The 110366-nt window shown below is 57.9% G+C and carries 120 protein-coding genes, 1 pseudogene and 1 riboswitch (1 of these 122 running past the window's edge); of the genes and pseudogenes, 61 read left to right on the top strand and 60 right to left on the bottom strand.

Features of this window, described 5'->3' with window-relative positions; genetic code table 11:
- The 3 genes from ACR0I1_RS00605 to ACR0I1_RS00595 all read left to right on the top strand — a co-directional run.
- Positions 1-210, top strand: partial view of a bestrophin family protein gene (locus tag ACR0I1_RS00605; protein ID WP_480704521.1) — the 3' portion only. The gene continues 819 nt to the left of window position 1, outside the view; only the last 210 of its 1029 coding nucleotides appear in the window; the start codon falls outside the window, past its left edge; it ends in the stop codon at positions 208-210.
- Positions 211-293: 83 nt separating this feature from the next.
- Positions 294-893, top strand: a complete 600-nt coding sequence (locus tag ACR0I1_RS00600; RefSeq protein ID WP_480704519.1) for a DsbA family protein — start codon at positions 294-296, stop codon at positions 891-893.
- A 46-nt stretch (positions 894-939) separates the two neighbouring features.
- The gene (locus ACR0I1_RS00595) at positions 940-1425 is read left to right on the top strand and encodes a DUF2244 domain-containing protein (protein WP_170510555.1); all 486 of its coding nucleotides are present in this window, start codon (positions 940-942) and stop codon (positions 1423-1425) included.
- Here the strand turns inward: ACR0I1_RS00595 and ACR0I1_RS00590 are convergent, their stop codons facing one another.
- On the bottom strand, positions 1426-1908 hold the full coding sequence (locus ACR0I1_RS00590; RefSeq protein WP_170393469.1) for a GatB/YqeY domain-containing protein: 483 nt from the start codon (positions 1906-1908) through the stop codon (positions 1426-1428).
- A gap of 182 nt (positions 1909-2090) precedes the next feature.
- Between ACR0I1_RS00590 and carA the strand changes: the two genes are divergently transcribed.
- Together carA and ACR0I1_RS00580 are read left to right on the top strand one after the other, a co-directional pair.
- Positions 2091-3257, top strand: a complete 1167-nt coding sequence (gene carA, locus ACR0I1_RS00585; RefSeq protein WP_170510981.1) for a glutamine-hydrolyzing carbamoyl-phosphate synthase small subunit — start codon at positions 2091-2093, stop codon at positions 3255-3257.
- Positions 3258-3319: 62 nt separating this feature from the next.
- Entirely contained in the window at positions 3320-5248 is a 1929-nt protein-coding gene (locus tag ACR0I1_RS00580; protein ID WP_480704516.1) for a glycosyltransferase family 2 protein, read from the top strand.
- On the opposite strand, the gene ACR0I1_RS00575 is transcribed toward ACR0I1_RS00580, so the two are convergent.
- Entirely contained in the window at positions 5205-5852 is a 648-nt protein-coding gene (locus tag ACR0I1_RS00575) for a GntR family transcriptional regulator (protein ID WP_170662202.1), read from the bottom strand. The genes ACR0I1_RS00580 and ACR0I1_RS00575 overlap by 44 nt on opposite strands.
- Before the next feature lie 100 nt (positions 5853-5952).
- Between ACR0I1_RS00575 and ACR0I1_RS00570 the strand changes: the two genes are divergently transcribed.
- The 3 genes from ACR0I1_RS00570 to ACR0I1_RS00560 all read left to right on the top strand — a co-directional run bounded on the left by ACR0I1_RS00570 (position 5953) and on the right by ACR0I1_RS00560 (position 8202).
- Positions 5953-6597 carry a pyrimidine 5'-nucleotidase gene (locus tag ACR0I1_RS00570; protein WP_170635565.1) on the top strand — a complete coding sequence of 215 codons (645 nt, stop codon included), beginning with the start codon at positions 5953-5955 and terminating at the stop codon, positions 6595-6597.
- Between the two features lie 87 nt (positions 6598-6684).
- A complete protein-coding gene (locus ACR0I1_RS00565; protein WP_480704514.1) occupies positions 6685-6933 on the top strand; it encodes a hypothetical protein in 249 nt (82 codons plus the stop codon).
- Positions 6934-7005: 72 nt separating this feature from the next.
- Positions 7006-8202, top strand: a complete 1197-nt coding sequence (locus ACR0I1_RS00560; RefSeq protein ID WP_480704512.1) for a UbiH/UbiF family hydroxylase — start codon at positions 7006-7008, stop codon at positions 8200-8202.
- 31 nt (positions 8203-8233) lie between these two features.
- On the opposite strand, the gene ACR0I1_RS00555 is transcribed toward ACR0I1_RS00560, so the two are convergent.
- Positions 8234-9361 (bottom strand): aminotransferase class V-fold PLP-dependent enzyme, encoded by a 1128-nt coding sequence (locus ACR0I1_RS00555; protein WP_480704510.1) that lies wholly within the window; start codon positions 9359-9361, stop codon positions 8234-8236.
- Between the two features lie 232 nt (positions 9362-9593).
- Here ACR0I1_RS00555 and ACR0I1_RS00550 point away from each other — a divergent pair, with 232 nt between their 5' ends.
- Positions 9594-10295 carry a GntR family transcriptional regulator gene (locus ACR0I1_RS00550; RefSeq protein ID WP_170393483.1) on the top strand — a complete coding sequence of 234 codons (702 nt, stop codon included), beginning with the start codon at positions 9594-9596 and terminating at the stop codon, positions 10293-10295.
- Here ACR0I1_RS00550 and ACR0I1_RS00545 read toward each other — a convergent pair.
- Both ACR0I1_RS00545 and ACR0I1_RS00540 read right to left on the bottom strand, forming a co-directional pair.
- On the bottom strand, positions 10292-10750 hold the full coding sequence (locus ACR0I1_RS00545) for an Lrp/AsnC family transcriptional regulator (RefSeq protein ID WP_170393485.1): 459 nt from the start codon (positions 10748-10750) through the stop codon (positions 10292-10294). The two genes, ACR0I1_RS00550 and ACR0I1_RS00545, sit on opposite strands and share 4 nt — an antisense overlap.
- Entirely contained in the window at positions 10747-11202 is a 456-nt protein-coding gene (locus ACR0I1_RS00540; protein ID WP_480704507.1) for an Lrp/AsnC family transcriptional regulator, read from the bottom strand. The genes ACR0I1_RS00545 and ACR0I1_RS00540 overlap by 4 nt, the downstream gene beginning before the upstream one ends.
- A gap of 131 nt (positions 11203-11333) precedes the next feature.
- Between ACR0I1_RS00540 and ilvC the strand changes: the two genes are divergently transcribed.
- Complete coding sequence (ilvC, locus tag ACR0I1_RS00535; protein WP_170393489.1) at positions 11334-12356, top strand: ketol-acid reductoisomerase; 1023 nt, start codon at positions 11334-11336, stop codon at positions 12354-12356.
- Positions 12357-12401: 45 nt separating this feature from the next.
- Here the strand turns inward: ilvC and ACR0I1_RS00530 are convergent, their stop codons facing one another.
- Both ACR0I1_RS00530 and ACR0I1_RS00525 read right to left on the bottom strand, forming a co-directional pair.
- On the bottom strand, positions 12402-12857 hold the full coding sequence (locus tag ACR0I1_RS00530; protein WP_480569191.1) for an SRPBCC family protein: 456 nt from the start codon (positions 12855-12857) through the stop codon (positions 12402-12404).
- Entirely contained in the window at positions 12854-13162 is a 309-nt protein-coding gene (locus ACR0I1_RS00525) for an ArsR/SmtB family transcription factor (protein WP_480704504.1), read from the bottom strand. The genes ACR0I1_RS00530 and ACR0I1_RS00525 overlap by 4 nt, the downstream gene beginning before the upstream one ends.
- A 78-nt stretch (positions 13163-13240) precedes the next feature.
- Here ACR0I1_RS00525 and ACR0I1_RS00520 point away from each other — a divergent pair, with 78 nt between their 5' ends.
- The gene (locus ACR0I1_RS00520) at positions 13241-14143 is read left to right on the top strand and encodes a DMT family transporter (protein WP_170405007.1); all 903 of its coding nucleotides are present in this window, start codon (positions 13241-13243) and stop codon (positions 14141-14143) included.
- On the opposite strand, the gene glmM is transcribed toward ACR0I1_RS00520, so the two are convergent.
- From glmM to ACR0I1_RS00475, 9 genes are all read right to left on the bottom strand, one after another.
- Complete coding sequence (gene glmM, locus ACR0I1_RS00515) at positions 14140-15483, bottom strand: phosphoglucosamine mutase (protein ID WP_480704502.1); 1344 nt, start codon at positions 15481-15483, stop codon at positions 14140-14142. The two genes, ACR0I1_RS00520 and glmM, sit on opposite strands and share 4 nt — an antisense overlap.
- Positions 15484-15516: 33 nt before the next feature.
- Positions 15517-16515 carry a dihydropteroate synthase gene (gene folP, locus ACR0I1_RS00510; RefSeq protein ID WP_480704500.1) on the bottom strand — a complete coding sequence of 333 codons (999 nt, stop codon included), beginning with the start codon at positions 16513-16515 and terminating at the stop codon, positions 15517-15519.
- Positions 16512-17432, bottom strand: coding sequence for a dihydroneopterin aldolase (locus tag ACR0I1_RS00505; protein ID WP_170393501.1), 921 nt, complete (start codon positions 17430-17432; stop codon positions 16512-16514). The genes folP and ACR0I1_RS00505 overlap by 4 nt, the downstream gene beginning before the upstream one ends.
- Positions 17433-17537: 105 nt before the next feature.
- The gene (locus tag ACR0I1_RS00500; RefSeq protein WP_480704498.1) at positions 17538-18911 is read right to left on the bottom strand and encodes a multicopper oxidase family protein; all 1374 of its coding nucleotides are present in this window, start codon (positions 18909-18911) and stop codon (positions 17538-17540) included.
- A gap of 73 nt (positions 18912-18984) precedes the next feature.
- Positions 18985-19623: a cell wall hydrolase gene (locus ACR0I1_RS00495; protein WP_170393504.1), complete on the bottom strand. Its 639-nt coding sequence runs from the start codon at positions 19621-19623 to the stop codon at positions 18985-18987.
- A 186-nt stretch (positions 19624-19809) separates the two neighbouring features.
- Positions 19810-22371 (bottom strand): putative PEP-binding protein, encoded by a 2562-nt coding sequence (locus tag ACR0I1_RS00490; protein ID WP_480704496.1) that lies wholly within the window; start codon positions 22369-22371, stop codon positions 19810-19812.
- Between the two features lie 36 nt (positions 22372-22407).
- A complete protein-coding gene (glyS, locus tag ACR0I1_RS00485; RefSeq protein ID WP_480704494.1) occupies positions 22408-24627 on the bottom strand; it encodes a glycine--tRNA ligase subunit beta in 2220 nt (739 codons plus the stop codon).
- A gap of 9 nt (positions 24628-24636) precedes the next feature.
- Positions 24637-25845, bottom strand: a complete 1209-nt coding sequence (gene gltS / locus ACR0I1_RS00480; RefSeq protein WP_480705720.1) for a sodium/glutamate symporter — start codon at positions 25843-25845, stop codon at positions 24637-24639.
- Positions 25845-26366 carry a DUF6446 family protein gene (locus tag ACR0I1_RS00475; protein ID WP_480704492.1) on the bottom strand — a complete coding sequence of 174 codons (522 nt, stop codon included), beginning with the start codon at positions 26364-26366 and terminating at the stop codon, positions 25845-25847. Before ACR0I1_RS00475 ends, gltS begins: the two co-directional genes overlap by 1 nt.
- A 78-nt stretch (positions 26367-26444) precedes the next feature.
- On the opposite strand from ACR0I1_RS00475, the gene ACR0I1_RS00470 reads away from it, so the two are divergent.
- Entirely contained in the window at positions 26445-27077 is a 633-nt protein-coding gene (locus ACR0I1_RS00470; RefSeq protein ID WP_223118220.1) for a MarC family protein, read from the top strand.
- An 8-nt stretch (positions 27078-27085) separates the two neighbouring features.
- On the opposite strand, the gene ACR0I1_RS00465 is transcribed toward ACR0I1_RS00470, so the two are convergent.
- The gene (locus ACR0I1_RS00465; RefSeq protein WP_170511026.1) at positions 27086-28015 is read right to left on the bottom strand and encodes a glycine--tRNA ligase subunit alpha; all 930 of its coding nucleotides are present in this window, start codon (positions 28013-28015) and stop codon (positions 27086-27088) included.
- A 205-nt stretch (positions 28016-28220) separates the two neighbouring features.
- Here ACR0I1_RS00465 and ACR0I1_RS00460 point away from each other — a divergent pair, with 205 nt between their 5' ends.
- Complete coding sequence (locus tag ACR0I1_RS00460) at positions 28221-29960, top strand: serine protease (RefSeq protein ID WP_480704490.1); 1740 nt, start codon at positions 28221-28223, stop codon at positions 29958-29960.
- 55 nt (positions 29961-30015) lie between these two features.
- Here ACR0I1_RS00460 and ACR0I1_RS00455 read toward each other — a convergent pair whose 3' ends face one another.
- The 5 genes from ACR0I1_RS00455 to metZ form a co-directional block, all read right to left on the bottom strand.
- On the bottom strand, positions 30016-31590 hold the full coding sequence (locus ACR0I1_RS00455; RefSeq protein ID WP_480704488.1) for a thiamine pyrophosphate-binding protein: 1575 nt from the start codon (positions 31588-31590) through the stop codon (positions 30016-30018).
- Complete coding sequence (locus ACR0I1_RS00450; RefSeq protein WP_170393516.1) at positions 31590-33038, bottom strand: TrkH family potassium uptake protein; 1449 nt, start codon at positions 33036-33038, stop codon at positions 31590-31592. The genes ACR0I1_RS00455 and ACR0I1_RS00450 overlap by 1 nt, the downstream gene beginning before the upstream one ends.
- 51 nt (positions 33039-33089) lie before the next feature.
- On the bottom strand, positions 33090-33857 hold the full coding sequence (locus ACR0I1_RS00445; protein ID WP_480704486.1) for a hypothetical protein: 768 nt from the start codon (positions 33855-33857) through the stop codon (positions 33090-33092).
- Between the two features lie 281 nt (positions 33858-34138).
- A complete protein-coding gene (gene folE2 / locus ACR0I1_RS00440) occupies positions 34139-35242 on the bottom strand; it encodes a GTP cyclohydrolase FolE2 (protein ID WP_170563343.1) in 1104 nt (367 codons plus the stop codon).
- A gap of 181 nt (positions 35243-35423) precedes the next feature.
- Positions 35424-36614 (bottom strand): O-succinylhomoserine sulfhydrylase, encoded by a 1191-nt coding sequence (gene metZ, locus ACR0I1_RS00435; RefSeq protein WP_223118223.1) that lies wholly within the window; start codon positions 36612-36614, stop codon positions 35424-35426.
- 62 nt (positions 36615-36676) lie between these two features.
- Positions 36677-36754, bottom strand: a riboswitch (SAM riboswitch).
- 130 nt (positions 36755-36884) lie between these two features.
- Between metZ and ACR0I1_RS00430 the strand changes: the two genes are divergently transcribed.
- The 4 genes from ACR0I1_RS00430 (at position 36885) to ACR0I1_RS00415 (ending at position 39819) form a co-directional block, all read left to right on the top strand.
- Positions 36885-37574 carry a glutathione S-transferase N-terminal domain-containing protein gene (locus tag ACR0I1_RS00430; protein ID WP_480704484.1) on the top strand — a complete coding sequence of 230 codons (690 nt, stop codon included), beginning with the start codon at positions 36885-36887 and terminating at the stop codon, positions 37572-37574.
- A 113-nt stretch (positions 37575-37687) separates the two neighbouring features.
- On the top strand, positions 37688-38521 hold the full coding sequence (locus ACR0I1_RS00425) for a TPM domain-containing protein (RefSeq protein WP_480704482.1): 834 nt from the start codon (positions 37688-37690) through the stop codon (positions 38519-38521).
- Between the two features lie 183 nt (positions 38522-38704).
- Positions 38705-39028 carry a 2Fe-2S iron-sulfur cluster-binding protein gene (locus ACR0I1_RS00420; RefSeq protein ID WP_170404961.1) on the top strand — a complete coding sequence of 108 codons (324 nt, stop codon included), beginning with the start codon at positions 38705-38707 and terminating at the stop codon, positions 39026-39028.
- A gap of 92 nt (positions 39029-39120) precedes the next feature.
- Positions 39121-39819, top strand: coding sequence for an FG-GAP repeat domain-containing protein (locus ACR0I1_RS00415; protein ID WP_480438415.1), 699 nt, complete (start codon positions 39121-39123; stop codon positions 39817-39819).
- Positions 39820-39913: 94 nt separating this feature from the next.
- On the opposite strand, the gene purD is transcribed toward ACR0I1_RS00415, so the two are convergent.
- Entirely contained in the window at positions 39914-41176 is a 1263-nt protein-coding gene (gene purD / locus ACR0I1_RS00410; protein WP_480704480.1) for a phosphoribosylamine--glycine ligase, read from the bottom strand.
- 74 nt (positions 41177-41250) lie between these two features.
- Between purD and xseA the strand changes: the two genes are divergently transcribed.
- Together xseA and ACR0I1_RS00400 are read left to right on the top strand one after the other, a co-directional pair.
- Positions 41251-42735, top strand: coding sequence for an exodeoxyribonuclease VII large subunit (gene xseA, locus ACR0I1_RS00405; RefSeq protein ID WP_170393536.1), 1485 nt, complete (start codon positions 41251-41253; stop codon positions 42733-42735).
- A 3-nt stretch (positions 42736-42738) separates the two neighbouring features.
- Positions 42739-43401, top strand: coding sequence for a glutathione S-transferase family protein (locus ACR0I1_RS00400; protein WP_480704478.1), 663 nt, complete (start codon positions 42739-42741; stop codon positions 43399-43401).
- On the opposite strand, the gene ACR0I1_RS00395 is transcribed toward ACR0I1_RS00400, so the two are convergent.
- On the bottom strand, positions 43377-43772 hold the full coding sequence (locus ACR0I1_RS00395) for a hypothetical protein (protein WP_170404949.1): 396 nt from the start codon (positions 43770-43772) through the stop codon (positions 43377-43379). The genes ACR0I1_RS00400 and ACR0I1_RS00395 overlap by 25 nt on opposite strands.
- 141 nt (positions 43773-43913) lie before the next feature.
- Between ACR0I1_RS00395 and ACR0I1_RS00390 the strand changes: the two genes are divergently transcribed.
- From ACR0I1_RS00390 to ACR0I1_RS00370, 5 genes are all read left to right on the top strand, one after another.
- A complete protein-coding gene (locus tag ACR0I1_RS00390; protein WP_480704476.1) occupies positions 43914-44552 on the top strand; it encodes a lysoplasmalogenase family protein in 639 nt (212 codons plus the stop codon).
- A gap of 58 nt (positions 44553-44610) precedes the next feature.
- On the top strand, positions 44611-45750 hold the full coding sequence (gene ftsY / locus ACR0I1_RS00385) for a signal recognition particle-docking protein FtsY (protein WP_170404941.1): 1140 nt from the start codon (positions 44611-44613) through the stop codon (positions 45748-45750).
- 88 nt (positions 45751-45838) lie between these two features.
- Positions 45839-46741 (top strand): DMT family transporter, encoded by a 903-nt coding sequence (locus ACR0I1_RS00380; RefSeq protein ID WP_170393546.1) that lies wholly within the window; start codon positions 45839-45841, stop codon positions 46739-46741.
- Positions 46742-46757: 16 nt separating this feature from the next.
- The gene (locus ACR0I1_RS00375; RefSeq protein WP_170393548.1) at positions 46758-47363 is read left to right on the top strand and encodes an inner membrane-spanning protein YciB; all 606 of its coding nucleotides are present in this window, start codon (positions 46758-46760) and stop codon (positions 47361-47363) included.
- 109 nt (positions 47364-47472) lie between these two features.
- Positions 47473-48141: a Crp/Fnr family transcriptional regulator gene (locus ACR0I1_RS00370; RefSeq protein WP_170393550.1), complete on the top strand. Its 669-nt coding sequence runs from the start codon at positions 47473-47475 to the stop codon at positions 48139-48141.
- Between the two features lie 229 nt (positions 48142-48370).
- Here ACR0I1_RS00370 and ACR0I1_RS00365 read toward each other — a convergent pair whose 3' ends face one another.
- From ACR0I1_RS00365 to rpiA, 6 genes are all read right to left on the bottom strand, one after another.
- A complete protein-coding gene (locus tag ACR0I1_RS00365) occupies positions 48371-49813 on the bottom strand; it encodes a Do family serine endopeptidase (protein WP_480503421.1) in 1443 nt (480 codons plus the stop codon).
- A gap of 179 nt (positions 49814-49992) precedes the next feature.
- Positions 49993-50187, bottom strand: a complete 195-nt coding sequence (locus tag ACR0I1_RS00360; protein ID WP_170393554.1) for a DUF2065 domain-containing protein — start codon at positions 50185-50187, stop codon at positions 49993-49995.
- Positions 50187-51083 carry a protease modulator HflC gene (gene hflC, locus ACR0I1_RS00355; protein ID WP_170393556.1) on the bottom strand — a complete coding sequence of 299 codons (897 nt, stop codon included), beginning with the start codon at positions 51081-51083 and terminating at the stop codon, positions 50187-50189. Before hflC ends, ACR0I1_RS00360 begins: the two co-directional genes overlap by 1 nt.
- Positions 51083-52225, bottom strand: coding sequence for an FtsH protease activity modulator HflK (hflK, locus tag ACR0I1_RS00350; protein WP_170393723.1), 1143 nt, complete (start codon positions 52223-52225; stop codon positions 51083-51085). Before hflK ends, hflC begins: the two co-directional genes overlap by 1 nt.
- A gap of 72 nt (positions 52226-52297) precedes the next feature.
- Complete coding sequence (gene gor / locus ACR0I1_RS00345; protein ID WP_480704472.1) at positions 52298-53656, bottom strand: glutathione-disulfide reductase; 1359 nt, start codon at positions 53654-53656, stop codon at positions 52298-52300.
- Positions 53657-53785: 129 nt separating this feature from the next.
- Complete coding sequence (gene rpiA, locus ACR0I1_RS00340; protein WP_170421048.1) at positions 53786-54571, bottom strand: ribose-5-phosphate isomerase RpiA; 786 nt, start codon at positions 54569-54571, stop codon at positions 53786-53788.
- 167 nt (positions 54572-54738) lie between these two features.
- On the opposite strand from rpiA, the gene ACR0I1_RS00335 reads away from it, so the two are divergent.
- From ACR0I1_RS00335 to ACR0I1_RS00320, 4 genes are read left to right on the top strand one after another with little or no spacing between them, the layout of a single operon-like run.
- Positions 54739-55440, top strand: coding sequence for a glutathione S-transferase family protein (locus ACR0I1_RS00335; protein ID WP_480704470.1), 702 nt, complete (start codon positions 54739-54741; stop codon positions 55438-55440).
- Between the two features lies 1 nt (position 55441).
- Positions 55442-56815 carry an L-serine ammonia-lyase gene (locus ACR0I1_RS00330; protein ID WP_170511074.1) on the top strand — a complete coding sequence of 458 codons (1374 nt, stop codon included), beginning with the start codon at positions 55442-55444 and terminating at the stop codon, positions 56813-56815.
- 27 nt (positions 56816-56842) lie between these two features.
- The gene (locus tag ACR0I1_RS00325) at positions 56843-57259 is read left to right on the top strand and encodes a GFA family protein (RefSeq protein WP_480704468.1); all 417 of its coding nucleotides are present in this window, start codon (positions 56843-56845) and stop codon (positions 57257-57259) included.
- A gap of 45 nt (positions 57260-57304) precedes the next feature.
- On the top strand, positions 57305-58219 hold the full coding sequence (locus tag ACR0I1_RS00320; RefSeq protein ID WP_170563387.1) for a DMT family transporter: 915 nt from the start codon (positions 57305-57307) through the stop codon (positions 58217-58219).
- Here the strand turns inward: ACR0I1_RS00320 and ACR0I1_RS00315 are convergent.
- A complete protein-coding gene (locus ACR0I1_RS00315) occupies positions 58164-58871 on the bottom strand; it encodes a thiamine diphosphokinase (RefSeq protein WP_480704466.1) in 708 nt (235 codons plus the stop codon). The two genes, ACR0I1_RS00320 and ACR0I1_RS00315, sit on opposite strands and share 56 nt — an antisense overlap.
- Before the next feature lie 120 nt (positions 58872-58991).
- On the opposite strand from ACR0I1_RS00315, the gene ACR0I1_RS00310 reads away from it, so the two are divergent.
- On the top strand, positions 58992-60665 hold the full coding sequence (locus ACR0I1_RS00310; protein ID WP_480704464.1) for a hypothetical protein: 1674 nt from the start codon (positions 58992-58994) through the stop codon (positions 60663-60665).
- 98 nt (positions 60666-60763) lie between these two features.
- Here the strand turns inward: ACR0I1_RS00310 and ACR0I1_RS00305 are convergent, their stop codons facing one another.
- From ACR0I1_RS00305 to nthA, 6 genes are all read right to left on the bottom strand, one after another.
- Positions 60764-61471 carry a porin family protein gene (locus ACR0I1_RS00305; protein WP_480704462.1) on the bottom strand — a complete coding sequence of 236 codons (708 nt, stop codon included), beginning with the start codon at positions 61469-61471 and terminating at the stop codon, positions 60764-60766.
- A 79-nt stretch (positions 61472-61550) separates the two neighbouring features.
- The gene (locus ACR0I1_RS00300) at positions 61551-61793 is read right to left on the bottom strand and encodes a DUF2842 domain-containing protein (RefSeq protein WP_170511086.1); all 243 of its coding nucleotides are present in this window, start codon (positions 61791-61793) and stop codon (positions 61551-61553) included.
- Positions 61793-63085, bottom strand: a complete 1293-nt coding sequence (locus tag ACR0I1_RS00295) for an adenylosuccinate synthase (RefSeq protein ID WP_170393577.1) — start codon at positions 63083-63085, stop codon at positions 61793-61795. Before ACR0I1_RS00295 ends, ACR0I1_RS00300 begins: the two co-directional genes overlap by 1 nt.
- 220 nt (positions 63086-63305) lie before the next feature.
- Positions 63306-63635: a nitrile hydratase accessory protein gene (locus tag ACR0I1_RS00290; RefSeq protein WP_480704460.1), complete on the bottom strand. Its 330-nt coding sequence runs from the start codon at positions 63633-63635 to the stop codon at positions 63306-63308.
- Positions 63632-64309 (bottom strand): nitrile hydratase subunit beta, encoded by a 678-nt coding sequence (gene nthB / locus ACR0I1_RS00285; protein WP_170596043.1) that lies wholly within the window; start codon positions 64307-64309, stop codon positions 63632-63634. Before nthB ends, ACR0I1_RS00290 begins: the two co-directional genes overlap by 4 nt.
- Entirely contained in the window at positions 64306-64920 is a 615-nt protein-coding gene (gene nthA / locus ACR0I1_RS00280; RefSeq protein ID WP_170404906.1) for a nitrile hydratase subunit alpha, read from the bottom strand. The genes nthB and nthA overlap by 4 nt, the downstream gene beginning before the upstream one ends.
- A gap of 151 nt (positions 64921-65071) precedes the next feature.
- On the opposite strand from nthA, the gene secG reads away from it, so the two are divergent.
- The 6 genes from secG (at position 65072) to ACR0I1_RS00250 (ending at position 69437) form a co-directional block, all read left to right on the top strand.
- On the top strand, positions 65072-65440 hold the full coding sequence (gene secG / locus ACR0I1_RS00275; protein ID WP_010439184.1) for a preprotein translocase subunit SecG: 369 nt from the start codon (positions 65072-65074) through the stop codon (positions 65438-65440).
- Positions 65441-65599: 159 nt separating this feature from the next.
- Entirely contained in the window at positions 65600-67243 is a 1644-nt protein-coding gene (locus ACR0I1_RS00270; protein WP_480704458.1) for a CTP synthase, read from the top strand.
- Positions 67244-67345: 102 nt separating this feature from the next.
- Entirely contained in the window at positions 67346-68122 is a 777-nt protein-coding gene (locus ACR0I1_RS00265; RefSeq protein ID WP_170393586.1) for an isocitrate lyase/PEP mutase family protein, read from the top strand.
- Positions 68123-68193: 71 nt separating this feature from the next.
- The gene (locus tag ACR0I1_RS00260; RefSeq protein ID WP_170393588.1) at positions 68194-68487 is read left to right on the top strand and encodes a DUF1330 domain-containing protein; all 294 of its coding nucleotides are present in this window, start codon (positions 68194-68196) and stop codon (positions 68485-68487) included.
- 41 nt (positions 68488-68528) lie between these two features.
- Entirely contained in the window at positions 68529-68978 is a 450-nt protein-coding gene (locus tag ACR0I1_RS00255) for a tellurite resistance TerB family protein (RefSeq protein ID WP_170393590.1), read from the top strand.
- 21 nt (positions 68979-68999) lie between these two features.
- The gene (locus ACR0I1_RS00250; protein WP_170393592.1) at positions 69000-69437 is read left to right on the top strand and encodes a tellurite resistance TerB family protein; all 438 of its coding nucleotides are present in this window, start codon (positions 69000-69002) and stop codon (positions 69435-69437) included.
- A gap of 31 nt (positions 69438-69468) precedes the next feature.
- Here ACR0I1_RS00250 and ACR0I1_RS00245 read toward each other — a convergent pair whose 3' ends face one another.
- Both ACR0I1_RS00245 and ACR0I1_RS00240 read right to left on the bottom strand, forming a co-directional pair.
- Positions 69469-70047, bottom strand: a complete 579-nt coding sequence (locus ACR0I1_RS00245) for a disulfide bond formation protein B (RefSeq protein ID WP_480704455.1) — start codon at positions 70045-70047, stop codon at positions 69469-69471.
- Positions 70048-70056: 9 nt separating this feature from the next.
- Positions 70057-70212: a DUF5993 family protein gene (locus ACR0I1_RS00240; RefSeq protein ID WP_223118239.1), complete on the bottom strand. Its 156-nt coding sequence runs from the start codon at positions 70210-70212 to the stop codon at positions 70057-70059.
- Positions 70213-70578: 366 nt separating this feature from the next.
- Here ACR0I1_RS00240 and ACR0I1_RS00235 point away from each other — a divergent pair, with 366 nt between their 5' ends.
- From ACR0I1_RS00235 to ACR0I1_RS00220, 4 genes are all read left to right on the top strand, one after another.
- On the top strand, positions 70579-71355 hold the full coding sequence (locus tag ACR0I1_RS00235) for an ABC transporter ATP-binding protein (RefSeq protein WP_170393596.1): 777 nt from the start codon (positions 70579-70581) through the stop codon (positions 71353-71355).
- Between the two features lie 33 nt (positions 71356-71388).
- Positions 71389-72138 carry a transporter substrate-binding domain-containing protein gene (locus tag ACR0I1_RS00230; protein ID WP_170393598.1) on the top strand — a complete coding sequence of 250 codons (750 nt, stop codon included), beginning with the start codon at positions 71389-71391 and terminating at the stop codon, positions 72136-72138.
- 80 nt (positions 72139-72218) lie between these two features.
- Entirely contained in the window at positions 72219-73106 is an 888-nt protein-coding gene (locus ACR0I1_RS00225) for an ABC transporter permease (RefSeq protein ID WP_170393600.1), read from the top strand.
- Entirely contained in the window at positions 73103-73909 is an 807-nt protein-coding gene (locus tag ACR0I1_RS00220; protein ID WP_170421026.1) for an ABC transporter permease subunit, read from the top strand. The genes ACR0I1_RS00225 and ACR0I1_RS00220 overlap by 4 nt, the downstream gene beginning before the upstream one ends.
- Here the strand turns inward: ACR0I1_RS00220 and ACR0I1_RS00215 are convergent.
- Positions 73906-74715, bottom strand: coding sequence for a M90 family metallopeptidase (locus ACR0I1_RS00215; protein ID WP_170421024.1), 810 nt, complete (start codon positions 74713-74715; stop codon positions 73906-73908). The genes ACR0I1_RS00220 and ACR0I1_RS00215 overlap by 4 nt on opposite strands.
- 211 nt (positions 74716-74926) lie before the next feature.
- On the opposite strand from ACR0I1_RS00215, the gene ACR0I1_RS00210 reads away from it, so the two are divergent.
- From ACR0I1_RS00210 to ACR0I1_RS00190, 5 genes are all read left to right on the top strand, one after another.
- Positions 74927-76246 carry a glutamine synthetase family protein gene (locus tag ACR0I1_RS00210; RefSeq protein WP_480704451.1) on the top strand — a complete coding sequence of 440 codons (1320 nt, stop codon included), beginning with the start codon at positions 74927-74929 and terminating at the stop codon, positions 76244-76246.
- Between the two features lie 58 nt (positions 76247-76304).
- Complete coding sequence (locus tag ACR0I1_RS00205; protein ID WP_170404894.1) at positions 76305-76985, top strand: type 1 glutamine amidotransferase; 681 nt, start codon at positions 76305-76307, stop codon at positions 76983-76985.
- Positions 76985-78343, top strand: coding sequence for a glutamine synthetase family protein (locus tag ACR0I1_RS00200; protein ID WP_170393610.1), 1359 nt, complete (start codon positions 76985-76987; stop codon positions 78341-78343). Before ACR0I1_RS00205 ends, ACR0I1_RS00200 begins: the two co-directional genes overlap by 1 nt.
- Positions 78344-78355: 12 nt before the next feature.
- On the top strand, positions 78356-79660 hold the full coding sequence (locus tag ACR0I1_RS00195) for an NAD(P)/FAD-dependent oxidoreductase (protein ID WP_170393612.1): 1305 nt from the start codon (positions 78356-78358) through the stop codon (positions 79658-79660).
- A gap of 112 nt (positions 79661-79772) precedes the next feature.
- Positions 79773-80972 carry an aminotransferase class I/II-fold pyridoxal phosphate-dependent enzyme gene (locus tag ACR0I1_RS00190; protein WP_170563425.1) on the top strand — a complete coding sequence of 400 codons (1200 nt, stop codon included), beginning with the start codon at positions 79773-79775 and terminating at the stop codon, positions 80970-80972.
- A gap of 9 nt (positions 80973-80981) precedes the next feature.
- Here ACR0I1_RS00190 and ACR0I1_RS00185 read toward each other — a convergent pair whose 3' ends face one another.
- The 4 genes from ACR0I1_RS00185 to ACR0I1_RS00170 form a co-directional block, all read right to left on the bottom strand.
- The gene (locus ACR0I1_RS00185) at positions 80982-81737 is read right to left on the bottom strand and encodes a trypsin-like serine protease (RefSeq protein ID WP_170393616.1); all 756 of its coding nucleotides are present in this window, start codon (positions 81735-81737) and stop codon (positions 80982-80984) included.
- Positions 81738-81745: 8 nt separating this feature from the next.
- On the bottom strand, positions 81746-82300 hold the full coding sequence (phaR, locus tag ACR0I1_RS00180) for a polyhydroxyalkanoate synthesis repressor PhaR (protein WP_170393618.1): 555 nt from the start codon (positions 82298-82300) through the stop codon (positions 81746-81748).
- 135 nt (positions 82301-82435) lie between these two features.
- Positions 82436-82882 carry a phasin family protein gene (locus ACR0I1_RS00175; RefSeq protein WP_029621740.1) on the bottom strand — a complete coding sequence of 149 codons (447 nt, stop codon included), beginning with the start codon at positions 82880-82882 and terminating at the stop codon, positions 82436-82438.
- A 132-nt stretch (positions 82883-83014) separates the two neighbouring features.
- Positions 83015-84817 carry a PHA/PHB synthase family protein gene (locus tag ACR0I1_RS00170; protein ID WP_480704447.1) on the bottom strand — a complete coding sequence of 601 codons (1803 nt, stop codon included), beginning with the start codon at positions 84815-84817 and terminating at the stop codon, positions 83015-83017.
- Between the two features lie 111 nt (positions 84818-84928).
- Here ACR0I1_RS00170 and phaZ point away from each other — a divergent pair, with 111 nt between their 5' ends.
- Complete coding sequence (phaZ, locus tag ACR0I1_RS00165; protein ID WP_480704445.1) at positions 84929-86200, top strand: polyhydroxyalkanoate depolymerase; 1272 nt, start codon at positions 84929-84931, stop codon at positions 86198-86200.
- Entirely contained in the window at positions 86197-86781 is a 585-nt protein-coding gene (locus ACR0I1_RS00160) for a DUF6151 family protein (protein WP_170635515.1), read from the top strand. Before phaZ ends, ACR0I1_RS00160 begins: the two co-directional genes overlap by 4 nt.
- On the opposite strand, the gene ACR0I1_RS00155 is transcribed toward ACR0I1_RS00160, so the two are convergent.
- The 4 genes from ACR0I1_RS00155 to ACR0I1_RS00140 form a co-directional block, all read right to left on the bottom strand.
- The gene (locus ACR0I1_RS00155) at positions 86778-87488 is read right to left on the bottom strand and encodes an alpha/beta fold hydrolase (RefSeq protein WP_170510715.1); all 711 of its coding nucleotides are present in this window, start codon (positions 87486-87488) and stop codon (positions 86778-86780) included. The genes ACR0I1_RS00160 and ACR0I1_RS00155 overlap by 4 nt on opposite strands.
- Before the next feature lie 73 nt (positions 87489-87561).
- Complete coding sequence (locus ACR0I1_RS00150) at positions 87562-88176, bottom strand: hypothetical protein (protein WP_170510826.1); 615 nt, start codon at positions 88174-88176, stop codon at positions 87562-87564.
- Between the two features lie 20 nt (positions 88177-88196).
- The gene (locus ACR0I1_RS00145; RefSeq protein ID WP_480704443.1) at positions 88197-89204 is read right to left on the bottom strand and encodes an alpha/beta hydrolase; all 1008 of its coding nucleotides are present in this window, start codon (positions 89202-89204) and stop codon (positions 88197-88199) included.
- The gene (locus tag ACR0I1_RS00140) at positions 89204-89953 is read right to left on the bottom strand and encodes an alpha/beta fold hydrolase (protein ID WP_480704441.1); all 750 of its coding nucleotides are present in this window, start codon (positions 89951-89953) and stop codon (positions 89204-89206) included. The genes ACR0I1_RS00145 and ACR0I1_RS00140 overlap by 1 nt, the downstream gene beginning before the upstream one ends.
- Positions 89954-90169: 216 nt before the next feature.
- Here ACR0I1_RS00140 and thrS point away from each other — a divergent pair, with 216 nt between their 5' ends.
- The 5 genes from thrS to ACR0I1_RS00115 all read left to right on the top strand — a co-directional run bounded on the left by thrS (position 90170) and on the right by ACR0I1_RS00115 (position 94854).
- Positions 90170-92128 (top strand): threonine--tRNA ligase, encoded by a 1959-nt coding sequence (gene thrS, locus ACR0I1_RS00135; RefSeq protein ID WP_480704440.1) that lies wholly within the window; start codon positions 90170-90172, stop codon positions 92126-92128.
- A 221-nt stretch (positions 92129-92349) separates the two neighbouring features.
- Positions 92350-92652 (top strand): BufA1 family periplasmic bufferin-type metallophore, encoded by a 303-nt coding sequence (locus ACR0I1_RS00130; protein ID WP_010439128.1) that lies wholly within the window; start codon positions 92350-92352, stop codon positions 92650-92652.
- Positions 92653-92723: 71 nt separating this feature from the next.
- Positions 92724-93581, top strand: coding sequence for an MNIO family bufferin maturase (gene bufB / locus ACR0I1_RS00125; RefSeq protein ID WP_480704438.1), 858 nt, complete (start codon positions 92724-92726; stop codon positions 93579-93581).
- Positions 93578-94339, top strand: a complete 762-nt coding sequence (locus ACR0I1_RS00120) for an HvfC/BufC family peptide modification chaperone (protein ID WP_480704436.1) — start codon at positions 93578-93580, stop codon at positions 94337-94339. The genes bufB and ACR0I1_RS00120 overlap by 4 nt, the downstream gene beginning before the upstream one ends.
- Complete coding sequence (locus ACR0I1_RS00115; protein WP_170626091.1) at positions 94336-94854, top strand: DoxX family membrane protein; 519 nt, start codon at positions 94336-94338, stop codon at positions 94852-94854. The genes ACR0I1_RS00120 and ACR0I1_RS00115 overlap by 4 nt, the downstream gene beginning before the upstream one ends.
- 1 nt (position 94855) lies before the next feature.
- On the opposite strand, the gene ACR0I1_RS00110 is transcribed toward ACR0I1_RS00115, so the two are convergent.
- Together ACR0I1_RS00110 and ACR0I1_RS00105 are read right to left on the bottom strand one after the other, a co-directional pair.
- Positions 94856-95224 (bottom strand): hypothetical protein, encoded by a 369-nt coding sequence (locus ACR0I1_RS00110; protein WP_480704434.1) that lies wholly within the window; start codon positions 95222-95224, stop codon positions 94856-94858.
- 42 nt (positions 95225-95266) lie between these two features.
- A complete protein-coding gene (locus tag ACR0I1_RS00105; protein WP_170422413.1) occupies positions 95267-95584 on the bottom strand; it encodes an arsenate reductase family protein in 318 nt (105 codons plus the stop codon).
- A gap of 214 nt (positions 95585-95798) precedes the next feature.
- Between ACR0I1_RS00105 and ACR0I1_RS00100 the strand changes: the two genes are divergently transcribed.
- Positions 95799-96005: a cold-shock protein gene (locus tag ACR0I1_RS00100; RefSeq protein WP_008758035.1), complete on the top strand. Its 207-nt coding sequence runs from the start codon at positions 95799-95801 to the stop codon at positions 96003-96005.
- A 115-nt stretch (positions 96006-96120) separates the two neighbouring features.
- Here ACR0I1_RS00100 and thyX read toward each other — a convergent pair whose 3' ends face one another.
- On the bottom strand, positions 96121-97032 hold the full coding sequence (thyX, locus tag ACR0I1_RS00095) for an FAD-dependent thymidylate synthase (protein ID WP_480704432.1): 912 nt from the start codon (positions 97030-97032) through the stop codon (positions 96121-96123).
- Positions 97033-97209: 177 nt separating this feature from the next.
- Between thyX and ACR0I1_RS00090 the strand changes: the two genes are divergently transcribed.
- The 3 genes from ACR0I1_RS00090 to ACR0I1_RS00080 are packed head-to-tail and all read left to right on the top strand — an operon-like array spanning position 97210 to position 99106.
- Complete coding sequence (locus ACR0I1_RS00090; protein WP_170393645.1) at positions 97210-97638, top strand: VOC family protein; 429 nt, start codon at positions 97210-97212, stop codon at positions 97636-97638.
- Positions 97635-98339, top strand: coding sequence for a DUF1194 domain-containing protein (locus ACR0I1_RS00085; RefSeq protein ID WP_170510742.1), 705 nt, complete (start codon positions 97635-97637; stop codon positions 98337-98339). Before ACR0I1_RS00090 ends, ACR0I1_RS00085 begins: the two co-directional genes overlap by 4 nt.
- Positions 98336-99106 carry a DUF1194 domain-containing protein gene (locus ACR0I1_RS00080; protein WP_480704430.1) on the top strand — a complete coding sequence of 257 codons (771 nt, stop codon included), beginning with the start codon at positions 98336-98338 and terminating at the stop codon, positions 99104-99106. Before ACR0I1_RS00085 ends, ACR0I1_RS00080 begins: the two co-directional genes overlap by 4 nt.
- On the opposite strand, the gene ACR0I1_RS00075 is transcribed toward ACR0I1_RS00080, so the two are convergent.
- The 3 genes from ACR0I1_RS00075 to ACR0I1_RS00065 all read right to left on the bottom strand — a co-directional run bounded on the left by ACR0I1_RS00075 (position 99053) and on the right by ACR0I1_RS00065 (position 100274).
- Positions 99053-99550 (bottom strand): MarR family winged helix-turn-helix transcriptional regulator, encoded by a 498-nt coding sequence (locus ACR0I1_RS00075; RefSeq protein ID WP_170393651.1) that lies wholly within the window; start codon positions 99548-99550, stop codon positions 99053-99055. The two genes, ACR0I1_RS00080 and ACR0I1_RS00075, sit on opposite strands and share 54 nt — an antisense overlap.
- A 77-nt stretch (positions 99551-99627) precedes the next feature.
- Positions 99628-99885, bottom strand: coding sequence for a succinate dehydrogenase assembly factor 2 (locus ACR0I1_RS00070; protein ID WP_170563461.1), 258 nt, complete (start codon positions 99883-99885; stop codon positions 99628-99630).
- Positions 99882-100274, bottom strand: a complete 393-nt coding sequence (locus ACR0I1_RS00065; RefSeq protein WP_170393655.1) for a helix-turn-helix domain-containing protein — start codon at positions 100272-100274, stop codon at positions 99882-99884. The genes ACR0I1_RS00070 and ACR0I1_RS00065 overlap by 4 nt, the downstream gene beginning before the upstream one ends.
- Before the next feature lie 92 nt (positions 100275-100366).
- On the opposite strand from ACR0I1_RS00065, the gene ACR0I1_RS00060 reads away from it, so the two are divergent.
- Together ACR0I1_RS00060 and ACR0I1_RS00055 are read left to right on the top strand one after the other, a co-directional pair.
- Entirely contained in the window at positions 100367-101569 is a 1203-nt protein-coding gene (locus ACR0I1_RS00060) for a pyridoxal phosphate-dependent aminotransferase (RefSeq protein ID WP_170420989.1), read from the top strand.
- 14 nt (positions 101570-101583) lie between these two features.
- Positions 101584-101985: a hypothetical protein gene (locus ACR0I1_RS00055; RefSeq protein WP_170404825.1), complete on the top strand. Its 402-nt coding sequence runs from the start codon at positions 101584-101586 to the stop codon at positions 101983-101985.
- A gap of 4 nt (positions 101986-101989) precedes the next feature.
- Here ACR0I1_RS00055 and ACR0I1_RS00050 read toward each other — a convergent pair whose 3' ends face one another.
- The 3 genes from ACR0I1_RS00050 to ACR0I1_RS00040 form a co-directional block, all read right to left on the bottom strand.
- Positions 101990-103354, bottom strand: a complete 1365-nt coding sequence (locus tag ACR0I1_RS00050) for an MATE family efflux transporter (protein WP_170404822.1) — start codon at positions 103352-103354, stop codon at positions 101990-101992.
- A gap of 129 nt (positions 103355-103483) precedes the next feature.
- Positions 103484-104413: a polyphosphate kinase 2 gene (gene ppk2, locus ACR0I1_RS00045; RefSeq protein ID WP_170404818.1), complete on the bottom strand. Its 930-nt coding sequence runs from the start codon at positions 104411-104413 to the stop codon at positions 103484-103486.
- A gap of 167 nt (positions 104414-104580) precedes the next feature.
- Positions 104581-105189, bottom strand: coding sequence for a carboxymuconolactone decarboxylase family protein (locus ACR0I1_RS00040; protein WP_480704427.1), 609 nt, complete (start codon positions 105187-105189; stop codon positions 104581-104583).
- A 240-nt stretch (positions 105190-105429) separates the two neighbouring features.
- On the opposite strand from ACR0I1_RS00040, the gene ACR0I1_RS00035 reads away from it, so the two are divergent.
- The 3 genes from ACR0I1_RS00035 (at position 105430) to ACR0I1_RS00025 (ending at position 108725) form a co-directional block, all read left to right on the top strand.
- Positions 105430-105930 carry an NYN domain-containing protein gene (locus ACR0I1_RS00035; RefSeq protein WP_170420985.1) on the top strand — a complete coding sequence of 167 codons (501 nt, stop codon included), beginning with the start codon at positions 105430-105432 and terminating at the stop codon, positions 105928-105930.
- 150 nt (positions 105931-106080) lie between these two features.
- Positions 106081-108039: a DNA topoisomerase IV subunit B gene (gene parE, locus ACR0I1_RS00030; RefSeq protein ID WP_170420984.1), complete on the top strand. Its 1959-nt coding sequence runs from the start codon at positions 106081-106083 to the stop codon at positions 108037-108039.
- Positions 108036-108725 (top strand): DUF2971 domain-containing protein, encoded by a 690-nt coding sequence (locus tag ACR0I1_RS00025; RefSeq protein WP_480704424.1) that lies wholly within the window; start codon positions 108036-108038, stop codon positions 108723-108725. The genes parE and ACR0I1_RS00025 overlap by 4 nt, the downstream gene beginning before the upstream one ends.
- Positions 108726-108864: 139 nt before the next feature.
- On the opposite strand, the gene ACR0I1_RS00020 is transcribed toward ACR0I1_RS00025, so the two are convergent.
- Positions 108865-109020, bottom strand: coding sequence for a hypothetical protein (locus ACR0I1_RS00020; protein WP_480704423.1), 156 nt, complete (start codon positions 109018-109020; stop codon positions 108865-108867).
- Positions 109021-109047: 27 nt separating this feature from the next.
- Between ACR0I1_RS00020 and ACR0I1_RS00015 the strand changes: the two genes are divergently transcribed.
- Positions 109048-109329 (top strand): hypothetical protein, encoded by a 282-nt coding sequence (locus ACR0I1_RS00015; RefSeq protein ID WP_480704421.1) that lies wholly within the window; start codon positions 109048-109050, stop codon positions 109327-109329.
- Positions 109330-109388: 59 nt separating this feature from the next.
- On the opposite strand, the gene ACR0I1_RS00010 is transcribed toward ACR0I1_RS00015, so the two are convergent.
- Positions 109389-110159, bottom strand: a complete 771-nt coding sequence (locus ACR0I1_RS00010; protein WP_480704419.1) for an alpha/beta hydrolase — start codon at positions 110157-110159, stop codon at positions 109389-109391.
- 58 nt (positions 110160-110217) lie between these two features.
- A pseudogene (locus ACR0I1_RS00005) lies at positions 110218-110366 on the bottom strand (iron-containing alcohol dehydrogenase); the annotation flags it as partial.

Raw genomic sequence — 110366 nt, 5'->3', positions numbered from 1 at the left:
GCAGTCTTTGCTCCGATCGGAGCGTTGGTTTGCTGGATTTTCTTCGTGACTGAACGGGTCAGCGCCTCGATGGAGGACCCGTTCGAAGGCGACGTAACCGATGTTCCGATCTCGTCCATCTGCCGCATGATCGAAATCGACCTGCGCCAGATGACTTCCTGCGGCACTGCCCCTCAGCCGACAGAACCCATCGATAAAGCGTTACTTTGACCATTTAAATTGGGCAAAGATCGAAAAAACCTCCGTTTTGCGGTATTCTGGTTGGCAAAGCCCCTTTTGACAGGAGCCTTGCTATGCCCGAGATCGACTTTTGGTATTCAATCGGCAGCACTTACAGTTTTCTGACCATCACGCGCCTGGATGGCTGGTGCGAAGAAAACGATGCGACGGTAACCTGGCGCCCCTTCAACGTGCGCACGGTGATGTCGGAACAGCAAAATATACCCTTCGCGGGCAAACCGGTGAAGTCGGCCTATATGTGGCGCGATATTGAGCGGCGCGCCGCGAAATATCACATCCACGCCAAACTTCCCGCCCCCTATCCAATTTCTGACCTGGCGCTGGCAAATCAGGTGGCTTTGCTGGGCATGCAGGACGGCTGGGGCGCCGGGTTCACGCAAAATCTTTATCGGATCTGGTTCGAGGACGGGATTGAGGCCGGTAGCGAAAGCGCCATTTCCGAAGCCCTGCTTCGGTGCCAACAAGATCCACGCCTGATGCTTGCCCGTGCCCGCAGCCCGGACGCTGTTGCAGCCTTGGAGGCCGAGACAAACAAGGCCATCAAACTGGGGGTTTTCGGCGCACCCAGCTTTGTTGTCCGCGACGAAGTGTTCTGGGGCGATGACCGGCTGGACGATGCCCTGTCGTGGGTCCGCGTCGGCCACGTTGTCTGACTGATTTTTGCTTCGACCTTGCGCCGGTCTGAGCTAGGTTCTCGCCATGCCTTATCAATGGACAGAAAACTCGGACGCTGAACAGGAACTGCGGCTTTGGCCGCACAACTCCTTGCCACCACGTGGCGCAATGACCGTCATCTTGTCGGTGTTCCTGTTCGGACTGATCCCGCTGCTGGCGATGTTGGGTTCGATCGTCCTGTGGGGTCTGCTGCCGTTCCTGCTGCTGACGGTTCTGGGTCTCTGGTTGGCAATCCAGACAAACTATCGCGCGCGCAGCGTGTTCGAGGTTCTGACCTTAGGCCAGACGCAAGCCCACCTTGTGCACCACCACCCAGACAAGGGCGATCAGGAATGGACCTGCAACCGCTATTGGGCCCGTCCTGAAATGCACACCAGCGGTGGTCCGGTACCCCATTACGTAACGCTGATCGGCGATGGGCGCGAAGTTGAGATCGGCGCGTTCCTGTCCGAGGACGAGCGGATCGCGCTGTTTGATGATCTGAGTCAGAAACTGCGCAAATCGACGTGACTAAGCGCCGTTCGAGTTAGCGCAAAGATGATCTTTGACCATCGGTCCTACTTTGCCGAAATCCATCTGACCGGTATAGCGCGACTTCAACTCGCCCATCACCTTGCCCATATCGCGGATTGAGCCCGCCCCAGTAGACGTGATGGCGGTCTGAATGGCCTTGCTAACCTCGTCGTCGTCCAGCTGTTTGGGCAGGAATTCCTCAATCACCTCAACCTCGCGCAGTTCCCGCTCGGCCAAATCAAGGCGTCCGCCCTCTTCGTAGGCGCGTGCGCTTTCCTTGCGCTGCTTGGTCATTTTACCCAGAATTTCAAGCACTTCGGCATCGCCGCAGCCTTTGGTCTCTTCATTGTCAGAGGCGCGCGAAGCAATATCACGATCCTTGATCGCCGCATTGATCAGGCGCAGTGTCGAAAGACGCTCGGCGGCTTTGTCTTTCATAGCTTGCTTCAGGGCAGAGTTCACCCGTGATCGCATATCCATATGGTCTGTCCATCCCCATGGCAAAGGAACCCTGACCATATCGAAACAAAAAGGTTGGTACAACAGTGGACATTAATTGTAACTCATTGATTTTTAACAATAGCCCAAAATTTGAACAGACTTGACCCTAGCGTATAACCCACTTAGTTATGCGCCCGTTTACCTTGCAGGAGAGTCGCGCCATGGCCCAGAACGCCCCGTCCAAGCCCACCGCATGTCTGGCGTTGGCCGATGGAACCCTGTTTTACGGTGTGGGCTTCGGCGCAACCGGTCAAACCGAGGCCGAGTTGTGTTTCAACACCGCCATGACGGGCTATCAAGAGATCATGACCGATCCTTCTTATGCGGGCCAGATCGTGACCTTCACTTTCCCGCATATCGGCAATGTCGGAGTGAATCCCGAAGATGACGAAACCGGCGACCCGGTGGCAGCCGGGATGGTGGTCAAATGGGACCCGACCGAGCCGTCGAATTGGCGCGCGACAGAAGAGCTAAAAAGCTGGTTAGCCCGCCGTGGTCGCATCGCAATCGGCGGCGTCGATACCCGCCGCCTGACCCGCGCGATCCGCCAGCAAGGCGCACCGCACGTGGCGCTAGCTCATGATCCCGAGGGAAACTTCGATATCGAAGCCCTGATTGCTGCAGCGCGTAGTTTTGCGGGTCTCGAAGGGATGGATCTGGCCAAAGAAGTCACCTGCGCCCAAAGCTATCGCTGGGATGAGATGCGTTGGGCTTGGCCCGATGGCTACCAGCGTCAGGAAGCTCCGATGCACAAGGTGGTCGCGATCGACTATGGTGCCAAGCGCAACATCTTGCGCTGCCTCGCCTCGGCGGGTTGCGACGTAACCGTATTGCCCGCCACCGCAACGGCTGCGGAGGTGCTGGCACACAAGCCGGACGGAGTGTTCCTGTCAAACGGACCCGGCGATCCGGCGGCTACCGGCGAATATGCTGTTCCGATGATAAAGGAAGTGCTGGATACAACAAATCTGCCCGTCTTTGGCATTTGCCTAGGCCATCAGATGCTGGCACTGGCGCTTGGCGGGCAGACGATCAAGATGAACCACGGCCACCATGGTGCCAATCATCCGGTCAAGGATATGGAAACAGGCAAGGTCGAGATCACCTCGATGAACCACGGCTTCGCCGTGGACGCGGAAACACTGCCCGATGGCGTAGTCGAAACGCATCGCTCTCTGTTTGACGGCTCGAACTGCGGCATCCGCATGACGGGTCGCCCGGTTTATTCGGTGCAGCATCATCCAGAAGCGTCACCCGGCCCGCAGGACAGTTTCTACCTGTTCGAACGCTTTGCCGCGGCGATGGCGGATCAAAAAGCACAAGCTTAAAGGCGAATTCAACAGCGTTAACCGTGTGTTAACTCTGACTAAGCAACCCTGCCGGATGTTACATGCGGCAGGGTTTCGTTATGGTCGAATTGAATCTCCAGCGTCAGACACTGGCGCAGCCTGTGCCCGGGCCGCATTCGCGCAAACCGCTCGGCACATGTCTCGTCGAACAAGGCATCATCACACCCGACCAGTTGGCGCGCGCCCTGCGGATGCAAGTATTCCAGAACGCGCCATTGGGGGAAATACTGGTCAGTGAAGGATGGGCCAGCCGTGCGCAGGTTCTCTCGGCGCTGTCTGACCAAACCGGCCTTCAGATCGCCGATCTTGCGCAGGTACCACCTGCCGCAGACCTCTGTTTGCTCGAACCGGTCGAGTTTTGGTTGGAGCACAATGTACTGCCCTGGATGCGTGTGGGGCCAATCCTGCTGATCGCTACAGCCAGGCCAGATACATTCGACGCAGTGGCAGACGCATTGAAGGGCCACGGTTACACGATCATCCCGGTTCTGGCAGGACCCGAGCAGATCGATGCCGCCATCGCCCGTCAATATGCTCAACCGCTGGCACAAGCTGCAGAAACTCGCGTTGAGGCGCGGCAAAGCTGCAGGAATTGGTCGGCCCAGACGCGCCGTGGGCCGATCATTGGATTTATCCTGTTCGCGGCACTCTGTGTTTGTTTCCCGATAGTTGGCCTCGGCCTTCTTTTGGGCTTTGCACTGCTGACCCTAGGACTGTTCTTGTCTCTCAGGCTCTCGGGGCTCATTGCTTATCTATGGCGAGAAAAATCTGAGCCAACAACAAAGACCTCTGAGTCACTTCGCCTACCCCGCGTCTCGATCCTTGTGCCGCTATATAAGGAACGCGAGATTGCCGATGACCTGATCGCCCGGCTGCGCCGCCTGACCTATCCCAAAGCGTTGCTGGATGTCATTTTGGTGCTGGAAGAGCGGGATGACGTAACCAATGAGGCGCTCAGGCAAATAGAACTGCCAACCTGGATGCGCGCCATTGTTGTGCCGGATCGGGGTGACCTGACCACCAAGCCCCGTGCGATGAACTATGCGCTGGATTTCTGCCGTGGAGAGATTTTGGGCGTTTGGGATGCCGAAGACGCGCCGCAATCCGATCAGATTGAAACCGTTGTCCGCCATTTCGCGAACGCCCCAAAGGAGGTGGTGTGCCTTCAAGGTATTCTAGACTACTACAATCCGCGCACCAATTGGCGGTCGCGCTGTTTTAGCATCGAATACAGCGGCTGGTTTCGCGTCGTCCTGAAAGGCATCGCGCGAATTGGTCTGGTCGTTCCGCTGGGCGGCACAACCTTCTTTTTTCGCCGCGACAAGCTGGTCGAACTGGGCGGTTGGGATGCCCATAATGTCACCGAAGATGCCGATCTGGGTGTCCGCCTAAGCCGTGCCGGATATCGGACCGAGATCGTCAGCACCACGACCTATGAAGAGGCGAACTTTCGCGCCTGGCCATGGGTCAAGCAGCGTTCGCGTTGGCTGAAGGGGTTCATGGTAACCTATCTGGTGCATATGCGCGCACCACGCCAATTGCTGCGCGATCTGGGGTTGCTGCGCTTTTTGGGCTTACAGGCCTTTTTTCTGGGAACACTGGGCCAATTCCTTCTGGCCCCGCTTTTGTGGGCGTTCTGGCCCATCTTTTTCGGGCTGCCCCACCTGTATCAACCAATCCTGACACCCGGTTTATTGACTGCCTGCGTGGTTCTGTTTCTCGTCGCCGAAGCCGCCAACCTATTGGTGGGTATCTGCGGTGTCATCGCAGGCAAACGCAGGTTCCTGCTACCCTGGGTGCCGACCATGGTGCTTTACTATCCGCTGGGCGTGTTGGCGGCCTACAAAGGCCTGTGGGAACTGGCGGTCAATCCGTTCTTCTGGGACAAGACCCAGCACGGCCATGCGGTCGAGGAACGTGAGGCCGCTATTTCTCGCGCCGGATCGCATCCTGTTTCAGCCGCGTCATGAAAGCGACCGAAATGTGATCCTGCAACGCCTTGGCCGCCGCGTCCTCGTCTCGCGCCGCAATCGCGTCCACGATGCCTTTGTGCTCGCTCTGCGCAATCTCGCCACGCCCTTCTGCGGCCAGCGATGTGGTCGCCATCAAGGCCATGGTCCGATGCACCAGATCAAGCTGCTGCACCAGATAGCGGTTATGCGAAGCCAGGTGAATCTGTTCGTGAAATCTCCGGTTGGCCCGCGACAGCGCAACAGGATCTCCGATCAACTCATTGTCGGCCACCACCATTTCCTGAAGGACCCGAATTTCCTCTTCGGTTGCGTGTTTTGCGGCCAGACGTGCGGCCAGCCCTTCCAATTCACGCCGGACAACATAAAGCTCGGCCATCTGGTTGTGGTCCAATGAGGCCACGATCAACGACCGCCCGTCCCGTTCCAGCAACGACTGCGTTTCCAGCCGCTGCAGCGCCTCGCGGATCGGAGTGCGCGAAACGCCAAACCGCTCGGCCAGTTCGCTTTCCACCAGCCGATCACCAGGCTTGTAGACACCGACGTCTATCGCTTCGAGAATAAGGCTATAGGCGTCCGTATTGGACTGTTTGGATTGGGGCATCGGCTGAATTGTCTCCTCGTTCGGACCTGTCTAGCCGCCACACGCCCCCCCGATCAAGTGCGGCATTGAAAACCGCAGCCCATCGCCCTAAACCCAAAGCATGGTCAAACCTGCCTTTTCCCATGTCACCCAATGGGTGTTCGATCTAGACAACACGCTTTACCCGCCGCATATGCGCCTGTTCGATCAGATCGAAGTGCTGATGACGGATTACGTCGTGCAAGCTATCGGCGTCGACCGCCCCGAGGCCGACCGGTTGCGTTCACATTACTGGCGCGAATACGGCACGACACTCGCGGGCCTGATGGCAGAGCACGATCTGGACCCCGATCCCTATCTGTACGCCGTGCATCAGGTGGACATGAGCCATATGGAACCCGATGTTGCGCTGGCGGAACATATCCGCGCTTTGCCCGGGCGACGCATTGTCTATACCAATGGATCTGCACCTTATGCCGAGCGCGTTCTGGCGGCACGCGGTCTGAATGGGCTGTTCGACGCGATCTATGGCGTAGAACACGCAGGCTATCGCCCCAAGCCGCAAAAAGCCGCGTTCGAGGCGATCTTTGCGCAGGATGGAATCGATACCGCGAAAGCCGCCATGTTCGAAGATGATCCACGCAATCTGGCCGCCCCGCACGAGATGGGGATGCGTACCGTGCACGTCGCGCCTGACCCGCACGAGGCTGACCATATTCACCATCACACCGATGATCTGACCGGGTTTCTGGGTCGCCTGCGATAGGCTGTCACACTGCGACGATCTGTTCGTTTCGCAGTTGCAGAATTGACCCCATATGCAGCTCAGCGACGAACAGAATCGGAGACCCCAATGACCGCGCTTGAGATGCCTCAGCGCCTGCCTCTTTGGCAGCGCCTTTTGTTTGCAATTCCCGTGTTTGGCTGGATGGCCCGGGACGCGGCCAATGCCGACGCTGAAGACCTTTATTATACAGCCGCGGCGCTGGTCAGCATGTGGGGCTGTTCCATCCTTCTGTTCGGCCTGCCGGGTCTTTACATTCCCGCCCTGATGCTGGTGCCGACGATGTTCCTTGTCCTGATTTTGATCTCTCGGGGATAAAGCACGAGACAGGATGTCACTTGGCGCCCTCCGCGCAACAGCACTAGTGTCTGCGGCAACGGAGACATACTCATGACTGACAGCTGTGACATCCTGATTTCCGGCGGCGGAATCGCCGGATTGACCGCCGCCGCCGCCTTTGGCGCTGCCGGGTTCGACGTAGTCTGCGTCGATCCCACCCCTCCGATCACCGAGCGGGACGTGGACGGATCGGATCTGCGTACCACCGCTTTTTTGCAGCCTGCCCATGGTCTGTTGGAACAATGCGGGCTTTGGGCCAAGCTGGATGCCCACGCCGCGCCCCTGCAGATCATGCGCATCGTGGATGCGGGTGGTGATGTGCCCGAACCGCGCGTCGTGCGTGATTTCAACGCCGCCGATATCTCGGACCAGCCATTCGGATGGAACCTGCCCAACTGGTTGCTGCGCCGCGAGATGGTAGCGCGACTAGCCGAACTGCCGAATGTCGATTTCCGCCCCGGCACCGGTACGGTCAGCCTGTTCACCCGCACCAATGAGGCACGGGTCGGCCTGAGCGACGGCACCCGCATCCGCTGCAAACTGGTAATCGCCGCCGACGGGCGCAGTTCACCAATGCGCGAAGCTGCCGGGATCAATGTTCATACCACGCGCTACGGCCAAAAGGCCCTCGCCTTCGCCGTCACACATCCTATCCCGCACGACAATGTCTCGACCGAGATTCACCGCTCGGGCGGGCCGTTCACTTTGGTGCCCCTGCCCGACTGGCAAGGCCAGCCGTCCTCGGCCATTGTCTGGATGGAACGTGGGCCACGTGCCGTTGAACTGCTAAACCTTGAATCCGACGCGTTCGAAGCCGCGATGACCGAACGCTCTTGCGGGCTGTTCGGACCGCTGAAATTGGCCTCACGCCGGACGATCTGGCCGATCATCAGCCAGTCGGCGGAACGGTTGTCGTGCGAACGCATCGCGCTGATGGCCGAGGCCGCGCATGTTGTGCCACCTATTGGTGCGCAGGGGCTGAACATGTCGTTGGGCGATCTGCGCTGCTTGCTGGAATTGACGCAAGCCCGGCCCGAGGGCTTAGGCGATGCGCAGATGTTGGATTCCTATCACAAGGCCCGCCATACCGAGATTGAACTGCGCGTCAAGGGCATCGACCTGCTGAACCGCGCCTCGATGATCGAAGCGCGTCCGCTGCGCGACGCACGAGCGATGGGGCTGAATGCGCTCTATTCCCTACCACCCGTGCGCAAGACGCTCATGCAAATGGGCCTCGGCGTCCGCTGAACCGCAGGGCGGGCTTCTGCCCGCCACGCTATTACAGCACCTGATCCAGAACCCTTTTCAGGCGCGCAATCGTGTCGTCAACATCATACAGCTTGTCCAAGCCAAACAGGCCAAGACGGAAGGTGCTGAACCCTTCGGGTTCGTCACATTGCAGCGGCACGCCCGCTGCGATCTGCATGCCCAGGGCCGCGAACTTCTTGCCGTTCTGCACTTCGGGGTCTGCTGTATAGCTGACCACCACACCCGGCGCGCCGAAACCTTCGGCAGCAACCGACATGACGCCCTTGTCCCTAAGATAGGCCCGGACACCATCACCCAGCGCCCATTGCGCCGCGCGCAGCTGTTCGAAGCCGTACGCGCGCGTCTCGGCCATTGTGTCGCGGAAGGAAAGCAGAGAATCCGTTGGCATGGTGGCGTGATAGGCATGACCGCCATTCTCGTAGACCTGCATGATCTGGCGCCACTTCTTCAAATCTATCGCGAAGCTATCGGATGAGGTCTCGGCCAGTCGTGCCTCGGCGCGTTCGGATAGCATGACAAGACCGGCGCATGGCGTTGCGCTCCACCCCTTCTGCGGAGCCGAGATCAGCACATCCACTCCGGTGGCCTTCATATCGACCCAGGCACAGCCCGAGGCGATGCAGTCCAGCACCATCAACGCCCCCACCTCATGCGCAGCAGCGGCCATCGCTGTCACATAATCATCAGGCAGAATCACTCCGGCCGAGGTCTCAACATGCGGCGCGAAGACAATACCCGGTCGTTTCTCATGGATTGTCGCCACAACTTCATCAATCGGGGCCGGAGCAAAAGGTGACGGGCTGGAATTGCCGGTTTCGCGCGCTTTGAGAACGGTGGTCGACGATGTCAGATCACCTGACTCGATGATCTGACTCCACCGATATGAAAACCACCCATTGCGTACGACAAGCACATCAGCATCCCGCGCAAACTGTCGCGCGACGGCTTCCATCCCATAGGTGCCTCCGCCGGGAATGACCGCAACGCCTTCAGCATTGTAAACTTCACGCAGCATTGCCGAAATATCGCGCATGACTTGCTGAAAACTTGCAGACATATGGTTCAGAGAACGGTCGGTAAAAACCACCGAGAACTCCTCCAGCCCGCCCGGGTCAACAGTATTCAGTAGTGCCGGCATGACGCATCCTTTCTATTGGGTCCTTTTTGTTCTGCCTTGTCTTGCGCGCTCGGTAAAGCGTCAAACGCGGCCTGAAGTTGACCCAAAGTAACCCACAGCCAAAAATTTCATTTTGAGTTTTTACATGCCACAATTAGCAGAAATGACGCCAACCAGAGTCAGGTCCCCTTTACACCCTAGCGTGTTTCTGAACAGATACACACACTTTGAACAAGAACGGATAATTTTACTCGTGACTGCGCAAAAGCGGATTAGTTTTCAAGTCGTTCGAGACGAGGTAAAGCGGCGGATTGAATCCCGCATATGGCCTCAGGGCTCGCTTTTACCCACCGAAACCCAATTAGCGGAAGAGTTCAATTGTGCCCGCGCCACGGTGAACCGGGCGCTGAGGGAGCTCGCCGAACAGGGCTTTGTCGAGCGCAAGCGCAAAAGCGGAACGCGGGTCAAGAAAGAACCACGCAAACAAGCCAAGCTTGAAATTTCACTTGCGAGACAAGCGGTTGAGAACCAAAACTCAGCCTATCGCTATGCTCTGGTGGAACGGAACGTGGTCTACAGCCCCGGCTGGTTGACCTCGCAACTGAATGTCGAACCGGACGCGCGCGTTCTGCACGTGATCTGCATGCACTATGCAGACAACCGCCCCTTCCAGCTTGAAGAACGCTGGATCAATATCGAAGCCGTACCCGAGGTCGAGCAAGCCGACCTCAACAAAAGTGGCCCACACGAATGGTTGTTGAATGCTGCCCCGTTCACCGAAGCTGAAATCGCCTTTTGCGCGATCTCGGCGGACAATCGTCTAGCTGATTTCATGGGCACAACCACTGGCACTTCGATGATTCAGCTGGAACGGACCACGTGGAAGGACGGGCAACCGATGACTTTCGCCCGCATGACCCATCATCCGGGGTTCCGCATCCGCACTAAATACTAACCGATCGGCCCGGGCAGGCGTTCCTCGCTCAGCAGTACATTGGCTTCGACCTCTCCGGCCCCTGGTAAGGTCATCACCCTCCGGCGCAGAACCCGTTCGAAGTCTGCCAGATCCCGCGCCACGACGCGCAAGCGATAATCATAAAGACCCAGCACATGCTCAACCGTCTGCACCTCGGGAATGGCGCTGACGGCACGTTCAAAATCTTCAAGGCTGACCTGCCCTTTTCGCGCAAGTTTCACGCCGAGAAAGACGGTCACTCCAAAACCCAGGGCCTCGGCATTCAGACGCAGCCGCCGCCCCTTGATCACGCCTGCTTCTTCCAGTCGACGAATACGCCGCCAGGTCGCAGGCTGCGATAAGCCAAAGCGGCGCCCCAGAGCCCCCGCGCTTTGGGTCGCGTCCTGCACCAGCGCGCGCAGAATTCTGCGGTCGATCTCATCCAGTTCGATCATACCGGCAACACCTCATCCCGTTTGACTCGGGCGATATGCATAAGGGCTTCGATATCGGCGATATGCGGTAGGGTCAGAATGCGATCGCGATAGACCTGTTGATAATGCGCCATATCTCGCGCCAACACCGATAGGCGCACATCCACCCGACCAAGGAAGGTCTGGATCTCGATCACCTCGGCCACGTTCCGCGCCGCCGCCGTGAATTCGTCGAACGCCCGTGCCTGCGTCTTGTCCAGCGTCATTCGCAAAGAGACCTCGACCGCATAGCCCAAGGCGGCCCAGTCGATAACGGCTTCCTGCCCCTCGATCACTCCTGCCGCCTGCATTTTTTCGATCCGGCGCCAGCAGACGCCCGAATTGATGCGGCATCGCTCAGCCAATTCTGCCGTTGTCAGGCTTGGCTCGGCCTGGAAGTGGCGCAGTATACGTCGATCAACATCATCAAGCATGATTTTTTCACATTTCCTTCAATAGAAGAATTATTCTTCATCTATTTGTCAAATACTCAATCCAAACCCTATCGCCAATAGCAATCACGCAAGATAGAAGCACATCAATCGAAACTGAAAGGACCGGCGAAATGCGCGTCTATTACGATCGCGATTGCGACATCAACCTGATCAAAGACAAAAAAGTGGCGATTCTGGGCTACGGCTCGCAAGGCCACGCCCACGCGCTGAACCTGCGCGACTCGGGCGCCAAGAACCTGGTCATCGCCCTGCGCGAAGGCTCCCCCTCGGCCAAGAAAGCCGAAGCGGAAGGCCTGCAGGTGATGGGCATCGCCGAAGCCGCAGCCTGGTGCGACGTTATTATGTTCACCATGCCTGACGAACTGCAGGCTGAGACGTACAAGAAATACGTCCACGACAACATCAAGCCGGGCGCTGCCATCGCGTTCGCCCACGGCCTGAATGTCCATTTTGGCCTGATCGAGCCGAAAGAAGGCGTGGACGTTATCATGATGGCCCCCAAAGGCCCCGGCCACACCGTGCGCGGCGAATACACCAAAGGCGGCGGCGTTCCTTGCCTCGTCGCGGTCGACAACGACGCGACCGGCAAAGCGCTGGAAATCGGCCTGTCATACTGCTCGGCCATCGGTGGCGGCCGTTCGGGCATCATCGAAACCAACTTCCGCGAGGAATGCGAAACCGACCTGTTCGGTGAGCAGGCTGTTCTGTGCGGCGGTCTGGTTGAACTGATCCGCTGCGGCTTTGAAACGCTGGTTGAGGCCGGCTACGCGCCCGAGATGGCATATTTCGAGTGTCTGCACGAAGTGAAGCTGATCGTTGACCTGATCTATGAAGGCGGCATCGCCAACATGGATTATTCGATCTCGAACACGGCTGAATATGGCCAGTACGTCACCGGCCCGCGTATTTTGAAATACGACGAGACCAAAGCGCGTATGAAAGAGGTTCTGAACGACATCCAGCAGGGTAAATTCGTCCGTGACTTCATGCTGGAGAACGCTGTAGGCCAACCGACCATCAAAGCGTCGCGCCGTGCGAACGATGAGCACATGATCGAGGAAACCGGTGCAAAACTGCGCGCCATGATGCCCTGGATCTCGGCTGGTAAAATGGTCGACAAAGAAAAGAACTAAGTCTGACAAATGTCAGCGAAAGGGCGGCCCCGGTGGCCGCCCTTTTCATTTGGTGACAGCATTTGCGTAGCATTCGCCCAGAACATAATCCCAGCCACTGTCGTAACCGGTGCGTTTGTCCGACGCCTCAGATGCCCAGACTTCCCAGCCCGAATGGGTCAGAGTGACCGTGGTATGCCCGGCTCCGTGGGCTGCGAACCGGACCTCAACCCGCGTGGGGCGGTCAGTGTTGGTGCCGGGGTGCCAGCTGAAGGCCAGGCGAGCCCCCTGTTCGAAGATCAACACCTTGCCCCAATCAGCGCGGGTGCCATCGAACATGGTTTCATAAACCGCACCGCCGACATGAGGTTCGATCACAACTGCCAGCGCAGGCTTGCCTTGCGCCGCTGAGACAGCGTGCCCATCCAATGGCCACCATTTGGCAATGCGATTTACAAAAACATCAAAGGCGTGCTCGGGCGCTGCGTTTACAACGATGGTCTTGATGATTGGTTCGATCATGCATCTCGTCCTTCGTTTACCTCGGCGGCGAAACTCTCCAACACGTCCGACCAGTATTGCTCGAGCCAGGCGCGCAGGTCGGCCAGCCCCTCGGGTCGGGCGGCATAGATGCGGCGCGTTCCCTCAGCCCTGCAAACGACAAGTCCGGCATCGGACAAGACCTTTAAATGTTGCGAGACCGCCGGGCGGCTTACGGGCAAATCCGCAGCCAGATCACCAACCGCCCTGGGGCGCTTGGCCACCGCCTCAAAAACCTGACGACGGGTCGAATCCCCTAAAGCCGAAAGCACTTCTTTGTAAGTCATAACTTACGGTAAGTTGAAACTTACCTAATGTCAATATCAGCGCGTGACACCGTCAGATTCGCGGGATAAGTGGATGGAATGGTTCAACAACCGACAAAACAGGATTGGAGCGGTGTTTTCACGCTGGGCCTCATCTGGGGCGGGACGTTCATGGTGGTTGCCATGGCGCTGGAAGGCTATGGACCGGTCACCGTGGCGACGTCGCGCACCACATTGGGTGCCGTTATGCTGCTGGTGCTGATGCGCCTCACCGGACGGCGTATTCCGAGTTTGACACCCGCCCTGCTGAGTTCGATTTTCTTCATCGGCATTCTGTCGACGGCGGTTCCTTTCATGCTGTTAAGCTGGGGGCAACAATTTGTCCCTTCGGCCTTTGCAGGTCTGTCGATGGCGGCGATTCCGCTGATGGTTCTGCCGCTGGCACATTTCTTTTCGGATGAGCCTATGAACCTACGGCGTCTGGTCGGCGTTTGCCTTGGCTTCTCTGGCGCGCTTGTGTTGATCGGGCCCGGTCTGGCGCAATTGGGTCAGGGTACGCAGCCACTGGCGCAAATGGCCTGCGTCACGGCAGCCTTGTGCTACGCCAGTTCGTCGATCCTGACCCGCCGCTGCCCTCCGATTGAACCGATGGCTCTGGCAGCCCTGACGCTGCTGGTTGGCGCAGTACTATTGATACCTATCATGCTGCTAACCGAGGGGCTTCCCTCGTGGCAGGGAACGCGCCCCAGTCTGGCCCTGATCGTTCTGGGCCTTGTCCCCACGGCCTTCGCCACCCTGCTGCGAGTATCCATCACCCGCAGCGCCGGGTCCGTCTTTCTGACGCTGGTGAACTATCAGGTGCCCGTTTGGTCGATGGTGTTCGGGGCCTGGATTCTATCCGAAGCCCTGCCGCTACGGTTCTATATCGCGCTTGCCATGATCCTAACCGGGCTGGCAATCAGCCAGTGGTTCACTCTGCAGAAAATGCTACTGGGGCGTTAACCCGTCGCCGCCTCAACCTCGGATACGATCCCATCGACCACTTGGGTCAGCAGTGTGGCATCCTCGCATTCCGCCATCACCCGGATCAGAGGTTCCGTGCCCGATTTGCGGATCAGCAAACGCCCCTGCCCGTTCAGACGCGCCTCAGCCTCGGAAATCGCGCTTTTGACGCTGGCCGCTTCCAGCGGGGCCTGCCCCGCGCTAAAGCGCACATTCTTCAGCAATTGCGGCACCGTCTCAAACTGGCGCGATAGGTCCGAGGCTTTCTTGCCGGATTGCACCATCTCTGCCAGAAAATGCAGCCCCGCCATCAGACCGTCGCCGGTTGTGGCATAATCGCTCATCACGATGTGACCTGACTGTTCGCCACCAAGATTGAAACCACCCTCGCGCATCCGTTCAACCACATAGCGGTCGCCAACGGCAGTCCGCTCCAGACGCAGCCCCTGCCCGGCCAGGTGCCGCTCCAACCCGAGGTTCGACATCACAGTGGCCACCAAGGCGCCGCCTTTCAACTGATCCGCGCGGGACCACGCGGTCGCCAACAGAGCCATCAACTGATCCCCATCGGCGACAGCGCCAGTTTCGTCGATCACAACGACGCGGTCGGCATCCCCATCCAGACAGATACCTACATCGGCGCCGTGTGAAACCACGGTTTCGGCCGCAACACGAGGCTGGGTTGAGCCACATCCGAGGTTGATGTTCTTGCCGTTCGGCGCGATGCCGACCGGGATCACATCTGCTCCCAACTCCCAAAGAACTTCCGGCGCAGTACGGTGCGCGGCACCGTTGGCGCAGTCGATCACAACCTTCAGCCCATCCAAGCGCAGATTGCGCGGCAGCGATGATTTCACACGCTCGCCATAACGGAACCGCGCATCGTCGACCCGACGCGCACGACCAATATTCTGCGCCTGTGCGGGGCTTACGCCTTCTTCGATCAGCCGCTCGATCTCAATCTCGGCCTGATCGGACAGCTTGAACCCGTCCGGCCCAAAGAATTTAATTCCATTGTCGATCGCCGGATTGTGGCTAGCCGAGATCATCACGCCCAGATCCGCGCGCATCGAGCGCGTCATCAACCCTACCGCAGGAGTCGGCACCGGCCCCAGCAGAAGCACGTTCATACCGGTCGAGGTCAAACCTGCCGTCAGCGCATTTTCCAGCATATAGCCCGACAGCCGCGTATCCTTGCCAATGACAACGCGATGTACGCCTGAGGCATCGCGGCGGAAATAACGCCCCACAGCCGCGCCAATCCGCAAAGCCATTTCCGCCGTCATAGGGTGCGTGTTGGCGGTGCCCCGCACCCCGTCGGTTCCAAACAGCTTGCGCATAAGTCGGTCTCCTGAAAATTCCTTTTGCCCGGATTACCGGACGGCGGCCCATAGACGCAAGGCCTGAGCCGTCTCGGCCACGTCATGTACCCGTACAATCTGCACGCCCTGTGATATTCCCGCCAGAGCTACCGCGATTGACCCCGGCGCGCGGGCATCCTTGCGCGGCTCTTTGCCGATCTGACCAATAAATCCCTTGCGCGAAACGCCCAAAAGGATTGGACAGCCCAGCCCGTGAAACAGGCTGAGATTGCGCAGAAGGGTCAGGTTGTGGTCCAGATTCTTGCCAAACCCGATGCCCGGATCGATGACAATCAAATCGCGGCTGAGCCCCAGTCCTTCAAGATGGGCGATTTGCCCCTCAAGGAAATCGTAAACATCCAGCAGAACATTGTCATAGTGCGGGTCATCCTGCATCGTGGTCGGATCACCCTGCATATGCATCACACAAACCGGAGCCTCAATCTGCGCGCAAAATGGTGCAAGTTTAGGATCGAAGGTAAATCCTGACACATCGTTGATCAGTCCCGCACCCGCCTGATGCGCTGCCTTGGCAACACCGGCCTTGCGAGTATCGATCGAGATCAACACATCCGTCTCGCCCCGAATTGCCTCAATCAAAGGGTGTGTGCGGGCAATCTCTTCGTCTTCAGGCACAAAATCAGCGCCCGGGCGCGTGGATTCGCCGCCAATGTCCAGAATACTTGCACCATGCGCTACCATGTCGGCGGCAGCGGTCCGAGCGGCCTCGACCGAGTTATGCAGCCCCCCATCCGAGAAGCTATCCGGCGTGGCATTCAGAATGCCCATGATCTGCGTTCGTGCCATATCAAGTCCGGCAATCGCTGGACGCGCGCAGGTCAGACGATCCAGCTGTTCCTTTGGGATTTCAACGGCATCGACGATCTGGGTGCTTTGCCCGCGCTCAATCCGCTCGGCCTGTGAGAACCACAGCACCTGCCCTGCCAGTGGCACCGCCCCGTCGACGCGCGTGCTCCCATGCTGGACCAATGGGCGGTAATAGACGGTCACAGTTGCGCCTGCTCCACCGGAACTGCGCGCAATGGCGTTTTGGGGGCTTCGGGCAGGTCTCCGCCAATAACCAGCATCTCGCTGGCTTCAAAGGTTGCAGCGAACCAAGCAGCCAGCGCCACCGCGTCAGACGGCGCGGCTGAGGGGCCATCGACCGCATCCAGAACAATTTTGGAGGGTGCCCAAACACAAATCTGGCCGTTTTTCATCGCCCAATCCAACTCGGTCCGCGTTGAAACGACCACGCAACGGTGATCGCGCGCAGCCAGAACCCAGGCGTTCTGTTCAATTGCCAACAAATCTATCCGGCGTTGGGTCATTGCGTGACCCGTCTGCGGCACATCCAGATCAGACGCCCCAACACACAGGATCAGCGGGCGCTGGCGATTCTCAAGTTGGTCGATCCAGCCGGTGAGATTACCTGATGAAATCGCTGCATTCGACAGAAAGACCAACCGTGGATGTGGCCGCTCTTCTTCGGTCACATCATGATGTACCGCATCCTTGCCGCGCACGATCTCGACGCCAAGCGCGCCGGGCCCACGATCCAGTTTTTCAATGCGAACAAAGGCTCTTACAGCCTGAGGTTCAAGCAGAATGCGCTCCGCCACGCGATCTGCCAGTGTCTCGAGCAAATTTAGTCGCTCAGCAGCCAGCTCGAACGCAATCGCTTCGGTTACACGGTCGTAAGACAGAATACGATCCACGTCATCATCGATGGGGTCTGTCAGCGGACGCACCTCGACCACGATGTTAAAGCAGATCCGTTGCGTGGTACCGCGTTCGGCCTGAAACGCACCGATCTCGACCTCAACGATGTGATCGCGCAGCGAAATGCGGTCCAGCGCACCGCGCGCGGCGGTAGCCTCGGACCGTTCGGACGGGTGCGCAAAGGCAAGACGGATTTCAGAGCTCATGCGGCGGACCTTTTCGGGCTCGGTGGACTGATGATCAGCCCACTTTAGGCGTTTCGCGGGCGTATAGCATCGCAGCAAACGCCTTTCCAGCTACGGAATGCGGCGTTACGTGACCCGGAACCAGCTCATCATACCCGATGCCGCATGGCCTAGCATGTGACAATGCAACAGCCAGTTGCCCGGATTGTCAGCTACCAACGCTACCTGCCGCACCTGCCCTCGCTCGACTAGAACAGTGTCGCGCCACGGCCCTAGTGTACCTTCCTGCAGGATAATGCGAAAATGGTGTCCATGCAGATGCATCGCATGTGGAAACGCCGTGTCATTTGCGAATTCAATCCGATGAACTGATCCCAATCGCGCATCCAGAAACGGATCATCTGGCCGCTCTGCATATCCGTTCAAAGCCCAGAATCGTCCAAGCTGAGCCAACTCGCGCCCCGACAGCTCGGAATCGCCCAATTTGGCGCTCTCCAGCCAGCGCATTGCACCCCCCTGCATCGTCATACGATGCAGAGGTGTATTCTGCAGTTCAATTTCGGGCATTCGGTTTGCTGGCAACGGTCTAACTTTTGCATCAGCAATACGCGATGCTACTCCGAACACATCAAATTTGACGAGTCCGTAAGCGCCATCCCGTTCTACACTCACAATACTTGCCGTCTGGCCGGATTCCGCTGAGACATCAACGATCAAGTCAACCCGCTGCGCAGGCGCCAAAGGAAAACTGCTCTCAACTCGCAATGGAACCTCAAGCGGCATACCGTCAAGCGCAACAATCCAGCCAGCAAGCCCGTCGAGCGCTACGTCGAATACCCGGGCATTCGCGGCATTGATCACCCGCAATCGCAATCGTTCAGACGCCTGCACCGGATAAGAAGGGTCAAACTCTCCGTTCACCGTTACAATGTTGCCCAGCCGACCCGCATGGCTCAAATCATGAGCATTGTCGAAATCGCTGGATATCTTTGCGCTCTCGGTGTCAAGGCGCCAATCGTCCAGCATTAAGGTCAGGTCCTGATCAACATCGGGTCCGCTGGCTTCTTCGACGATCAAAGGGCCATAAAGCCCACGCGCGACCTGCTCCATCGATTGGTTGTGCGCATGATACCAATAGGTTCCCGCATCCGGCACCACGAAATCATATTCAAAGTTGGAATCTGGCTGCACAACTTCCTGCGTCAGGCCGGGCACTCCATCCATCGCATTGTCGATCCGGATGCCATGCCAGTGAACGGTCGTTGGTTGCGGCAGCATGTTTACAAGCTTGCGGCGTACCCGAGCCCCCTGCGGAACACGGATTTCCGCGCCCGGAACACCGCCGCCATAACTCCAGACCGGAGTTTCCGGGTATCCCTGGGGCGCGATCTGCTGGAGGGAAGTCTGTGCCACCAGTTCGGTGGCAGATGCCATCGCCACGCGTGGTATCATCGACAAGGCCAGGGTCGATTGCAGAAACTGTCGGCGTGATATGGTCATTGCGAGCCTCCTGGCTCGCAACATAGTTGGTAAAACGCCTGTTGCCAGCACCCTTCCAGCGCTGGTGCGTCAATCAGTTGCTGGCCGTGCGATAATTGTGCTTGTAGAAGATATGCACGCCAATACGCGCCGTTTCTTTATAGACGCGGGACCAGGACGGGCGCACTGCCTTGGTGTGGTAGTGCGTGGCACCTGCGGTCATCTCTTCAGCTACACCATCGATTGCGGCACGGGCGACTTTCGAAACGCGATCATAAGCGCGTTTTTCGTTGATAATCTCTTTCTGCCCGTCACAGGTGTAGGTGAACTGGCACTGATATTTCTTGCCCGTTCCTTGCTTTATCACACCGCACAGTGAATCCGGAAAGCGACCGCTTTCAACACGGTTCAGGATAACTTCGGCCACAGCAAATTGGCCACGCACGCTTTCACCGCGGGCCTCGAAATACAGCGCTTCGGCAAGACAACGGAAATTTTCATCTCCGGTCGCCTTTGGCTGCTGGTCCAGCCAGGCTTTGGTGTAGGAGATTTCGACTTTTTCCGGCGCCTTACGCGGCTTAAACAGTTTCAGGTAATCGCGGAAGCTTTGTGCTGGCAACTCGTTACGTGTGACCAACTCAACAGATTTTGTATCGCCTTGCCTATCGGCAAAGGACAAACTCGGTAGCAAGGCTGCGGCCCCCACGGCAACAGCCACTATGTAGCGTCTCATCAGATAACCTCGCACAGGCACAAACGCGCCATACCCTCCCCCGGCGGGCGCGACGAGGCTAATACCCCAGACGAAGCGAGACGTCCAGTTCTGAAAAAAATGCAAGAGAAAAACCGCTCACGCCGCCAATTATTATCGACAGCGGAACGTTTCTTACGCCACTATTTCTAGGTAGGAGACAGTTAGTCAACCCCCAAGTTTGGACGAAATCGCCAGTTGAGCGGCAGACAGCCGAGCGACAGGAACCCGGAAAGGGGAACAGGACACATAGTCGAATCCAAGTGACCGGCAGATAGCGATTGATTCGGGGTTACCACCATGTTCGCCACAGACAGAAAGCGTAACGTCTGGTTGGGCTTGGCGCCCGCGCTCGGCCCCCAGCTTCAGCAATTCACCTACCCCATCTGCATCCAGAACGTGAAATGGATCTTCGCCAAACACGCCTTGGCGGACATATGCCGACATGAACCGCCCCGCGTCATCGCGCGACAATCCGTAGGTCATCTGGGTCAGGTCGTTTGTTCCAAAGCTTAGGAAAGCGGAATGCGGCGCAATCTCATTCGCGCGCAGACAGGCCCGAGGCGTTTCCACCATCACTCCCAATCGATAGTCGAACTCCTGCCCCTGCTCCGAGGCAACCTCTGCCGCTACAGTATCGATGCGTGTTTTGACCAGTTCAACCTCGCGCTTGGCCGAGACCAGCGGGATCATGACCTCGGGCACGACAGGGGCACCTTCTTTGCTGGCCTCAACCGTCGCCTCGAAGATCGCGCGCGCCTGCATGTCGTAGATTTCCGGAACGGTGACACCCAGACGAACCCCGCGCAATCCCAGCATCGGATTGTACTCGCTCATCGCCTCGACCCGACGTTCGACATCAGAGATCGGCAAATCCAGCGCCTCAGCCAGCTCGCGCTGACCAGTGCGCGTAGTGGGCAGAAACTCGTGCAAGGGCGGATCGAACAGGCGGATGCAGACCGGCTGCCCCTCCATAATCCGGAACAACTGCACAAAATCCTGCCGTTGCATCGGCAGCAACCGTTCCAGCACAGCGGCACGTCCAGACGGGGTCTGCGCAAAGATCATTTCGCGCATAACGGTCAGGCGGCCAGGATCGAAGAACATGTGTTCCGTTCGGCACAACCCGATCCCTTCTGCTTTGAAGTTTCGCGCAGTTTGCGCGTCAGCGGGTGTATCGGCGTTGGCGCGGATAGCGATGTCCCTCTCGGCATCGGCCCAGCTCATCAGGGTCTGAAAGCAATCATCCAGCGCCGCTTCAAGCATCTCGGGTTGTCCGGCCAGAACCTGACCCGAAGTCCCATCGATGGTCAGAATATCGCCTGTCTTGAACACACGCCCATCTGGTGCGCTTAGCAGCTTTTTCTTGGTCTGGAATCGCATCTCGGACGCGCCGACGATACACGGCAAACCCAGACCACGGCCAATCACCGCCGCATGGCTGGTGATCCCGCCCTTTTCGGTCAAAACAGCTACTGCGGCATGCATTCCGCGCACATCTTCGGGCGAGGTTTCACGGCGCACAAGAATACAGGGCTCCCCCCGCGCGGCGCTGGCCTGCGCTTCGGCAGCCGTAAAGACAATTCGACCGGTCGCTGCACCGGGGCTGGCCGCGATGGCTGTGGTCAGCACATCACGCTCGGCCTCAGGATGGACCTGCCGGTGCAGAAGTTCGTTCAGCGAATGCGGGTCGATCCGCATCACAGCCTCTTGCGGCGGAATGATCCCGTCTTCGGCCAAGCGCACCGCGATCCGCATCCCGGCCCGTGAACCACGCGGAACCCGCACGCCGTCCAGAATATGCACCTTGCCGTTCTGCACCACGAACTCAACCTGCATCTCTTCGCGCAGCTTTTCGCGCATTAACGCTGCGTGGGCCTTGAGATCGGCAAAAGCCTCGGGCGCCACATCTTCCAGCGATTGACCGCGTTCATCCTTTTCCAGATACAGCGCGGCGACACCTTCTCCCAGCGCATCGCGCCCCTGGCTCTGGCTCAGATAGCGACCCGTGATCTGGGGCATACCCGTCGCTGGATCGATCAGTTGCAATACGCCCGAACCACATTCGCCCTGCCCGACGCCCGGGATCATCTCTTGAATCACCAGACCCAAACCGGCATCCGCAGGTGCACCCTTGGCCTGCCTCAGCAGGCGAGCCGAGGTGCCGTCCCAGGCACGTGCCATCGAGCGCAAAACACCGATCAGCTGCTCTCCACGATCCTGCGGGAAGGCCTCGTCCGTCTCGTCTTCGTACGCCCGCAGGGACAAGCTCAGCCCTTCGCGCCCATCCGCATCGATGGTATCGAATACATCTGGGTCCAGACGCGCAATATGGAGCGCATAGCTCTGCACAAACCGCAGATAAAGCGCCGCCGCTGCATCTGCCCCCATTTCCGCAGACCGATCCAGATAGCGGGCATCATTCATGCCGATATTCAGTACCGCCCCCGGTCCGCCCCAGTCAGGGTCTTCCGAACTGGGCCGCACACATAGCAATGACTCGGCGTCGAACTGTTCCAGAATGGCCGCGATGTCCGGAATGTCACCCTTGGCAATTCGCTGCACCGCGTCAAAAGAAAGGGCCACGGTCCGCGGCACCGGCATGTCCAGCCGGACCAGTCGTTGCAGGCATTTCGCCCGGCCACCATGGGTATTGGCGGCAACGGGCGCTTTTGAAGTGATAAGCGTGGTATGCGGATTATTCTGCACTGCGGCACCTTTTGGTTTCACCGCAGCATAAGCCCCTGCGCCCTTGGCGCAAGGGCGTTATCCCTCGATACGCGTCAGATCAGCAACGCTAGAGCAGACCTTACGGATCTGGCTCAGCAGGTTCAGACGGTTGCGGCGCAGAATGTCATTATCGGTATTGACCTGCACGTCCTCAAAGAACGCATCCACCGGCCCGCGCAGTTCGGCCATTGCCGCCATCGCTGTCGGGAAATCCTCGGCCTTCAGCGCGGGATCGATCTTGGCCTCTGCCGCGTCAAGCGCTGCAAACAGTGCCTTTTCGCTGTCAGTTTCAGCAAACTTCACATCCGCGCCGTAAGAGTATTCGACTCCATCCTTCTCTTCCGCCTGAGACAGGATGTTGTTCGCACGCTTGAACCCCTGCACGAGGTTCTCTCCATCCTCGGTCGCAATCACCGCATTCAGAGCGCGGGCGCGTTTGACCAGCAGGTTGAGGTCGTCATTCCCCTCCATCGCGATACAAGCGTCGATGACATCATGGCGGATGCCTTCGTCTCGGAGGAAGACTTTGAGGCGGTCGTGGAAGAAAGAAAGAAGATCGTCAGACGCGTCAGGAACCTTTTTCTCAAGCTCAAGAAATGCTGCTGCGGGCGATCCTTCAAGCTTTTCTTTGACAGTCTGGAATGAAGCACCAAAGACACCATGTTTTGCGATTTCTTCCAGGAGATCGCGGATATTCGCTTCGGGCAAAGCCTCATTGATAGCGCGTTCTGATCGAACCAGTTGACTATCGAAAAAACGGTCCAACCGAAGACGCAGATCATTATTCACGATTAGTCGAATTACCCCTAACGCCGCACGACGCAAAGCAAACGGATCTTTCGAACCCGTGGGTTTCTCATCGATCGCCCAGAACCCGGTCAGCGTGTCCAGCTTGTCGGCTAGCGCCACTGTCACTGACAACGGTGCGGTCGGAACATCATCCGACGGCCCCAACGGCGAGTAATGTTCCTGCGCAACGGCGGCCACTGCGGCATCCTCGCCTGCCGCTTCGATGTAATACCGCCCCATAAGCCCTTGAAGTTCAGGGAATTCATAGACCATTTCGGAGTTCAGATCAGCCTTGGCCAAACGCGCGGCTTTCTCGGCCTGATCCGCATCCGCCCCGACCACAGGGGCCAGTTCTCGGGCCAGCGCGGCAATGCGGTCGATGCGTTCCGCCTGAGTGCCCAGCTTGTTGTGGAAAGTCACATTCTCCAACGCACGGGTCCATTGGGCGATGTCCGACTTGGCAACGCGCAGGTCGTTCTCCCAGAAGAATTTCGCATCGGCCAGACGGGCAGACAAAACCTTCTGGTTCCCCGCCAAAATGGTCGCGCCGTTATCGGCGGTCTCGCGATTGGCGACGGTAATGAAGCGCTCGATCCGCCCCGTCTTGGGGTTCTTCACAGAAAAGAACTTCTGATGCTCTTTCATCGAGGTCTGCAGTACCTCGGGCGGCAGCTCAAGAAACTCCTCGTCGATCTGCCCCATCAGCACAACGGGCCATTCAACCAGACCGGCAACCTCGGCCAGCAGCCCCTTGTCGTCGACGACTTCCAGACCTGCGGCGAAGGCCATGTTCTGGGCATCGTTCCAGATATGTTCGGCACGTTCTTCGGGCGACAGCACCACGAAGGCGCGTTTCAGCTTGGCGGCATAATCCTCGAACGAGGTCACCGTAAACCGGTTCGGGGCCATAAAACGATGGCCCTCAGTCGTATCACCGGACGTGATCCCTTCGATCGCAAGCGGCACGACCTGCGCACCTGCTTCATCGGTCAGGATGCACAGGATCGAGTGCAAGGGCCGTACCCACCGCATCGATCCAGCCCCCCAGCGCATGGATTTGGGCCAGGGGAAGTTTCGAATGGTAGCTTCTAAGACCTCGGCGATGATTTCAGCTGCTGGACGACCCGCCTTTTCAATGGTGGCGAAATACACTGCGCCTTTGGGCGTGTCGCGCTCTTCCAAATGGTCTCGGGTCAGTCCCGCGCCGCGTAGAAAGCCATCGATGGCTTTGTCAGGCGCGCCGACCTTTGGGCCTTTGCGTTCTTCGCGGATTGTCGGGCTTTCCGCCAGCAGGCCTTCAACCGCCAGCGTCAGGCGACGCGGCGTCGTCAGTGCAGCGGCAGAGGCATAGGTCAGACCGCCTTCGACCAGACCATCGGTGATCCGCTTTTTCAGGTCTTCACCGGCGCGGGTCTGCATGCGCGCGGGGATTTCCTCGGAAAACAGTTCGATCAGCAGGTCGGGCATTTTCGGTCCTTAGAAATTGACAATCGTCTGAATGACGATGGCATTGGCGATGTCCACAAAGAATGCGGATACAAGGGGCAGTACGATAAAGGCAATAGGCGACGGGCCATATCGCTTGGTTACAGCGGTCATATTTGCGATAGCTGTGGGGGTAGCACCCAGAGCGAACCCCCCGAACCCGGCGGCCAGAACGGCGGCGCGGTAATTCGATCCCATCAACGGAAACAGAACCCAGATCACGAACACCACGGCAAAGAGGGTCTGGGCGGTCATGATTACTGCTATCGCAAGGCCCAGTTCGGCAATGGTCCACAGTTGCAGGCTCATCAGCGACATCGCCAGAAATGCACCAAGCGCGAATTCCGAGATCAGCGCCAGCGAGGGCGTGCGTGAGACCGGCTTGGCATTCGGCGCGAACATGGCGCGGAGATTGGCAATCACGATCCCCATGATAAGGCAGGGCACAAACAACGGCAGTTTCAGCCCTGCGGCGCTGATTGCTTCGCTCAGGATCGCGCCTGAAATGATCGCGAGGTTGAGGTACAGCAGCACCCGCATGATTGTCAGATGATCAATCTCGGATTTCTGGTCGACCTCATTGGGCAAACCCACCGTATGCTCTTCCCCGGGTCGTTCGGGGCTGAGCTTGCGTCCTTCGATCAGCAGCCGCGCAATCGGCCCCCCGACCAAAGCGGCCAGCACGAGACCCAATGTGGCCACGGCCACCCCCAACTCGGTTGCGCCACTCAAACCGGTGGCGCCCGCAACTTCGGGGGCCCAGGCGATCGCAGTTCCGTGCCCCCCGATCAGCGCAGCAGACCCGAACAGCACCCCGGCTTGCGCCGGATAACCGAACATCGCGGCCCCCACTGCGCCGATCACGTTTTGCGCAACGATGGTCAGAAGCGTCAAAATCAGAAGCAAAAGCAAAGGCTTGCCGCCCGCGATCAAATCGGACAGACGGGCATTTAGACCAATCCCGGCAAAGAACAGAACCAATAGAAAGTCTCGTGCGGTCAAGCCAAAGGATAGCTCAATGCCGAAACCAAGATACAGCGCCAATACCACGAGCGAGGCCAGAAGGCCCCCGGTTACCGGCTCGGGGATGTTGAAGCTGCGCAATTGTGCGACACGGGCGTTGATCTCTGCCCCCAGCAGATAGACCGCAAAGCCCAGCGTTGCTGTCAGGAACTCCGGTATCTCAACGACCATCTGCATCAGCCCTCGGGCCTGGGTGGGCACTCCTCGCCCACAACCGTGCCGTCATAGGCTTTTTCACCGCAATTGTTCAGCGCATGCCAGACGTAGCCTTTGCCATCCTGTGTAATGGTAACGATCCGGTCGACACCATAATGGATGTTCTTGGTGCCCAAGAAAGCCTGTGCTTGACCCGATTTCAATACGTCGGCCAGCGCAACTGCGTCGTAGCAATCAAACCACCCTGGCGCGGTCAATGGCTCGGGGTTCTCGACAGGGATAAAATCCACCATTTGATCCGGCCTCAACTCGGTTTCGAAACAGGCCCGATACCGGATCGGAGAGCTGTTGGCGTCAATGGCCTTAAACCCAGTATAGGCGATGGCTTCGGGCGCTTCCGCCCCTTGCGCCAGCAGGACCACATCCTGGCCCGGGCGCGGTTCTACCTCATAATAGAACCCATAAACCTGCAGGTAATACATGCCAGCACCGGCCAGAACGCCAGAAATCAGAAGGATTAGCGCAACCAATTTTCCAGTCATCGTTTACGCCACCTCTTTCAAGTTCATAGAAAATAAGACAGGTTCCCAAGCAGTACGGTCAGAAACGAGGCTACTCGCATGGAAACCACTCTTGCCGTCGGATTCTTTGGCGCGCTTTTTGCAATCATGAATCCGATTACCAACTTGCCTGTGTTCCTGAGTGTTACGCAAGACCTGCCCGTTTCGGATCAACGCAAAGTGGCTGTGAAGACTGCGCTTTATTGCACGATCCTCGGTGGCGCCTTCGCTGCGATCGGCAGTCAAGCGCTTGGGCTCTTTGGCATCAGCGTCGATGACCTGCGCGTCGCCGGTGGCCTTGTTGTACTGATGATCGGCCTGAACATGCTGAACGGGAACGAGAGCAGCTCGCATCACGGAACCGACGGAGAAAAGAAATCCTATCCCGCGCCCGAGACCGTTGCGTTCTATCCCTTGGCTTTTCCCATTCTGGTCGGCCCCGGAACAATCACAACACTGATCCTTTATGCGCACCACATCAAAACCCCGGTCGAAACCGTTGTCTATGCAGGTGTATTTCTGTTCGTGGTGGCCTTGCTTTTGATCACGTTCTGGAACGCATCGGCGTTGGCTAAGCGGCTGTCGGACAATGCCCGAGTGATAATGAGCCGCTTCATGGGCATGATCCTTGCGGCTATCGCAATCAGCATGATCGCAGACGGCCTGAAGGCGTTGTTGCCCGGACTGGCCTAGGCGCTGCATCAAGCTTCGAACCCGGCAGCCTCGGTCTGCACGAACGCATCTGCGCATTGCTTGGCCAATGCGCGAACGCGGCCGATATAGGCCTGTCTTTCGGTAACCGAAATCACCCCGCGGGCGTCCAGCAAGTTGAAGATGTGGCTGGCCTTGATGCACTGATCATATGCGGGATGCGCCATGATGATGCGCTTGCCCGTCTTCGGGTCGTCATGTTCCTGCGCCAGAATGGTCGCGCATTCGGTTTCAGCCTCTTCGAAATGGCGCAGCAGGACCTCGGTATTAGCAATATCGAAGTTCCAGCGGGCGTATTCCTCTTCGGTCTGCTTGAAGATGTCGCCATAGGTCAGCGGGCTGGGCGACTGAGGATCGTTGAAGGGCATGTCCATCACATGGTCGATGCCCAGCACATACATGGCCAGACGTTCCAGACCATAGGTCAGCTCACCGGAAACCGGCGCACAGTCATGGCCGCCGACCTGCTGGAAATAGGTGAACTGGCTGACTTCCATGCCGTCACACCAGACCTCCCATCCCAGACCCCACGCACCCAGAGTGGGGCTTTCCCAGTCATCCTCGACAAAGCGGATGTCGTGCAGATCCATGTCGATGCCGATGGCCTCAAGGCTGCCCAGATACAGCTCTTGCAGATCCGGCGGGCTGGGTTTGATCAGCACCTGGTATTGATAGTAATGCTGCAACCGGTTCGGGTTTTCGCCATAACGTCCGTCTGTCGGGCGACGCGAGGGCTGAACGTAGGCCGCTGACCAAGCCTTGGACCCCAAAGCGCGCAACGTGGTTGCCGGATGGAACGTACCTGCGCCGACCTCCATGTCATAGGGCTGTAGGATCGCACAACCTTTCGACGCCCAATAGGACTGAAGCCTTAGGATAATCTCTTGAAATGAACGTGGTGCGCTATTGGGTTCGGTCATGACTATTCCCTTGGACGCCCAAGCGCCCGGTTCCGGTGGGTTCGGCCCTTCCTATGCAAGGCATCCAAGGGCGTCAACGGGCCAATCGGCCACTCTGTCGCTGAGCGGCCACACACAGAATTCCCCGTATTCCGGGCATGGCAATCGGACCGCGATTCCGCGTAATCTGCGCCAAAGTGAAAACACTGCAGAACACGGGCAGACAATGACACGCGTATTTACGGTTATTACATTCTTTATCCTCTTCGGCCTGCGCGCCGCTTTTGCCCAGCAAGATGCGGGCGTCTTTGTTCAGATCGAGGCGCAGCCGTCGCTGCGCGAGGCGCAGGAACGGGCGCAGGTCTATGCGAACGCGCTGCCCGATGTGAACGGGTTTCGGCTGAATTCTGGCTGGTATGCCATTGTTATCGGGCCCTATTTACGCGACGACGCCGAACAGGTGCTGCGCGTTTACAGGGCCGAGCGTCAGATCCCATCGGACAGTTTCATCGCCTTCTCCAGCGCGCTGGGGCAACAGTTCTGGCCCATCGGTGCCAACATCCTGAACCGCGGCGTCGTCACCGCCCCGATCCAGCCCGAGCCGCAGCCAGAGCAGCCCTTGGCCGGTCTTACCCTGCAGGACGCAGATGAAACCCGTTCGCAGGCTCTGCAAGGCGAACGCCTTTTGACCGCGCAAGAGCGCAGAGACCTGCAAACCGCGTTGCAGGCAGCCGGGTTCTACAATTCAACAATTGACGGAGCCTTTGGTCAGGGCACCCGCCGCTCGATGGGCGATTGGCAACGTTCCAACGGGTTCGACGCGACTGGCGTTCTGACCACGCTGCAGCGCAAAACCCTGATGGATGACTACAACGCTCCACTGATCAGCGTCGGGATGGTACGCTATTCCGACCCGCAAGCCGGGATCGAACTGGACATGCCAATAGGCGTCTTGGGCTTTGACCGTTACGAGGCACCCTTTGCCCATTTCAACCCCACTTCTGATCTGGACGCCAAGGCGCTGCTGATCTCGCAGGAAGGCTCTGCCGCAACCCTGCGGGCGCTCTATCAAGTGATGCAGTCGCTTGAAATCGTTCCTCTGGACGGTGAGCGCAGCCTGCGCGGCAACAGCTTCACGATTGAAGGGCGCGGAAATGGCATGACCTCGTTCACGCAAGCAGCTCTGAAAGACGGCAAGATCAAAGGTTTCACGCTGGTCTGGCCTGCCGGGGATGAGGCTCGCCGCGCCCGAGTTCTGGCCGCGATGCGCGCAAGCTTTGCCACGACCGATGCCGTACTGGATGCCGGTGCTGGAGCGGATGCTGACCAGCGCATCGATTTGATGTCAGGACTGCAAATCCGCAAACCGCGGCTATCGCGATCGGGCTTCTTCGCCGACGCTGATGGTACGGTTCTGACGGTCACCGAGGCCGCTGAAAGCTGCACCCGCATCACGCTGGACGGTGACCAAGAGGTTCAGCTGGCTTGGCAGGATGCCGACCTTGGTGTCGCTGTGCTGCGTCCTAGCAAGACCCTAGCCCCGATCAGTGTTGCCGAGTTCCGCGCGGGCGTTCCGCGTATTCAGTCTCAGGTCGCTGTTTCGGGCTTTTCTTACGAAGGCGCATTGGGTGCCCCTACTCTGACCTTTGGCGAAATCGCTGATATCCGCGGCCTGAATGGAGAAGATGGCGTCAAACGCCTTGCACTGTCCGCCCAGCCCGGCGACGCGGGAGGACCTGTTTTTGACGATAGCGGCAGCGTTGTTGGCATGTTGCTACCTGCCCCTTCCGATGGGCGTACCCTGCCCGACTCGGTCAGCCTTGCGGCGAATGTGGCACGTCTGACCGAAGTTCTGACCAAGGCGGGCATCTCAGGTCAGCCCGCGCAAGGCTCAGCCCAGATTTCACCCAACGAACTGAGCCGCAGAGCCAACGGAATGACCGTTCTGGTGCACTGCTGGGACTGAACAATCAGGTTCAGGGAAAGGCGCTGCACGAAGGTGCACGCCTTTTTTCATAGGTTTACAGGATATCCGGTGTGACCCGTATCAATGTGGGAACCTCGGCCTGAAAGGCGGCGCGCACTGCGTCCTGCATCTCATCCAGCGTCTTCGGTGCAGCTGACAGCGCCCCGAACGCCTCGGCCAGTTTGCAGAAATCCGGGTTTCGCGCGATCACCGCATTGGGCGCGATCTGTCCGCACACCATGCTCTCTTCAATCTCTTTGAGTTTACCATTGTCCCACAGAATGATGGGTAGCGGAAGGCCGAGTTCGACAGCCACCCCAAGTTCTTGCATTGTGTAGTGAAAACCATAGTCACCCGCGATGACCGCTGTGGGTTTGCCCCGCCGTGCTACTGCACCACCGATCCCGGCTGGCAGGGCGTAACCCAGCGTGCCAAATCCAGTCGGGTGGTGCCAATGATAAGGAAAGCCCATGTCCCAGACTTCTTTCGCGACATACGCGAATTGGGTCATGTCCGAATAAATCATCGTATCCAAGGGCATGGCCGCCCTGAGTGCATCGACCACGGGGACAATGCCCGGGCGCTCGGCATCTACCTCGGCCCGCCAGCGCGCGCGCGCCTCGCGCACCTCGTCCGCAGACCAACCAGCGGATGGTTTTACCTGATCGGACACTGCCCACAGCGCATGCGCAAAACTCTCACCATCTGCCTGCAGTTTGACAGCCGCACGATGGTGGTCTGACAGCACTTGCGGGTCCAGATCAACACGCACCATAGTTGCGTTGTGGCCCAGATCATGGCGCCACAGATCAACCTCGCCCAGTTCAGCACCGACAACAACGACAAGATCAGCCGAGGCAATTACTTTGGCGCTGCCCGGTCGTGGCAGCATCGATCCGAAATCCAGCGGATAATCGGACCCGGCCAGCCCGCGACCGGCATACGTCGTGAAGCACGCCGCCCCCAATTGGGTCAGGATCTGTCGCCAAAGGTTAGACCGGCACCCGCCGCCTAATATGAACAAAGGCCGCTGCGCGATATTCAGCAGCGACAGAACCGGTGCCACATCCGGTGGAACAGTCTGGTTGCGCAAGGCAGGCTGGTTTGGAAAAGGCGCAGGCGCTGCCTCGGCCTCCAATTGCGCGATGGGTACCTGAATGTGTTTCGGTCGCGGGCGCGACAGCTCAAACTCTTCGAAGGCGCGCTCGATCAGACCATAGGCAGCCTGGGCATTGTTCGCCTGACAGGACCAGTCTGTAACTGTCTCGGCCGCAGCGCGCTGATCCTTCATCTGATGCAATTGGCCACGCAGTGCTTGTGTCTCTTCGAGGCAAGAAGACAACACCAGCATCGGCACCGAATCCGAATAAGCCTGCCCCATCGGCGTCATGATGTTGCACAGGCCCGGTCCGGTGATCACATAGGCCACCCCCGGCTTGCCAGACGCGCGGGCATATCCATCGGCCATGAAACCGGCCCCCTGCTCGTGCCGGGCCAGAACATGCGTGATCCCGGCCTCTTCGATACCGCGATACATCTCCTGATTATGCACGCCCGGTATGCCAAAGATCACGTCAACGCCACGATCCTTAAGCATGTGCGAGATCTGCGCCCCAAGGGGTCGTTTCATTAGCCTCTCCAGAATTGAACGGTAAAGATTGCGTAGACAGCCAGCAGTTCAAGGCGTCCGACCAGCATCCCGATCGTCAGCAGCCACTTGGCACCGTCATTCAGCCCCGCAAAGTTGCCTGCTGGCCCGATCTGTTCCCCCAGTCCCGGCCCCACATTAGCCAGTGCCGTCGCGGCCCCCGATACCGAGGTGATAAAGTCCAACCCAGTCAGGGCCAGCGCCCACGACAGAACCCCCATCGATAGTGCAAAGAACATGAAGAAACTCATGACCGAGGTCAGCACGTCGCGACTGATCGGTCGTCCATCATAGCGCGGCACGAACACACCATGCGGCGAACGAATTCGGCTGAGCTGGGTTTTAATCGACGCAAACAGCAATTGATAGCGGAACACCTTGATCGAACACGCGGTGGACCCCGCGCAACCGCCAATCAATCCGATCAGGAAGAACAACATGACCGGAAAACTGCCCCAGCCCATATAGTCGACACTCGCGTACCCTGTGCCCGAAATGATCGATGTGATGTTGAACAGCGACTCGCGGAACGCCTGCTCCCAATGGTGCGGAAAGACCGAAGTCAGGAAGATCGACATAATCACAACCAGAACCACGATGGTTGCCAGAAACGCCCGAATCTGGCTGTCTTTCCACAACGAGCTTGTGTGACCATTGGCCAATTGCACATACCGCACAAATGGCAGCGCCGCGAGGATCATGAAGATGGCAGCGGCATATTCCAGAGGTCCCGAAAACCGGGCGAAAGAGCTGTCATAGTTTGAAAACCCGCCCGTCGCGATTGTGGTCATGGCATGTACGACGGCGTCAAAAAAGCTCATGCCGAAACCGGCATAGACCAATGCGCAGACCACCGTCAGAAATACGTAGATCAAGGAAATCTGCCCGGCGATCTCTTGCGCGCGGGGCAGAATTTTCCCCATGGTTTCAAACCCTTCCGAGCGGAAGATCTGCATCCCACCAACGCGCAGCTCGGGTAGGAACACCATCGCCACGACGATGATTCCGATGCCCCCCAACCATTGCAAAACGCCCCGCCAGAGCAACAAGCCCTGTGGCAATTCGTCGAGCCCCGAGATCACGGTTGAACCTGTGGTGGTCAGCCCCGACATCGCCTCGAAATAGGCATCGACGAAACGCAGTTCAGTTTCGCCGAACAGAAACGGAATTGCGCCAAAAACCGGCAACGCCACCCAGACACCCGAGGTCAGCAAAAAGGTCTGACGGATGGTCAGACCTTCGCCCACTCCGTTGGAACAACTCATCGCAAGAACACTGCCGGTCAGCAGTGTTATGACCGCGCTTTCAAAGAAAACATGCCACTCGCCCCGCCCCTCGATCATGTCGACAAGCATGGGCAGCAGCATGGTCGCCCCTAGAATGGCGACCAGCAGGCCAATCACATATCCGACCGGGCGAAGATCCATCATGACGGGCAGCGTTGGCGCGCCAGCCCGACGGTGTCAAGCAGATGATCCGTGTTAACTGTCGGATTTTATCTCAACGCCCGGCATCGCGGGTGGCTTCGACGGGGCGCGTGCACGACGCGGTGCCGGTTTGGCCTGCTCAGCCGACGCAGCTGCGGGTTTCTTCGTCGCAGGTTTTGCAGCGGCAGGTTTCGGAGCCGCTTTGGCCTGAGGCGCAGCTTTTGCCGGGGCGGGCTTGGCCGGGGCGGGCTTAGCTACCGCAGGTGCCTTGGGCGCCGCTTTTGCCGTGTTTGCTGATGCTTTCGGCGCTGCGGCTGCCGGTTGCGCCTTGGCTTGTGCTGAAGATTTGAACTCCGCAACCGGCTTGGCCGCCGTTGATACTGGCTTGGCCGCTTTCGAGGTGGGTTTCGCAGATACGTTGGCCTTCGCCGGTGCTGCTTTCACAGCCGTTTTGGCGGCCGGGGCCGCCTTGGGTGCAGCGGCCGCAACCTTAGGAGCCGCCGTTTTCGGCGCTGGTGCCGCCACAGGCTTAGCCGCCGCCTTCGGCTTTGGTGCTGCTTTGGGTTTCGGCGCCTCTTTAGGCTTTACTGCAACCTTGGCTTTTGCAGCCGGTCTGGCTGGCTTTCGCGTTGCTGGTGTCGCCACTTCGCGGGCAACCGGTGCGGGTGCCTCGGCTGTCTTCAGTCCGTGCAGAGGTGTCGTCGGCAGATCAAACGCCGCGCGGGTCATGATCTGCATGATCTCAATCTGACTGGCCATTGCGTAACCGGCCATCCGGATAGCTGCTGCCTGAAACTCAAGCGGTTGAGTAATCGGATTCATTGCATTTCTCTCCTGATAAAACCAAGGCAGCGGGAAATTGAGTAAAGGACCCCACCCGCCCCAATCGTCCGGGCGGATTTGCAGGTTGGCGGTCCAAGGCGTTGCACGTCCCGGCTTCCTTTCGGGCCGCGCCAACCGGTTTTTGCGGAGGCGCAGCAGCTGCACTCGGGGACAATGTAGCGCAATTCAGGGTGCAGATGCAGCAATTCCTGCTGCATTGCGGCAAAAAAGCGCCCATGCAGGATTTTTGACTGTTTTTCCAGCAGCTTCCGCAGGGTCAATCAGCCCACATGAAACAGCGTCGTGAACAAACGCGGGTCCAGGCTCGCGGATTCGAAGGTTGGACCTTCGGTCAGAATCGAGACCGCATCATGGCTGTGCAGGCTTTCCTGATGGCTGGCGATCACACGGAAATCGCCGACATGATGATCGGCCTGCAGCTCGGCGCAGAACAGACGCGCGGCATCTTCCACGAATATGGGATTGGCCGCGTTCAGTTCGGCAAAGGCCTGTTCATCTTCGCGCTTGACCATCACCTGAGTTTCGGTCGGCACAGCGCGGCGGCACAGCGCGATCAGATCTTCGAACCACAGACAATCGGCGTTGCAATCGATAACCACCGAAATCCGCGCCACCGAGCGCTGGGAATGCGGCGTCGCCAGCTGCCCGCGGGTTGCGCGCGCGTGTTCGCTCAGTTCCAATGAACAGGGGCATGTGGACGAATAGACATAGTCCAGATGCATAATCTTCAGACGTTCTCCGCCTTGATCGACCAGTTCCAGCGCGATGTCGTAATATTGGTATCCGGACAAGCCCGAACGCAGGCTCTCAATCCGATCGGGATAGGAAAACCGCATCTGTATGCGCGCATCCAAACTATCCAGATCAGTCAGATAGTCGTTCAGCGCTGCCTCCATCACCTCAAAACTAAAGGTGCGCTCGGCGTGCTTGTAGAAGGACCGCATGATCCGAGACATGTTGATGCCCTTCTTCTCGGCCTCAAGGCTGACAGACCCGGTGACCGAGGTCTCAAGTGTCAGCTCGGCACCGCTTTTGCGATGGAACCGGATCGGCAGGCGGAAATTCGAGATGCCGACATGCTGGATTTGCTGCTTCGAACCCCGGATCAGGCTGGATGGACCGTTTTGCAGATCCGGCAATGTGGCCTTGTAGGCTGCATCCGCCTCAAACTCGTGGGGATATTCGCGCGACAGGGCTGGATAGTTTGACGGCAACAGCCCCGGGACAAGCTGCGCAATGGCCGGGTCCAGTTGACTGATCTCGGCCGCCGAGGCTGATTTCGCCCATTCGCGCAGCACCTTGAGCGCCGCTGCGGCCTGATCGTGATCGGGTGTCTCGTTGATGTCGCGCGGATGAATGTTCATTGGCACGGATCCCTTGCTAGGCCGACGGTTATATACCACCGAGGTTTAATTACCAGTCCTGAACGATACGCGCGGAATAGCAGTCCGGATCGAAATTCGAGGCAAGAAATCGTCATTTTACAACCAAATGCGCCGGATCAGGCGGATCACATCCGCCTGATGGTGCATTCCCGGCGCAACACTAGCCCTGAGATACGTCTAGCGCGCGCTGGATATCCGCCAGCAAATCACCGGCATCCTCAAGCCCAACCGAAAGGCGGATCAGGCCCGGCGTGATACCCAACTCATCGCGTTGTTCGTCACTCAGACGCTGGTGCGTTGTGGTGGCCGGGTGCGTTGCGATCGACTTGGCATCGCCTAAATTATTCGAGATCACAGGGATCGTCAGCGCATTCAGGAACGCAAACGCTGCCGCTTTGCCGCCCTTGATGTCCAGCGATAGAACCGTACCGCCCTTGCCGCCCAGCTGCTCTTGCACCAACGCGTTTTGCGCATGGGTTCTCAGCCCGGGATACAGAGTCCGCTCCAGTGCAGAATGCCCTTCTAAAGCTTCTGCGATCGTTTGCGCGCTATCGGCTTGCGCGTTTACGCGCAGGGCCATGGTTTCAAGACCTTTGACCATGATCCAAGCGCTGAACGGGCTAAGCGCACCGCCGGTGTGCTTCATGTAAGGCTCGACCGTGCCACGGATGAATTCCTTGGTGCCGATGATCACGCCGCCCAGCGCCCGGCCCTGCCCGTCGATATGCTTGGTCGCCGAATAGACCACCACGTCGGCTCCCTGTTCGATCGCGCGCGAGAACACGGGTGTCGAGAACACGTTGTCCACGATTACAACCGCACCCACCGCATGGGCCAGCTTCGACACGGACGTGATGTCGATCACTTCAAGCGTCGGGTTCGACATGGATTCAAAAAACACTGCCTTGGTGTCAGGCCGGATCGCGGCCTCCCACGCGTCCAGATCGGTGCCGTCTACAAAGGTCACCTCAACGCCATAACGCGTCAGGATGTTTTCGAGGATATACAGACAGGACCCAAAAAGCGCCTTGGCTGAAACCACATGGTCGCCCGCCTGCAGCATCGAAGTCAGCGCACCGTTCACAGCGGCCATACCTGAAGCGGTGGCAAACGCATCCTCGCCGCCTTCCAAAGCTGCGATACGCTGCTCGAACATCGACACGGTGGGGTTGCCGTAGCGGGCATAGATGAACTCATCCGGGCCGCTTTCGATAAACCGGGCCTCGGCCTGCTCGGCGTTATCGTAGACAAACCCCTGCGTCAGAAAGATCGACTCAGAAACCTCATTGTACTGACTGCGACGGATGCCGCCATGGACGGCTTGGGTGCGTTTGTTCCAGCTCTCGCTCATCTCATTCCTTTCAGCCCCGCATTGGAGGCAAACAAAAAACCCCAGACGCGGCCAAGCGAAAGGGGTCTTTCATCCTGACCTTTTAGCGGTGTTGTTTAACGTGGCCCGCAATCCGGTAACAAATCGCCACATGAATGAAGATGCGTTTACGCCCCGCCCCGGAACACGTCAAGCCCGACTGATCACCGGTCACGCTTTCGTAACACAGCCACGCGCGCTCTTGCCGTTTGTGCAGAAAGCTTCATGATCGCCCAAATTCAAGGAGGCCCCATGATTGATCTCTATTTCTGGCCCACGCCCAACGGCTGGAAAGTGTCCATCGCGCTGGAAGAGATGGAGCTGCCCTACAAAACCCACTTAATCAACATCGGCAAGGGCGACCAGTTCGATCCCGAGTTTCTAAAGATCTCGCCCAATAACCGCATGCCCGCCATCGTCGACCCGGACGGCCCTGACGGCGCGCCTATTTCGGTGTTCGAAAGCGGCGCGATCCTGATGTACCTCGCCCGCAAGACCGGGCGATTCTACGGCAATACCGAACGTGACAGGATCGCAGTCGAGGAATGGCTGATGTGGCAAATGGGCGGCGTAGGCCCGATGGCCGGCCAAGCGCATCACTTCCTTAAATACGCTCCACATCTAGACCCGCCACAAGACCATTCCTATCCGAAAGACCGCTATCGCAGTGAGGTCGGGCGTCTCTACGGCGTGCTCGACCGCAGGCTGGCCGAAAACGAATACGTCGCCGGCGATTTCTACTCCATCGCCGACATGTCGATCTGGGGCTGGGCCAGCCTATGGGAAGGCCAGCAACAGGTGCTTGAGGACAAACCGCATTTCACCCGCTGGCTGGACATGATGAGCGCCCGACCCAGCGTGCAGGCAGGCCGAGCCTTACATGCAGAACTGCGCGGGGATCATCGGGACCGGCAGTCGCAGGGGGTATTGTTCAGGCGGTAATCGTTACCGAAAACCATCATCGGCATTTGACACACAACCTTCCAGGGTCGGGCCATATCCCGGTTGCTATTGTGTCGCTCGGTGATACGCTTCCGAAAAACACGCGGGCAGCCATGAGAATTGTTTTCGTCTTATTAATGATTTGGGCCAATACTGCATTTGGGCAAACTTATCCCGACTATCAAAGCACGACCGTCAACGACTTTGCCAATTTGCTCAGCCCGTTGGACGAGGAGGCACTTGCTGAGCAACTAGATGGGCTCAAACGCGAGACAGGGGTCGAAATGACCATCCTGACACTGCGCACTCAAGGCGACTATGCCGACGGTCTGACGCTCGAACAGTTTGCCACCGGGCTTTTTGACCACTGGGGGATCGGCGACGCTTCTCGAAACGATGGTGTGCTTGTGATGGTCTTACGGGATGACCGGGCTATGCGAATCGAGCTTGGCGCCGCCTATGGGCGCGACTGGGATCACGCCGCGGAACGCATTGTTGACACGCAATTCCTCCCGGCCTTCAAAGCAAACAATTATGCAATCGGGATCAAGGCCGGCACTACGGCTATCATAGATCAGATCATAAAGCCTTTTCGCACTGGCGAGGCCGCGCCCGCCAAGAAAACAAATGATGATCTAGGTCTCTGGATATTTGGCCTCTTTGCCATGATGATTATGATGCTCAAAGGCCGCAATTTCATAAGTGATGGTCTGGTACGACTTCGAACCTGCCCAAAATGTGGGAAACGCAGTCTGCGCCAGAGGCGACGCATCACGCTCTCCGCAAGTACAACGAGGGCCGGTTCGGGTATTCGCCGGATCGAATGCCTAAAATGCGATTACGCTGAAGAAACCAGCTACTATATCCCTCAGGTTTCCCAAAGCTCTGGCGGGGGCGGTTTCGGCGGCGGTCGATCTGGTTGCGGGGGCGCGTCCGGGCGCTGGTAGCACTCATCAGGCAAATTCGTTTTCTCAGTGTTTCCCTGCAATCGCGTCGCCAGGCACGCAAACTTAGCCTTACCAAAGCCGCAAAAATCCAAACACGGCATCCAGAGTCGCAATTGCCACTGGAATCACCTAATTCCCTTCACTAAGAAAGCTCTCGAACATCGCAAAAGGAAGACGCAAGCAATGGCAAAGATCACCTATGTCGAGCACAGCGGTACCGAACATACAGTCGACGTCGCCAACGGGCTGACGGTCATGGAAGGGGCCCGCGACAACAACATCCCCGGCATCGAGGCCGATTGCGGCGGCGCCTGCGCCTGCTCAACCTGCCACGTCTATATTCATCCTGACTGGGTCGAGAGAATCCCCGCCAAGGACGACATGGAAGAAGACATGCTGGACTTCGCCTATGAACCCGACCCGACCCGCTCGCGCCTGACCTGTCAGATCAAGGTCACCGACGCGCTGGATGGTCTGGTTGTGCAGATGCCCGAAAAGCAGATCTGATGCACCCTGATGCGCCGCGCCAGCCCAACCGCCTTTGGCACCGTCGGGCGCGCGGCGCTGTTCTGATGGTTTGCATTTGGCTAACGGGGAATATGCCCGCAGCCAGCGGCGAAACCAAAGTATCTGCTCGCTTCACGGAACCAACAACACGCTACGCCCATGGGGTGCTTGGCGACGCCATCGAATACGGTGCTTTGGAAATCGGCGTCGGTACAAGTCTTTCCTCGGCGGCGCGGCGAAAAGTCGATAGCTCCAAACGCTCGACCGTTACAATACGTCTGCCTGAAGACCGCGTATTCGAAGATCTTGCCCCACGCCTGGCCGATATCGATCAGGACGGGTTGCCCGAAGTCATCGTTGTAGAGACCCAGCAGCATACGGGTGCTCAACTGGCGATCTATGACGTCAATGGTCAAAAAATCGCCGCCACTCCCCATATCGGCACGCGCAACCGCTGGCTCGCCCCCATCGGTGCCGCCGATCTGGATGGTGATGGACATGTCGAGATCGCCTATGTCGACCGCCCACACCTTGCGAAAACTCTGCGCATCTGGCGTTACAAAGACGGTGAACTCATTGAAATCGCGACAATCCCTGGCCTTACCAATCACAGGATCGGTGAAGATTTTATTTCAGGCGGCCTGCGCCAATGCGAAACACACCCTGAGCTGATCCTCGCCAGCGCCGACTGGTCGCGGATCATAGGCGTCTCGTACAGCAAAGGCTGGCGACAAAAAGACCTCGGACCACTCAACAGTCTCAAAGATCTGGCCAACGCACTAAAGTGCTGATCCGATCTTCATCTGGCCATAAATACCTCGGGGAGCGCGAGGGGCTGGCCCCTCGCCCCGAAATCATCAAGCCGGGCGCAGCCCGACTACTGAGTTAAAGCGCGCGCCAGCCGATGTCGCGACGGAAGAACCCTTCAGGCCAATCAACACCTTCAACCATGTCATACGCCCGGTCGCGTGCGTCTTGCAGCGTTTCCCCACGCGCAGTCACATTCAGAACGCGGCCACCCGCGGCCTGAACCTTGCCTTCAGCCGCTTTTGTCCCCGCGTGGAATACCATGTTGCTACTATCCTCGGCCAGATCGCCCAGGCCGTTGATCACAGTGCCTTTTTCATAAGAACCAGGATACCCCTTTGCCGCCATCACGACCGTGATGGCGTGATCGTCGGCCCAGTTCACCCGCGTCTCAGACAAGCGACCCTCGGCCGCCGCGTGCATCAGGTCCATGGCCTGAGCGCCAAGGCGCATCATCAGTACCTGACATTCGGGATCTCCGAACCGCACGTTGTACTCCACTAATCTGGGCTGACCATCCCTGATCATCAAACCGGCGTAGAGCACACCCTGAAACGGAGTCCCGCGCCGCTTCATCTCGGCCACCGTCGGGCGCACGATCTGATCCATCGCAAGGGCCTCGATCTCGGCGCTCAGCACCGGGGCCGGAGAATAGGCGCCCATACCCCCTGTGTTCAGCCCGGTATCGCCCTCGCCGACGCGCTTGTGATCCTGCGCTGTGCCGATCGACAGGATATCCTCTCCGTCACAGAGCACGAACAGAGACGCCTCCTCGCCCTCCATGAACTCCTCGATCACCACTTCGGCCCCCGCGCCACCAAAGGCTCCGCCGAACATGTCGTCAATCGCGTCCAGGGCGGTTTGCTCGTCCATCGCAACGATCACGCCCTTCCCGGCAGCCAGCCCATCGGCCTTGACCACAATCGGGGCCTCCTGCGCACGGATGTATTCCTTGGCGGGCTCAGCCTCGGCGAACCGGGCATAAGCCGCCGTCGGCGCGCCGGATGCGTCACAGATTTCCTTGGTGAAACTTTTTGAGGCCTCCAACCGCGCCGCTTCTGCCGAGGGCCCGAAAACCAGCACACCCGCTTCGCGCAGCCGGTCAGCGACCCCTGCGGCCAAAGGCGCTTCGGGGCCAACGATCACGAAATCAATCGCGTTTTCCTCGGCAAAGTTGACCACAGCACCGCCATTCTCAATGTCCACCGCCGCGCACTCTGCGATCTGGGCGATCCCGGCATTCCCCGGCGCCACAATCAGGCGATCACATTTGGGGTTTTGCATCACCGCCCAAGCCAGACTGTGCTCGCGTCCACCGCTGCCGAGAATGAGGATATTCATGAAACGCTCCGATCTGCTTGGCCTTGCCTGCGCGGCGTTCTAAGCTGCGCAGAGATTTGACACAAGGCGCTGAAATGTCCGACCTGCTAGATGACCCGATTCCGGGTCAGAACACCCCCGAATACACTGTCTCGGACATCTCAGGCGAGGTGAAGCGCACGCTCGAGGGCACCTTTGGCCGAATCCGTGTGCGTGGAGAAGTGGGCCGCGTGTTCAAGGCCCGTTCGGGTCATCTGTATTACGACATAAAGGACGACCGGAACGTGCTGGCCTGCACAACTTGGAAAGGGCAGATTTCTGGTCTTTCAGTTGTTCCCGAAGAAGGCCTCGAGGTTGTCGTCACCGGGCGCCTGACAGCTTTTGGAGCCCAGTCGAAATACAACCTGAATGTCGATGAAGTCGCCGTCGCCGGGCAAGGCGCGCTGATGGCATTGCTGGAAAAGCGCAAAAAGCAGCTCGAATCCGAAGGCTTGTTTGCGGCTGAACGCAAGAAACCCCTGCCCTACTTGCCGCAGATCATCGGCGTTGTCACTTCGCCCTCCGGTGCGGTGATCCGAGACATCTTGCATCGGCTGCGTGATCGGTTCCCGCGCAAAGTACTGATCTGGCCCGTCGCGGTTCAGGGGGCAAACTGTGCCCCCGAAGTGACCCGCGCCATCGAAGGCTTCAATCAACTCACACCGGGCGGGGCCCTCCCGCGACCCGACCTGATTATCGTCGCGCGCGGCGGTGGGTCCATAGAAGACCTCTGGGGCTTCAACGAAGAAAGCGTCGCGCGCGCGACTGCAGCCTCAGAAATCCCGCTGATCTCGGCCGTCGGGCACGAGACGGACACCACCCTGATCGACTATGTCTCGGACCGCCGCGCGCCTACGCCAACCGCCGCTGCCGAACTTGCCGTACCGGTCCGCATGGAACTGCTGGCTTGGACCAACGAACAAGGGGCCCGCCTGTCGCGCGCCTCCACGGATGCCGTGCAACGCCGCAGCCAGCGTCTGCGCGACCTGTCCCGAGCCCTGCCCCGCCCCGATACACTGCTGGAAAGCCCGCGCCAAAGGCTCGACCAAATCTCGGAACGCCTGCCCAACGCGCTGATCCGGGGTGTTCAGAACCGCCGCGTCAAACTGCTCGACAGTGCGGCGCGTCTGCGCCCCTCGACCCTGCGCAGCTTTGTCGAAACCCGCCGCGATCGCTGGCGCAACCTGTCCTCACGCCTGTCACTGCGCCCGATCCAGCGCGAGCTGGAAACACGGCGCGACGCTCTGAATCGCCTATCCGAACGCCTGAACACCGGGCAATCCACGCGATTGGACCGCCTGCGCCAGCAGATGGACGCCACCGACCGCCTACGTGAAACGCTGAGCTACAAGGCGACGCTCGGGCGTGGCTACGCCGTCGTGCGCGCCGAAGGAGAGGTCATCACAACCAAAGCTCAAGCCTCCGGTCACGCTGTTCTTGAGATCGAATTCGCTGACGGTCGCCTCAGGACCGGGGCTGCGGGCAAGGCGCCACCCAAGAAATCCAAACAGGCACCTCCTGATCAGGGATCGTTGTTCTGACCGATGTTGACGATCTGGGGCCGTAAAACATCCTCGAACGTTCAGGCCCTAATGTGGTGCGTGGGTGAGCTTGGCCTAGAATACCAGCGTCACGATCTTGGCCATCGCTTCGGCGGGCTGGACACTGCAGCGTTTCGGGCACTGAACCCAAACAAAACCATCCCCGTCCTGCAAGATGGCGACAACCCACCGCTTTGGGAAACCGGCGCCATCCTGCGATATCTGGCCACCCAATATGGCGAACAGGCATTCTGGCCTTCAGATCCTACCCGGCGCGCCACGATCGACAAATGGGCCGAATGGGCGAAACTCAACGTGGCGATGGCGTTTACCGTTCCGGTGTTCTGGCAAATTGTGCGAACACCCGTTGAACAGCAGGACCAAACAGCGATCCATCGGGCCGTCAGCGATTTGGAAATCAAACTGGCAATCGCAGACAAGGAGCTGGACCAAAACACGTTCCTTGCGGGTGAGCATTTTACACTGGCGGATATACAGTTCGGCCACGTCCTTTACCGCTACTACGATATCGACATCGTCCGCGCACCGTTACCGCATTTGCGTCGATACTATGAACGGCTAACCGAAAGGCCCGCGTTTCAACTTCACGTCATGCTGGACTATGAAGACCTGCGACCATTTCAGACCCCTACATCCGGTCCGTAGCACAACATCTCTTCGCCAATATCCTCGGCCTCGTACAACTCGGTCGCTGTCGGATCGCCCTCGAATTGTGCGATCAAACCGCCCCCGGATTGCCAGAAAACCCAGCATTGCGGCGCCAGTTGATCCTCATAGATGAAACAGATCTGATCTTCCTGCTCGTACCAAACTCCGTTCATGCAATTGCCATCCAGAAATGACCAGATGACTCGGCGGTCTGGCAGATACCGTTCGACTCCGTAGGCCTGCCCATCGAACCCGTAATACAAAGTCTTCCCACGCGTATACGCATCGAATTCAGGCCCTGTCAGAGGAGACTGTGCCGCAACGGGCTGAGCGAAAAGGGTCAGCAGAATCATGCAAGTTCGGATCATGGTCACACTGTGTCAGAAGCAACCCACAAGTGCCATTCAACCTTTCCACATCGTGGCGATCGGCAAGATAACTCCACGTCACGCCTTGATGCACCGCCGAGATCATGGCGATGATTGACTCAAAAACATCGGGGACGCACCATGACGACACTTCTTTTCTGGATTGCGGCGGCCTGCGCGCTGGCCTACCTGCCACTTACCGCGCGCCCGGCCGGCACCCTGCGTAGCATGCTGAAAACAGCATCGGTCGTGCTGCTGGCAGGCGTCGCCATACTGGCAAGCGCGCCATGGCTCCTGATCCTCGCCCTCACCTTCTGCGCGATAGGTGATGCCCTTCTGTCACGCGAAACCGACAGCACATTCATGGCAGGCATCGGTGCATTTGCTGCGGGGCATTTGGCCTATATCGCCTTATTTTTGACGAGCCCCAGCAGCAGCCCTGAACAGATCTTCGACCACCCCGCGATCTTCTGGTCCCTGATCATCCTGGGCATCGTTATGGCCACGCTGCTCACCCCCCGCGCCGGAGACCTCAAAATCCCCGTCCTCGCTTATATTCCAATCATCCTGGGCATGGGCATCACCGTTCTTGCCCTTCCCGAAACTGGAGCCTTACGCTGGGCCCTTCCCGCCGCGATGGCCTTCATCGCCTCGGACCTGGCGCTTGCGACTGAAAAGTTCCTGCTACCTGCCAATCACCCGACCCTGAAGCTTACGCCCTATCTGGTCTGGCCGCTTTACTGGGCTGCCCAAGCCGGGTTTCTGATCGCCTTCACCTGACCCTTTGCAACTGCCTTCAATCCACATTAGGTGAAGGGAACACCTGCGGAGATCAAAAATGGCGTTTTTCTCAAAGCTCAAGGACAAGCTGTTCAAATCCTCATCGCGCCTCGAAGAGGGGCTGGATGCAATTGTCGAGGATGGCGGCGAGGAAACCCCAAATCCTGATCCGGTGATCCCCGAACCAGAGCCCGAACCGCAACCGGTTCCCGAAGTACCTGAACCCACGCCCGCGCCCCAACCGGTCGAGCCTCCCGCTCCGATCCCGGCTGATCCCACACCGGCGCCTCCACCCCCAGAGGTTCCAGAATCCAAGGGCTTGATGGGTCGCCTGTTCGGCCGAAATGAATCCAAGACCGTTGTCCGCCGCACGCTGGACGACGACATGCTGGAGCAACTCGAAGAGCTTCTGATCGCCTCGGATATGGGCGTCGACACCGCCTTGCGCGTTACGTCCAACATGGCCGAGGGCCGCTTTGGCCGCAAACTCTCGACCCAGGAAATCAAACAGCTGCTGGCGCAGGAGGTTGCCCGCGTGATGGAACCCGTGGCCAAACCAATGCCGATCTACCCGAAACGCCCGCAAGTGGTGCTGGTTGTTGGCGTCAACGGTTCGGGCAAAACTACGACAATCGGCAAGCTTGCCAGCCAGTTCAAAGCCGCCGGCAAGAAAGTCGTCATCGCCGCCGGAGACACATTCCGCGCCGCCGCCGTCGAACAGTTGCAGGTCTGGGGTGACCGCGCAGGCGTGCCCGTACTGACGGCACCCGAAGGGTCCGACCCTGCCTCGCTCGCCTTCGATGCACTGACCAAGGCCCAGAACGAAGGTGCTGACCTTCTGATGATCGACACCGCAGGCCGCCTGCAAAACCGCGCCGACCTGATGGAAGAGCTGGCCAAAATCGTCCGCGTCATCCGCAAGGTTGACGACACCGCACCGCACAACACTCTGCTGGTGCTGGACGCCACCACCGGGCAAAACGCCCTCAGTCAGGTCGAAACCTTCCGCAAACTGGCTGATGTCTCGGGCCTCGTGATGACCAAACTGGACGGCACAGCCAAAGGCGGCGTGCTGGTCGCCCTCGCCGACAAGTTCGGCCTTCCGATCCACGCCATTGGTGTCGGTGAGCAAATCGACGACCTCGCCCCGTTTGATCCCGAAGAATTCGCCGCCGCCCTGACGGGCTTACAATCCTGATCCGCCCCTTCATCTGGCCGAAAATACCTTCGGGGGGCGTGGGGGGCAGACAGCCCCCCACTCTCTCCGCCCAAGCGAAAGCCCCGATTTGAGCGACTGGCTGATCTCCCTCGAAGGCACCGAAGCAGGCCACCAACTCGCCCTCGCGCTCGCGCTGATGGCGGCCTTCCTGCATGCGGTTTTCGGTGCACTGCAAAAAGGCCGCCACGACCCGTGGATGTCGCGCGGGGCGATCGATGCCTGCTACTGCCTTATGGCGATGCCATTCGCCTTCTTTATCGTGCCATGGCCCGAACCTTACATGTGGCCGATCTTTGGCGTCGTTTGGCTGATCCATATCGGCTATAAGGTGCTGCAGGCGATGGCCTACACCAAAGGCTCCTATACCGTTGTCTATCCGGTCGTGCGCGGTACTGGCCCGCTCTTCACCGTGATCGGAGCCTATCTTTTGTTCGGTGAAACCTTCTCGGCCATCCAATGGCTTGGAGTCGCGACGCTTCTTGCGGGTATCTTCGGCCTTGCCGCCTATAACCTGCGCTACCTTGAGACCAATCGAGATACGCTGCAAATCGCGCTGGTGCTGGCGGTCGTCACGGGCCTCTTCGTGGCGCTCTATACGACCTATGATGCCTACGGTATCCGCGCTACGGCCGATCCGTTCACCTTCCTAGCGTGGTTCTTCATGATCGACGGGGCCGCGATGCCGATCTATGCTGCGCTCAGATACCGCGCAATGATCCACCGCCCTGCGCTTGGACCTCTGATGCTTCGCGGGTTCGCGGGCGGCATCATCGCGCCGATGTCCTTCGGTGCCATCATGCTCGCCACGCGACTGGACAAGGTCGGAGAGGCGGCGGTCCTGCGCGAAACCTCCACCGTTTTCGCAGCACTCATCGGCTGGCTGGTGCTGAAAGAAACTGTCGGCCCCAGACGCATTGCGTTGATGGCATTGATTGCACTCGGCGCAGTAATAGTTGAAATGGGCGGGTAAGCAGCAGGTTGGAATCATGGCAGAGAAAAAAGACATCAACCCATTCCTCAAACAGGTACTGGAACTTGGCCCCCCACTGGCCTTCTTCTTCATCTACCTGCGCCTGCGTGATGACAATTTCGTGATCGGCGGCACCGAGTATTCTGGGTTCATCGTCGCCACCATCCTGTTCGTGCCGCTGATGCTGGCTGCCATGGGCATCCTCTGGTACCTGACTGGCAAACTCAGCCGGATGCAGATTTTCACCGCATTCATGGTGATTTTCTTCGGCGGCCTCACCGCGTGGTTCAATGACGAGCGGTTTTTCAAGATGAAAACAACGCTGGTCTATGGCTTCTTTTCCGCCATCCTCGGGATCGGGCTTTTGCAGGGGAAATCCTACCTGGCATATGTTCTGGACGAGATGCTACCCATGCAGCACGAGGGCTGGATGATCCTCACCCGGCGTCTGTGTGCCTGTTTCGCGGTACTGGCCGCAGCCAATGAATTGGTCTGGCGCACGATGTCAACGGACCTATGGGTCAAGATCGAAACCTTCGGCTTTCCCATTGCCTTGATGGCGTTTCTGATGATGCAGTTCAACCTGCTGCAAAGCTATATGGATGATCCCGACAAGCAATAACTGTTCTTGCCCAAGCGTAACAAGCTAACAAAATTTCTTGGCTTAAGCTTGAAGCTGTGAAAAGTTGGGTCACCACCCGCACCACTCAACCCCGGAGATCAGCGCCCGAATGATGGCATTTCCCAACAGTGGATTCCTGTCCGAAGCCTCTGAAGAGCTGCGCACCATGCTGGCAGCCCAGGCCACCGAAGTCACATTGGATCGGGGCGATGTCCTGTTCGAGCAGGACGATGAAGGCGATGCGCTCTATGCCATTCTTTCCGGTGCGCTCGAAGTGTCATTTCTTGCGTCGAGCGGGCGCAAGCTGTCTCTCAGCATGATGCGCCCAGGTGAGGTGTTCGGGGAAATCGCGTTGTTCGACAGCGGTCCCCGCACCGCAACCGTAACAGCAGCTGAGCCCTCCAAAGTCCTGCGCGTTCGCCAGAAAGACATGATGGCGCAGATCCGGGAACACCCTGACCTTGCGGTGGATCTGATCCGCTTGGCCGGTCTTCGCATGCGCTATATGGGCGCTCAATTGAACGAGCAGGTATTCCTGCCGATGCCGATCCGACTGGCGCGCAAGCTTTTGCACCTGGCAGGACAACAGGACAGCCCAACGGCACGTATCACGCTTTCGCAGAGCGAATTGGCCGAATTTGTCGGTGCGACGCGTGAGGCAGTGTCAAAGACCATTTCGACATGGAAACGCGACAATGTCGTCGAAGCTTCGCGCGGCGGGCTGCAGATCCACGACTTTGACGCGCTGCGGCAACTGGCCGAATCCGATTTAATCTAAATTTTCGGCACAGATGTGATCCGCTTCACATACGCAGCTTTAAGATTGCCCTAAGGTCAATCCCGTTACCGTAGGAGGTCGGTTTTATCATCCCCGATATCTGTCCACCGACCTCTCCCTGTACAGAGCCATATGCCTTCCCCGGCATATGGCTTTTTTCTTTACAAAGTATGAAAAAGGCCGGGAAAATATCCCGACCTTCTAATTTCAGATCTGTTCGCTGAGTTTATTATTCTAGGCTCAGCGCTACGAACCGGGGTTCCCCGCCCCGCCGCACCAGCAGCAACAGAGATTTGCGTCCTGCTTCACGCGCCTCATCCATCCGCGTCTCCAGATCAGTGATCGAAGTCACCTTCTGCTGCCCCGCCTCAGTGATAAGATCACCGGCGCGCAGACCCTTTTCAAAGGCTTCCGAGGATTCATCAACATTGGTCACCAACAATCCTTCGGCGTCGGCATCCAGACCCAATTCCTCGCGCTGGCTATCCCCCAGCGGAGCGATGGTCAGGCCAAGAATATCCTTGTCTTCCTCCGTCGGCGTTTCGGCTTCCGGCTCTTCGCCGTTCTCGGCACGTTCGGCGTCTTCGCGGCGGCCCAGCGTCACCAGCACGGTTTGGGTGCCTCCATCACGGTGCACGACCACACGCACGGATTTGCCAACGGTGGTCTCTCCCACCTGCCGCACAAGGCCGCGTGTATCCTCGACCTCGACGCCATCAAAGCTGATGATCACGTCTCCGGCCAGCAGGCCCGCTTCTTTTGCCGGGCCGTCCGGTACATCGCTGATCAACGCACCTCCGGGTTTGTCCAGCCCCATCGCCTCGGCCATATCCTCGGTCACGTCCTGAATGCGCACGCCCAGCCAACCGCGGCGGGTCTCCCCGAACTCACGCAGTTGATCAACGACCTTGATCACCACGTTAGAAGCCATCGAGAAACCAATCCCGATCGAGCCGCCATTGGGCGACAGGATCGCAGTATTTACGCCGATCACCTCGCCATTCATGTTGAACAGCGGCCCACCCGAGTTGCCCCGGTTGATCGCAGCATCGGTCTGGATGTAGTCATCATATGACCCGCTCAGTGCCCGATTCCGGGCCGAGATAATCCCTGCTGACACCGAAAAGCCTTGCCCCAGCGGGTTCCCCATCGCGATCACCCAATCGCCCACGCGGGCAATGTCGCTGTCACCGAACTGCACGTATTTCAGCGGCCCTTCCGCCTCGACTTTCAGCAGCGCGATGTCGGTCTTTTCGTCCCGGCCGATTACCTTGGCAACCAAATCTTTCGCGGGCTGGCCATCACCGGGAAAAAACTCGACCAATATCTCATCGGCTTCGGCAATCACGTGATTGTTGGTGACGATATAGCCGTCTTCCGAGATCACGAAGCCCGAGCCCAGCGCATTGCTGCGACGTGGACGATTTTCATTGTCCCCGCCATTGCGATCCTGAAACTCTCGGAAAAAGTCTTCGAATGGTGAGCCCTCAGGCACGATCCCTTGCGGGCCAGTCTGGCCTTCGATCAGTGTCGACGTGGTGATATTGACCACCGCAGGGCTAATCTGTTCAGCCAGCGGCGCCAGGCTATCACCCCGTGCCTGCGCGGACACAGATTGAGCCAAAACCAGCAGCACCCCCACTAAGGTCAGCCACATCAGCCGCATCTTCATAACAAAATCGTCCCGTCGGACGGACACACTGCGCGCCTTAGCCTGCACTTGGGGTCTCCTTGTTGACTAATTCTCTGTTGGCATCACCTGGATGCCCTTCTTTGCAACCAATGTAGTCAGTTTGTCCCGGCCCGCAACTCGGGATCGCGGGGAAATCACCGGTGCGTGAAACCATCGCATCAAAAACCGACCTGATATGCGCCCCACAGCAGCACCAGCCCACTGACCACACAAAGCAGCCCGACCAGCCGCCGCGCCTGTTCCGGCAACGCGCGCAGCGCCTCAAGCATGCGTTCTATAAGCGAAGGGGCCAGCGCATAGGCCAGCCCCTCGACAATCAGTACCAGCCCGAAGGCCAGAAGGATCATGCCCATCACTCAGCGGCCGCAGCTGCCGGTGCCCGACGCCCGGTCGGAGAAGCAAGGTAGTTGAAGAACTCCGAGTCCGGGCTCAGGATCAACGAGCTGTTGCTGCCTTGCAGGGCATTCTCATAGGCGGTCAGCGAACGGTAGAATTCAAAGAACTCCGGATCGGCACCATAGGCTTCGGCGAAGATCGCGTTGCGTTCGGCATCGGCCTCACCGCGAATGATCTCGGCCTCACGGTTGGCGTCGGAAACCAGTTCAACCACGGTCCGGTCGGCCTGCGCGCGCACACGCTGCGCGGCTTCGTTACCGCGGGCGCGTTCGTCGGTCGCTTCACGTTCACGTTCTGCCTTCATCCGGTCAAACGTCGCCTCAAGGTTGGCCTGCGGCAGATCGGTCGCCTTCAGACGCACATCGATTACGTTCACGCCCAGCGCACGTGCCTGTGCAATCGCGCTGTTGCGGATACGCAGCATCAGTGCGGCACGATCCGAACTCAGGATGTCACGGGACGAAACCGAACCCAGTACTTCGCGGGTTTCGGCGCGCAGAATGCGGTCCAGACGATCCTCGGCAACCGGGATACCGCCGACACCAACGGCCTGACGGAACTGTTCCAGATCAGAAATCCGGTAGCGTGCGAAGGCATCGACCACCAGACGACGATCGTCCAGAGGCGTCACTTCCAGCGGCTGAACGTCAATCGACAGGATACGGTCGTCATACCGCACCACTTCCTGAATCAGCGGGATTTTGAATGCCAGCCCCGGATCTTCCTTAACCGCAACAACGCGACCAAATTGCAGAACCAGAGCGCGTTCACGCTCGTCCACGATGAAGATCGAGGACAGAACACCGACAATCGCAAGAAAGATGATCGGCAGAATAAACGTTGTCTTACGCATCAGTTGCTCTCCCCTGCAGGGTTACGGCGCAACTCGTTGAGCGGCAGATAAGGCACAACGCCCTGCCCCGATCCTGTCGAGTTTTCATCCAGAATGATCTTGTCCACATCACCCAGCACCTGCTCCATGCGTTCCAGATACAGACGTTTGCGGGTCACATCAGGCGCTTTGGAATATTCCTCCAAAACCGCGCTAAAGCGGCTGGCTTCACCCTGTGCACCGTTGATCTGCTGGGCACGATAAGCTTCGGCCTCTTCCAGTACCTGCGCGGCTTCACCACGCGCTTCGGCCAGAACGCGGTTGGCATAAGCGTCAGCAACGTTCTGCAACCGGTCACGCTCCTGCGCGGCGGCCTGAACGTCGCGGAACGCGGCAATCACGTCCTGTGGCGGGTCGGCCTTGTCAAAGTTCACACGAACGATGTTCACACCCGAATCGTAGCTGTCCATAGTCTCCTGAATCAGCTCCTGCAGGCGATCAGCAATGATGCCACGATCCCGGTTCAGGATCGGGGCCAGCTCGCTTTGGGCAATAATCTCACGCATCGCCGATTCAGACACGGCGCGGATCGTCTGGCGCGGATCACGCAGGTTGAACAGGAATTTCGCCGGGTCGTTGATGTTCCAGACAACCTGATAGTCGATATCGACCACATTCTCGTCACCGGTCAGCATCAGACCATCGTCGCTGCCACGGGCACCGCCCATGTCTTCGTTCTGTTCGCGGGTCACCGGAATGACCTCGGCGGTCACAAACGGCCACGGGGCAAAGTTCAGGCCCGGGTTTCCGACCGCCGAGAATTCGCCCAGAAACAGCTCAACCGACTGTTCTTCCGGTTTGACGGTATAGAAGCTTGCCAAACCCCAAAGACCAGCCGCAACCAGCAGACCGATCGCAACAGTCCCTTTGGTAAACGCGGGGCCACCACCGCCGCCCGAACCATTCGTACCACGGCCACCGCCGCCACGACCGCCCATTAGGACGCGCAGCTGCTCCTGGCCTTTCTTCATCAGCTCATCGATCTCGGGGATCTGCGGGCCGTCACCTTCGGGGGGCTTGCGCCCATCCCCGTTATTACCCCGATTTCCTCCGCCTCCGGATGAGCCTCCGCCCCCCCAGGGGCCGCCGCTGTTGCCCGCCATATGTATCTTTTCCCTTGTGTTGGACCGTGTGATCACGGGTTCCCTTGTAACGTGTGTGCGCGCGCTTGCAAATCAAGCCGTGCGCACAGGTTGCCGCATTGTCACCAGTTCTTCGGCCATCACCGGATGAACTGCAACCGTACGGTCGAAATCTTCTTTGGTGGCACCCATCTTTACGGCAATTCCGGCAAGTTGGATCATCTCACCCGCGCCCGGCGCAACGATGTGACAGCCGAGGATTTTCCGCGTCTCTTGCGACACGATCAGCTTCATCAGCACGCGCTGTGTGCCTCCGGCAAACGCCTTCTGCATGGGCTTGAATGAGGTCGCATAAACCTCAATCGGTTCCTGTTCCGCAGCCGCTTCCTCGCTGAGGCCCACAGTACCCATTTCCGGCTGGGTAAAGATGGCGGTCGGGATCAGTTCGTGATCAACGGGCGTTGGGTTGCCTTTGAAGACGGTTTCGACAAAGGCCATGCCTTCGCGGATCGCCACAGGGGTCAGGTTCACCCGATCGGTTACATCACCAATGGCAAAGATCGAGGGCACGCCTGTCTGGCTGTACTCATCCACCACGATCTCACCTTTACGACCGCGCGCGACGCCCAAGGCCTCAAGCCCCAGATCATCCGCATTCGGCGCGCGACCCGTGGCATACATCACAACGTCGAACAGCTGCTCGGAGCCATTTGTGGCCTTCACCCAGATTTTGTCGCCTTGCTGTTTCATCTCAAGCACGTTGGTGCCCAGATGCAGGTCGATGCCGTTCTGGCACATCTCCTCACTGATCAGCCCGCGCGCCTCATCGTCAAAGCCCCGCAAAATCTGCGCCCCGCGATAGAACTGAGTCGTATTGACCCCCATCCCGTTCATGATCCCGGCAAATTCACAGGCGATATAGCCACCGCCAACGATCAGCATGGATTCGGGCAATTCATCCAGATGGAAAATTTCATTCGAGGTGATCGCAAGCTCTGATCCCGGGAACTCGGGTACAACCGGGCGACCGCCCGTTGCGACAAGAATATGCTTGGCCGTCTTGCGGGAACCATCAGCCAGTTCAACCGTATGCGGATCAACCACATGGGCGCGCTGGTCGAAACTTTCGACACCATTGTTCTTCAGGATATTGCGGTAGATGCCTTCCAACCGGTCGAGTTCTGCGTGCAGTTTGCCTTTGAACATGTTCCAGTTGAACGCACCGGGCTGCATGTCCCAGCCATAAGCCTGCGCGTCACCGATCGTATCAGCGAACTCACTGGCAAAAACCATCAGCTTCTTGGGTACACAGCCACGGATCACGCAGGTTCCGCCGTACCGATCCTCTTCCGCCAAGGCCACTTTGGCGCCGTTTTCACCCGCCGCCACCCGTGCCGCGCGAACTCCGCCCGAGCCGCCTCCGATGACGAACAGATCATAGTCAAAGCTCATGTACGAGTTCCTTTTATTCCGCGTGGCCAAAATTCACTGGATATCTGGGCGCAAATCCTGAACTGCCAACCCCTGACGCGGGAAATAGTGATTTTTCTTCTGCAGTTTATCGCGCCACTTGCCTGATCTTTAGTCCGCCAGATCGGAAAACAGGTTGTCCCCGCCGTCGCCCAGCATATCGGTCAGGACTGTACCCTCATTGATATCACGCAATTCGACCCGGCCATCGCCATAACCAATGACAACCTTGTCGCAAATATCAATGAACAGCCCATTTTCGACCACACCCGGGATCTGATTCATCACCAGTGCCAGTTGGCGGGCATTGCCGATCCGCTTGAGATGCAGGTCCAGAATGTGATTGCCCTCATCCGTAACCTTGGGTGCCTCACCGTTCATGCGCAAAGTGACCGAGGTGCCCAGCACATCCATAGTGTCCAGCGCCTCTTCAATCAGGGTGCGGGTGGTCTGCCAGCCGAACGGGATCACCTCGACCGGCAGAGGGAATGCGCCCAGCGTCTCAACCTCTTTGCCTGCATCCGCGATCACCACCATCTGATCGCTGGCTGTGGCCACAATCTTTTCCTGCAACAGCGCAGCACCACCGCCCTTGATCAGGTTGAACTCGCCATCAAACTCATCCGCGCCGTCGATTGTCAGGTCCAACCAGCCGGCCTGATCCAGCGAGACGACCTCGATCCCTTCTTCCCGCGCCAATTGCGCCGTCGCGGTCGATGTCGGAACGCCCTTGATTTTCAACCCTCCATCGCGCACCCGTTCACCCAGGCGGCGCACCAACCATGCGGCGGTCGAGCCTGTCCCCAATCCCACACGCATCCCGTCCTGAACAAGATCGGCGGCGCGACAGGCAGCAACGTATTTCGCTTTGTCGATGGGCGACAAATCTCTGGTCATGGCAGCTTCCCCCAAGAATACTGCCAGACTTATACGGAATGCCCCGCGCAACTGCGAGAGGCAAAACACTTCATACCTGTGCTAACATGTCGCTGAAATACGCGTTTCCGATAGGAAACGTCGCAATCAGCCTCTATTGTGATCGCCAGACCCCCTAGATAGTCGCCATGGAATCGCCATACCGCCTGCACTACGCCCCCGACAACGCCTCGCTGGTGATCCGGCTGGCGCTGGAAGAGATGGGCCTACCCTATGAGACCGTACTGGTCGATCGCGCCAGCGATGCACAGAATAGTGCGGCGTATCGGGCGTTGAATCCGAACGGGCTGATCCCGGTGCTGGAGACGCCCCAGGGTCCGATCTTCGAGACCGCCGCAATCCTGCTGTGGCTGGCTGATACGCATGGGCAATTGGCCCCGACACAGGTCAGCCCTGATCGGGCGGCATTCCTGAAGTGGCTGTTCTTCGCCTCTAATACCCTGCATGCCGATCTGCGAATGCTGTTCTATGCCGAGAAATACATCGCGGCAGATCAAGCCGATACACTACGCTCCGGCATCCGCCCGCGGCTGCGGCAGCACCTGAAACTGCTGGATGCTCAGGCCCAAAAAGCGCCCGACTGGTTCAGTGCTGATCACCCTTCAGTCCTGACGATATATGTCGCCTGCATGATGCGCTGGATGGCGCTTTATCCCGCTAAGGCGGACCGCAGCTGGTATCAACTCGCCGACACGCCTTATCTGCAAAAAATCCTGATGCAGCTAGAATCAAACCCGTCGACCCGCGCAGCTATTGCCGCCGAGGGGCTGGGGGTCACTCCCTTCACCTCGCCGACCTACGCCAACCCTCCAGAAGGCTCAGCTACCTGATATGTTTCTCTCTGTCTTCGATATGTTCAAAGTGGGCATCGGCCCATCTTCTTCCCACACCATGGGTCCGATGGTGGCCGCCGCACGGTTCCTTGACCTGATGCGCGCCTCACCGTTCGAGTTTTCGGGCCTGCGCGGCTCGTTGCACGGCTCGCTGGCCTTTACCGGCGTCGGCCACGCCACCGACCGCGCTACAATTCTGGGCCTCGCCGGGTTTGTGCCTGACACCTATGACAACGACAAGGCCGAAGCCACACTGGCAGCTATCGCAGAATCCCATACGGTGACACCCGAAGGCCTGCCGACGCTGAGCTTTGATCCCAAAGCCGATCTGATCTTCGACTACGACAACAATCTGCCCGGTCATGCCAATGGTATGATCCTGATGGCCACTGACGCACAAGGCGATGTCATCCTGCGTCAGGTCTACTACTCCATCGGTGGAGGATTTGTTCTTACGGAAGAGGAATTGGCCGAAGGCAAGGCAACTGACGAAGGTGCGCCTGTGCCCTTCCCATTCAAATCCGCCGCCGAAATGCTGCAAATGGCCAAAGACAACGGTAAAAGCATCGCTCAGATGAAGCGCGAAAATGAGATCGCGCGCGGTTGCGCGGATAGCTTTGCCAAAGGCACCGCGCGTCTTTGGCAGGTCATGAATGACTGCATCGAGCGTGGGCTAAAAACGGATGGCATCCTGCCCGGTGGTCTCAGCGTGCGCCGCCGCGCCAAAGGCATTCACGATGCCCTGCTGGCGGAACGCGGCATGAACCTGAATGCCCCGCATACGATCAACGACTGGATGAGCGTCTACGCCATGGCCGTGAACGAGGAAAACGCAGCCGGTGGGCAAGTTGTCACCGCCCCCACGAATGGCGCGGCGGGCGTGCTGCCATCAGTTCTGCGCTACTACCTCGATCACGTGCCCGGCGCGTCCGAAAGCCATGTCGAGGATTTCCTGCTGACCGCCGCCGCCATCGGTGGTCTGGTCAAGTTCAACGCTTCGATCTCGGGCGCTGAAGCGGGCTGTCAGGCCGAGGTTGGCAGCGCGTCAGCCATGGCTGCGGCAGGCATGTGCGCCGTGATGGGCGGTACGCCTGAGCAGGTTGAGAACGCCGCCGAGATCGCGTTGGAACATCACCTTGGCATGACCTGCGATCCGGTTGCGGGTCTTGTGCAGGTGCCTTGTATCGAGCGCAACGGCCTGGGTGCGATCAAGGCCGTCTCAGCCGCATCGCTGGCGCTTCGCGGCGACGGCAAGCACTTTATGCCATTGGACGCAGCCATTGAAACGATGCGTCAGACCGGCGAGGATATGCACGAGAAATACAAGGAAACATCTTTGGGCGGGTTGGCCGTCAACGTGCCGAACTGCTGATCTGACAGCAAGAACAAGTGGGGTGACATGCACGGACATTGCCTGTGCGGCAAGATTGGATACGAGGTTGACCCTCCGGTTCTGTCCTGTGTCACCTGCCATTGCGACAGCTGCCGTCGCCAATGCGCCGCTCCGATGACCACCTATTTCGGCGTGCGCGACGGCAATTGGCGCTGGACCGGTGAGCAGCCGAAACGCTTCAATTCCTCACCCGGAGTCGAGCGCAGTTTCTGCCCCCATTGCGGCACGCCGATATCCTTCCGGTCCACGGTGATGTCGGATGTGATGCACCTCTATGTGGCGACGCTGGAAAAACCCGAAGCACTCAGCCCAACCTTGCATGTCGCGCACGAGGAAAAGCTTAGCTGGCTGCAGCTTGGTGACGGCCTGCCCACCTGCATCGGCCCGGATTACACCAAAGTCCAACCCCTGCCCGACACCTGAGATCAGAGCTTCCCCCTGTGCCGCTAAAGCGCTAGCGTCGCGCACATGACTCAGGATCGTCCCGTTCTCGGCATCATATTGATGCTCGGTTTTTGCGTGCTCGCACCGCTGGGTGACGGGATGGCAAAGCTGTTGGGTGAAACCACAGCTTTGGGACTGCTGGTACTGGTGCGGTTTGCTGTTCAGGCGATGATCTTGATCCCACTGATCGCGATGACCGGCAAGCCATGGAAGATGACGCCGCGCGTTTTGCGCCTGACGATGATCCGCACCCTTCTGCACATCATTGGGATCGCAGCGATGTTCACAGCGCTGCAATATATGCCGCTGGCCGATACCGTGGCCATCGCCTTTGTAATGCCCTTCATCATGCTGCTTTTGGGCAAATACGTACTGGGCGAACAGGTCGGCCCCCGACGTCTGGTCGCCTGTGTCGTGGGATTCATCGGCACCTTGCTGGTCATCCAACCCAGCTTTGCACAAGTGGGCGCGCCCGCCTTGCTGCCCCTGATCGTTGCGGTGGTCTTCGCCCTGTTCATGTTGGTTACGCGGCAGATCGCCAAGGAAACAGACCCGGTTGCACTGCAGGCGGTATCGGGGGCCATGGCTACCGTCTTTTTGCTTCCGATTGTCCTGCTGGGTTCCCAGATCGGCCTGCCAGCAATGTCCCTGACCATGCCCACGGCCGAGACGCTCTGGCTGCTGCTGGGGATCGGTGTGCTGGGCACCGTGGCGCATCTGCTGATGACATGGTCTCTGCGCTATGCGCCGTCTGCGACTCTGGCCCCGATGCAATATCTAGAGATTCCGGTCGCCACCCTGATCGGCTGGCTGATCTTCCACGATCTGCCAAACGGGCTGGCCGCGCTAGGCATCGGCATCACCATCGCGGCCGGGCTCTACGTTATCCTGCACGAGCGGGCCAACGCTCGGTCCGGCCCGACTGAAACGCCTGCATGACCTGATCCAACGCCGCGCGCGGCAGGATCGTCAGCAACCCGGGTCCATTGACCTCAAGCGTTAGCGCTCCTAGCGCTCGGTTAGAGGTTCCGACCTGCCCGTCCGGTTCTAGCACCAGATCATCAATCGGCCATTCCAGCCCCTCGCTGCGCCCGGTCACCCGCCGCAGCGGAAACAATGAAACCGTGTCTCCTGCTGTGAGCTCCAGACTGATCCTGGGTGGCGCATGAAAGACAATTTCTCGTGCGCCCAACAGGACACAAGGCCGATCCTGCAACCGAACCAGAGTATTGAACGCCACCAACTGATGATCCACCCGCGCGCCCAGAAATCCTGCTGCCAGCACCACAGGCGCGTCCATATTGCGCAGCGCCTTGTCAAAATCGGTGCTGTTCTGCTCGGATATCTGGAACAACCGATCCTTGGGAATCCGGGCCAGATATTCTGCCGTAATCGAGTCCAAATCGCCGATCACTGCGTCCGGCATCCGTCCCGAATCAATCAACGCAGCCGCACCGCCATCCGCCGCAACGGCAGAATTGACGCGATTTAGCACCAGATTCACATCCTCTGAATAGATTTCGCCCCCACCAAACAGCCCGATTGGCCCGCCAGAGCGAACAATTGCCCCATTTTCCACAAGATTGACCATAATTTCCAGTTTTGGACATAATGAAACCACAAAATGATAGCTTCATGGCTAGAGTTTCGAGTCGGTTGCCCCTGCTGTGTCTGGTAATCGACCTGGTAGTTTGTAAAGGACATGCGTCTGATGGTACAGAACAACAAGGTACTCACCGTTTCATACGGCACCTTTTCGTGCACCCTCGAAGGCTTTGACGATTCATTTGAAACAATGAAGGCGATCGCCGAGTATTTCCGGGACCTTGCAGCGGATGACCGATACTTCGGATCGGAACCTCCTCAGCCTGACGCCGAGATGCTGACCCGGATCGCACAGCGGGACGCCGCACAGAAGGTTGAAGCCAGCCAGAACGAGACCGGCCTGTTGCTGCGCGCAACGGAAACCGCCCCGGTTGCAGCACCGACCCCCGCTGCAATTGCGCCAGCCACAGCACCTGAACCTGTTCAGCCTGTCGCGGATGTTGTTCCCCCTGCTCAGTCTGCTCCGCAATCCGAAGATGCTCCCGCCGCTGACAGCATCGCAGCCAAGCTGCAGCGAATCCGGGCTGTTGTTTCGCATTCCGATGCTGCCCCTGCCGGATACTCTGAAGACGAAGACGTCAGCTATCTGCAGCCCGTGAAGCCAAAGGTCGATGCAATTTCTGCCGCTTTTGAGTCCGGCGCGCTGAGCCCGACCGATCTGGAAGACACGGCCGCGGACGACGCTCCGGCAACGGCCCCGAAGGTCGAACAGCCTGCTGAACCTGAGCAAATGGCAACCATCGCTGAGCTGCCCGTTCAGGACGAAGAACCTATCGCACCTGCCACCAACGAGCAGGACGAAGTCGAACCAGCCCCGATCATCTCACCGGCGATCACTACCGAACTTGAAGACGAGGACGAAGCGCCCGAACAGCCGGCAGCCGATGTCACGGACAAGGACGTGTTGTTCTCGGACCTCGACGACGAATCTGAAACTGAAGACGAAGGCCCCTCAAACATCCTGAATGACCAGGACAACACCGACGAAGATGAAACAACACCGGATCTTACCGGCCTCGCCCATGGCGTCATCTCGGCCGAGGATGAGGCGCTGCTGCTTGACGAAATGGCGCTGGTAGAATCCGAGCTGGCGGCAAACACGACGGCTGAGCTGCCCGATATGACGGGTCTGGATCAGGACGTCTCGCGCCTGATGGACGAAGCGGGCGCCCATATGGATGATCCTGCCACCAGCGGCCAGCGCGAAACATATTCTCACCTGCGCACTGCCGTTGCTGCAACCGAAGCAGACCGCGAAGATGGCGCAGACAAATCTCAGACACCCGAGGATGATTATCGCGGTGATCTGGCCTCGGTCGTCAATCCACGCCGACCCGAGATCGAGGTCACCAGTGAACGCCCCACCCCGGATGCTGCCGCACCATTGAAGCTGGTGGCTGAACAGCGGGTGGATACCGAAACGGCTGACACCGGCCCGGTGACACCGCGCCGTGTCACCTCTGCGGACGAGGAATCTGCAGATGAAGAAGGTGGTTTTGCCGCCTTTGCGCAAGAACAGGGTGCCCAATCACTACTCGACCTGCTGGAAGCTGCCGCGGCTTATTTGTCCTTCATCGAAGGTCAGGAACAGTTCTCGCGTCCACAGCTGATGAACAAAGTTCGCTCGCTCAAGCAGGACTCGTTCAACCGCGAAGAAAGCTTGCGCTCATTCGGTCAGTTGCTGCGGGACGGCAAGATCGAAAAGGCCGGAGGTGGCCGTTTCGCCGCCTCAACCCAAATCGGGTTCCGCCCGAACGACGACGAGCGTGCCGCTGGCTGACTCCAAGATTCCCCGATACCCCCTCGAGACAAAATTGGGCCAGAGGAAACTCTGGCCCTTTTTCGTTCCGTGGCTGGCAGCCAAAAAGCCAATCAAGTTCAGAAGTTGAACGCCAGCGCCACGTAAGGGCCGGTCAGGATCAGATCAATCACATCGCGCCCGTCTTCAAACTCAACATCCAGATGGCGATACCCGCCCGCAACGTTGATATTCTCACGCCACTTCCAACTAGCCTGCACCAGCGCTTCCCACTGGAATTCCGAGCCATAACCGAAGCCGCCGATATTGCCCATCGCTGTGAGGCTCCAGCGGTCATTCAGCGCGTAGTTATAGCGTGCGCCGATCAACGGGTCGGTCCAGCTTTGATCTGTGCTGAAGGTGCGATCCAGCACGGTGGTCGAAACATCCAGGTCCCAATGGCGCAGCCCGGCCAACGCTTCCAACCGTGACCGATCATCCTGATAGACCGCATAGCTGGCCGCCAGTGAGACCATCGTGCCCTCAAGATTCCAACTGGCTGCATCGTCAAACCGACCGACCGAGACATCGTCACCCAAATTGAGATAATTGAATTCACCACCAATGGTCCAACGCCCATTTCGGGCCTGACCAGCGATCAGGAACGCGCCCTTAAGAATGTCGAAGATCGAGGTATCCCCGTTCACCGGCGGGTTTGGTCCCACGTCCAGTGAGGTTCTGAATTCCGGCCCCCAGAAATAAGGCGCAATGGTATAGCGCCAATCATCGGCCTGAGCGCTGCTCGCGATACATGTTGTGGTAACCGCCGCTAATACCCGTTTTTTCATGCCCTGTCTGCCTCTGGTTGCCGCGAAAGAAAGTCGCAAACATCGTGCCACGCAGAAGACACCAAGACAATCGGGCGGCTTAGCTTTGATCTTGATCCGGGTCCTCTTTGCCCACCCCGCGGAAGACAAATTTGAACGGCAACGCCCAGACAATGCCAAGTGCGACATATACCAGAAGTTCCAGCCAGACCGGCGGGCGATCCAGCCAGTTCACGATTGTCACAACCGCAACGATATAGATGGGGAGCCCGATCAGCAGCAGCACCAATGACCACCGCCGACGTGCCTTATAGCTGAGGCCGGGTTTGTCGTTGCTGCTCATCAATCTGCAAACGGGTCGGTCACCAGAATGGTGTCCTCCCGCTCCGGGCTGGTGGACAAAAGGGCGACCGGACATTCGATCAATTCCTCGACGCGGCGCACGTATTTGATCGCGTTCGCAGGCAAGTCTGCCCAACTGCGCGCGCCTTCGGTGGATTCGCTCCAGCCCGGCATCTCTTCGTAAATCGGCGTGCAACGTGCTTGCTGGTCGGCGGCGGTCGGCAGATAGTCCAGACGATCGCCATCCAGCTCATATCCAACGCAGATTTTCAGCGTCTCGAACCCGTCCAGCACATCCAGCTTGGTCAGGGAGATGCCGTTCACGCCGCTGGTCGCGCAGGTTTGGCGTACCAGACAGGCATCGAACCAACCACAACGGCGTTTGCGCCCCGTCGTGGTGCCGAACTCATGCCCCCGTTCGCCCAGGCGCTGGCCATCTTCGTCGTCTAATTCGGTTGGAAAAGGCCCCTCACCCACGCGGGTCGTGTACGCCTTGACGATGCCCAAAACGAAGTCGATCGAACCCGGCCCAATCCCAACGCCTGTCGAGGCCTGGCCCGCAATCACATTCGACGATGTCACAAACGGATAGGTCCCGAAATCGATATCCAGCAGCGCACCCTGTGCGCCTTCGAACAGGATTCGCTTGCCTGCCTTGCGCTTCTCGTTCAGCACCTTCCATACGGGCGCGGCAAACGGCAGAATCTGTGGTGCGATCTCTTTCAGCTGCGCAATCAACGCGTCACGATCAATAGGTTCCAACCCCAAACCATTGCGCAGCGCATTGTGATGGACCAGAGCCCGATCGACCCGCAGCGCTAGCGTCGCATCATCAGCCAGATCAGCCACCCGGATCACACGCCGACCAACCTTGTCTTCATAGCATGGACCGATCCCGCGACCGGTCGTGCCGATCTTGGCCACCGAGTTCTGGCTTTCGCGCGCACGATCCAGCTCGCCATGGAACGGCAGGATGAGCGGGGTGTTCTCGGCAATCATCAGCGTCTCGGGCGTGATATCGACACCCTGCGCGCGGATCGTACCGATCTCTTTGATCAGGTGCCAAGGGTCCAAAACGACCCCATTGCCGATCACGCTCAGCTTTCCACCGCGTACGACGCCCGAAGGTAGCGCATGCAGTTTGTAAACCTCACCCTCAATGACCAGCGTGTGCCCGGCATTATGTCCACCCTGAAAACGCGCGATCACATCCGCTCGCTCACTGAGCCAGTCGACGATCTTGCCTTTTCCTTCGTCGCCCCACTGGGCGCCGACAACAACCACGTTGGCCATATCCGGTCCTTTTGCGCTGAATATTCAAACCCGGCTCATATAGCCGGGCACAGACGGCAGGGAAACCGATATTTCGCCGCAGATACAAATCGTGCCGCTCGCGATGCCTCCGGTGGAGGTGATTTTGGCCTGATGAAGAGCGGATCCCCTGCTTCATCTGGCCAAAAGTACCTCGGGGGAGTCGCCCGGACGGGCGGCGGGGGCAGCGCCCCCTCTGCTTTTAGCGCAATTGTACGGGATGACCGTGGGGTGTTGTCAGGTAAGCCTCTTCCCATGCATTGCGAAGATCCTGGACATCATCAGGGGGCGCTTCCCCCTGCTCAGCCAGCAGCGCCTCCAAGGTCTCCAACCAAGCGTGAAAGTAATCGTCCCCACCATCCAGATCTTTTTTGAGGCCGTTCCGTTTCAAAGTATTGGAAAACCGTTCCGCCCAGTCCGGCCAATCAAACCGGCCCGCTTCGTTCAAGGCCACTGTGACCGCAAAAACCTGCGCGTGCCAGGGCTCGGCAAAAATCGGCTCGGGGGCTGAGTGAGTGATACAATCGCTCATGCGGGCTCCAAATAAGACTGCCAGAGGTCCAGCACGACTTCATCCGCCGGGTGCTCAGGGTTTGCCCAAAGTTCTGAGGCGGGAAACACGACCGCATATAGCGGCTCGGGGGCTTCACCCAACCCATGGGCGTTGGAATCCGGCAGGACATGAGTGCCATGCAGCCTGAGGATGCGACCCGTTGCACCCGCGGCATAGATCGGCAACCGGGTGTGGCCGCCATCAACCAGTCGATTGGCGCTCTGGCCCAAGGTTCGGACGGCCTGTCCAGCCTGAAACCGAACTTCGACGTTCGACGGGCGATCTGCGGGTCCACCTTTGGCCAAAGCGCCTGCGACGGCGTCAGCCTTCAGGGTACGCTCAGTCAGAGGATGAACACCATCCCCGTCAACACCGCGCAAATCATCAAGCGTCAGGACACCCTTTTCGACCAGAAGATCAGCCAGACCGGACATCCATTTCTCATAGTAAGAAAACCGCGCGTAGTCCGTAGGAGACAACCTTTCCCGCGCGTGGCGTGAGACATCGATATTCCATTGCCCCAGAAACCCCGCAGCGAGCGTTACCGCCAGCGCCCGACCGTGCCAGTCTTCGGCAAACACCGGCGCGTCTTCGGGTTCCGGGTTCACCGGACCATCACCAAAGCGCCCTCCCATATCATGTACGCGCGTCATGACGGCACCTTGGGTAGCCCAGTGCCGATCATGCTGTCGCGGGTGACCAGCGCGGCCAGTTCATCCGCGTTCAATCCTTCTGTGCTCTCTGGGCGCATCGGCAGGACGAGGTAACGAATTTCGGCCGTCGAATCCCAGACGCGAACCGAAGTGCCTTCGGGCAAGGTAACGCCAAACTCAGACAGGACCTTGCGCGGCTCTCGCACGGCGCGGGCGCGGTAAGCGTCAGATTTGTACCAGCCCGGTGGAATTCCTAGCAGCGGCCACGGGTAACAGCTGCACAAGGTGCAGACGACCATGTTGTGCTGTTCAGGCGTGTTCTCGACGACCACCATATGCTCACCCTGACGACCGTAATAGCCCAGATCCGCCACGACTGATGTGGCGTCTGCCAGCAGCGCGGCTCTGAAATCGGGATCACTCCAAGCCTTGGCAACAACATGCGCGCCGTTCTGTGGACCTATCTTGTTCTGATAAGTATCGATGATTTCATCCAGCGCTGCAGGATCAATCAGACCCTTGCGGGTCAGAATCGTCTCAAGCGCTTTGACGCGCAGCGCGGGTTCGGGAGGCAACAGGGCGTGCGGGTGGTCGTGATCATCATGTGGCATGAGGCGCAGCCTGCGCGACAGAACAGCGCTCTGTCCAGTCTCTTTGGTGTGATATGAAACATCACCGCACGTGATGCCAACTCGTGACTTGCCCCCGCTGGCAAACTTGCATAAGTACCACGCGATACACGCCACGCTGTACAGGACCACCATGGAAAACGTCGTTCTCATCATCCACCTTCTTCTGGCCTTGGGCCTGATTGTCGTTGTGCTGATGCAACGTTCCGAAGGCGGCGGCCTTGGGATGGGTGGCGGTGGCGGCGGGGCCATGACGGGCCGCGCGGCAGCAACGGCGTTGGGCAAGCTGACATGGATCCTGGCCGCGTGCTTTATCGTCACCTCGATCACGCTGACGATTCTGGCGGCCCAGAAATCTTCTGGCAGCTCGGTGATTGACCGTTTGGGCGTGCCTGCCCCGGCCCCGGCTGAGGAAAGCGCTCCGGCAGTCCCATCGGCAGATGAATTGTTGCCGCCGGCGCAAGGCGACAATGCTCCGCTGATCCCGCAGGCGGCCGACTAAGCCACAAAACCTAGAAAGCCATAAGGGAACTGCAACAGCATCTTGCGGTTCTCTTGCGCTATGTGCGCGAATCCTTTATACGTGAAGTCCCGTGATGCAGCGGTTTTTTCGAACCGCCGGGCAGCTAATAATGACGTCTCACGGGAGCAGCCGAAAAACATGGCGCGTTTTATTTTCATCACTGGTGGTGTGGTTTCGTCCTTGGGCAAAGGACTGGCTTCGGCGGCGTTGGGATCGCTGTTGCAGGCCCGCGGATATTCGGTGCGTCTGCGCAAGCTGGACCCCTATCTAAACGTCGATCCGGGCACCATGTCGCCCTTCGAACATGGCGAAGTATTCGTCACCGATGACGGCGCTGAAACCGATCTGGACCTTGGTCATTACGAACGCTTCACCGGTGTGGCGGCACGCAAGACCGACTCGGTCAGCTCGGGGCGGATTTATTCCAATGTGCTGGAGAAAGAGCGCCGTGGAGATTACCTCGGCAAAACCATTCAGGTGATCCCGCACGTCACCAATGAGATCAAGGATTTCATCGCGATTGGCGAGGATGAAGTTGATTTCATGCTCTGTGAAATCGGCGGCACCGTAGGTGATATTGAGGGCCTGCCCTTCTTTGAAGCGATCCGCCAGTTCAGTCAGGACAAGCCGCGCGGTCAGTGTATCTTCATGCACCTGACGTTGCTGCCCTATATCAAAGCCTCGGGCGAGTTGAAAACCAAGCCGACCCAGCATTCGGTGAAAGAGTTGCGCTCGATCGGTCTAGCCCCCGACATTCTGGTCTGCCGGTCCGAGGGACCGATTCCAACCAAAGAACGCGAAAAGCTGGCCCTTTTCTGCAATGTCCGCCCTGACAGCGTGATTGCCGCACAAGACCTCAGCACCATCTACGACGCCCCGCTGGCCTATCACCGTGAAGGTCTGGATCAGGCGGTTCTGGACGCATTCCAGATCAGCCCGGCCCCCAAGCCCGATCTGGCCAAATGGGAAGACGTCAGCGACCGCATCCACAACGCCGAAGGCGAAGTGAAAGTAGCCATCGTCGGCAAATACACCCAGCTTGAAGATGCCTACAAGTCAATTGCCGAGGCCCTGACCCATGGCGGCATGGCCAACCGCGTCCGCGTCAAGATCGAGTGGGTCGATGCCGAGGTGTTTGACAACGAAGACGCCGCACCTCATCTGGAAGGCTTCCACGCCATCCTGGTCCCCGGCGGCTTTGGCGAGCGTGGGACAGAAGGCAAGATCAAGGCCGCTCAATATGCGCGTGAACACAAAGTGCCCTATCTGGGCATCTGTCTGGGCATGCAGATGGCCGTGATCGAAGCCGCACGCAACGCGGCGGGAATCACCGAAGCCGGGTCCGAGGAATTCGACCACGAGGCTGGCAAAAAGCGTTTTGAACCCGTTGTTTACCACCTGAAAGAATGGGTGCAGGGCAACCACAAGGTCGAACGCAAAGTCGGAGACGACAAGGGCGGCACCATGCGTTTGGGCGCCTATAATGCGGTTCTGGCCGAAGGCTCGAAGGTCGCGGAAGTCTATGGCAGCACCCAGATTGAGGAACGCCACCGTCACCGCTACGAGGTCGACATCAAATACCGCGACAAGCTGGAAAAGGCAGGCCTGAATTTCTCGGGCATGTCCCCGGATGGTCGCCTGCCGGAAATCGTCGAATGGTCGGATCACCCATGGTTTATTGGTGTTCAGTATCACCCGGAACTGAAATCCAAACCCTTCGACCCGCACCCCCTGTTCCGCGAATTCGTGCGCGCCGCGAAAGACACCTCGCGTCTGGTCTGATCACGGGCCGATAACAGATTTGTACCAGTCGGCGCGAAATATCTTTACGCGCCGGCGGTTTGCACGGTTAACTGCCGCCATAGCAGCGACAGGAGACCGGCCATGACCGATCAGATTACCCAAGCAGAAACATTTGCCGCCCTGCACAAGAAGGGTGATCCGGTCATCCTCTATAACATTTGGGACCCCGGCAGCGCCGTCGCTGTACGCGATGCAGGGGCCAAAGCGCTGGCAACTGGCAGTGCTCCGGTGGCAATGGCGCAGGGGTTTTCGGACGGCCAGAACATCCCGTTTGAGTTGGCGTTAGACAACGCTCGCCGCATTGTCGAGGCGGTTGATATACCGGTCACCATGGACCTCGAAGGCGCTTATGCCGAGGATACTTTTGGCATATCGGCCAATGTCAAACGAGCGCTGGAAACCGGAGTAATCGGCTTTAACTTCGAAGATCAGGTCGTTGGAACTAAAGATCTTTATGACATCGAAACACAGGCAGCGCGTGTCGCTGCGATGCGCGAAAGCTGTGACGTGGCCGGTGTTCCCGCCTTCATCAACGCCCGCACTGACATCTTCCTCAAAGCCGCTCCGGACACGCATGATCAAGCGATGCTGGATGACGCCATGGCCCGCGCGGCCGCCTACGCCGATGCCGGAGCCAGCGGGTTCTTCGCGCCGGGCCTGAAAGACGAATCCATGATCGGCCAGCTTTGCGCGGCCACCGACCTGCCGGTCAACATCATCGCCCTGCCCGGCACGCCTGACACGCCGACGCTGGCGAAACTCGGCGTGGCCCGGATCAGCTATGGCCCGGTTCCCTATCGGCAAATGACCGCTTGGTTACAGGATTCAGCACGCGCCGCGCTGCAATCCGGTGGATGATCCACTTTTAGGGGATTGCATTTCAACCTGTTCCTCCGCACCTTGCATCCGATACCAGCGGAGGACACCTTGTGGCCAAAGGATACTGGGTTGCCCATGTCGATGTAGACGACATTGAAACCTACAAATCTTACATTGCTGCCAATGCGGCCCCATTCGCCGATTACGGGGCCAAGTTTCTTGTACGCGGCGGCGAGAGGAGCGAGCCTGAAGGCAAGGCTCGCGCCCGCACAGTTGTCATCGAATTTCCCAGCTATGAACAGGCGCTGGCCTGCTATGAAAGCGATGCCTATCAAGCCGCCAAGGCCTTGCGCGATCCGGTTTCGACCGGCGATCTTGTGATTATTCAGGGCTATGAGGGCTAGCACCGCTTGGCGCGCCTCGAATTACGGAATATCCTGCCGATATGTTGAAAAAATTCTTCCAGGCCTTTCGGCCGCCGCAACATGACAAACTGCCCGATCCTGATGCCGAACTGGCCCTGGGGGCATTGCTGGTACGTGTCGCGCAGGCCGACCGCGACTACAAGCTGGAAGAGATCAGCCTGATCGACCGCATTCTTGCGCGACTTTACCAGCACAATGCGATCGAGGCCGCCAAGGTCCGCGCCACCTGCGAAAAATTGCACGCAGCTGCTCCGGAAACAGATACATTCGGCAAACTGATCCGCGAAACCACCGATCTTCAGGAACGCTTGGCCGCGCTTGACGCCCTGTGGGAGGTCGTGCTGGCCGATGGCAACTCGGACGAGGGCGAGGTCAAGATCGTCGAAGAAGCCCGCATTGCCATGGGCCTCAGCTTCAACGACAGCAAAGCGGCACGCGAGCGGATACAAAGCCGCTTGGAAGCGACCTAGGCTATCTCTATATAAACGCTTATGTTCAGTGATTTCCTATCCCGGCTCACGCAGCCGCAGCCCGACCCGCTTGTCGAAGATGATGCCCGTCTGGCCCTCACCGCCCTGTTGGTGCGTATCGCTCGGTCCGACAACGACTATGCCGATACCGAAATGGCCCGAATCGACCGCATCTCGGCCGAACGCTACGGCCTGTCGCCATTTGAGGCCGCAGCCCTGCGCGCCCGAGCCGAAGACCTTGAAGCCGAGGCGCCCGACACCGTCCGCTTTACTCGCGCCATCAAAGAGGCGATCGCCTATGACGACCGCCTGGCCGTTGTGCAGGCCATGTGGTCGGTCGCACTGGCGGATGGGCACCGCAGCGGTGAAGAGGATTCTCTGCTACGCCTTGTCGTCAGCCTGCTCGGCGTGAGCGATGTGGATTCGGCGCTTGCAAGACAAAAGGCGGCGAAGGTCTGATCAACCGGCAAGCCTTTGGGCGTTGTCAGCGCTATGAATCGCTGCCTTCAAGCTCATTCAGAAACTTGTAGTCTGTCGGCGGATCGTCACAGATGCCGGGCCCACACTCCAAAAGCGCCGAACCAGCGTTCGCGACGGCCAATGCCAAAATCAGGAAAAACGCTGTTTTGGCCAATGTACTTCCTCCGAAGCGTTCGGTTGCCCGAACGTCCGACGCAAGATCATACTGCTTCTCGAATACCAGCATGATTGCGGTGCCAAGGATGATCAAACCAAAGGCAACTCCCGCCCAGGTATAGAAGTGTAGGCCCAGAACCGGGGAGCCGTAGTGCCCTGTTCCGGGCACGATATGCAGCAGAATCTGCCGGATCGAAACACTGATCCCAAAGATCGCCGCCACCAGCACGATGCCATAGTTTCTGGCGCGCGTACCCCACAACAGGTTAAGAGCAAGCCCGAACCCAACGGCCACGAATCCCACGCGTTGGAGCAAACATAACGGACAGGGCAGTTCGTAAAGGACAAGCTGAAAGTAGAAGGCAAGCACCAGAACCAGGCAAACCGCCAGTGCACCAATCGCATTCAAGTTACGAGCAAATTCAGGTGACATTGGACGACCTCACAGTTGAATCGTTAAGGGGGTCGTGGCGTGAAACTTCAGCCAGTAGGCACTAGCCAAAAGCGTCAGCACGAACAATGCGTATGAAATTCTGACCAGCTTAAAGTATGCCAGCACCATCGTGCCGGCGAACAATGCAAATAATAGCGCGATCACAAGAAGCCCCTTACGTGAATTGAATTCGTATATTTCAATCTTTAACTCAAAACGAATTATTCCCAAATTCAAACAGTTTTGGTGATTGGATCAAGCCAGTTCAATAATTTTGGTTTCGCTGAGGATCACCTCGGTTGATCCGGAATCCTGTGACCTGAATCTCTGGGCCGCAATCAAGAGATTGATCTGGCTGACCTGTCGATAATGGTGCATCGAGTCACAGAATGCGCCCAACAAACTGACAGTTTAGACAGCGCGACCGCCCGATTTGGCAATTTCGCTGCGTGAACTTGTCAATTGCGCATTGCATTAGCCCGATTTTTCAGCCCTATTACCGCACCAACACCAATCATATCTGGACTGCCCGTGACAGACGCCGCTCCCGTCATTGAGATCAAGAACCTGCACAAAAGCTTTGGCCAACTCGAGGTGCTCAAGGGCGTGGACATCACCGCGCATCGCGGCGACGTCGTGTCGCTGATCGGATCATCCGGTTCGGGGAAGTCTACCCTGCTGCGCTGCTGCAATCTGTTGGAAGACAGCCAAGAGGGCGAGATTCTGTTCAAAGGCGAGCCCGTCCGTTGGACTGGCAGCCACAATCATCGCCGTCCCGCCGATCCCAAGCAGGTGCTGCGCATCCGCACAAATCTGTCGATGGTGTTCCAGCAGTTCAATCTGTGGGCCCATATGACCATCCTGCAGAATGTGATGGAGGCTCCGGTCACTGTCATGGGCCGCGACAAGGCCGAGGTCGAAGACAGCGCGCGCAAATATCTGGAGAAGGTCGGCATCGGCGACAAATGCGACGTTTATCCGGCGCAACTATCGGGCGGACAGCAACAACGCGCCGCAATCGCACGTGGGCTGTGCATGGAACCTCAGGCGCTGCTGTTTGACGAACCGACCTCAGCGCTCGATCCCGAACTGGAACAGGAAGTGATCAAAGTGATCAAGGATCTGGCCGCAGAAGGCCGCACCATGATCATCGTGACTCATGACATGAAGATGGCTGCGGATATCTCCAGCCACGTTGTGTTCCTGCATCAGGGCCTGATCGAAGAAGAGGGTTCAGCCGAAGACATTTTCACTGCCCCTGAATCCGAACGGCTTCAGGGCTTTCTCTCCGCCACTCAGGCGGCTTAACCAACGGACAGAACCAATAAAGGGGAGTAACTCATGAAAAACCTGATTCTGACCACCGCAGCGCTGGCGTTGACCGCCGGTATCGCAATGGCCGAAACTGTGCGCATGGGCACCGAGGGCGCCTACCCTCCGTACAACTTCATCAATGATGCTGGTGAGATCGATGGCTTCGAGCGTGAAGTCGGTGACGAGCTGTGCAAGCGCGCCGGTCTGGAGTGCGAATGGGTCAAGAATGACTGGGATTCGATTATTCCGAACCTGGTTTCGGGCAACTACGATACCATCATCGCCGGCATGTCGATCACTGACGAACGCGATGAGGTCATCGACTTCACCCAGAACTACTACCCGCCGACCGCCTCAGCTTACGTAGCTGCTTCAGATGGCGCTGACACGAAAGGTGGCATCGTCGCTGCACAGACCGCAACCATTCAGGCCGGTCACGTTGCTGAATCCGGCGCGACTCTGGTCGAATTCGCCACCCCCGAAGAAACCATCGCCGCCGTACGCAACGGCGAAGCGGATGCTGTGCTGGCGGACTATGACTTCTTGGTCCCGATTGTTGAGGAATCCGGTGGCGAGCTGGTCTTTGTCGGCGATCTTGTCCCGCTGGGCGGTGGCATCGGCATGGGCTTGCGCGAGAGCGACGCAGAACTGCGCGGCAAGTTCGATGACGCGATTTCTTCCATGAAGGCGGACGGCACGCTCAACGAGATGCTGGTCAAATGGTTTGGCGAAGGTATCGCTACATACAACACAGACGGCTCGGTCGTAACCAACTAAGCCCTCCGTCCAATTGTCCGGCGCGTGCGCGCGCCGGACCTGCCGGACCTGAGACCGGCCAGACGTTCGAAAGACGCCTTATGTTCTCCTACTGCGCTGATCCTGACACGCTGGGCACGTTCCGCTGGTTCTCGTGCTATCTGACCAATGGCGTCCACTGGTCGTTCTACCTTTCTTTCTTCAAGGTGCTGGGTCTGCTGGCCGTCACCGCCCCGGTCGCCCTGAGCTTCGGTTTTGCCGGCGCTATGGCAGCGCGATCGCATTTCCCGCCGCTTAGCTGGCTGGGTAAGGCCTATATCGCCATCGTGCGTGGCGTGCCTGATATCGCTTTCTTTCTGTTCTTCGTGATCGCTCTGGATCAGGGCTTTGAATGGCTGCGCCATAAAGTGCTCTGCCCCGAATGGACCGATCCGGTGCGGCAGGGCAACGACTTCATCGTCTGTCAGGCCGCCAAGCTGCCGCTGGGCACTGCACCCGAATGGGTGCATGAAACCTACGGCTTCTTCCTTGCCGTCGTCACATTCTCTATCGTGTTCGGCGCGTTTGCCGCCAACGTCCTGTTCGGCGGCATGCGCGCTGTACCACATGCCCAGCTTGAGACGGCCGCAGCCTACGGCATGACACGCCGCCAGACCTTTTGGCGTATCCTGGTGCCGCAAATGTGGGTCTACGCCCTACCCGGCCTATCGAACCTGTGGATGGTGCTGATCAAGGCCACGCCACTGCTGTTTCTGCTGGGCATCGAAGATATCGTCTATTGGGCGCGCGAGTTGGGCGGCACAAAAACATCCCGTTTTACCGATTACCCTCATGGCGACTGGCGCATGTGGTACTTCCTCGCCCTGCTGATCTTCTACCTCGGAATGACCCGCGTCTCGGAAATCGGGCTTGAAAAACTGATGCGCCGCCTGTCCCATGGTCAGGCCACATCGGGCGGAGAGCTTCTGCGCAAGGAGACCACCGCATGAGCTGCATCCAGACCATTCAAGATTACGGCCTCCGTTCGCTGGGCTTTGGGGAACGCCTGCTGCCCAAAGCCGATTTCACCCTCTGCGAGCACTTCACGCTGATCGGCTCGGGCATGATCTGGAATATCTATTTCGGGATCATGGCGATGGTCACGGGGTTCTTCCTCGCCACCGCGTTGGCCGTCGGCAAAGCCTCGTCGAATAAATGGCTGCGTAAACCGTCCGAGTGGTTCATCTTTTTGTTCCGCGGCTCGCCGCTGTTCATCCAGTTCTTCTTTGCCTATTTCTTCTTCCTTTCGCTGAAGAAGCCCTATCCGATGTTCGACGCCTTCACCTCGGCCTGGCTGGGGGCGCTGATCGTGCTGTTCCTGAATACTTCCGCCTATTCGGGTGAGATCTTCTATGGCGCCCTTCGTTCAATCCCCAAGGGCGATATCGAAGCCGCCGACGCCTATGGCATGTCCGGTTGGTCGCGCTTCCGACGTATCGTTTGGCCCACAATGCTGCGGCTGGCGTGGCCCGCCTATACGAACGAAGCGATCTTTGTCTTCCAGTCCACCACACTGGTCTTCTTCTCGGCCTTCCCGGCCTGGCAACAACGGGGCGACGCGCTCTACTACGCCAGCTACTTCGCGGACAAGACGTTCAACCCGTTCATCCCCTACCCGATTCTGGCGTTCTATTTCATCCTGCTGACGCTGGTCATCGTTTGGGGCTTCGGAAGGGTCAACAAACGCCTGAACCGCCACCTACCTGCCGAGCGGAAAGCCAAGATGCGCTTCCGACTAAATTTGGCGCGCTAAGCCCACTCCACCGGGTTCAGCCGGAACAGTTTCGAAAGCTGCTCATAGACCTCGGGCACCTCGTGCTTCAGCGCTTTCGGGCGCTCAAAGAACACTTCGACCGAGACGGCAAAGAACTCTTCATGCCCGGTTGCGCCATAGGGGTCGATAACCGTGTGCCGCCCGCTTTCAATCGCGTGAACATGCGCGTCATAGGCGGTCAGGAATACCTTTTCCCATTCGGCAAAGCTCTGCCCTTCACTCAGGATCGGTACGCCATTTGTACCCCCGGACAGATCATCGATCTGATGCGCAAATTCATGCAGCACTACGTTCTGCCCGTCGCGATCATCCAGAGCGCCCTGCTGGCTGTGTGCCCATGATAAAATGACCGGTCCGCGATCCCAGCTTTCCCCGGTCCGCACGATCTCTTTCTCGGACACGACATAGCCCGAGCGCCGCTGCTGCTTTGACTTGAACGCATTGGGATAGATCAGAATGGTCGTCAGATTGTCATACCAAATGTCGCTATTGATCACGAGCAAACAGGCCTGCGCCGCAATCGACAGCTCCATCTCCTCAGTCACTTCCAACCCGTCGCAGCCGTAGAAGCTCACTTGATCCAGAAACAGGTTCACCTTGCCATCCAAGTGGCTGCGCAGCCCGGCGGGCAGCCGCCGGATGATGGGAACTTGCTGATCAATGATGTCCCGTTGATCCGAGGTCAGACGCGTCGCCAACAGCGCCGCGCGGGCCTGTCTCTTGGACCAGACGTAATAGCCGACCCCGCCTGCGATCAGTAACACTATGGTAAGAAAGATGAACATATCTGAGACTATAGGTATCGCTACGCCCGGCACAATCGGGCACTTGAATGTTGTACAACTCGGAAGACAGCGGTCTCGACCACTGTACAAGTCGGTTGATTTTCAACATCGCGCCCCACCGCAAGCGACGCCTATTCGTAATTTGATCAAATTTCGTGACAAGACGCTAATCCTGATTTAAACCTCTCGTGACTAGACCACGGAGCCCCCTATGGACCTGAGCGCCCTGCATACATTCCGCGTCGCCGCCTGTGACCTCAACGGTCAGATGCGTGGCAAACGCGTGCCGCCCTCATACGGTGCCAAGTTGGACAAAGGCGCCGTGCGCATGCCGTTCTCTGCGCTCAATGTCGATCTCTGGGGCGCTGATATCGAAGGCAGCCCGCTTGTCTTCGAAAGCGGTGATGCAGATGGTGTGTTGCGCCCCACCGGGCGTGGTCCGGTTCCCATGCCCTGGCTTGATACACCCACCGCGCTGGTGCCCATGTGCCTGTACCACGATGACGGCAAGCCTTTTGCGGGCGATCCGAGACACGCGCTTTCTGCGGTTCTGGATCGATTTTCCGAACGGGGCTGGTCGGTCATCGCCGCCACAGAACTCGAGTTCACTCTGCTTGACGCCTCAGGCGACCAACCGCAGCCTCCGATCAACCCGGTCACGCGCCGCAGGCTGCGGGACGAAGCCGTTCTGTCGATGGCCGAAATGGATGCGTTTGATGCGTTCTTCACCGATCTCTACGATGGTTGCGCCGCTATGGGTATTCCCGCTCAGACTGCAATATCTGAAAGCGGGATCGGTCAGTTCGAGATCAATCTGAACCATCAGGACGCCATGCGCTGCGCCGATGATACGTGGCTTTTCAAGACCTTGGCGCGTGGCGTAGCCCGCAAGCATGGCTTCACAGCAACCTTCATGTCCAAGCCCTATGCCGAGGATGCGGGCAACGGAATGCATGTGCATTTCTCGGTCGTCGACGTCGATGGACGCAATGTCTTCGATAACGGAGGGGCCGAGGGAACCGTTGAACTGCGCTCGGCGGTTGCTGGATGTCTGACCGCGATGCCTGGCTCTACGCTGATCTTCGCTCCCCATGGCAATTCTTACACGCGCCTCGTGCCTGGTGCCCACGCACCCACCGGAGCAAGCTGGGCCTATGAAAACCGCACGGCTGCCCTGCGCATTCCGGGTGGTGCCCCTGCCGCCCGACGGATCGAACATCGCGTTGCTGGCGGTGACATCAACCCCTATCTCATGCTGGCCGCAGTTCTGGGCGCGGCAATGGTTGGGATCGAGGATGGCCTGCGACCGCCCAGCCCGATTTCGGGCAATGCCTATGAGTTGACCGATCTGCCGCAGCTGGCAGCCGACTGGCCGTCGGCCATCTCTGCTTTCGAAACTGACCCGGTAGTTGCGCGCATTTTCCCGGACGATCTGATCCGCAACCTGGTAATGACCAAACGGCAGGAAATTGCACGATTCGCGTCCCACCCCCCTGACGAGCACTGGCTCAGCTATCTTGAGAGCGTTTGAACCTCTTGCCCAGCTCGCTTCGCTTCGTTAGAATAAATTTGATCAAATTTGGTGAACTATGAAAATCGGCATCCTTGTAACCGGCCACCCACCCGATGAATTGCATGAACAATTTGGGGAATATGATGGCATGTTTCGCGCATTACTGGGTGGGAACGGCTTTGAATTCCAAACATACGCAGTGGTCGATGGTGAGTTTCCGGAAGACGCGCATCAGGCCGACGGGTGGATCATCACCGGATCTCGTCATGGCGCATACGAAGATCACGTTTGGATTCCCCCGCTTGAACAGCTGATCCGGGATATTCGGAAGACAGGGAACCCCTTGATTGGTGTCTGCTTTGGACATCAGATCATCGCGCAAGCGCTTGGTGGAAAAGTGGAAAAGTTTGATGGTGGCTGGGCTGTAGGACGCACGGAATACAGCTTTGGCGATCAGACCGTCACCTTGAATGCTTGGCATCAGGATCAAGTGACCAAACTGCCCGCAGGAGCGGTGGTCACCGGTACGAATGACTTTTGCCAAAACGCCATGGTCACCTATGGCGATACGATCTGGACCGTGCAGGCCCATCCTGAATATGGAAATGACTTCATACAGGGCTTGATGGAGACCCGAGGCAAAGGCGTGGTTCCCGATGCGTTGATGCAGGCGGCAGCGAACCGGAAAGACGCCCCGGATGATAATGCCAAAATCGGCCACCACATGGCAGAGTTCCTAAAGAAAGCGAGGGCCTGATGGCCGACTGGACAGATCAGCTGCCTGAGGCGGCGCGCACCTACTTTGAAGGCAAACGGCTGGATGAGGTTGAATGCATCATCTCTGACCTGCCCGGCATCGCCCGCGGCAAGGCGGTCCCGGCGTCAAAGTTTGCCAAGCAATCCTATTTTCACCTACCCGACAGCATTTTCTACCAGACCATCACAGGGGATTGGGGCGAAGCTGCAGGTGAGGACGGTTTCATTGAGCGGGACATGATCCTGAAACCCGACTTCTCAACTGCGTCGGCCGCTCCTTGGACGGGCGACTGGACCTTGCAGGTGATTCACGACGCGTTCGACCGAGATGGCGAGCCGATCCCTTTCAGCCCCCGCAATGTGCTCAAACGCGTTGTGAAGATGTATCACGACAAAGGTTGGAAGCCGGTTGTCGCCCCCGAGATGGAATTTTTTCTTGTCGCGCCGAATGTAGATCCCGCGCAAGGGATCAAGCCGATGATGGGCCGCTCGGGCCGACCTGCGGCGGCGCGGCAGGCTTATTCGATGACAGCGGTCGATGAATTCGGGCCGGTGATCGACGACATCTACGACTTTGCCGAATTTCAGGGGTTTGAGATCGACGGGATCACGCAAGAAGGCGGTGCCGGACAACTAGAGATCAACCTGCGTCATGGCGATCCGGTGAAGCTGGCGGACGAGGTATTTTACTTCAAACGTCTGATCCGCGAAGCCGCGTTGCGTCACAACTGCTTTGCTACGTTCATGGCAAAACCGATCGAAGATGAGCCGGGGTCGGCCATGCACATCCATCACTCGATCATCGAAAAAGAAACGGGACAGAACATCTTCTCCGGCCCACAAGGTGGCGAGACGGATGCGTTTTATCACTTCATCGCCGGCTTGCAGAACCACCTGCCTGCAGGGCTGGCGGTGATGGCGCCGTATGTGAATTCTTATCGCCGCTATGTCAAAGACCATGCGGCCCCGATTAATCTGGAGTGGGCACGCGACAATCGCACAACTGGCATTCGCGTACCTCTGTCCGGCCCCGAGGCGCGCCGGGTCGAAAACCGCATCGCAGGCATGGACTGCAACCCCTATCTGGGTATCGCATTGTCGTTGGCCTGTGGCTATTTGGGCCTGACTCAGCAAGAACGCCCACGCCGCCAATTCTATGGCGACGCCTATGAAGGCGACGGCGATATCCCTCAGATCATGGGTGAAGCTCTGGACCTGTTTGATGAAGCGACAGCCCTGCACGAAGTTCTGGGTCCCGAGTTCGCCCGTGTCTACGGCATCGTCAAACGTGCTGAGTACGAAGAGTTCCTGCAGGTCATTTCCCCGTGGGAACGCGAGCATCTGCTGATGAACGTCTAGGGCAAAGACGCGATGAACCTGCTCTATTCTAATGACCGCAAGGCGGAGTATCCGCCAAGCTGGTATGCCGCGACGGCGCACGCATTTGACCGCCACCCAGCGCTTGAAGGCGACCATACCGCAGACGTCTGCATTGTCGGAGGCGGATACACGGGCCTTTCGGCAGCATTGCACCTGGCTGAGGCTGGGTTCGATGTTGTCCTGCTGGAAGCTCATCGCGCGGGCTTTGGGGCTTCGGGTCGCAACGGAGGCCAACTGGGCAGCGCGCAGCGTTTGGATCAAGAGGATCTTGAACGGCTTGTCGGCGATGAAGATGCGTTAAAGCTTTGGGATCTGGCCGAAGAAGCCAAGGATCTGGTCAAATCTCTGATCTCAAAACATCAGATCGATTGCGACCTGAAGCCCGGCATTGCGGTTCTGGGCTTTAACAACTCGGAGCGCGCAGAGCTACATGATCACGCGGCGCATCTGTCGGGTAAATACAAATACGACCAAATCGAAACTTTAGATGCCGATGCCGCGCGCGGACTTTGCCCCTCACCAGCCTATGCGGGTGGGTATCTGGACAATGGTGCCGCGCACCTACACCCGTTGAACTACGCCCTCGGCCTTGCGCGTGCCGCTGTCAGAGCCGGGTTAAGACTGCATGAAGACACCGAAGTTCTTGGCATCGATCAGGGCGCTCGTGTTACTGTACGCACTGAAAAGGGCAAGATCACTGCCGATCACGTAATTCTGGCCTGCAACGGATACCTCGGAGATCTGAACCGGCAAGTTGCATCGCGCGTGATGCCAATCAACAATTTCATCGCGGCAACCGAACCTTTGGGCGCTGAAGTGCAAAAAGTTCTGGCCAAAGATATCGCCGTTGCTGACACCAAGTTCGTGATAAACTATTTCCGGCTAAGCGCCGATGGCAGGCTGCTGTTTGGGGGTGGCGAAAGTTATGGTTATCGTTTCCCCGAGGACATCGCCGCAAAAGTCCGCAAGCCGATGACCGAGATTTTTCCGCATCTGCGTGACGTCAAAATCGACTACGCATGGGGCGGAACGCTGGGCATCACCATGCGGCGCATGCCCTATTTGACCCGGGTTGCGCCAAATATCCTGTCCGCCTCGGGTTATTCTGGCCACGGCGTCGGCACCGCGACCCATGCGGGGCAACTCATGGCGTTGGCGATCCAGGGGCAGGCTGAGGGGTTCGATACCATGGCCCGCGTTCCTGCAGTGCCCTTCCCGGGTGGTCCTGCTTTGCGGACGCCGTTGCTGATACTGGCCATGACTTGGTATGCGCTGCGTGACAGGCTGGGTATCTGAACACATTCTTTACGACGATTTGGTGAAATCTCGCTGACGATGCGAATTGGGACTTGGCTTGCCTGCACATCGAATTTATATTTCCCAAAGATAAAATTCGGGAAATCCAAATATGACGCTTGTACCCAACGTTCATGAAGCCGAACCCATCCCCGCAGCCGCCCGAGACGCAATCGACGCCCTGATGAAGTCAGGCGATCTGTTTCGCTATACCGCACCTCAGGATGCGCCCGTTGCTCTTCTGGAAACAGAGTTTGCCGAACTGCTCGGCACAAAATACGCGCTGGCGGTCTCTTCCTGTTCTGCCGCGCTGTTTTTGTCGCTCAAGGCGCTTGGGCTGCCCCGCGATGCGCGGGTTCTGATCCCCGGATTTACCTTTGCCGCCGTGCCGTCATCGATTGTTCACGCGGATTGCATTCCGGTTCTGTGCGAGGTCGGGGACAATTATCGCGTCGATATGGCCGATTTCACGGCCAAGCTGGACAGCGTGCAGGCAGTGATCATCAGCCATATGCGCGGCCATACCTCGGACATGGACGCGATTATGGAGCTGTGTGAAGCGCGCGATATCCCGGTGATCGAAGACGCCGCCCACTCATTGGGCACAACCTGGCATGGGCGCAATATTGGCACCATCGGTAAGGTCGGCTGCTTCTCGTTCCAGTCCTATAAAATGATCAACGCAGGCGAAGGTGGCATTCTGGTCAGCGACGATGCGGATCTTGTGGCGCGCGCTGTTATCATGTCGGGCGCATACGAGCACAACTGGAAAAAGCACTCTGGCTCACCAGAGCTGGAACAGGCCTTTGCCAAATGGCAGAACCAGTTGCCACTGTATAACCTGCGCATGAGCAACCTCAGCGCCGCAGTCATTCGTCCGCAAATCCCCGAATTGGCACGCCGTGTCCGCGACGGGCTGGCAAACCATGACTATGTGGCTGATCGTCTGAACACATCGCCCTACATCGATGTCCCTGCCCCTCTGACACCCGAGCAGCGCGCACCGGATTCGATCCAATTCAATCTGGTTGACCTCAGCGACGATGAAATCCGCGCCTTTGCCGCCGCAGCCGAGGCACGCGGTGTCAAGGTGCAGGTCTTTGGCCTGAGTCAGGATAACGCTCGTGCCTTCTGGAACTGGCAGTTCCTACCCGAACAGTTCGACCTGCCACAGACCCGTGCGATGCTGATGAAGGCCTGCGATGTACGTCTGCCCGTGCGTTTGACGCGCGATGAACTGGACGTAATCTCGGACATCCTGCTGGCTTCTGTTGGCGAGGTTGTTGGCCCGGTGCCAGTCTACGGGACCTGATCGTCAGTACTATTGCAGATCAAGGTCATGAACTGAAAGTAACAATGCGTCGATCCCGTCAGGGGTTGGCGCGACGCGCGACAAAATCCCGGCAACGGCAAGCCCGGTTTCTGTTTGCATCAGAAACGGCGCACCGGAATCCCCCATCATGACGGGGCAGATCGCGCGCATCAGCCCTTGGCCGGCCTGTGCGGCATTGCAGCTATCGGTGCGACTGAGCACGTGGGGCCGCAATCCGGGATAGCCCGCGAACGAGCCCATCTGCGGGACAGTCCGGGAAATATCGAAAAAACCAACCTGCTCTCCAATTGGCTCGGCCAACTCCAACACGGCCCAATCCAGATCGGCGCGATTGTTGAATACACCGTCGCGCCCCTGTTCCGAATCCAGCCGATAGGCCAATACATTGGACACGGCGGCAGCCTCGCCGCGCTGATACCCTGCGGCAAACCGGATACTGGCCGGAGGAATCCAGCGGTTGCGCGCGCTGTTGTACAAGCAATGTGCCGCGGTCAAAACCAGCCGCTCAGACACCAGCACGCCGGTACAATGGGACCGCTGGCTGCGGCTGGCAAAATTGACCCGGCCAATGGCGCGCCAGGGCGGGGTCGTTGCATCCAGAATTTCGCGCGCGCGAATCTCATCGCAGCCCGCAGCCGTATCCCGACCCATTGTGCAGATAGGTTCCCACACGGATGTAAACTGGCCTTGGGCCTGTGCAGTCTGGGCCCAGATCAACGCGCCCAGAACAGACAGCCAGCGCATCGGTCAGGCTAGCTCAGCTTCGATAGTTTTTGTTGCAGCTCGGCAAGTTGCTTTTTGATGTCGTCCAAATCCTCTTTGGGTTCGGGCGATGTTTCTTGTTCATCATCCGGCCCCGACCAGTTCCCCGACAGACCACCGGTCATGGCTTTTAGAAAGGCCTTTTGCTGCGCTTGCATCGCCTCGAACCCCGGCATCTGGGACATCGGGTTCATGGCGCTCATGTTCTCCATCATCTTCGACTGGCTTTCGCGCAGCATCTCGAATGAGCTTTGCAGGAATTGCGGCATCATGCCCCCGCCCGGCACCATGTAGCTGCGCACCAGATCGTTCAGCACATTAATCGGCAAAACATTTTCGCCGCGGCTTTCGTGTTCGGCAATGATTTGAAGCAGATACTGACGGGTCAGGTCATCACCGGTTTTTAGGTCGATGATCTGAACCTCGCGGCCATCGCGTATGAAACCGGCTATATCTTCAAGCGTCACGTAATCGCTGGTCTCGGTGTTATACAGCCGACGGCTGGCATAGCGCTTGATCAGCAGCGGTTTGTCTTGTTCCGACACCCTGTACCCTCCCCAAGGATGATGCGTTGCAGCAGAGGTTATGCGACTGCAGAACAAAAAGAAAGGGCAGGTCAAGCGACCTGCCCGAAGCGATTACACCATTTGGGAGGAATGGGTGCTATATCGCAGCCTTACTTACTTGGCGGTTGCTGCTTTCTTTGCGGCAGCGGTCACCTCGTTGGTGGCTTTTTTGACGGCTGCGGTTGCATCTTCTGCAGCGTCTTTGCCAGCCGCCATCAGCAGCTCAACGGTTTCGGTCTGAACTTTTTTCGCGATTTCAGCGAAAGCAGCCAGGTTTTCAGCGGCAACTTCAGCCGACGCGCTTGCGAAGTCGGTTGCAGCTTTTGCGTAATCCGCAGGCTCGGTTTTTGCTTTCGACATCTCGGTCAGTTTGGCCAGGGTTTCTTTGGTCCATTTGTTCGAGATTTCAGCCGATTTCTCAGCTGCGTCCAGAGCAACACCCGACAGCTTTTCGTTCAGAGAAGCGGTCGATTTGAATGCGTCTTCCAGAGCGGTTGTGTCAACCGGGAACGCGCCCATCATGTCTTTCAGGGTCGCGGTAAAGTCTTGGGTCTTTGCCATTGTCCTAAATCCTTCTAGCCGTTCCGGGCCCACCCCGGTTCTCATCAGCTTGAAGGTAATATGATTGCTGCATTGCAGCATTGCAAGTTTTTTCTTGCTGCAATGCAGAAAAATTTGAGTTTCAAAATGATATCAGCGGTTTGCCTTGACCAAAACATAGGTACCCGGAGCCGGGCAAAGGCGTGGATGATCCGAATCGCCGGTATCGCGCGCGGGAACCTGCTTGCCTGATCGCTTCTTTAACCACGCTTCCCACATCGGCCACCACGAACCTTCGTGGAAGTCAGCTTCTTTCAGCCATGTATCAGCATCACACTTCAGCTCAGGATTGGTATAGTGACCATATTTTTTCTTACTGGGCGGGTTCACAATGCCCGCGATGTGACCGGACTCGGACACCACAAAGGTCTTCGACTTCGCGCCCATCTGCTGCACCCCGCGATAGCAATCCTTCCACGCGGCAATATGATCCGTCTCGCAGGTGATCGCCATCAAAGGCACATCGACATCCTTGATATGCAGCTTATGGCCAAGCAGTTCGAACCCGTCGTTGACGAAATCGTTGCTCTGACACAAACCGCGCAGATACTGGATCGCCATCCGACCTGGCAGATTGGCCCCGTCGCCGTTCCAGTACAACAGGTCAAACGCTGGCGGTGTTTCACCCATCATGTAGCTGCGGATCGCCGGAGTATAGATGAGATCTCTGGATCGCAGGAAAGACATCGTTCGCCCGATGATCCATGCCTTTAGAATACCATCCTTCGAGACCTGTTCTTCGATGCCATCCACAAAGTCATTTTGCAGGAACGGCGTGAACTCCCCCTGCTCACCAAAGTCTGTCAGGGTGGTGAAGAAGGTGGCAGATTTGATCGACTTGTCACCGCGCTGCTTCATCAGCGAAAGCGTCAGGCTAAGCGTCGTACCGGCGATGCAGTAACCCACTGCGTTGACCTGCTTGACCTTGCAGATTTTCTTCGCCTCTTCGATGGCGGTCAGGAACCCTTCCTGAATATAGTCCTCCATCCCAATATCGGCGTGCGAGCTATCGGCATTCACCCAGCTGACCACAAACAGGGTATAGCCCTGCTCGGTCACCCATTTGATCAGGCTGTTCTGAGCCTTTAGGTCCAAGATATAGAACTTGTTGATCCATGGCGGGAACAGAACGATCGGCGTTTCGTGCACCGTCTCGGTCACCGGTTTATACTGGATCAGTTCCATCATTCGGTTGCGATAGACGACGTCGCCGGGTGTTGTTGCGATATTCCCGCCAATCTCAAAGGCACTTTCGTCAGCAAGTCTGACAACCATTTCGCCGTCATTGGCCTCGAGGTCCGACACGAGGTTCTCCAGCCCCTGTATCAGGGACTGCCCTTCGGTCTCGATCGCCTTTTCCAGCGCATCGGGGTTGGTGGCCAGAAAATTCGTCGGTGCCATCATATCTATGATCTGTTGCGAGAAGTACTGCAGACGCTGCTTATCCTTGGTTTCCAGATCGTCAACCGATGCAACGGCCTGCGCGATCGCTTCGGCATTGGTTTGGTACTGCTGGCGAATGAGGCGAAAGTAGGGGTTGGTTTCCCACATTGGATTGGCAAACCGTTTATCTTTGGTAGCGGCTGGGGGTACATCCCCGTCGCTTTGGGTCATCGCTTTCTGCGCTTCCGCAAAGTTGAGAACCGATTTTCCCCAATACTCAATTTGCTGCTCTAACAGCTTTGTGGGGTTTTGAAACGCTTCAGCCCAATACGCAGTTGCTGCTTTTGCAAAAAGCTCTTGATTCGGGCCATCCAGAGCGGGGGTGTGCGGCGTTTTTCCGGCCATGACCTCGACCAGGCGTTTGGACAGTTCTTCTACTTTGTCCATATTTTCTTTAAGTCGTTCAATATGTTCTTCGGTCAGTTTTGGCGTCTGGTCTTCGGTAGTTGTCATTTTAACAATTCCCCCCTAGTCTCGCTGCTGTGCAGAATAACGTCGTTGGCGTCGGGGGGCAAAGCGGCGAATGGTCCGAATTCTCAGGCTGATACTCAGGAGGCACATTCGATGCGCTACATGATGACCTATGACCTGATGGAAACCATGCGTAACACCAACCAATGGCTTGGTGCAACCGCAAGCGCGATGGCATCCTACCCCCTGTTCTCGATGACACCCAACCCGGCCTTCAACTGGATGGCTGCATGGGGCGAAGTAACCGAGCGCACATTCCAGCGTATGGTCGTCAAGCCTGATTGGGGCATCCGCACCTTTACCTGCGAAGACGGCAAGGACCATCTGGTCGATATCACAACCGTGCTTGAGCGTCCTTTCGGCGACCTGATCCATTTCCGCGTTAATGGACGCAAAGAACAGCCGCGCAAGGTGCTGCTGGTTGCGCCGATGTCGGGGCATTACGCGACCCTGCTCCGCTCGACCGTCAAAAGCCTGCTTGTCAATTGTGAGGTCTACATCACCGATTGGCATAACGCGCGCGACATTCCCGTGTCCGAAGGCAAGTTCGATGTCGAGGATTACACGCTCTACCTTGTCGATTTTATGAAAGAGCTCGGCCCCGATACGCATGTTATTGCGGTTTGTCAGCCCGCACCGCTGACTCTGGCCGCAACCGCCTATCTGGCCGAGGTCGAGCCGAAGGCGCAGCCAAGTACCCTGACGCTGATCGGCGGTCCCGTCGACCCCGACGCAACTCCGACCGAAGTTACGGATTTTGGTCGCCGTGTTACGATGGGTCAGTTGGAAGAAACGATGATCCAGCGGGTTGGCTTTAAATACAAGGGCGTAGGCCGGATGGTGTATCCGGGCTTGCTACAACTGGCTTCGTTCATGTCAATGAATGCCGAACGTCACAGCAAGGCGTTCTCGGATCAGATCCAGCGCGTTATTCGTGACGAGGCATCCGACCACGATGCCCATAACCGGTTCTATGACGAATATCTGGCGGTGATGGACATGACTGCCGAGTTCTATCTTTCGACCGTTGAACGTGTCTTCAAAAACCGTGAGATCGCGCGCAACGAGTTCGTTGTAGCCGGCCACAAGGTAGATATCGGCAAGATCACTGATGTGGCTGTGAAATCGGTCGAAGGCACGAATGACGATATCTCAGCCCCCGGGCAATGCATTGCGGCGCTGGATTTATGCACGGGTCTGCCCGACAGCAAAAAGGCCAGCCATGTTGAACCCGGCGCGGGTCACTATGGCATTTTTGCGGGCCGCAGCTGGCGCGACAACATCCGTCCGCTAGTGATTGATTTCATGAATGAAAACAGCCGCAATCCCCGTCAACGAGCCGCCAATAGCAACAAAGTTGCATGAGCCGCGCAGCGGCAGGAGACCTTCCTTTCCGTTGCAATTGCGGTGCCCTTTCGGGGCGCATTACTGAACACGGCGTCGTATCCGGCACTCATGTCGTGTGTTTTTGCCATGACTGCCGCGCGGCTCAGCTTTATTTTGAACAGCCCGACCCTGCGCCCGACCCAGTCGAGGTGTTTCAGATGTCACCGGAAGACATCAAGATCGATGCAGGGGTCGAGCACTTGGCAGCTATGCAACTTAGCCCCAAGGGCATGTTGCGGTGGTATGCCAGATGCTGCAACGCGCCGCTGGCCACGACGCCGACAACTCCAAAATTTCCGTTCGCGGGTTTTATCGTCAAACGTATTCCCCACCCCAGCAGTTTGGGTCCCATTACTACGCGTGGATTTGTGCCAAGGGCTGACGGCAAGCAGTCTCATGAGAAAATCCGCTATGCCGCTGTGGGTCTGCTTAAACGCGTACTAAAATCGCGTCTGTCCGGGAGCTGGAAGAAAACGCCATTCTTTGACTCTGAAACCGGTCGGCCGGTGGTGCAACCAACTGTTCTGACCAAGAACCAGCGCGCGGTTTTCTACGACTAGGTCAGCCGCAGTGGTTTCCGGAGCCAATCCTGCAGCATCGCAATCACGGATTCGGGTGCTTCCAGTGTCGGATAGTGCCCGGCCTCATCAATCACGCGCAACTCTGCATCCGGAATGAGATCAGCCATGAAGGTATTCTTGCGGACCGGATTCTCCGCATCATGGGCACCGCAGATGATCAGCGTGGGCATCCTGATCCGGCGCAGCGTGCCTTGTTGGTCCGGACGGCGTTGCATGGTTCTTATCTGACGCACAAACACATCCGAGCCCAATTCCTCGGCCATCTGCAACACTTCGTTCAAAATCGGGATGCGTTGCGGACCGGGAGACAACATGTCCGAGCCGATCAGCTTGCGCATCACTTCGTCCAACCTCCCCGCCTGCGCGCCAACGATCAGGTCTTCGCGACTCGCCGCGATATGAGGTGTGTCGGCCTGCGCATCCGTCGCCAGCAAGGCCAGTCGTGTCACCCTCTCAGGTGCGCGCCGCACGATCTCAAGCGCGACGCCACCACCCAGACCAAACCCGCACAAAGCAAACCGGTGCGGCAGTTGATCCAGCAAGCCCGACGCGATTTCTTCGAACCGTTCACCGCCGGTGATCGGTGCGACCATAACTGCACGTTCACGCGACAGCGCGGTGATCTGCGCCTGAAACAACCGTGCATCGCACATCAATCCGGGTAGCAAAACCAACGGCTCGATCACCTCGGTGCCCTCCGCTCGTTGTTATTGTTTTGTTACAGGATGAGAGGTTTGCCAACAGCGGGCAAGCAAAACTTCACGGATAGCTGATCGCCCGAAACGGTGGGAAATCCGCATAGCGTTCCTGCCTTTGGCCCAGCGGTTCATCTGGCTCAGCCCCGGCCCGCAACAAGCAGCCGCGCGGGGCGATATAGCTGTCGATCCGCCGTACAGGCTTGGGCCGCCAAACCAGATTGAACGCGCTTAATTTGGGAAAAAACCAAATCTCGGAATAATCCAGATGGTCATGCATCCACCACGCCAGATCGCGCCAATCGCGCCCCTGCGCATAGCGGTCTGCAAACCACGGAATTACCACCGACGCCCCTGCTACACGTGCGTCACCTTCGCCCCAATCCCAAATGTGGCACTCCAACGGGTTGTCATTGCGGGCACAGTTCAACCTGTTCTCGTTCCCGAACCGGTTCAGAGATCGCGAGCGATAGCCCGAGCGCACCGCGATACGACCAAAGGTTTCTTCCAGCGGATCCAGCAGGGTCTCGCAAAACGCGCGCCCGGTCTCGATCGCAAGATCAGGGTTGTCGGGAATATTTTGCAATGCGTGAAAGTTCCCGATCTCGGAATATAGAAAATCACGCATGAAAAAATGCCGGGATAGTCGCACGCGACCCAACGTCTCAAGGCTCCACATACTGCCCGGTCTACGCATATTCAGCCCCCGCTTTGCCTCTGAATCCCCTGCTCTGACAGCCACTCCAATATGCCCGCGACCGCCGCGTCGGTCTGACCCGGTGACATCAGACGCCCCGCGACCACGTGTGAGGCCGGATCATCCCCGGGCCCCATTGTCACCAATGAAACCATCGCCTGACCACCCCAGGTCTTGGCCACCTCATGCATTTTATCCGGACGCACCACCTGATCATCATCAGAAAACCAGAACAGCGCCGGAACCCGCGCGCCCGAGAAGTCCAGCGCATTGACCGCATCTACAAGGGCAAACATCGGCACGACCGCCTCCCACGGATAAACAGTTGTCCAAAAGATGTTCTTCTCGGGATCAGTGCTTGAGACATCCCGGTCCTGTCCCATCAAAGGCGGCAGCCAATGCCGGGCCCACGGCAAGGATGGCACCCAGGAACCAGCCGAGTTTACGCCAAAGTTCGGCGACACCAAAACCAACGCAGCCACATCAGTGCTCAGTTCCGTATCCATCGCAGCCGCGGCGGCCAATGTCGCCCCCGTTGATGTTGCGATCACAATGACTTGCTCACCAACAGCCCTGGCGGCAGCCAACGCCTCGGCTGTATCCTGCATCCAGCCCGACGCTGTACCTTCGGCCATTGCGTCCCCATCGCGGCCATGCCCTTGAAGCCTTGTGTAGACAAGGTTGGCACCCAACGCGTCCGCAACGCGATCAGGTACTGGCCTGATCTCCTCGGACGTGGCGGAAAACCCATGAATGTAGAGCACCGCATAAGCTGTCCGCTGTTCAACAAAACCATCCTGCCAGACCACGCGCTTTTCAACACCTGGCACGATGTCATCATAGGCGGATTCGATACTTTCAAAGTAAACCTGAACGCCCTCGCCAAATTTGCGCGGATCGAAACGCGGATGCAGGTCCACTTGCTCGCGCGGGCCAAAGGCGTAGATCAACACACCAACCAGCGTCAAACCCACCAGCACCCGCCCCAAAACCCAGCCCAGGCGACGCATCAGGTGCCTTCCAGGACTTCTCGCAGAGCCTGCTCAATCAGCCCGAGGCATCGCTCATCCGAGAACCTGTGATCCGCATCTTTGACCAGCAGCAGTTGCATGTCTGGACCAGTGGCATGATCCAGCAGGCGCACTGCCGTATCGGTCGAGACGGCCGTATCTGCTGTCCCCTGCAGGAGACGCACAGGGAAAGGCAGATCAAGCGAAGCGCGCAAAACCAACCGCTGCCGCCCATCCTCAATCATCCGCTTGGTGATGACGTAGGGCTCCATGTAGTCCGATGGCAGTTCCACATGTCCAACCGTCTCTAGTTCAGATTTCTGCTCGTTCGAAAACGACGCCCAATACCCATCCTCGGTAAAATCCGGGGCCGCCGCAATTGTCACCATACCTGCGATCCGCTCGGGCATGACACGCGCCAGCAACAGCGCTTGCCACCCGCCCATCGACGATCCCACAACAACCAGCGGACCATCAGCTAACCGAGAAACTGCAGCCAGCGTATCCTCGTGCCAGTCCCCGATACACCCGTCAGTAAAGGCGCCCGAGCTTTCACCGTGCCCCGAATAGTCAAACCGAAGGAACCCCTGCCCGCGCGCGCGCGCCCACGCTTCCAGATGCACCGCCTTGGTGCCCTCCATATCTGATTTCAAGCCACCCAGAAAAACGATGGTCGGCCCGCGCCCATTACTCTTGTGATACGCCAGACGTCGTCCCTGAGCGGTTTCCAGAAATTCTGCCTCTGCCATGCTACCCTCTTTGCTTGTCCTTCCATCATGCATGTCACGCACCTCTCTGCAATTGCCCGATCCTTCTTCATCTGGCTAAAAATACCTCGGGGAGTGCGAGGGGCTGGCCCCTCGCTCCTGCCCTTGACACCTGTGTCCCCACCTGCCACATGAGCCGAGCATACATAACCCGCAACCGGGCGTTCAGTGGGCGCCAAACCGACGAGGAGAGCCGATATGGCCCTGGACTCACAGTCAGTCTCCCTTACCTTTCCCGATGGCAATTCCCGATCCTATGAAGCAGGCGTTACGCCCGCACAGGTCGCCGCCGACATCTCGACCTCGCTGGCGAAAAAAGCCATTTCTGCCACGGTGAATGGACAGCATTGGGACCTGCAATGGCCCATCGAAGCCGACGCGCAAATCGCTATTCACACCATGAAGGACGAGGCGCAAGCCAATGAGCTGATCCGACACGATCTGGCGCATGTCATGGCCCGCGCCGTGCAAGAGATTTGGCCCGCAACCAAGGTCACCATTGGCCCCGTCATCGAAAACGGCTGGTACTATGACTTTGACCGTGAGGAACCGTTTACGCCCGAAGATCTCGGCCTCATCGAGAAAAAGATGAAAGAGATCATCAACAAGCGTGACCCGGTGACCACCGAGGTCTGGGATCGCGATCGCGCGATCGAGTTCTACAAGGCCAATAATGAGCCCTATAAAGTTGAGCTGATCGAATCCATCCCGGGTGATGAACCACTGCGCATGTATTGGCACGGACACTGGCAGGATCTCTGCCGTGGCCCGCACTTGCAGCACACCGGTCAACTGCCGGGCGACGCGTTCAAGCTGATGTCAATCGCCGGGGCTTATTGGCGCGGCGACAGCGACCGCGCAATGCTACAGCGCATCTACGGCGTGGCCTTCACCGGCAAGGAAAAGCTTAAGGCTCATCTGCACATGTTGGAAGAAGCCGCCAAGCGCGACCACCGCAAGCTGGGTCGCGAGATGGATTTGTTCCACATGCAGGAAGAGGCCCCAGGGCAGATTTTCTGGCACCCTAATGGCTGGACCATCTACACTCTTCTGCAAGATTACATGCGTCGGCAACAGCGCAAAGGTGGCTACGTTGAGGTCAACACCCCTCAGGTCGTCGACCGCAAGCTGTGGGTAGCCTCGGGTCATTGGGACAAATACCAAGAGAACATGTTCATCGTCGAAGTGGACGAGGAACATGCACGGGAAAAGGCGGTCAACGCCCTGAAACCGATGAACTGCCCCTGCCACGTGCAGATTTTCAATCAGGGTCTCAAATCCTACCGCGACCTTCCTCTGCGCATGGCCGAGTTCGGATCGTGTAACCGGTACGAACCTTCAGGCGCGCTGCACGGCATCATGCGCGTACGCGGCTTTACCCAGGATGATGGCCATATCTTCTGCACCGAAGACCAGATCGAATCCGAGACCGCTGAATTCATTCGGTTCCTGTCCGGTATCTACAGAGACCTCGGGTTTGAGAACTTCTCGGTCAAATTCTCGGACCGGCCGGAAAAACGCTCAGGATCGGACGAAGTTTGGGACAAGGCTGAAGCCGCCCTGCTCAGCGCAACCCGCGCGGCTGGGATCGAGCCGGAACTCAACCCGGGTGAAGGGGCATTCTACGGCCCGAAACTCGAGTTTGTTCTGACCGATGCGATCGGGCGGGATTGGCAATGCGGCACGCATCAGGTGGACTTTGTTCTGCCCGAGCGACTGGACGCCACGTATATCGGCGCTGATGGTGGCAAACACCGCCCAGTTATGTTGCACCGCGCGACCTTGGGCTCGTTTGAACGTTTCATCGGCATTCTGATCGAAGAACACGCGGGCAAGCTGCCGTTCTGGCTGGCCCCGCGCCAGGTCGTTGTGGCCTCGATCACCTCCGAGGCCGATGAGTATGTGGCCGAAGTGGTCAGCACCCTTCGCGCAGCAGGCATCCGCGCCGAGGCGGATATTCGCAACGAGAAGATCAACTATAAAGTCCGCGAACATTCGGTTGGCAAAGTGCCGATCATTCTGGCCGTCGGTCACCGTGAAGTCGAAGATCGCACGGTCAGTGTCCGTCGCCTTGGCGAAAAACAGACGCAGGTCCAATCGCTTGAGGCTGTAACAAATGAGTTGAGCGTGGCTGCAACGCCCCCCGATCTGCTGTAACATTCGGCAGCAAACCGCTAGAAATCCGGCCCGGTGTTTTGGGCCGGATTGAAACAAATATCATTTTTCAATTCAAAAACAATTTGTTAACGTTCAAGGGTGCATGACGACCTTTGACGGGGTTGTGAGACACGGGCTCGTGAATTCAACTGCTGCCCCTGAACCATTACCTTGTCGTTGTCACAAGCAGACATACGCAGTCATTAACAAGGATTACCAAGATGTCGAACACTGCAAAAACACTGGTTATCGCAAGCGCAGTTGCTGCAGCCGTTTCCGGCGCGGCCACAACCGCAACAGCCCAGGCCAAAGAAAAGTGCTATGGCGTTTCTCTGGCAGGTCAGAACGACTGTGCAGCCGGCCCCGGCACAACTTGCGCGGGCACTTCGACCGTCGACTATCAGGGCAACGCATGGACCCTGGTTGACGCAGGCACCTGCGCCGACATCGAGCTGCCTAAAACAGCAGACGGTGCAGATCGCAAAGGCTCGCTTGAGCCGCTGGAGCGTGACCTGCCTGCATAAGGCTTTTCCGAATGAACCAGAAAGGGCGGGCAGGATCGCCCGCCCTTTCCACGTGATCAGGGGATTTGCAAATGTTGGACAATGCGCTCAGTTCGAACCGGCTGCCTGCAGCACCGGGCGTTGGTTACAAACCACAGCATTTCTCGCAGATTCTTGAACAGGCCAAGCCTGTGGCGTGGCTAGAGATTCATGCCGAAAACTATATGGGCGATGGTGGCAGACCTCTGGCACAACTGCGTCACCTGTCCGAACAATTCCCGATTTCAGTGCATGGTGTCGGGCTGTCGATCGGCGGCGAAACGCCACTTGACCCAGATCACCTGGACCGCCTGAAGCATCTTGTCGGCTGGTTGAACCCGGCCAGCTTTTCGGAGCATTTGGCATGGTCAACCCATGACAGCCACTTCCTGAACGATCTACTTCCTCTGCCCTATACTGATGCCACTCTGGACCGTGTTTGCGACCATATTGATCAGGTGCAAGAGGTGGTCGGGCGGCAAATGCTGTTAGAGAACCCCTCAAGCTATTTGGCTTTCGAGGAAAGCACATGGTCCGAACCTGATTTCTTGCGAGAAATCACCCGGCGCACCGGATGTGTGTTGCTGCTGGACGTGAACAACGTCTTTGTTTCAGCCACCAATCTGGATTTCTCACCGCAGGGCTATGTTGATGCCTACCCGTTGGACCAAGTAGGTGAGATTCACCTGGGCGGTCATGACGAAGACGAAGACGATCATGGGCATCCTTTGCTGATCGACAGCCACGGGCGCGAGGTCGTTGATCCGGTCTGGTCCCTGCTGGACTACGTTCTGGACAAATCCGGCCCCAAACCCCTGTTGATTGAATGGGACACCGATGTGCCAGACTGGCCGGTGTTACGGGCCGAAGCCGAGCGCGCGCAAAAAGCGCTGGATCGCGTGCCCGCATGAGCGTGTCGCAAACGACATTCCACATAGCACTGCTAGATGCCAACAAGCCCATTCCCGATGGGTTGCTGGACGCCGAGGCGCAGCCGGCCGGTCGTCGCTTCAGCGTCTATCGCAACAACGTCGCCGTCTCGCTGACCGAGGCGATGCATCAGGCCTTCCCGGTGATCACAAAACTGCTGGGACCCCAGAATATGGACGGGCTGGCTGGAATATTCTTGCGCCAGCACCCGCCGTCCTCACCCCTGATGATGTTTTATGGCGAGGAATTCCCAAAATTTCTGGAAGGAATGGAGCAGTTGTCGCATCTGGGCTACCTGCCGGATGTTGCCCGTCTGGAACTGGCGCTGCGTAGGGCTTACCACGCCGCTGATCGACAACCCATAGATGCCGAAGCGCTCAGCTTGCCACCGGAAGATTTGATGCAAGCCAAACTGACCCTCGCGCCGTCGGTGCAGGTGTTGCGTTCAAGCTGGCCCGTACATGCGATCTGGCTATATAACACCGAAGAAGGCGCGCCGAAACCTGAGGCGGGCGCTCAGGATACTTTGATCATGCGTCCCGAATACGACCCTGCCCCACACCCATTGCCACCCGGTGGTGCGGCATGGATCGCGCTGATTCAAGATGGCAAATCCATCGGTGAGGCATTTGAATCCACCATGGCCGAAACACCCGAATTTGATCTTGGAACCACTCTGGCACTGCTTTTGCAGGGCGGTGCAATAACTTCTGTGACTATCGAAAGGCTGGACACATGACTGCCCTGATCTCAACTTACAATAATGCGATGGAAAAAGCGGATCACGCGTCCGGTTGGCTGACACCAACCCTGGCTCGGGTGGTCTTTATCGCCGTGTTGTTCGTCTACTACTGGAACTCGGCCACGCTGAAAATCGACGGCTCAATCTTTTCGCCATCGGCCGGAGCCTTCGGTCAGATCTTTCCCAAAGCTGCAGAGGCGGTGCTGTATGATGTGACTCAGATGACCTTTTTCCAGCGGGTCGTCATCTTCTTTGGCACAGTGGCCGAATTTGTCCTGCCTGTGCTTTTGCTGGTCGGCCTGCTGACGCGCCTTGCCGCGCTTGGCATGATCGGATTTGTCTGGGTTCAAACACTGACCGATGTCACCGGACATGGCGTCAAACTGGGCGGCTTGTTCGACAACGCAATTACGTTGATGGATCAGCGCGTGATGTGGACATTCCTGCTGCTGGTGATTGTGATCAACGGCGCGGGTCCGCTGTCTCTGGATCGGTTACTACGCCTGAAGTGACCTAGAAATGTGCCTTGGGCTCGTCCGGTTTTCTTGCGGCGAGCCCAAGCAACCCTGCTACGCCTGCAAAGGCAATCGGGAACATGGTGAAAACGCCGAAGCCAAAGGCATAGTACATCCCAGCCGCAGAAATCAGCAGCAATAAACCCGCAATCAGCGCTCGAGAATGGGCCATCGCCCCGCCAACGATTGCCAACAAAGGCGCCACGATCGAAGCCGTCTGGATCAACTCGGGGTTCTCTACCTGCTCGGCAATGCCTTCGATCTCACCAAACTGGTCGATCAGTTCCACAAAGCCGTAGCCAAAAAAACCGACGATCATCCCGATCAGCCCGGCAATGACGCCTAAAATCATGGCAGCGTTTCGCATTCACAGGTCTCCGCTTGTTGCCCGTGTCACATAAGCAGTTCTTCAGGCAACACCAAGGGCCTGACGGGTTTCAGGCGTCCAGCCCAGATACATCTGACCATTGGATACTATCAGTGGGCGTTTCATCAGGGTCGGATGATCAGCCAACAGCGCGAGCACCGGTCGATTGCGTGTGTCATCATCCAATCCCCGCCAGGTTGTTGATCGCGTATTGAGCAAGGCTTTGCCGAAAGTCTCGTACGCCTCGGACAGCACATTTTCGGGAACCCCTTGTGCGCGGACATCAACGAAAACCGCATCTGGAAGCAGTTTCAATGCCTTACGGCACGTATCGCAAGTTTTTAACCCATATAGCTGCATTATCTAACTAATCCTGTAATCGCTGCAAATTTAGACAAACCCATCAGGCTGCCCCAGTTATTCTTGATTTTTTACTTCACCGTGTAATGTTGAAAAAGGCGAAACACGCGACCCGGGCTGTATCGTGAGGGCGAACAGTGACGTGTGGCGGTTTTGCCAGCCAAGGCCCCCACCAATTTGTGGGACAACTTGTAAGTAGAAGGAGACACGGGAAATGCCAACCGGCACCGTGAAATGGTTTAATACAACCAAAGGCTATGGTTTTATTGCGCCCGACGAAGGGGGCAAAGATGTGTTTGTTCATATCTCGGCCGTAGAACGATCCGGTCTGACCGGACTCGCTGACAATCAGAAAGTCTCGTACGAGTTGCAGGACGGACGTGACGGCCGCCAAATGGCTGCTGATTTGAAGCCGCTGTAAGGCACAGCCCGCCCCGGCGGGAAAGATAAAAGAAGGTTGACGGCCAATTTCAGGCCGTTAACCGCAAACCCTAGTGAACGCGCCCACCTTGGGACGTGCTCGGTTTTCTGTTGAATCAACCCTCTCGGATAACAGCCTCAAACTCACGCCATTCCCGTGCGGTCATGCCTGAGTTTTCCTGAGTGACATCTTCACCGCTGAGCATCCGACGCAAGCAGGTCACCATCTGCGCCGAGAGGTTGACTGCGCCAAGGCGGTAGTCCTCAAACGCGCGGTAGGCAAACGGTACCCAGTCGGCGACAATCTTGCACATGGTATCTGCGTAAACGCGGATTTCGTACTGCGCGTGCGGGTCGGCACGCAGACGCAAGAAGTGGAACAAGTTGTGCAAGTCCACCTTCCAATACCATTGCGTATAAATGTTGGCTGGAAGGTTCATCCGCGCCAGTTCACGCGCAAGCCCTTGCTGGCCGTCCTGACCGATCATCGCCTCGTAGTTGTCATAGCAGCGCGCACTGTCCGCTTTCAGTATCTCCAACACGCGCGCGGCCTCTTCGCCTTGCAATGTGTCTCCACGGCCCTGATTGTTAACCTCGGATTGCGCGGCGACATGTTCGGGTGCCGGGATATAGAACTCTCGATCCAGGATCGAATACCGCGCCGAATATTCGTTCACATTCGCCGTGCGGTGGCGGATCCACTGGCGGGCTACGAATACGGGCAGTTTGACGTGCAACTTGATCTCGCACATTTCAAACGGGGTCGAATGCCAGTGGCGCATCAGATAGCGGATCAGACCTTCATCATTTTGCACCGACTTGGTGCCTTTGCCGTAGGAAACACGCGCGGCCTGACAGATCGCAGCATCGTTGCCCATATAGTCGATAACGCGGACAAATCCGTGATCCAGAACCTGATGCGCCGTGTACAGATGATCTTCCATACCTTCGGCAACGACGCGGCGGGTCGGGCTCGACTGTGCGCGCTGAGCTTCGATCTCGGCCAGTTGGTCGGCAGACAGAGGCATGAAATTATCCTTTCCAGCAATGAGTCGCCGACCACTATATATCGGCAAGCTTGCCATCGGAACCGCGATATGTGCGGCGCATTGCGCTAAATCGGAATTGTGTCCGGCCAGCCCCTCGACATGGGATGAAGGCGCGCTAAGGTGCTTGGCATCACAACCAATGCAAGGAAAGTCGCGATGGGGCTGACATATCTCCACACCATGGTCCGCGTGAAGGATCTTGAGAAATCCATAGCGTTTTATGAACTATTGGGCCTGAAGGAAACGCGTCGTTATGAAAGCGAGGCTGCGCGGTTCACACTGGTATTCCTCGCCCCACCGGGACAAGAGGACGCGCCCATTGAACTTACATACAACTGGGATGGCGACGACGCACTGCCAAGCGACAGCCGCCATTTCGGGCACCTCGCCTATGGCGTCGACAACATTTACGAGACCTGCCAGCATCTTCAGGACAATGGCGTCGTGATCAACCGCCCGCCACGCGACGGGCGTATGGCGTTCGTTCGCTCGCCCGACAATGTCTCGATCGAGTTGCTGCAAAATGGTGAAGCGTTAGCCCCGGCAGAGCCTTGGTCTAGCATGGAAAGCACCGGCCACTGGTGATCCGCTGGCTGGGAGCGCTGGGGCTGGCTGTCACGGGCAGCCCCCTTTGGGCCGAGACCTGCCGCCTGGCGCTGGCGCTGGCCATGGACATCTCGACCTCGGTGGACGCGACCGAGGATGCGCTGCAACGACAGGGGCTGGCCAACGCATTGATTGCGCCCGAGGTGCAGGAGGCTTTCTTCCTTTCACCTCAACCGGTTGCATTAGCCGTCTATGAATGGTCCGGCAGTTTCAACCAGACATTGCTTTTGGATTGGACGATAATCGATACTCGGGCCAATTTGATCTCCGCCGCGCATCGGATCGGGACATCGAAGCGATCGGAAGACGAGTTTCCAACTGCGATGGGTCACGCACTGGCTTTTGGGGCGACCTTGCTGGAGAGCGCCCCGAATTGTCTGTTCCAAACCATCGATATCTCGGGCGATGGCAAGAACAACGATGGCTACGGGCCACAGATCGCTTACAAACACTTTCCGTTCGAAAACACGACCGTGAATGGTCTGGTGATCAATGCAGCTGATTTCGAAGGAGAAATCGACTTGATCCCGTTCTTTCAGAAAAATGTTCTACACGGACCCGGAGCTTTTCTTGAGATCGCCGCTGGGTTCGAAGATTTTGAGCGTGCCATGCGTCGCAAACTGGAACGGGAATTGAAAGGATTGGAACTTAGTGCGTTGCAACCGGATAATGCGAAATGATCCGCCTGTGTGTGACACTTCTTTGCCTGCTGGCCAACCCGCTTTCAGCGCAATGTCGACAGGCCTTGGCGTTGGGAATGGATGTCTCTGGTTCGGTCGACAGTCGTGAGTACAGGTTGCAACTTAGTGGCCTTGCGGCGGCGTTGCGCCATCCCGAGGTGGTTCAACTGATCCTTTCAAACCCGTCCACCTTTGTACGGATCGCTATCTACGAATGGAGCGAACCTGGCCACCAACGCCTCTTGCTTGGTTGGACAGATGTTCGCTCGACTGCTGATCTGCGTCGAATTCAGCAACATTTAGAAAGCACAACACGCTCATCAGCGCCGCAGGGAACGGCGGTCGGGTCGGCCATGTTGTACGGTGCTGAGATGTTGGAGAGCCAAAGCGATTGCTGGCGGCGAACACTGGATCTGTCCGGTGATGGTAAGCACAATCTCGGACATCACCCGCGGGACATAAAAGCCACTCTGCAAAACACTGATATTACAATCAATGCCCTTGTAATCGGTATCGACGACCCCAATCCAGGAGACACCCGCCAGGTAGAAATTGGGGAGCTATCTGCTTATTACCACGCGTGGGTCATCCGAGGCCCCGATGCTTTCGTCGAAGTCGCCCTTGGCTTCGAAGCCTATGAAGATGCGATGACACGTAAACTGATCCGTGAGCTTGAAGGTCTGTCGCTCTCCCAAACTCAGCCATCAAAGCTATCAGTAGATATACCGAATCTGATCGGTCCAATATCGTTCGACCCGACGCAGTGAACCGGTGATCTCTTCAATCCCATCGGTCCCGATCACGCCGCGGTTTTGCAGCCCTTCTGCATGGCGGGCGAACAGGTCTGACACGATATCGCGAATCTCACGCCCACGCGGCGTCAGGCGTACCCGTACCGAGCGGCGGTCAATCTCGCATCGTTGATGGTGCATATAGCCCATCTCGACCAGTTTCTTAAGATTGTAGCTGACATTGCTGCCTTGATAGTAACCACGGCTCTTCAACTCTCCGGCGGTTACTTCATGGTCGCCTATGTTGAACAACAGCAGAGCCTGCACCGCGTTGATCTCAAGTACGCCGACACGCTCGAATTCATCCTTGATAACGTCCAGAAGCAAGCGATGCAGACGCTCGACCAGCGCCAACGCCTCAAGATAGCTCGTCATGAACCCCTTGGTCCCGGGCGCGGTGACCTGTAACTCCATACTCATTCAATCCTCCGATTCATCGCGCTGTTTCTGAAAACATGACGCGAATTCCCGAAAAATCGGTTAAGCCTGATGATTGCTTATTTTTGAAAGGTTTGCGCGATATCCGCGATCAATTCGGCCAGCGGTTCCGGCGGGCTGGCCTGACCAGTGACCCATTGATAAAGGTCCTGATCATTTTCATGCAGCAAGGCATCGTATGTGTCCAATCCCGCCTCGTCCATCGAAGGCAGATTGCGATCGGCATATGCCGTCAGGATCAAATCCATCTCTTTGATGCCCCGCCGCATCGAACGCATTTTCATGCGCTTGATCCGGGTCTCGCGCGGCTCGGTCATTGATTGCGTTCCAATTTCAGACGCAGCGCTTTTTCGACGCGAGCCAGACGCTCGGAGTTGGCTCGCATCTCACCTCGGATCGTGCGTAGCTCTGCAACAAGATCGCGCAATTCCGAGTCCGTATCGCCATGCAGGCTTGTTTCGTCCATGCCGTCGCCCTCGCCCGTCAGAAGCCACATGATCGAGACATTCAGTAGCCCCGCCATCATCGACAGCTTGTTCGCGCGGGGTTCCGACAAATCATCTTCCCACGAGGTGATCGTGGCTTTTTTGACACCAAGCCTGCGGGCCAATTGGGTCTGCGTCATGCCTGCGGCTTCGCGTGCGCCAGCAACGCGATCCCCGAAGGTTGCGGTGTCCGGTCCGAACCAGTCTGTTTCGTCGTTCATCGGGGTCTCCAAAGGGTAAAACTCAATTGGCTTGATCGTTATTTCGGCGCACCCTATGACAGTCGGGCTGAACATACAAACCGAGGCCGACCATGAGTTTCCTGTCTGCGACACTGTCACGCGTAAAACCCTCGCCCACCATCGCGATGACGTCCAAAGCAGCCGAGCTGAAGGCCGCCGGGCGCGATGTGATCGGGCTGAGCGCAGGCGAGCCCGATTTCGACACGCCGCAGAACATCAAGGACGCCGCCGTGGCCGCCATCGCTGCGGGCAAGACCAAATACACTGCTCCGGACGGCATCCCCGAGCTAAAACAGGCGGTTTGCGCCAAGATGAAGCGTGACCACGGATTGGACTATACGCCCGCTCAGGTCTCGGTCGGGACCGGGGGTAAGCAGACGCTTTACAACGCGCTGATGGCTACGCTGAACGAGGGCGATGAGGTCCTCATCCCCGCGCCCTATTGGGTCAGCTACCCGGACATGGTGTTACTGGCCGGTGGCACACCAGTGATCGTCGAAACTTCGCTGCAGACCAATTTCAAACTGACAGCGGATCAACTGGAAGCCGCAATCACACCTAAAACGAAATGGTTCATCTTCAACTCACCCTCGAATCCCACCGGAGCGGGCTATAGCCGGGCTGAACTGAAAGAACTGACAGATGTCCTGATGCGGCATCCGCATGTTTGGGTGATGACCGATGATATGTATGAGCACCTGGCCTATGACGGGTTCGAGTTCTGCACGCCCGCACAGGTGGAACCGAGACTTTATGATCGGACGCTGACCTGCAATGGCGTCTCCAAAGCCTATGCCATGACCGGTTGGCGTATTGGCTATGCGGCAGGCCCGGTCGAGTTGATCGCCGCGATGCGCAAGGTGCAATCTCAATCAACTTCGAATCCCAGTTCGGTCAGCCAATGGGCAGCAGTCGAGGCTCTGAATGGAACTCAAGCATTCCTTGCGCCGAATAATGAGATCTTCAAACGCCGTCGCGATCTGGTCGTCGACATGCTCAGCCAAATCGACGGTATCTCGTGCCCGACACCCGAAGGCGCGTTCTACGTCTATCCATCAATCGCAGGCTTGATCGGGAAAACCACACCCGCGGGCACCGTGATAGATTCGGACGAAACCTTCGCAATCGCCCTGCTGGAAGAGGCCGACGTGGCGGTGGTGTTTGGCGCAGCTTTTGGTCTGTCGCCCAATTTCCGCGTCAGCTATGCGACCTCTGATGAAGCCCTGACTGAAGCCTGCACACGCATCCAACGTTTTTGCGCCGCGCTCACCTGATTCCGGAGTTTGTTATGTCCACAGCCCTGCCTGAATACTATTTCCGCGTGCGCGAAAATGGGGCAGCGGTGTTCAGGATCGACACGGAAAACCGCCATCGCCGGATCGAGATGGAACAGATCGCGGTCATCAACATCCGCAATGGCGAGGTCAAACCGCAGGGCCAGCGTGTACTAAGCGACGCCGACAACGATGAAATCGCGCGCTGGATGGAAGAGCGCAAAGCCCTGCTATCCCGCCGCGATATGGATGATATACACCGTGCGGTTGACTACCTGAATCTGACCACGCAATGGGCCCAGTCTAAAGCAACGGATGCGCAATTAGAGGACGTGACCGACCCATTGCTAATGGCAATGCACGACTTGCGGTCGGTACTTGTTCGAAAGAAATCCGACCGGATGAGCAAAGAATGATCCCCTAGGCGGGAACTTCTCCTACATCGCGCACCGACCTTAGCCAGAAGCGCGCCATCAACAATACGGCAGCACAAGCGAGGCCAATCACGAGGCCAAGCCAGACTCCGATCCCCTCCATACCTTGAACAAAGCCGAAATAGTACGAAGCGGGGATACCGATCACCCAATAGCTGAGTGCGGCCATCACCATCGGTATTTTTGCATCCTGCAAACCTCGCAACAGGCCTAGTGCGATGACCTGCGCCCCATCGACCAGCTGGAACAAAGCAGCCATCGCCAGCAGGCCAGTGCCGATTAGCAGGATCTGTGGCCGCTGCGGATCATCGGCCTCCATAAACAGCGAGATCAGGGGCTCAGCGCATGTCAGGAATAGAACAATCGTCAAGACCGACACGATCAACGACATCCCGGTCACCGTAATCGCGCCTTTCTCAAGATGCGCCCGATCCCGTCGACCCAACGCGTTGCCCGCCCGAATAGTTGCCACATTAGACAGGCCCAAATGAACCATGAACGTCGCCGAGGCGAGGTTTAACGCAATCCCGTGAGCTGCCAGCGGCACTGGACCCAACCAGCCCATCATGACAGCAGAGATCGCGAACAACGACACCTCCGCCAGTGTCGTCAGACCGATGGGAACGCCCAAACGCAGCACGCTCATGAACATCTCCCAATCCGGGCGCCAAAACCGCTGAAACAAGCTGTGTTCCGGCAACGCACGCACCGCATAGATCACGACCGCCACCAATGATACGATCTGCGTCACCACTGACGCGATAGCCGCACCAATCACCCCAAGTTCGGGCGCGCCCCAGTTTCCGAAGATCAGCGCATAGTTGGTCACGCCATTGACCACAGCTGCAACAATCGTGATCCACAGCACAATCTGCGTCCGCTCAAGTGCGGCCAAATAGGACTTCAGGACCATCACCAACAGCGCCGGGAACAAGCCCCACCCCGCGACCCGCAGGTATACTGACGCAGTTTCAGCAACTTGCGGCTCTTGCTTCAAAGCAATCAGGATCGGATGGGACCACCACAAAAGGGGCATCATCACCGTCGCATAGATCAGTGATAGCCACAGACCCATGCGAGTGGAGCGGCGAATGCTGGTCTCATTCTCCTCGGCGGCAGCGGTCGCCACCATTGGCATTACGGCCCACCCAAACCCGGCACCAAACAGGAACAGGACGAAGTAATAGCTGTTGGCCAGCGTCACGGCAGCCAACGCCTCGACCCCGTACCAGCCCAGCATGACTGTATCGGTCAAACCAATCGCATACTGTGCCAGATGCCCGCCAATCAATGGCAGGCCCAGCACCGCGATTGCGCGCAAATGGCCGGGATATGTCATCACCTTGTTCATTCCGCCAGCCTTAGGCTTGCGCGCTGCCCGAGACAAGAGCGGAACAAACTTATTTCATAATGAGACTAACGAGAACAAAGCGACGCAAGCCATCACCTTTGGTGCAACGGCTTTACAGTTTATCGATTTTCAGCCGATCTTCGCGTCAGGATGCAGCGCTGTCCCCAGAATATGGTCCGAGTTATGAATTACGTGATGCGCCTGCCCAACTATCAACGGATCAGGCTCACCAACGATCCTGAGGTCTTTGTCCGGGTAGTCCAGCGTCGACAGGAAATGCCGCATGCAGTTCAGACGCGCGCGTTTCTTGTCGTTGGATTTGACAATCGTCCAGGGCGCATCAGCGGTGTCGGTGTAGAAGAACATCGCCTCTTTCGCCTCGGTATAATCATCCCATTTGCTCAGGCTAGCCTTGTCAATCGGTGACAGTTTCCATTGCTTCAACGGATCAGTTTCACGACTCCCAAAGCGCCGCTGCTGTTCTTCCTGCGTGACCGAGAACCAGTACTTGTAAAGCTGAATGCCCGAGCGCACCAGCATCCGCTCCAACTCGGGCGTCTGCCGCATGAATTCCAGATACTCATTGGGTGAGCAGAAGCCCATCACCCGCTCGACGCCCGCACGGTTGTACCAGGACCGATCATAAAACACCATCTCGCCCACGGTGGGCAGCTGCTGCACATAACGCTGGTAATACCACTGCCCCTTCTCCTCATCCGTCGGCTTGTTCAATGCGACCACACGCGCCTGACGCGGGTTCAGATGCTCCATGAACCGCTTGATGGTCCCACCCTTGCCGGCGGCGTCGCGGCCCTCGAACAACAGCACAAACCGCTGCCCGGTCTCCTGCGCCCACAATTGAACCTTCAGCAACTCTGCCTGCAGCTCGGCCTTTTGCGCCTCGTAATCCTTGCGTGCCATTTTGCGGCCATAGGGGTACTTGCCGCTCTCGAAAGCTTGCCGGATTTTCTCGGATGTTGGTGCCGAGGCATCCGCCTTCAGGTCAGTTACAGCTTTGATCTGCGATGATTTTTGTTTGATCTGGGGTGCCGCATCCATACATGTTCTCCTCGGTTTCACTGTCGAGGAGATGCTTAGCCGATTGTCACATGGCGCGCTTTGATTGGTGTCAAATTGACATAGGTTTTATCGGGGCGTCAAAGAACAGGCCTATGCCCGTTCTTTACATGACCCCTAAATACATAGGGGAGCGGCCAGCCCCGCACTTACCGATGTCCCCAATCATCAGGATTGTCCGAGTTGTTCGGCGACAAGCCCAAAACGTCTCCGTCAGTCGAACACCCCAACCCCAAAACGGTTCTGTTCGCATAGGAGAAATACGAACACACCTGATTGATCTCAAGAATCTCGCCATCTTCCCACCCCGCCTCTCGCAGAGCGATCACATACGCCTCAGTCAGATCGCCGGGTGCCTCGGTCAGCTTGCGCGCATATCTCATCGCTTCGACCTGTGCCGCGTCCAGCGGGGCCGAGGCCGGATCACGCGCCTCAATCGCCGCACGGATCGCATTGCCGCGCACCTCATCATGCAGCAACCGCTGCAATCCGGAAAAGTGATGTTCTACGCAATATCCACACTTGTTCAGAGAGCTGACCCACACGCCCAACACCTCAAGAAACCACTTCGGTATCTTGTTGCCCGAGTGATGCAGTACGGCCTTATACATCGCCATATGGCCTTCCATCGAATGCGGCCGCAGACTGTGCGCCATCATGATATTGTCCACATTGTTGTCCGGCCCGGTGACCCGGTCATAAAGCCTCCTCAGCTTTCCCGTCGCCTCTTCGAATGGAATGGTTCTGATCCAGCTCAATTCTTCTGCTCCCTAATTTCTGCTTCCGGAACAAAGCCTAAACGGGATTTCGAAACATGACGAGACCTTGGAAAGCTCGCGGTTTAATATCAATCTGTTTTGCATCACTGATATATGCTGGGCAGCCACCCCTACTGTCTGCTACGTCCCTATTGAAACAACTTTCTGACCAAAGACTTTTCAACTGTGTGCCCTCTCATCTGTATTTTTGCCCTGTCTTGTTTTGGCTCTGCTATAGCTATGTTCAATCCAGCGTTCTCAGATTGGTTATTGCTGACAGGACCGTGCGCATTGGCAAGTTTGCTGCTGCTGTTCGGAAAAAGGCTACGCCGGCTCAAAACTTCAAAAAACTGGGCTGTCGTCGATGGATCAAATGTTTTGCACTGGAAAGGCGGTGTTCCTAATATCGCCACAGTGCGCGAGGTTGTCGACGAGTTGAAGACAAAGGGGCGGACACCGGGCGTCGTCTTTGATGCCAATGTAGGATACAAAATCTCAGATCGCTATATGAACGACAGTTCCCTTGCGGCTTTGCTTGGGTTGCCATGCAGCCACGTGATGGTTGCGCCGAAGGGTACTCCTGCCGACCCGCTAGTCCTTCAGGTAGCGCGGGATCTCGGCGCTGCTATCGTCACAAATGACCGGTTCCGTGATTGGGATGACGAATATTCGGATGTGCTTGAGAAAAGTTCTCTTGTTCGAGGTGGCTTTAAAGACAAAACTCTCTGGCTGTCATTGTAGTCTGTCATTGTAAACGCGCTGCAATACAGCGCTGAAATTCGCTCCGGTTCCGGTGACCCCGACAAACCGGATACAACACCTCGCGTCCCTCTTCCCCCGGACCACATCACCTGCCATAATGGGGGAAACTCAAAAACAAGAGCAGCACCCATGCCCGACGATCTGTTGACGCCAGAAGCGACCTCCACCTATGACGCCTCGTCCATCGAGGTGCTGGAAGGTCTGGAACCGGTCCGCAAACGCCCCGGCATGTATATTGGCGGCACCGATGAGCGTGCATTGCACCACATGGTGGCCGAAATCCTCGACAACTCGATGGACGAAGCGGTCGCGGGCCATGCCAACCGGATCGAGGTCGAGCTGCACGCAGATTACGCCCTGACCGTTCGTGACAACGGGCGCGGCATTCCGATCGACCCGCATCCCAAGTTCCCCGACAAGTCGGCACTTGAAGTGATCCTCTGTACCCTGCACGCAGGCGGTAAATTCTCGGGCAAGGCGTATCAGACTTCGGGCGGTCTGCACGGTGTGGGTGCATCGGTGGTGAATGCCCTGTCGGATTCGATGGTCGTGCAGGTGGCACGCGACAAACAGCTATTCGAACAACGCTTCTCGCGCGGTATCCCTCTAGGTCCGGTGGAAAAAGTAGGCGCAGCGCCCAACCGGCGCGGTACAACCGTCACGTTCCACGCCGACGCGGACATCTTCGGCCACCACAAATTCAAACCCGCGCGCCTATTCAAATCCATCCGCTCCAAGGCCTATCTGTTCTCGGGCGTCGAAATCCGCTGGAAATCTGCCATCGACGACGGCGAAACCCCGACCGAGGCCACCTTTCACTTCCCCGGCGGCCTGTCGGACTATCTGAAGGAGACGATGAACGGCTCGTCGACCTATGCCGAGCAGCCCTTTGCTGGCACCGTGGACTTTAACGAGAAGTTCGGCACCCCCGGCAAAGTCGAATGGGCGATCAACTGGACGCCTTCACGCGACGGGTTCATCCAGTCCTACTGTAACACTGTCCCCACCCCCGAAGGCGGCACACATGTCGCCGGTTTCTGGGCTGCGGTCCTCAAGGGGATCAAGGCCTATGGCGAGCTGATCAATAACAAGAAAGCAGGTCAGATCACCCGTGACGACCTGATCACCGGCGGCTGCGCGCTGGTGTCCTGCTTTATCTCGGAACCGGAATTCGTCGGCCAAACCAAAGACCGCCTCGCCACAGTCGAGGCGCAGCGGCTGGTCGAAAACTCGGTCCGCGACCATTTCGATAACTGGCTGGCGGCTGATACGAAATCCGCCGGGGCGATCCTCGACTTCCTCATCCTGAGGGCCGAAGAACGCCTGCGCCGACGGGCCGAGAAGGAAACACAACGCAAGTCCGCCACTAAGAAACTTCGTCTCCCCGGCAAGTTGGTGGACTGTAGTAGTTCAACACGGGACGGCACGGAATTATTCATCGTCGAGGGCGACTCGGCCGGTGGCTCCGCCAAGATGGGCCGTGACCGCAAAACACAGGCCCTGCTGCCCCTGCGCGGCAAGATTCTGAACGTGCTGGGCGCGGCCAGTTCCAAGCTGGGTACCAATGCCGAAATCAACGACCTGACCCAAGCGCTGGGTGTGGGGCTTGGCACCAAGTTCAATGTCGACGACCTGCGTTATGACAAGATTATCATCATGACCGACGCGGATGTGGACGGGGCGCATATCGCCTCGCTGCTGATGACGTTCTTCTTCACGCAGATGCGCCCGATGATCGACGCGGGCCACCTCTATCTGGCCTGCCCGCCCCTCTACCGCCTGACCCAAGGCGCCAAGCGCGTCTATTGTCTGGACGAGGCCGAGCGCGACGAATGGCTTGAAAAAGGTCTGGGCGGCAAAGGCAAGATCGACGTCTCACGCTTCAAAGGTCTGGGCGAAATGGACGCCAAGGACCTGAAAGAGACCACAATGGACCCGGCCTCGCGCAAGCTGATCCGCGTCACCATCGACGAGGACGAACCCGGCGAGACCGGCGACCTGGTCGAGCGCCTGATGGGCAAAAAACCCGAACTGCGGTTCCAGTATATTCAAGAGAACGCGCGGTTTGTGGAGGAGTTGGATGTTTGAGTGAACCCAAACGTCTTTACAATTTCACGGGCCCAGAACATGCCCTTGATAATGTTGTAAGGCGTCGCCTAAAGCTTTCCTTCCCCAATGAAGTGAATGATATCTTCGAGATGAAGCCATTCGACTTTGGCGACAATCGAAAAGCACGAATAGCATGGGGCAAGACTATCGATCAATTCTCGCAAGAACGAGGATTCATCTCGTTTAGCAGCGAGTGGTGCCTCCCAACTATGTGGGGCCATTACGCTCGGAATCATAAGGGGGTTTGCTTTGGGTTTGATGTCACAGGCGACGTTGTTCCTATGAATTACGTAGGCGACTTCATTCCATTTAATCCCGACGCCTTACTGAACTTTGACACTCTAGAGAAGTTCGTTGATCATGCTCGATTTACAAAAAGCGAGCATTGGGAATACGAGAATGAATGGAGGGCATACGTCGAACTGACGCCCAAAGAAAAGGATCTAAAGGCGCGTGGGGCGAACCTATTTTTCCATCCATTTGGGCAAGAGTTAAGGCTGCGTGAAATTATTTTCGGTGCCAATTCACTTCTAGATTTCGATCAGTTTGAAAGCGCCTTGAAGGGCTATGACGGCGTTGAAATAAAAAAAGCCAGAGCGTCCTTTAGGGGATTCAAAATTGTTGAGCAACTGTCTTTTAGCCACAGAAAATTGAGGTCGAGTTAGAGAGCACGCTAACCCCTAACCAGTAAAAATGTGGCCTTAGCAAAGTGCTTTTACCTGCAATCAGAGACATGACTGAAACCCTCGCACCCGCCCATGGGGAGGGTCGGGCGTGTGCTTGATGCTTTGCATCAAGCAACTGTTAGATTGCAAGGTGATCCCACCCCGCAGGCCGGGATTCAGCCCGGCACACCGCAACACCCTTGCCTAACCCGTTGATCTCGTTCACACTTACCCCCAACCCGTCATCCAAGAACGACCCCTGAGGTTCCGAGCGTCCAAGACCCAATTTAACCACGAACAATTTTCCGAACGGGAGGACGACATGAAAACACTTACCCTCGGGCTGGCCCTGACCCTGCTGGCCTCGGCGGCCCCCGCGCAGCAGATGCTCAGCACTGCATCGCCCATTCCAGACGGGGCCGAGACGCGGTTTTGCTACTATGACGGCATGGCCTATTCGCCAGACGCCTTCATCCTGCTGACCGGTGACAACACCGTAACCTCAACCATCAGCACGCGCGAGGAACGCTTGCTGCGGTGTCATCGCAATGACGATGGCTCTCTGACCTGGAAACCGCAGAGCACGTTTCAAACCAACAACTGACGTAGGATGGGTTTCCAACCCATCAAATCGGCGCGGGAGCGATGGGGTGAAACCCCATCCTACCCCAGCTTCTGATCCAGCCAGTCTGCAATCTGTTCGGCTGGCCGTTCCCAGCCCGGTTCCATGAACAGAAAATGCGCGTGGTTCTCGACGGGCAGAAAGGTCGCGCGATCTCCGTAGAGTTTCGCCAGCGCACGGCAGGTGTTGGGGTTCACGGCTCGATCCTCGGTGCCTGAAACGATCAGCACCGGGCAATCGACCTTGTCGATGTCCACCTTCATCGCGTGGTGGTCATCGAACATCCAGAAGAACATCTCGAACATCACCCGCCCGCTTTCGGGGCCGAGTTGGTCATACACCTCATGCTGCTGCGCCTCGGGCATCTTGTTGAGCGCAAAGGGGGCCATCAGGTCGAAATCGACCCGCATGGGCTGTTTCCAGAACGCCCCACCCTCCATCAACGCGCGCGGCACAGCGCGTTCGTCGTCGGTTTCCGGCAATGTGCCCCAAGCCGCGTTTGGGTTGATCAGGACAATTGCGCTGGCCACCCCCCGAGACGCCACCTTCTGCGCCACTACCCCCGCAATGGCATGGCCCAGTAGAACAGGTTTGCTCTCCAACCCCTGCACGAAGTCTGCAATGTCATTGGCGTAATCTAGGACGCTTGTGTCGGTGAGGCCGGGATCGGGATCTGCCTTGGGGTCGCCACCATGATAGCGTAGCGCGGGCGCATGCACCGTCCAGCCACGTGCACGAAAGAAGCCCGCATAATCCTCCATACACCACGGTCCGGCAAAAGCACCGTGGATCAGAACAATCTCTTTCGTCATGAAAATCTCCCTCACCTCCGACCAGTATGAGAGGTGAGGGATGGGTTCGGCAAGCCTGTCAGTGTGCTGCGTTGAAGAGCGTTGTCAGGTTTTCTTCGGTCAATTCGATCGGATTCCCTCCGCATGAGGGGTCGATGATAGCGCCTTGGACCAGTTCGGGGATGGCGGCTTTGGTGACGCCGAGGTCGGAGAGTTTGCGGGGGATGG

The sequence above is a fragment of the Ruegeria sp. B11 genome, from assembly GCF_056539785.1.
This window is presented reverse-complemented; position numbering and strand designations above follow the sequence as displayed.

What these genes read in the sequence shown, in the direction of transcription:
- ACR0I1_RS00600 (WP_480704519.1), top strand. Translation starts at nt 294, where the DNA reads ATGCCCGAGATCGACTTTTGGTATTCAATCGGCAGCACTTACAGTTTT.
- ACR0I1_RS00595 (WP_170510555.1), top strand. Translation starts at nt 940, where the DNA reads ATGCCTTATCAATGGACAGAAAACTCGGACGCTGAACAGGAACTGCGG.
- ACR0I1_RS00590 (WP_170393469.1), bottom strand. Translation starts at nt 1,908, where the DNA reads ATGGATATGCGATCACGGGTGAACTCTGCCCTGAAGCAAGCTATGAAA.
- carA (WP_170510981.1), top strand. Translation starts at nt 2,091, where the DNA reads ATGGCCCAGAACGCCCCGTCCAAGCCCACCGCATGTCTGGCGTTGGCC.
- ACR0I1_RS00580 (WP_480704516.1), top strand. Translation starts at nt 3,320, where the DNA reads ATGCGGCAGGGTTTCGTTATGGTCGAATTGAATCTCCAGCGTCAGACA.
- ACR0I1_RS00575 (WP_170662202.1), bottom strand. Translation starts at nt 5,852, where the DNA reads ATGCCCCAATCCAAACAGTCCAATACGGACGCCTATAGCCTTATTCTC.
- ACR0I1_RS00570 (WP_170635565.1), top strand. Translation starts at nt 5,953, where the DNA reads ATGGTCAAACCTGCCTTTTCCCATGTCACCCAATGGGTGTTCGATCTA.
- ACR0I1_RS00565 (WP_480704514.1), top strand. Translation starts at nt 6,685, where the DNA reads ATGACCGCGCTTGAGATGCCTCAGCGCCTGCCTCTTTGGCAGCGCCTT.
- ACR0I1_RS00560 (WP_480704512.1), top strand. Translation starts at nt 7,006, where the DNA reads ATGACTGACAGCTGTGACATCCTGATTTCCGGCGGCGGAATCGCCGGA.
- ACR0I1_RS00555 (WP_480704510.1), bottom strand. Translation starts at nt 9,361, where the DNA reads ATGCCGGCACTACTGAATACTGTTGACCCGGGCGGGCTGGAGGAGTTC.
- ACR0I1_RS00545 (WP_170393485.1), bottom strand. Translation starts at nt 10,750, where the DNA reads ATGATCGAACTGGATGAGATCGACCGCAGAATTCTGCGCGCGCTGGTG.
- ACR0I1_RS00540 (WP_480704507.1), bottom strand. Translation starts at nt 11,202, where the DNA reads ATGCTTGATGATGTTGATCGACGTATACTGCGCCACTTCCAGGCCGAG.
- ilvC (WP_170393489.1), top strand. Translation starts at nt 11,334, where the DNA reads ATGCGCGTCTATTACGATCGCGATTGCGACATCAACCTGATCAAAGAC.
- ACR0I1_RS00530 (WP_480569191.1), bottom strand. Translation starts at nt 12,857, where the DNA reads ATGATCGAACCAATCATCAAGACCATCGTTGTAAACGCAGCGCCCGAG.
- ACR0I1_RS00525 (WP_480704504.1), bottom strand. Translation starts at nt 13,162, where the DNA reads ATGACTTACAAAGAAGTGCTTTCGGCTTTAGGGGATTCGACCCGTCGT.
- ACR0I1_RS00520 (WP_170405007.1), top strand. Translation starts at nt 13,241, where the DNA reads ATGGTTCAACAACCGACAAAACAGGATTGGAGCGGTGTTTTCACGCTG.
- glmM (WP_480704502.1), bottom strand. Translation starts at nt 15,483, where the DNA reads ATGCGCAAGCTGTTTGGAACCGACGGGGTGCGGGGCACCGCCAACACG.
- ACR0I1_RS00505 (WP_170393501.1), bottom strand. Translation starts at nt 17,432, where the DNA reads ATGAGCTCTGAAATCCGTCTTGCCTTTGCGCACCCGTCCGAACGGTCC.
- ACR0I1_RS00500 (WP_480704498.1), bottom strand. Translation starts at nt 18,911, where the DNA reads ATGACCATATCACGCCGACAGTTTCTGCAATCGACCCTGGCCTTGTCG.
- ACR0I1_RS00495 (WP_170393504.1), bottom strand. Translation starts at nt 19,623, where the DNA reads ATGAGACGCTACATAGTGGCTGTTGCCGTGGGGGCCGCAGCCTTGCTA.
- glyS (WP_480704494.1), bottom strand. Translation starts at nt 24,627, where the DNA reads ATGCCCGACCTGCTGATCGAACTGTTTTCCGAGGAAATCCCCGCGCGC.
- gltS (WP_480705720.1), bottom strand. Translation starts at nt 25,845, where the DNA reads ATGCAGATGGTCGTTGAGATACCGGAGTTCCTGACAGCAACGCTGGGC.
- ACR0I1_RS00475 (WP_480704492.1), bottom strand. Translation starts at nt 26,366, where the DNA reads ATGACTGGAAAATTGGTTGCGCTAATCCTTCTGATTTCTGGCGTTCTG.
- ACR0I1_RS00470 (WP_223118220.1), top strand. Translation starts at nt 26,445, where the DNA reads ATGGAAACCACTCTTGCCGTCGGATTCTTTGGCGCGCTTTTTGCAATC.
- ACR0I1_RS00465 (WP_170511026.1), bottom strand. Translation starts at nt 28,015, where the DNA reads ATGACCGAACCCAATAGCGCACCACGTTCATTTCAAGAGATTATCCTA.
- ACR0I1_RS00460 (WP_480704490.1), top strand. Translation starts at nt 28,221, where the DNA reads ATGACACGCGTATTTACGGTTATTACATTCTTTATCCTCTTCGGCCTG.
- ACR0I1_RS00455 (WP_480704488.1), bottom strand. Translation starts at nt 31,590, where the DNA reads ATGAAACGACCCCTTGGGGCGCAGATCTCGCACATGCTTAAGGATCGT.
- ACR0I1_RS00450 (WP_170393516.1), bottom strand. Translation starts at nt 33,038, where the DNA reads ATGATGGATCTTCGCCCGGTCGGATATGTGATTGGCCTGCTGGTCGCC.
- ACR0I1_RS00445 (WP_480704486.1), bottom strand. Translation starts at nt 33,857, where the DNA reads ATGAATCCGATTACTCAACCGCTTGAGTTTCAGGCAGCAGCTATCCGG.
- folE2 (WP_170563343.1), bottom strand. Translation starts at nt 35,242, where the DNA reads ATGAACATTCATCCGCGCGACATCAACGAGACACCCGATCACGATCAG.
- metZ (WP_223118223.1), bottom strand. Translation starts at nt 36,614, where the DNA reads ATGAGCGAGAGCTGGAACAAACGCACCCAAGCCGTCCATGGCGGCATC.
- ACR0I1_RS00430 (WP_480704484.1), top strand. Translation starts at nt 36,885, where the DNA reads ATGATTGATCTCTATTTCTGGCCCACGCCCAACGGCTGGAAAGTGTCC.
- ACR0I1_RS00425 (WP_480704482.1), top strand. Translation starts at nt 37,688, where the DNA reads ATGAGAATTGTTTTCGTCTTATTAATGATTTGGGCCAATACTGCATTT.
- ACR0I1_RS00420 (WP_170404961.1), top strand. Translation starts at nt 38,705, where the DNA reads ATGGCAAAGATCACCTATGTCGAGCACAGCGGTACCGAACATACAGTC.
- ACR0I1_RS00415 (WP_480438415.1), top strand. Translation starts at nt 39,121, where the DNA reads ATGCCCGCAGCCAGCGGCGAAACCAAAGTATCTGCTCGCTTCACGGAA.
- purD (WP_480704480.1), bottom strand. Translation starts at nt 41,176, where the DNA reads ATGAATATCCTCATTCTCGGCAGCGGTGGACGCGAGCACAGTCTGGCT.
- xseA (WP_170393536.1), top strand. Translation starts at nt 41,251, where the DNA reads ATGTCCGACCTGCTAGATGACCCGATTCCGGGTCAGAACACCCCCGAA.
- ACR0I1_RS00400 (WP_480704478.1), top strand. Translation starts at nt 42,739, where the DNA reads ATGTTGACGATCTGGGGCCGTAAAACATCCTCGAACGTTCAGGCCCTA.
- ACR0I1_RS00395 (WP_170404949.1), bottom strand. Translation starts at nt 43,772, where the DNA reads ATGATCCGAACTTGCATGATTCTGCTGACCCTTTTCGCTCAGCCCGTT.
- ACR0I1_RS00390 (WP_480704476.1), top strand. Translation starts at nt 43,914, where the DNA reads ATGACGACACTTCTTTTCTGGATTGCGGCGGCCTGCGCGCTGGCCTAC.
- ftsY (WP_170404941.1), top strand. Translation starts at nt 44,611, where the DNA reads ATGGCGTTTTTCTCAAAGCTCAAGGACAAGCTGTTCAAATCCTCATCG.
- ACR0I1_RS00375 (WP_170393548.1), top strand. Translation starts at nt 46,758, where the DNA reads ATGGCAGAGAAAAAAGACATCAACCCATTCCTCAAACAGGTACTGGAA.
- ACR0I1_RS00370 (WP_170393550.1), top strand. Translation starts at nt 47,473, where the DNA reads ATGATGGCATTTCCCAACAGTGGATTCCTGTCCGAAGCCTCTGAAGAG.
- ACR0I1_RS00365 (WP_480503421.1), bottom strand. Translation starts at nt 49,813, where the DNA reads ATGAAGATGCGGCTGATGTGGCTGACCTTAGTGGGGGTGCTGCTGGTT.
- ACR0I1_RS00360 (WP_170393554.1), bottom strand. Translation starts at nt 50,187, where the DNA reads ATGGGCATGATCCTTCTGGCCTTCGGGCTGGTACTGATTGTCGAGGGG.
- hflC (WP_170393556.1), bottom strand. Translation starts at nt 51,083, where the DNA reads ATGCGTAAGACAACGTTTATTCTGCCGATCATCTTTCTTGCGATTGTC.
- hflK (WP_170393723.1), bottom strand. Translation starts at nt 52,225, where the DNA reads ATGGCGGGCAACAGCGGCGGCCCCTGGGGGGGCGGAGGCTCATCCGGA.
- gor (WP_480704472.1), bottom strand. Translation starts at nt 53,656, where the DNA reads ATGAGCTTTGACTATGATCTGTTCGTCATCGGAGGCGGCTCGGGCGGA.
- rpiA (WP_170421048.1), bottom strand. Translation starts at nt 54,571, where the DNA reads ATGACCAGAGATTTGTCGCCCATCGACAAAGCGAAATACGTTGCTGCC.
- ACR0I1_RS00335 (WP_480704470.1), top strand. Translation starts at nt 54,739, where the DNA reads ATGGAATCGCCATACCGCCTGCACTACGCCCCCGACAACGCCTCGCTG.
- ACR0I1_RS00330 (WP_170511074.1), top strand. Translation starts at nt 55,442, where the DNA reads ATGTTTCTCTCTGTCTTCGATATGTTCAAAGTGGGCATCGGCCCATCT.
- ACR0I1_RS00325 (WP_480704468.1), top strand. Translation starts at nt 56,843, where the DNA reads ATGCACGGACATTGCCTGTGCGGCAAGATTGGATACGAGGTTGACCCT.
- ACR0I1_RS00320 (WP_170563387.1), top strand. Translation starts at nt 57,305, where the DNA reads ATGACTCAGGATCGTCCCGTTCTCGGCATCATATTGATGCTCGGTTTT.
- ACR0I1_RS00315 (WP_480704466.1), bottom strand. Translation starts at nt 58,871, where the DNA reads ATGGTCAATCTTGTGGAAAATGGGGCAATTGTTCGCTCTGGCGGGCCA.
- ACR0I1_RS00310 (WP_480704464.1), top strand. Translation starts at nt 58,992, where the DNA reads ATGGTACAGAACAACAAGGTACTCACCGTTTCATACGGCACCTTTTCG.
- ACR0I1_RS00305 (WP_480704462.1), bottom strand. Translation starts at nt 61,471, where the DNA reads ATGAAAAAACGGGTATTAGCGGCGGTTACCACAACATGTATCGCGAGC.
- ACR0I1_RS00300 (WP_170511086.1), bottom strand. Translation starts at nt 61,793, where the DNA reads ATGAGCAGCAACGACAAACCCGGCCTCAGCTATAAGGCACGTCGGCGG.
- ACR0I1_RS00295 (WP_170393577.1), bottom strand. Translation starts at nt 63,085, where the DNA reads ATGGCCAACGTGGTTGTTGTCGGCGCCCAGTGGGGCGACGAAGGAAAA.
- ACR0I1_RS00290 (WP_480704460.1), bottom strand. Translation starts at nt 63,635, where the DNA reads ATGAGCGATTGTATCACTCACTCAGCCCCCGAGCCGATTTTTGCCGAG.
- nthB (WP_170596043.1), bottom strand. Translation starts at nt 64,309, where the DNA reads ATGACGCGCGTACATGATATGGGAGGGCGCTTTGGTGATGGTCCGGTG.
- nthA (WP_170404906.1), bottom strand. Translation starts at nt 64,920, where the DNA reads ATGCCACATGATGATCACGACCACCCGCACGCCCTGTTGCCTCCCGAA.
- secG (WP_010439184.1), top strand. Translation starts at nt 65,072, where the DNA reads ATGGAAAACGTCGTTCTCATCATCCACCTTCTTCTGGCCTTGGGCCTG.
- ACR0I1_RS00270 (WP_480704458.1), top strand. Translation starts at nt 65,600, where the DNA reads ATGGCGCGTTTTATTTTCATCACTGGTGGTGTGGTTTCGTCCTTGGGC.
- ACR0I1_RS00265 (WP_170393586.1), top strand. Translation starts at nt 67,346, where the DNA reads ATGACCGATCAGATTACCCAAGCAGAAACATTTGCCGCCCTGCACAAG.
- ACR0I1_RS00255 (WP_170393590.1), top strand. Translation starts at nt 68,529, where the DNA reads ATGTTGAAAAAATTCTTCCAGGCCTTTCGGCCGCCGCAACATGACAAA.
- ACR0I1_RS00250 (WP_170393592.1), top strand. Translation starts at nt 69,000, where the DNA reads ATGTTCAGTGATTTCCTATCCCGGCTCACGCAGCCGCAGCCCGACCCG.
- ACR0I1_RS00245 (WP_480704455.1), bottom strand. Translation starts at nt 70,047, where the DNA reads ATGTCACCTGAATTTGCTCGTAACTTGAATGCGATTGGTGCACTGGCG.
- ACR0I1_RS00230 (WP_170393598.1), top strand. Translation starts at nt 71,389, where the DNA reads ATGAAAAACCTGATTCTGACCACCGCAGCGCTGGCGTTGACCGCCGGT.
- ACR0I1_RS00225 (WP_170393600.1), top strand. Translation starts at nt 72,219, where the DNA reads ATGTTCTCCTACTGCGCTGATCCTGACACGCTGGGCACGTTCCGCTGG.
- ACR0I1_RS00220 (WP_170421026.1), top strand. Translation starts at nt 73,103, where the DNA reads ATGAGCTGCATCCAGACCATTCAAGATTACGGCCTCCGTTCGCTGGGC.
- ACR0I1_RS00215 (WP_170421024.1), bottom strand. Translation starts at nt 74,715, where the DNA reads ATGTTCATCTTTCTTACCATAGTGTTACTGATCGCAGGCGGGGTCGGC.
- ACR0I1_RS00210 (WP_480704451.1), top strand. Translation starts at nt 74,927, where the DNA reads ATGGACCTGAGCGCCCTGCATACATTCCGCGTCGCCGCCTGTGACCTC.
- ACR0I1_RS00205 (WP_170404894.1), top strand. Translation starts at nt 76,305, where the DNA reads ATGAAAATCGGCATCCTTGTAACCGGCCACCCACCCGATGAATTGCAT.
- ACR0I1_RS00200 (WP_170393610.1), top strand. Translation starts at nt 76,985, where the DNA reads ATGGCCGACTGGACAGATCAGCTGCCTGAGGCGGCGCGCACCTACTTT.
- ACR0I1_RS00195 (WP_170393612.1), top strand. Translation starts at nt 78,356, where the DNA reads ATGAACCTGCTCTATTCTAATGACCGCAAGGCGGAGTATCCGCCAAGC.
- ACR0I1_RS00190 (WP_170563425.1), top strand. Translation starts at nt 79,773, where the DNA reads ATGACGCTTGTACCCAACGTTCATGAAGCCGAACCCATCCCCGCAGCC.
- ACR0I1_RS00185 (WP_170393616.1), bottom strand. Translation starts at nt 81,737, where the DNA reads ATGCGCTGGCTGTCTGTTCTGGGCGCGTTGATCTGGGCCCAGACTGCA.
- ACR0I1_RS00175 (WP_029621740.1), bottom strand. Translation starts at nt 82,882, where the DNA reads ATGGCAAAGACCCAAGACTTTACCGCGACCCTGAAAGACATGATGGGC.
- ACR0I1_RS00170 (WP_480704447.1), bottom strand. Translation starts at nt 84,817, where the DNA reads ATGACAACTACCGAAGACCAGACGCCAAAACTGACCGAAGAACATATT.
- phaZ (WP_480704445.1), top strand. Translation starts at nt 84,929, where the DNA reads ATGCGCTACATGATGACCTATGACCTGATGGAAACCATGCGTAACACC.
- ACR0I1_RS00160 (WP_170635515.1), top strand. Translation starts at nt 86,197, where the DNA reads ATGAGCCGCGCAGCGGCAGGAGACCTTCCTTTCCGTTGCAATTGCGGT.
- ACR0I1_RS00150 (WP_170510826.1), bottom strand. Translation starts at nt 88,176, where the DNA reads ATGTGGAGCCTTGAGACGTTGGGTCGCGTGCGACTATCCCGGCATTTT.
- ACR0I1_RS00145 (WP_480704443.1), bottom strand. Translation starts at nt 89,204, where the DNA reads ATGCGTCGCCTGGGCTGGGTTTTGGGGCGGGTGCTGGTGGGTTTGACG.
- ACR0I1_RS00140 (WP_480704441.1), bottom strand. Translation starts at nt 89,953, where the DNA reads ATGGCAGAGGCAGAATTTCTGGAAACCGCTCAGGGACGACGTCTGGCG.
- thrS (WP_480704440.1), top strand. Translation starts at nt 90,170, where the DNA reads ATGGCCCTGGACTCACAGTCAGTCTCCCTTACCTTTCCCGATGGCAAT.
- ACR0I1_RS00130 (WP_010439128.1), top strand. Translation starts at nt 92,350, where the DNA reads ATGTCGAACACTGCAAAAACACTGGTTATCGCAAGCGCAGTTGCTGCA.
- bufB (WP_480704438.1), top strand. Translation starts at nt 92,724, where the DNA reads ATGTTGGACAATGCGCTCAGTTCGAACCGGCTGCCTGCAGCACCGGGC.
- ACR0I1_RS00120 (WP_480704436.1), top strand. Translation starts at nt 93,578, where the DNA reads ATGAGCGTGTCGCAAACGACATTCCACATAGCACTGCTAGATGCCAAC.
- ACR0I1_RS00115 (WP_170626091.1), top strand. Translation starts at nt 94,336, where the DNA reads ATGACTGCCCTGATCTCAACTTACAATAATGCGATGGAAAAAGCGGAT.
- ACR0I1_RS00110 (WP_480704434.1), bottom strand. Translation starts at nt 95,224, where the DNA reads ATGCGAAACGCTGCCATGATTTTAGGCGTCATTGCCGGGCTGATCGGG.
- ACR0I1_RS00105 (WP_170422413.1), bottom strand. Translation starts at nt 95,584, where the DNA reads ATGCAGCTATATGGGTTAAAAACTTGCGATACGTGCCGTAAGGCATTG.
- ACR0I1_RS00100 (WP_008758035.1), top strand. Translation starts at nt 95,799, where the DNA reads ATGCCAACCGGCACCGTGAAATGGTTTAATACAACCAAAGGCTATGGT.
- thyX (WP_480704432.1), bottom strand. Translation starts at nt 97,032, where the DNA reads ATGCCTCTGTCTGCCGACCAACTGGCCGAGATCGAAGCTCAGCGCGCA.
- ACR0I1_RS00090 (WP_170393645.1), top strand. Translation starts at nt 97,210, where the DNA reads ATGGGGCTGACATATCTCCACACCATGGTCCGCGTGAAGGATCTTGAG.
- ACR0I1_RS00080 (WP_480704430.1), top strand. Translation starts at nt 98,336, where the DNA reads ATGATCCGCCTGTGTGTGACACTTCTTTGCCTGCTGGCCAACCCGCTT.
- ACR0I1_RS00075 (WP_170393651.1), bottom strand. Translation starts at nt 99,550, where the DNA reads ATGAGTATGGAGTTACAGGTCACCGCGCCCGGGACCAAGGGGTTCATG.
- ACR0I1_RS00070 (WP_170563461.1), bottom strand. Translation starts at nt 99,885, where the DNA reads ATGACCGAGCCGCGCGAGACCCGGATCAAGCGCATGAAAATGCGTTCG.
- ACR0I1_RS00065 (WP_170393655.1), bottom strand. Translation starts at nt 100,274, where the DNA reads ATGAACGACGAAACAGACTGGTTCGGACCGGACACCGCAACCTTCGGG.
- ACR0I1_RS00060 (WP_170420989.1), top strand. Translation starts at nt 100,367, where the DNA reads ATGAGTTTCCTGTCTGCGACACTGTCACGCGTAAAACCCTCGCCCACC.
- ACR0I1_RS00055 (WP_170404825.1), top strand. Translation starts at nt 101,584, where the DNA reads ATGTCCACAGCCCTGCCTGAATACTATTTCCGCGTGCGCGAAAATGGG.
- ACR0I1_RS00050 (WP_170404822.1), bottom strand. Translation starts at nt 103,354, where the DNA reads ATGAACAAGGTGATGACATATCCCGGCCATTTGCGCGCAATCGCGGTG.
- ppk2 (WP_170404818.1), bottom strand. Translation starts at nt 104,413, where the DNA reads ATGGATGCGGCACCCCAGATCAAACAAAAATCATCGCAGATCAAAGCT.
- ACR0I1_RS00035 (WP_170420985.1), top strand. Translation starts at nt 105,430, where the DNA reads ATGTTCAATCCAGCGTTCTCAGATTGGTTATTGCTGACAGGACCGTGC.
- parE (WP_170420984.1), top strand. Translation starts at nt 106,081, where the DNA reads ATGCCCGACGATCTGTTGACGCCAGAAGCGACCTCCACCTATGACGCC.
- ACR0I1_RS00015 (WP_480704421.1), top strand. Translation starts at nt 109,048, where the DNA reads ATGAAAACACTTACCCTCGGGCTGGCCCTGACCCTGCTGGCCTCGGCG.
- ACR0I1_RS00010 (WP_480704419.1), bottom strand. Translation starts at nt 110,159, where the DNA reads ATGACGAAAGAGATTGTTCTGATCCACGGTGCTTTTGCCGGACCGTGG.